Origin of the sequence: Paenibacillus sp. LHD-117 (assembly GCF_030929555.1) — a bacterium.
Classification (GTDB): Bacteria; Bacillota; Bacilli; order Paenibacillales; family Paenibacillaceae; genus Pristimantibacillus.
Genome location: NZ_JAVFVT010000025.1, coordinates 1 through 104,102, shown reverse-complemented (window position 1 = coordinate 104,102; position 104,102 = coordinate 1). Strand labels below are relative to the sequence as shown.

Annotated in this window: 74 protein-coding genes, 1 rRNA gene and 1 riboswitch; of the genes, 59 read left to right on the top strand and 16 right to left on the bottom strand. The window is 54.6% G+C overall.

Translation table 11 applies throughout. The features are described from left to right. The 4 genes from RB620_RS30385 to RB620_RS19345 form a co-directional block, all read left to right on the top strand. Nucleotides 1–75 (top strand): IS3 family transposase (locus tag RB620_RS30385; protein WP_374121433.1); only part of this gene is annotated, 75 nt, incomplete at its 5' end. A 120-nt stretch (nt 76–195) separates the two neighbouring features. After that, a complete protein-coding gene (locus RB620_RS19355) occupies nt 196–1,995 on the top strand; it encodes an Ig-like domain-containing protein (RefSeq protein ID WP_308097148.1) in 1,800 nt (599 codons plus the stop codon). Between the two features lie 297 nt (nt 1,996–2,292). Then, entirely contained in the window at nt 2,293–8,928 is a 6,636-nt protein-coding gene (locus RB620_RS19350) for a discoidin domain-containing protein (RefSeq protein WP_308097146.1), read from the top strand. A 449-nt stretch (nt 8,929–9,377) separates the two neighbouring features. Next, entirely contained in the window at nt 9,378–14,573 is a 5,196-nt protein-coding gene (locus RB620_RS19345; protein ID WP_308097144.1) for a discoidin domain-containing protein, read from the top strand. Nucleotides 14,574–14,632: 59 nt separating this feature from the next. On the opposite strand, the gene RB620_RS19340 is transcribed toward RB620_RS19345, so the two are convergent. Next, nucleotides 14,633–15,445: an AraC family transcriptional regulator gene (locus RB620_RS19340; protein ID WP_308097142.1), complete on the bottom strand. Its 813-nt coding sequence runs from the start codon at nt 15,443–15,445 to the stop codon at nt 14,633–14,635. Nucleotides 15,446–15,588: 143 nt separating this feature from the next. Here RB620_RS19340 and RB620_RS19335 point away from each other — a divergent pair, with 143 nt between their 5' ends. From RB620_RS19335 to RB620_RS19280, 12 genes are all read left to right on the top strand, one after another. Then, nucleotides 15,589–16,332: a phytanoyl-CoA dioxygenase family protein gene (locus RB620_RS19335; RefSeq protein ID WP_308097140.1), complete on the top strand. Its 744-nt coding sequence runs from the start codon at nt 15,589–15,591 to the stop codon at nt 16,330–16,332. 159 nt (nt 16,333–16,491) lie between these two features. Continuing rightward, nucleotides 16,492–17,238, top strand: coding sequence for an IclR family transcriptional regulator (locus tag RB620_RS19330; protein WP_308097138.1), 747 nt, complete (start codon nt 16,492–16,494; stop codon nt 17,236–17,238). Between the two features lie 68 nt (nt 17,239–17,306). Next, a complete protein-coding gene (locus tag RB620_RS19325) occupies nt 17,307–18,080 on the top strand; it encodes an SDR family NAD(P)-dependent oxidoreductase (RefSeq protein ID WP_308097136.1) in 774 nt (257 codons plus the stop codon). A gap of 33 nt (nt 18,081–18,113) precedes the next feature. Continuing rightward, nucleotides 18,114–19,022, top strand: coding sequence for a fumarylacetoacetate hydrolase family protein (locus RB620_RS19320; RefSeq protein WP_308097134.1), 909 nt, complete (start codon nt 18,114–18,116; stop codon nt 19,020–19,022). 20 nt (nt 19,023–19,042) lie between these two features. After that, entirely contained in the window at nt 19,043–19,876 is an 834-nt protein-coding gene (locus tag RB620_RS19315; RefSeq protein ID WP_308097132.1) for an amidohydrolase family protein, read from the top strand. 301 nt (nt 19,877–20,177) lie between these two features. Beyond that, nucleotides 20,178–20,327: riboswitch (cyclic di-AMP (ydaO/yuaA leader) on the top strand. A gap of 171 nt (nt 20,328–20,498) precedes the next feature. Continuing rightward, nucleotides 20,499–22,325, top strand: a complete 1,827-nt coding sequence (locus tag RB620_RS19310; RefSeq protein WP_308097130.1) for an APC family permease — start codon at nt 20,499–20,501, stop codon at nt 22,323–22,325. 113 nt (nt 22,326–22,438) lie between these two features. Then, nucleotides 22,439–23,518, top strand: a complete 1,080-nt coding sequence (locus tag RB620_RS19305; protein WP_308097128.1) for a hypothetical protein — start codon at nt 22,439–22,441, stop codon at nt 23,516–23,518. Between the two features lie 34 nt (nt 23,519–23,552). After that, nucleotides 23,553–25,052, top strand: a complete 1,500-nt coding sequence (gene wsfD / locus RB620_RS19300; protein WP_308097126.1) for a glycan biosynthesis hexose transferase WsfD — start codon at nt 23,553–23,555, stop codon at nt 25,050–25,052. Beyond that, entirely contained in the window at nt 25,049–26,620 is a 1,572-nt protein-coding gene (locus tag RB620_RS19295; protein WP_308097124.1) for a hypothetical protein, read from the top strand. Before wsfD ends, RB620_RS19295 begins: the two co-directional genes overlap by 4 nt. 16 nt (nt 26,621–26,636) lie before the next feature. Beyond that, a complete protein-coding gene (locus RB620_RS19290; RefSeq protein ID WP_308097122.1) occupies nt 26,637–27,887 on the top strand; it encodes a glycosyltransferase family 2 protein in 1,251 nt (416 codons plus the stop codon). A gap of 16 nt (nt 27,888–27,903) precedes the next feature. Continuing rightward, the gene (locus RB620_RS19285) at nt 27,904–29,976 is read left to right on the top strand and encodes a cellulose biosynthesis cyclic di-GMP-binding regulatory protein BcsB (RefSeq protein ID WP_308097120.1); all 2,073 of its coding nucleotides are present in this window, start codon (nt 27,904–27,906) and stop codon (nt 29,974–29,976) included. Next, the gene (locus tag RB620_RS19280) at nt 29,966–30,820 is read left to right on the top strand and encodes a GGDEF domain-containing protein (RefSeq protein WP_308097118.1); all 855 of its coding nucleotides are present in this window, start codon (nt 29,966–29,968) and stop codon (nt 30,818–30,820) included. The genes RB620_RS19285 and RB620_RS19280 overlap by 11 nt, the downstream gene beginning before the upstream one ends. A gap of 56 nt (nt 30,821–30,876) precedes the next feature. Here RB620_RS19280 and RB620_RS19275 read toward each other — a convergent pair whose 3' ends face one another. From RB620_RS19275 to RB620_RS19260, 4 genes are all read right to left on the bottom strand, one after another. Continuing rightward, on the bottom strand, nt 30,877–34,935 hold the full coding sequence (locus RB620_RS19275) for a glycerophosphodiester phosphodiesterase family protein (RefSeq protein WP_308097116.1): 4,059 nt from the start codon (nt 34,933–34,935) through the stop codon (nt 30,877–30,879). Between the two features lie 375 nt (nt 34,936–35,310). Beyond that, the gene (locus RB620_RS19270; protein WP_308097113.1) at nt 35,311–35,715 is read right to left on the bottom strand and encodes a hypothetical protein; all 405 of its coding nucleotides are present in this window, start codon (nt 35,713–35,715) and stop codon (nt 35,311–35,313) included. 255 nt (nt 35,716–35,970) lie between these two features. Then, the gene (locus RB620_RS19265) at nt 35,971–36,840 is read right to left on the bottom strand and encodes a carbohydrate ABC transporter permease (RefSeq protein WP_308097111.1); all 870 of its coding nucleotides are present in this window, start codon (nt 36,838–36,840) and stop codon (nt 35,971–35,973) included. 33 nt (nt 36,841–36,873) lie between these two features. Then, a complete protein-coding gene (locus tag RB620_RS19260) occupies nt 36,874–37,761 on the bottom strand; it encodes an ABC transporter permease (protein WP_308097153.1) in 888 nt (295 codons plus the stop codon). A gap of 206 nt (nt 37,762–37,967) precedes the next feature. Between RB620_RS19260 and RB620_RS19255 the strand changes: the two genes are divergently transcribed. From RB620_RS19255 to RB620_RS19165, 19 genes are all read left to right on the top strand, one after another. Continuing rightward, the gene (locus RB620_RS19255) at nt 37,968–39,734 is read left to right on the top strand and encodes a sensor histidine kinase (RefSeq protein ID WP_308097109.1); all 1,767 of its coding nucleotides are present in this window, start codon (nt 37,968–37,970) and stop codon (nt 39,732–39,734) included. Nucleotides 39,735–39,736: 2 nt separating this feature from the next. Next, nucleotides 39,737–41,365: a helix-turn-helix domain-containing protein gene (locus tag RB620_RS19250; RefSeq protein WP_308097106.1), complete on the top strand. Its 1,629-nt coding sequence runs from the start codon at nt 39,737–39,739 to the stop codon at nt 41,363–41,365. Nucleotides 41,366–41,477: 112 nt separating this feature from the next. Further along, nucleotides 41,478–43,172: an extracellular solute-binding protein gene (locus RB620_RS19245; RefSeq protein WP_308097104.1), complete on the top strand. Its 1,695-nt coding sequence runs from the start codon at nt 41,478–41,480 to the stop codon at nt 43,170–43,172. 3 nt (nt 43,173–43,175) lie between these two features. After that, a complete protein-coding gene (locus RB620_RS19240; protein WP_308097102.1) occupies nt 43,176–45,263 on the top strand; it encodes a glycoside hydrolase family 2 TIM barrel-domain containing protein in 2,088 nt (695 codons plus the stop codon). Nucleotides 45,264–45,427: 164 nt separating this feature from the next. Continuing rightward, nucleotides 45,428–46,657: an acetyl-CoA C-acetyltransferase gene (locus RB620_RS19235; protein ID WP_308097101.1), complete on the top strand. Its 1,230-nt coding sequence runs from the start codon at nt 45,428–45,430 to the stop codon at nt 46,655–46,657. 14 nt (nt 46,658–46,671) lie between these two features. Then, nucleotides 46,672–47,523: a 3-hydroxybutyryl-CoA dehydrogenase gene (locus RB620_RS19230; protein ID WP_308097099.1), complete on the top strand. Its 852-nt coding sequence runs from the start codon at nt 46,672–46,674 to the stop codon at nt 47,521–47,523. A gap of 50 nt (nt 47,524–47,573) precedes the next feature. Continuing rightward, entirely contained in the window at nt 47,574–48,722 is a 1,149-nt protein-coding gene (locus tag RB620_RS19225) for an acyl-CoA dehydrogenase (protein ID WP_308097097.1), read from the top strand. A gap of 13 nt (nt 48,723–48,735) precedes the next feature. After that, a complete protein-coding gene (gene icmF, locus RB620_RS19220) occupies nt 48,736–52,038 on the top strand; it encodes a fused isobutyryl-CoA mutase/GTPase IcmF (RefSeq protein ID WP_308097095.1) in 3,303 nt (1,100 codons plus the stop codon). A gap of 39 nt (nt 52,039–52,077) precedes the next feature. Further along, entirely contained in the window at nt 52,078–53,190 is a 1,113-nt protein-coding gene (gene mmgD, locus RB620_RS19215) for a citrate synthase (protein ID WP_308097093.1), read from the top strand. A gap of 26 nt (nt 53,191–53,216) precedes the next feature. Next, on the top strand, nt 53,217–54,632 hold the full coding sequence (locus tag RB620_RS19210; protein ID WP_308097091.1) for a bifunctional 2-methylcitrate dehydratase/aconitate hydratase: 1,416 nt from the start codon (nt 53,217–53,219) through the stop codon (nt 54,630–54,632). Between the two features lie 372 nt (nt 54,633–55,004). Beyond that, the gene (gene prpB / locus RB620_RS19205) at nt 55,005–55,907 is read left to right on the top strand and encodes a methylisocitrate lyase (RefSeq protein ID WP_308097090.1); all 903 of its coding nucleotides are present in this window, start codon (nt 55,005–55,007) and stop codon (nt 55,905–55,907) included. Nucleotides 55,908–56,127: 220 nt separating this feature from the next. Further along, a complete protein-coding gene (locus tag RB620_RS19200; protein ID WP_308097088.1) occupies nt 56,128–57,105 on the top strand; it encodes a sugar ABC transporter substrate-binding protein in 978 nt (325 codons plus the stop codon). Then, entirely contained in the window at nt 57,102–58,550 is a 1,449-nt protein-coding gene (locus tag RB620_RS19195; RefSeq protein ID WP_308097087.1) for a sensor histidine kinase, read from the top strand. Before RB620_RS19200 ends, RB620_RS19195 begins: the two co-directional genes overlap by 4 nt. Continuing rightward, the gene (locus tag RB620_RS19190) at nt 58,543–60,084 is read left to right on the top strand and encodes a response regulator (protein ID WP_308097085.1); all 1,542 of its coding nucleotides are present in this window, start codon (nt 58,543–58,545) and stop codon (nt 60,082–60,084) included. Before RB620_RS19195 ends, RB620_RS19190 begins: the two co-directional genes overlap by 8 nt. Then, the gene (xylF, locus tag RB620_RS19185) at nt 60,081–61,232 is read left to right on the top strand and encodes a D-xylose ABC transporter substrate-binding protein (protein ID WP_308097084.1); all 1,152 of its coding nucleotides are present in this window, start codon (nt 60,081–60,083) and stop codon (nt 61,230–61,232) included. The genes RB620_RS19190 and xylF overlap by 4 nt, the downstream gene beginning before the upstream one ends. Nucleotides 61,233–61,536: 304 nt before the next feature. Next, the gene (locus tag RB620_RS19180; RefSeq protein ID WP_308097082.1) at nt 61,537–63,657 is read left to right on the top strand and encodes a methyl-accepting chemotaxis protein; all 2,121 of its coding nucleotides are present in this window, start codon (nt 61,537–61,539) and stop codon (nt 63,655–63,657) included. A 102-nt stretch (nt 63,658–63,759) separates the two neighbouring features. Further along, nucleotides 63,760–64,869 (top strand): sugar ABC transporter substrate-binding protein, encoded by a 1,110-nt coding sequence (locus tag RB620_RS19175; RefSeq protein ID WP_308097081.1) that lies wholly within the window; start codon nt 63,760–63,762, stop codon nt 64,867–64,869. Between the two features lie 87 nt (nt 64,870–64,956). After that, a complete protein-coding gene (locus RB620_RS19170) occupies nt 64,957–66,477 on the top strand; it encodes an ATP-binding cassette domain-containing protein (protein ID WP_308097079.1) in 1,521 nt (506 codons plus the stop codon). Between the two features lie 11 nt (nt 66,478–66,488). Continuing rightward, a complete protein-coding gene (locus RB620_RS19165; protein ID WP_308097078.1) occupies nt 66,489–67,664 on the top strand; it encodes a sugar ABC transporter permease in 1,176 nt (391 codons plus the stop codon). Nucleotides 67,665–68,383: 719 nt separating this feature from the next. On the opposite strand, the gene RB620_RS19160 is transcribed toward RB620_RS19165, so the two are convergent. Further along, the gene (locus tag RB620_RS19160; RefSeq protein ID WP_308097076.1) at nt 68,384–69,376 is read right to left on the bottom strand and encodes a LacI family DNA-binding transcriptional regulator; all 993 of its coding nucleotides are present in this window, start codon (nt 69,374–69,376) and stop codon (nt 68,384–68,386) included. Between the two features lie 309 nt (nt 69,377–69,685). Here RB620_RS19160 and RB620_RS19155 point away from each other — a divergent pair, with 309 nt between their 5' ends. The 9 genes from RB620_RS19155 to RB620_RS19115 all read left to right on the top strand — a co-directional run bounded on the left by RB620_RS19155 (nt 69,686) and on the right by RB620_RS19115 (nt 79,205). Further along, nucleotides 69,686–70,447, top strand: coding sequence for an SDR family oxidoreductase (locus tag RB620_RS19155; RefSeq protein ID WP_308097074.1), 762 nt, complete (start codon nt 69,686–69,688; stop codon nt 70,445–70,447). Beyond that, nucleotides 70,444–71,721 carry a nickel pincer cofactor-dependent isomerase, group 22 gene (locus RB620_RS19150; RefSeq protein WP_308097072.1) on the top strand — a complete coding sequence of 426 codons (1,278 nt, stop codon included), beginning with the start codon at nt 70,444–70,446 and terminating at the stop codon, nt 71,719–71,721. Before RB620_RS19155 ends, RB620_RS19150 begins: the two co-directional genes overlap by 4 nt. Then, nucleotides 71,718–73,220, top strand: coding sequence for a gluconokinase (locus RB620_RS19145; RefSeq protein ID WP_308097070.1), 1,503 nt, complete (start codon nt 71,718–71,720; stop codon nt 73,218–73,220). Before RB620_RS19150 ends, RB620_RS19145 begins: the two co-directional genes overlap by 4 nt. Nucleotides 73,221–73,248: 28 nt before the next feature. After that, nucleotides 73,249–74,064, top strand: coding sequence for an ATP-dependent sacrificial sulfur transferase LarE (larE, locus tag RB620_RS19140; RefSeq protein WP_308097068.1), 816 nt, complete (start codon nt 73,249–73,251; stop codon nt 74,062–74,064). Beyond that, nucleotides 74,061–74,744, top strand: coding sequence for a nickel pincer cofactor biosynthesis protein LarB (gene larB, locus RB620_RS19135; protein WP_308097065.1), 684 nt, complete (start codon nt 74,061–74,063; stop codon nt 74,742–74,744). Before larE ends, larB begins: the two co-directional genes overlap by 4 nt. Continuing rightward, the gene (gene larC / locus RB620_RS19130) at nt 74,741–76,093 is read left to right on the top strand and encodes a nickel pincer cofactor biosynthesis protein LarC (protein ID WP_308097063.1); all 1,353 of its coding nucleotides are present in this window, start codon (nt 74,741–74,743) and stop codon (nt 76,091–76,093) included. Before larB ends, larC begins: the two co-directional genes overlap by 4 nt. Before the next feature lie 15 nt (nt 76,094–76,108). Next, nucleotides 76,109–77,359: a glucuronate isomerase gene (locus RB620_RS19125; protein ID WP_308097061.1), complete on the top strand. Its 1,251-nt coding sequence runs from the start codon at nt 76,109–76,111 to the stop codon at nt 77,357–77,359. Nucleotides 77,360–77,632: 273 nt separating this feature from the next. Next, nucleotides 77,633–78,814, top strand: coding sequence for a MalY/PatB family protein (locus tag RB620_RS19120; RefSeq protein ID WP_308097060.1), 1,182 nt, complete (start codon nt 77,633–77,635; stop codon nt 78,812–78,814). Nucleotides 78,815–78,833: 19 nt separating this feature from the next. Beyond that, nucleotides 78,834–79,205 (top strand): MmcQ/YjbR family DNA-binding protein, encoded by a 372-nt coding sequence (locus tag RB620_RS19115; protein ID WP_308097058.1) that lies wholly within the window; start codon nt 78,834–78,836, stop codon nt 79,203–79,205. 154 nt (nt 79,206–79,359) lie between these two features. Here the strand turns inward: RB620_RS19115 and RB620_RS19110 are convergent, their stop codons facing one another. From RB620_RS19110 to RB620_RS19080, 7 genes are all read right to left on the bottom strand, one after another. Continuing rightward, nucleotides 79,360–80,178: an SPL family radical SAM protein gene (locus RB620_RS19110; protein ID WP_308097056.1), complete on the bottom strand. Its 819-nt coding sequence runs from the start codon at nt 80,176–80,178 to the stop codon at nt 79,360–79,362. Beyond that, complete coding sequence (locus RB620_RS19105) at nt 80,156–80,716, bottom strand: methylated-DNA--[protein]-cysteine S-methyltransferase (RefSeq protein ID WP_308097054.1); 561 nt, start codon at nt 80,714–80,716, stop codon at nt 80,156–80,158. Before RB620_RS19105 ends, RB620_RS19110 begins: the two co-directional genes overlap by 23 nt. After that, complete coding sequence (locus tag RB620_RS19100; RefSeq protein ID WP_308097052.1) at nt 80,713–81,312, bottom strand: bifunctional transcriptional activator/DNA repair enzyme AdaA; 600 nt, start codon at nt 81,310–81,312, stop codon at nt 80,713–80,715. Before RB620_RS19100 ends, RB620_RS19105 begins: the two co-directional genes overlap by 4 nt. 173 nt (nt 81,313–81,485) lie before the next feature. After that, a complete protein-coding gene (locus RB620_RS19095; RefSeq protein WP_308097049.1) occupies nt 81,486–82,289 on the bottom strand; it encodes an SDR family oxidoreductase in 804 nt (267 codons plus the stop codon). Between the two features lie 117 nt (nt 82,290–82,406). Then, nucleotides 82,407–82,889, bottom strand: a complete 483-nt coding sequence (locus RB620_RS19090; RefSeq protein WP_308097047.1) for a hypothetical protein — start codon at nt 82,887–82,889, stop codon at nt 82,407–82,409. Nucleotides 82,890–82,959: 70 nt separating this feature from the next. Then, nucleotides 82,960–84,252 (bottom strand): uracil permease, encoded by a 1,293-nt coding sequence (gene uraA, locus RB620_RS19085; protein WP_308097045.1) that lies wholly within the window; start codon nt 84,250–84,252, stop codon nt 82,960–82,962. Between the two features lie 96 nt (nt 84,253–84,348). Beyond that, on the bottom strand, nt 84,349–85,245 hold the full coding sequence (locus RB620_RS19080; protein ID WP_308097043.1) for an AraC family transcriptional regulator: 897 nt from the start codon (nt 85,243–85,245) through the stop codon (nt 84,349–84,351). A 166-nt stretch (nt 85,246–85,411) separates the two neighbouring features. Here RB620_RS19080 and RB620_RS19075 point away from each other — a divergent pair, with 166 nt between their 5' ends. Then, nucleotides 85,412–87,175 carry a glycoside hydrolase family 35 protein gene (locus RB620_RS19075; RefSeq protein WP_308097041.1) on the top strand — a complete coding sequence of 588 codons (1,764 nt, stop codon included), beginning with the start codon at nt 85,412–85,414 and terminating at the stop codon, nt 87,173–87,175. A gap of 41 nt (nt 87,176–87,216) precedes the next feature. On the opposite strand, the gene RB620_RS19070 is transcribed toward RB620_RS19075, so the two are convergent. Beyond that, nucleotides 87,217–88,023, bottom strand: a complete 807-nt coding sequence (locus tag RB620_RS19070) for a cupin domain-containing protein (RefSeq protein WP_308097039.1) — start codon at nt 88,021–88,023, stop codon at nt 87,217–87,219. Nucleotides 88,024–88,145: 122 nt separating this feature from the next. Further along, nucleotides 88,146–89,051, bottom strand: coding sequence for an AraC family transcriptional regulator (locus tag RB620_RS19065; protein ID WP_308097037.1), 906 nt, complete (start codon nt 89,049–89,051; stop codon nt 88,146–88,148). Nucleotides 89,052–89,217: 166 nt separating this feature from the next. Here RB620_RS19065 and RB620_RS19060 point away from each other — a divergent pair, with 166 nt between their 5' ends. The 12 genes from RB620_RS19060 (at nt 89,218) to RB620_RS19005 (ending at nt 101,867) form a co-directional block, all read left to right on the top strand. Continuing rightward, nucleotides 89,218–89,895 (top strand): carbohydrate-binding family 9-like protein, encoded by a 678-nt coding sequence (locus RB620_RS19060; protein WP_308097035.1) that lies wholly within the window; start codon nt 89,218–89,220, stop codon nt 89,893–89,895. Between the two features lie 14 nt (nt 89,896–89,909). After that, complete coding sequence (locus tag RB620_RS19055) at nt 89,910–90,758, top strand: sugar phosphate isomerase/epimerase family protein (RefSeq protein WP_308097033.1); 849 nt, start codon at nt 89,910–89,912, stop codon at nt 90,756–90,758. Between the two features lie 30 nt (nt 90,759–90,788). Further along, complete coding sequence (locus tag RB620_RS19050; RefSeq protein WP_308097024.1) at nt 90,789–91,799, top strand: Gfo/Idh/MocA family protein; 1,011 nt, start codon at nt 90,789–90,791, stop codon at nt 91,797–91,799. Between the two features lie 211 nt (nt 91,800–92,010). Beyond that, the gene (locus RB620_RS19045) at nt 92,011–92,751 is read left to right on the top strand and encodes a GTP pyrophosphokinase (protein WP_374121432.1); all 741 of its coding nucleotides are present in this window, start codon (nt 92,011–92,013) and stop codon (nt 92,749–92,751) included. Between the two features lie 164 nt (nt 92,752–92,915). Next, nucleotides 92,916–93,299, top strand: a complete 384-nt coding sequence (locus RB620_RS19040) for an ATPase (RefSeq protein WP_308097017.1) — start codon at nt 92,916–92,918, stop codon at nt 93,297–93,299. Nucleotides 93,300–93,475: 176 nt separating this feature from the next. Continuing rightward, the gene (gatC, locus tag RB620_RS19035) at nt 93,476–93,766 is read left to right on the top strand and encodes an Asp-tRNA(Asn)/Glu-tRNA(Gln) amidotransferase subunit GatC (protein WP_308097015.1); all 291 of its coding nucleotides are present in this window, start codon (nt 93,476–93,478) and stop codon (nt 93,764–93,766) included. 30 nt (nt 93,767–93,796) lie between these two features. Next, entirely contained in the window at nt 93,797–95,254 is a 1,458-nt protein-coding gene (gene gatA, locus RB620_RS19030; RefSeq protein ID WP_308097013.1) for an Asp-tRNA(Asn)/Glu-tRNA(Gln) amidotransferase subunit GatA, read from the top strand. A 27-nt stretch (nt 95,255–95,281) separates the two neighbouring features. Further along, nucleotides 95,282–96,721 (top strand): Asp-tRNA(Asn)/Glu-tRNA(Gln) amidotransferase subunit GatB, encoded by a 1,440-nt coding sequence (gene gatB / locus RB620_RS19025; protein WP_308097011.1) that lies wholly within the window; start codon nt 95,282–95,284, stop codon nt 96,719–96,721. A 142-nt stretch (nt 96,722–96,863) separates the two neighbouring features. Continuing rightward, nucleotides 96,864–97,574, top strand: coding sequence for an MgtC/SapB family protein (locus tag RB620_RS19020; protein ID WP_308097152.1), 711 nt, complete (start codon nt 96,864–96,866; stop codon nt 97,572–97,574). Then, complete coding sequence (locus RB620_RS19015; protein ID WP_308097009.1) at nt 97,556–99,505, top strand: DUF6677 family protein; 1,950 nt, start codon at nt 97,556–97,558, stop codon at nt 99,503–99,505. The genes RB620_RS19020 and RB620_RS19015 overlap by 19 nt, the downstream gene beginning before the upstream one ends. A 77-nt stretch (nt 99,506–99,582) precedes the next feature. Further along, nucleotides 99,583–100,005 carry a Fur family transcriptional regulator gene (locus RB620_RS19010; protein ID WP_308097007.1) on the top strand — a complete coding sequence of 141 codons (423 nt, stop codon included), beginning with the start codon at nt 99,583–99,585 and terminating at the stop codon, nt 100,003–100,005. A gap of 137 nt (nt 100,006–100,142) precedes the next feature. Beyond that, nucleotides 100,143–101,867, top strand: coding sequence for a glycosyl hydrolase family 18 protein (locus RB620_RS19005; RefSeq protein WP_308097005.1), 1,725 nt, complete (start codon nt 100,143–100,145; stop codon nt 101,865–101,867). Nucleotides 101,868–101,945: 78 nt separating this feature from the next. Here RB620_RS19005 and RB620_RS19000 read toward each other — a convergent pair whose 3' ends face one another. Further along, nucleotides 101,946–102,299 (bottom strand): YgzB family protein, encoded by a 354-nt coding sequence (locus RB620_RS19000; RefSeq protein WP_308097150.1) that lies wholly within the window; start codon nt 102,297–102,299, stop codon nt 101,946–101,948. Nucleotides 102,300–102,463: 164 nt separating this feature from the next. Between RB620_RS19000 and RB620_RS18995 the strand changes: the two genes are divergently transcribed. Then, nucleotides 102,464–103,342 carry a nucleotidyltransferase-like protein gene (locus tag RB620_RS18995; RefSeq protein WP_308097004.1) on the top strand — a complete coding sequence of 293 codons (879 nt, stop codon included), beginning with the start codon at nt 102,464–102,466 and terminating at the stop codon, nt 103,340–103,342. Between the two features lie 454 nt (nt 103,343–103,796). Then, a 16S ribosomal RNA gene (locus tag RB620_RS18990) occupies nt 103,797–104,102 on the top strand; the annotation flags it as partial.

Genomic DNA, 104,102 nt, shown 5'->3' with positions numbered 1-104,102 from the left:
TTTTACAATTACGAACGATTACAGACAAAATTAAACGGCCTTAGTCCAATGGAATTCAGAACCAAGGCCGCTTAACGACTTTTATTTTTTGTACTGTCTACTTGACGGGGTGCAGTTCATTTTCCTGCTGGAACGCCATATTTTGAAGTGAATAAGCATACTCCGACAAGTGACATCTCGCTAGGAAGGGTTGCTGTGCCAACCGGATTTGTTGCAACGAACTGGCATGAATTCCAAATCCAGACGTATGGCGGTAAAGTCGGATTTGTTGTAGATGGAACGACAATTCTATCGGTTAATGACGGGTCGTACTCCACGGGCGGTGTTGCATTTGGAGGGATTAACTCCACTGTTTTACTAGATGATATCAAGATTATTTCTAATCCGACGTATGTAGAGTATGGTTCTAACTTCAACCTTGGGAATGTTTCGTTATCGGGAACTTATAATCCGAATTATTCGACTTACGGAACAACTGTTAGTGACAATTCACAGCCGGTTACTCTAATCAAACCGAAGCCCGTATTATCAGGCGTGAGTCAGGCTGTGACTTTCAATGGCGTGGATATTACAGCTCATTTCCCTGACTATACCACTGAAGTCGCGCTTGAAAATGTAAAGAACGGAAGAAATAAGCTGGTCATTTCGGAAATCACATCAGCTGGAAGTAAAGACTACACCATTTATATCGATAAAACGTATACGATTTCGTCGGTTGCAGCGATTGCTCCAGTATCTACTGTGCTCGGAACAGCTCCTGTCTTGCCAACGACAACTAATGTTACGTTCGAAGACGGTACGAATCAAACGGCGGCGATTCGCTGGGATCGAATGAGTCCTGCTGCTTACAAGAATACGACAGGCACGTTTACAGTGACAGGACAATTGGTCGGATTAAACGGTAAGGTCAGCACAACGGTAAACGTCGTAGGACTTGAGTCGATCGGCGAACTTGAGGATGTCACCACCGTTGCGGGCACGGCGCCTGTACTAGCGGAAACGATTAGCGCTCAATATACGAACGAATCAAAAGATTTGCCGCTAATATTTGCTGAATTCGATCCGGCCATGTTTGCAAATGCAGGTACAATTATTGCGGTTGCTAACGTTGAAGGATATCCGGGGACTGTCTTGCAAAAGGTTATCGTGGAAGAGGCCCCTGTAACAACAGACTACACCCTAACGGCTACTGGAGCGGACAGTGTTATTGCGGGCAACTCCTTTGATGTCACCTATACGCTCAATAATGTTGCAGAACACGTATATGCGCTGGATCAAACGATCCATTATGATCCGGCACAAGTCGAATTTCTGACTGCGGAAGCCTTGCAAAGCGGATTTACGATCGTCGGCCAGCAAGAAGGAGAAGGCGAGGTTCGCATTCTGCTCGCAAGCTCGGGGGCAGGAGGCGCTATCAAACAGACGGCGCCTGTCCTGAAGCTGAACTTCAAGGCTAATCCGGTTGGCACAAGCGTAACGAGCTCCGTCTACGTAACCGACGCAGCGGTTGCAGACGCAAATGGAATCGAAACGACGGTGGACAACGGTACTCCGCACGAGATAACAATCGTTGTCGTGGACAAAGCGGCATTGCAGACGCTTATTGCAAGCGCGCAAGCAGCGCATGACGCAGCGGCGGAAGGAGCTGGAGTCGGTCAGTATCCAGCAGGTTCGAAAGCAATCCTGCAATCGGCAATTGATCTTGCTAAGGCAGTTGCGGGTCAAAGCGGAGCTACGCAGGAGCAAGTAGATCAAGCGATCGCTCAGTTGCAGGCAGCGTTGCAAGCATTTAGAGACTCCGTCAATGCAGCAGTTGCGGGCGATTTGAATGGCGACGGCAAAGTTAGCCTTGGCGATCTAGGCATCATCGCATCCAGCTATGGTAAGAAGTCGACGGATGCAGATTGGGCGATGTATGAGAAAGCGGATATGAACGACGACGGCAAGATAGATATCGTTGATCTGGCGGCTATTGCTAGATTGATATTGGGTTAACTGCAGGATGGGGGAAGGCGCGATGCCTTCCCCTTTTGTTTTTGACTCCGATTAGTGAAATTCGTGCTTTTTAGAGAACGTCAACAGTGAAAAATCAAAGGAATACTAGCTTTTTGGAGTATCAGGATGAAGCATCGCTTGTTAATATTTGGTTGAGATCCAACTTGTGCAGCATGCACGAGGATAAGGGGGGAAAGCGAAAGAGAGTGTAAAGAGATACGATTTGTAACATGGCCTTGAAGCATGAGGGAATTTCAACGCGTAAAGATTCAAATTCATTTGAGGAGGCAAATCTTTATGAAGCGAATACGTAAAACCGTATCGATCGTTACCGCAACTGCAATTGTAGCAGCCAATGTTATGGCAGGCACTGTACTCTTTGAGGACAAAGCGCACGCTGCTCGAACGAGCGGCACCGCGCCTTACACGAACCAATGGGCGGTTTCCGGTCCTTTTACCAATGAGCAATCTCTTGGAAGCATCGTTCCTGTCATTGGCGAGTCATATGCCAATCCGAACAGCACAGAAACATCCACTTGGCAATATTTCGACGACCGGATCTTCAATCGCAACTATGACGATTACAATGATCTGATGGGTTATTTTGATGTCAAACAGGGGCAGGATACACTCAATAAGTGGGTAGTGGCTGGGACCTATGTTTACAGCCCCGCAGCACAAACGGTTCAGTGGCAGGTAGGCGGTTCGGGTGTGTATAAACTTTTTGCCAACGATATTCTCAGTGGACAACAAACTTCGAGTCCTGGTCGTGTGAGCAAGGGTGGTACCAAATATGCAGTCGATTTAAAACAAGGCTGGAACAAACTTATCATTGGCATTCAGCACAAAAACCCTAGCAGTAATAAGAATTTTTTTGGCTTTTATACAAGACTTTCCGACACCAACGGAAATGAAATTCCTGGCCTCACCTATTCTGTAACGGGACCAAACGTAACAAACAACCAACTGAAAATTGTTACACAGGGCCTTGCAGTTGATAAACAAGCATTTGATGCCCGCAATGGCAATGTCCCGGCCAACGACTATCCTTCTAACACACTTCCATACGCTTACGATGAAAATCCATATGTCTGGATGGTTGGGACAATTAACGGAAATGTGAATACATCGGGTAATGCCCCGCAAGCATCTTCTTTTACATTCCAGGCTGCGGGTGGAAATCCTAGCTACACTTGGGAAATTGCAGATGGTCAGTTGCCGCCCGGTCTGACATTGGCAGAAGGCGGTCACATTGAGGGTAAGGTTTCAGACGGCGCTCACGGCACCTCACAGAAGGATTACACCTTCACAGTGAAGGTAACGGACGCTCAAGGTTCTACTGCAACAAATCCATATACCATCACTGTCAAGGAAAATCCGGTTGATTGGTTTATTGAGGGCAAGATGTCGGGGCTGTCACACACCACCGGCACTTTACCGAACCTTTATGACCCGAACTTCAACTATGACACATGGGCACAGGCAGCTAAAGAATTGGGAATGACCATGCTTTCGACAGAAAGCGTTCAAAACACCATTTACTACTGGCCGTCACCTAATGCCAACTTGACCCCGAACGACAGTAACAAATTGTACAAATACAACGCTTTGTACCAGTCTGAGGACGGCAAATGGCAAGTAAAAGACCGAGTGATGCAGGCCAAGCAGGCTGTTGAGCGTTACGGCATGAAGTTTGGTGTGTATTTGTCGGCACTGTACGAAGGAAAAGAAATTATAGAAAGTGACATCCAAGATTTGGTGGAAAGATACAATCCGTGGTATGTCTTCGTCGATGGTGGTCCTGCAAGCTATTCCAATCCTGACGTGGCATGGAGCTCTGCCCGCAACTATAACGACCGTGTTTTAATTGATGCCAACCCTGATGCGCAAACCGGCGACCAAGATATTACACTCCACGAGCGTCCATTCTGGAATAGTGAGCCTTATAATCACGGTGGCTGGAGAAACGGTATTTTGCCACAGACCAAAAAAGTTGCCCACGAGGAATGGAACGATCCATTTACAACTGGACTCGATATCTGGGCGCAATACGCAGGTGGCAACGAACGTGACAATTGGATTTATTTGGCAAAGGAAATCTTGAACCAATACGGACATGGTTATGTCATGAATTACGACCAGACCTTTGGTAGAACCCGCGGTATGGATAACCTGAAAAGTAGTTTGGATAACACCAATATCTTCTCCATGGTGCCTATTGACACAACTAATTTGCTAGGCATGCGTACTTCCATAGCAAAATGGATGGCAAATGCCGGCAGTCCGGACCTGCGTGAGTCCATGTACGGCACTTTGCCATACACCATGGATTACACCATTAAATCAGGCTGGTATACCGACCCGCAGATGGCTATCGCCCACGGTCAGGGCCCGGATTGGGGTTACGCCATGTCCCGTGACCAGTATGTTTATATGCACATGATCCAAAACCAGATTCCGGGTACGAGCAAGGCAGGATTTACCGGCCAAGCCTCGATGAGCGGAATAGGTCCCTTCGATTACCCGGTTGACAAGGTCGAGTGGCTGAACAAGGGTGTTTCTCTGCCATTCACAACTGAGCAAAACAATGGCAAAACCTATATTACAATTGACACTTCCAGTGTTGTGGCCGACCCTATTGATACAATCGTTAAAATTACAACACAAAACCCTGCAAGAACATACAAAATGACAAGTGTTAAATTGTTCAGCAGCCAAACTGAACCAAACAAACTGAAACTTAGAGCAGAGAGCTATATGAATAACTACACCAATATTTTCGCACCTGCTACACTTAACTACACAAGCGATAAAACAAGTGTAACAACTGTAGACTCTGCAACAGGTTTGGTAACAGCTGTCGGTGACGGTACAGCTACAATCACCGTTACGGCAACCTATGATGATGGTGTGAATGCTCCCCAGGTGAAGACCGACACCTATCCTGTGAAAGTATCGGGCGGTGCGATTTCAGCTGCACTTCCGCTGGTTGGTGTTAATATGATCACAAAAGGCGCTGTGTTATGGGGACAATTCTCCACAAACAAAGACCTTCCTGTGACATTCCAGGGCTTCACAGAAAAGGGCGGCGCGGTTGATATTCTGAACGGCACGAATATCAAGTACCACTATGCAACCGTTGACGGCAACCGTAACAACTCTGCAGGTAAAATCATTGTAACTGAAGTGCCGGCAGATCAAGTACCGTTCGTTGTAAATGGCAGCACCATGCAATTTACAGGTAAAGTTTCCACCCCTACGATGTACAGCTATTGGGCTGATATCACGGTAGACGGAAAGACATTTACATCAACCCGTAACTACATGACGCTTATCCCGGATGCAAACGTAGCAACCGGCATTACGCCGACAGTTACAAGCGACAGCAGTAACGCTGACAAATTATCTGACGGCATCATCAATGATTCTACCGGCGGCAATCTCGCAAAGTGGGTAGCGCCGGCAAGCGACGCAAATCCGAGCATCACGTATGATCTGGGCAAACTGCAAAATCTTAGCCGCGTTAATATTTTCTTCAACCACCACATGCCGAATGCCAACAACGTTACTTACTACAATGTGCCGAATAAGGTAAAGATTCAGTATAGCGTTGACGGAACAAATTGGATAACAGGTAATGAAACAAATACATTGTCCGGCGGTGGATTGCCGTCATCGAAAAATACACTGGCTGTTCCGAAAAGCGATACAACCTTGTATGCTTGGGAGCAAGAGGGCTTGTATTACAACTATCCGGTTGATCCGGACAAATCCGGTGTGCAGGCGCGTTATGTAAGAGTATCCTTCCCTGGCGGCGGTCAAGGCGGCAGCCCGATTGATGTGCTGGAGGTTCAAGTATTCTCATCAGCAGATTTATCAGGACTTGGCAGCATTAAGCTTGATCCGAATATCGGAACGGATCACAACACGGTAACGGTTGATGTAGAAGGTTCTTCCTTCCTAGGCGATCCTCTGGACCTAACCGGTGCGAACATCACGATCACAAGCGAAAACCCGTCCGTTGCAGCAGTTGGCGCAGATGGTGTGATCACAGCTGTTCATGAGGGTAAGGCTAAGATCAATGTATCTGTTAAGCTGGGCGGTAACATCGTAATCGATTATTTCTATGTTACTGTAGATGCTAACGGAAAAATACATCTAGATACTTTCCTGAAAGAAGCAAAGCTTTCTCTAAATAAAACGACAATTCAAGCCAATAAACCAATCATAGCTTCCATTGAAGGCCTATTAAATACAGGAGAAACAACGGATGTATCAAGGGCTGCTGTAGAATATAAATTTAGTGATGAAAGGTTATCCGTTGTTGAGGGCAGCAATACAATCATCGTTAAAGGCGATATAGGTACTGGATTTAATGCGACCGTTGCCGTAAAGGTGACTTTAGACGGGGTGAGCGTTGAAAGTCGTCCTATGACAATTGCTGCAGTTAGGGATAGCATCCCTCAGTCTCAAATGACGGCAACGGCGACAAGTGAGGAATTTCAAGAATTTCTTGGGGGAGACAACAGAGCCCCGATGGCGATTGACGGAAAAATTGACACGATGTGGCACACGAAATGGGATGGTTCCGATGTACTCCCCCAATCGATTACGTTAAACCTTGGAGGAACCTACAATATCGATACAATCGCCTATCTGCCAAGGGAATCAGGCGGCAATGGAACGATTACGGGCTATAATGTATATGTAAGTACGAATGGAGTGGACTTTGCCAAGGTTGCAAGCGGAACTTGGGCAAACGACACGAAAGTGAAATTCGCAAGTATTCCAACGACGAATGCATCGTATGTCAAGCTCGAAGCAACGGCGGGTGCCGGCGGCTTCGCAGCGGCTGCGGAGATCAATGTCTTTAAAGTAAATGATGAAGCCGTGAAAACGATCGTAGATTACAAGTCGGTTGCTGTGGATACGGGCATAGGTAGAATACCATCACTACCTGCACAGATCGAGGCTGTATACAACGATGGAACAACTGGATTCGTTGACGTTGCATGGGCCCCTGTTACTGTAGATCAGGTATCACATGAAGGAGTATTTACAGTAAACGGCACGGTAGCAGGAACCTCGGTTCAAGCCAAAGCGATCTACAGAGTAGCAGCTGATTTCAAACCTGCTCTAAGAGAAGTTAAGCTTTCTTTGAATAAGCAAGACATCAAGAAGAACGAACCGATTGTCGGAACTTTAGTGGGAACATTAAATACTGGCGAACAGGTGGATTTATCAAAAGCTGCTGTAGAGTATGTGTTCAGTGATTCAAGATTAGAGGTTGTTCCGGGCAGTAATACAATTGTGATCAAAGGAGATTTGAATACATCATTCCTTGCGACGGTTAAAGCGAATGTAACTCTGGATGGAGTAACCGTGGAGACCAAGCAGATGACGATTTCAGCTCTAGTAGATGGAAACATAGCCAATATAGCAAATGTATCTGTAAAGTCAGTCAGGGCTAATGGTGATTCCAGATATGTTGGTAGTAAAGCAGTAGATGGTGATAAGAATACAAGTTGGGCATCATCTCCGAGTGATAATACCAAGGCTCCATGGATTCAATTGGATTTCGCTGCTCCATTAACCATCAATAAGGTGAACCTGATAGACCGTGGCCACCAGGTCAATCAGATTGGAGAAGGGCTTTTGGAATGGGAAGGAGGCAGCAGGAAGGTAACGAATATTCTGTGGAATGGAAAGCCTGACAATATCGTCACGTTTGATACGCCGATCGTGACCAGCTGGATCAAATTCACGATTGACCCCGAGAATAAGTTCGCAAATGTAAACGGTTCGGAACAGGGTGAACTTGGTCTTACAGAATTTGAGGTATTTACACCGAATAAAGAATTTGTAAAGTCGATTGTCGATTACAAATTAGCCGCTGCGGAGACGACGCAAGGCGTAATCCCAGCACTGCCTACACAAGTAGAGGCCGTATACAATGATGGAACGATCGGTGCGGTTGACGTTGTCTGGGATCCTATTACACCAGATATGGTAACGAACAAAGGTGTGTTCACGGTTTCAGGTACAGTGGAAGGAGCAGCTGTAAGAGCGAAAGCGGTTGTAACCGTTCTAGAAAAAACTGCACCGGACAGCTACGCCCTAACGGCTACGGGAGACGTAACCGTCATTGCTGGCGATTCCTTTGATGTTACCTACACGCTCAGCAATGTTGCAGAACACGTTTATGCGCTGGATCAAACGATCCATTATGATCCGGCTCAAGTCGAATTTCTGACTGCGGAAGCCTTGCAAAGCGGATTTACGATCGTCGGACAGCAAGAAGGAGAAGGAAAGGTTCGCGTTCTGCTTGCTAGCTCGGGGGCCGGAGGTGCCATCAAACAGACGGCACCTGTACTGAAGCTGAACTTCAATGCGAAGTCGGTTGGCGCAAGCGTAACGAGCTCCGTCTACGTAACCGACGCAGCGGTTGCAGACGCAAATGGAATCGAAACGATGGTGGACAATGGTTCCCCGCACGCGATTGAAATTGTTGTCGTGGACAAAGCGGCATTGCAGACGCTTATTGCAAGCGCGCAAGCAGCGCATGACGCAGCGGCGGAAGGAGCCGGAGTCGGTCAGTATCCAGTAGGCTCGAAAGCTCAATTGCAAGCGGCCGTTGATCTTGCTAAGGCAGTAGCGGGTCAAGGCGGAGCTACGCAGGAGCAAGTAGATCAAGCGATCGCTCAGTTGCAGGCAGCGTTGCAAGCATTTAGAGACTCCGTAAATGCAGCAGTTTCGGGCGATTTGAATGGCGACGGCAAAGTTAGCCTTGGCGATCTAGGCATCATCGCATCCAGCTATGGCAAGAAGTCTACGGATGCAGATTGGGCGATGTATGAGAAAGCGGATATGAATGACGACGGTAAAATAGATATCGTTGATCTGGCAGCGATTGCTAGATTGATTCTGGGTTAACTGCAAGAGGGGGGGGGAGGCCTATGGGCTTCCCCCTTTTTAACATTCTCGTATAAGTTACTTTGTTCATGCGCTAACGGATGCCGTGGAGCCTATTGGGTGTAAAAATAGGGGGATCCGTTGCTAACGGTTGCCTTAGAGCTTATTGGGTTCACAAACAGGTGAAATGGACGGATTCCCACCAAATAGCCTCGCTCACAACCGTTAGATTATAGAAATGTGTTCAACAGACGAAATAAGCGCGATGGCAACCGTTACGCAATGGAGAGGTGGAGCAGCGCGGCCAGCAAATAAACATACCACATATCCAAAAATCAGTGAAATGCGTTCATTTTAGAGAAGCTTGATTGAGGCATATAAGAGGAAATCTTACTTTTTCGTGTGTTTATACTTTGATGTGTTCGTTACTATAGGGTTGCAATTATTGAAAATGAAAAGAGGGGTTGAAATTGAAGCTGAAAAAGCGTGTGAAGAAAGCAATTTCTGTTGGTGTAGCATCGTCCATGCTCGTTGGGATGTTCACTTTCGGAGCAAATGTTCCACAGGTCAATGCACAGCAGGCATCAGGAAATGCACCGTTTATTAACAGCTGGCTGGTAGCGGGACCCTATGATTCGGCAGTTGCGGATGAAATCTACGGCACGGTTATTCCAGAAAATAAAAATGTGGCGCCATCGGCGAATATTACGGCTTCATCGGCGACTTTCGCATCCAATCCACCTGCTTTCGTTGTTGACGGCAGCACGAGAAATCAGTGGGTAACTGAAAATGATAATGCCCCTTGGTTGAATTTCGAGTGGGAAACTCCTATTAAAGTTGGTGCTGTAACGATTGCGCAGTGGGGAGATGGCAGACACGTCAATCAGTATTATCACCTCACCTTTACATTTGAAGATGGCACAACCTCGGAGACGATCAGGGTAGATAGTACGTCCAGTGATTCGAGCAAACCAACTATATTTACGCCGAGTACTGCTCTCACAAATGTTGTGGAAATGAAGGTTGAAATCGATAAAGGCCGATCACCTTATCCTAGTATTACAGGGGTTAGTGAACTGGAGGTATATGAAGCTTCGCTATCGGATCCTGCTGACATAGACAGACCGATAGATGGGAACTGGGCTAGAGTGGCTTCAGCGACTGCCAGTTCCACTTGGAAAACAGGCGCTGTCGGATTCCCAGGTGGAACAGATTCAGCTTCAAAGATCCCAAAATTTGCAATTGACGGCGATAAGGGCACCGAGTGGATCTCGCAAATGCATGATACGGGCGGCGCACCATCTACTTGGCCGAGCTGGGATCCGGCACCGACCTTAAATTTATCTTGGAATCAACCTATTAAAGTGAAGCAAATCGAAGTGTTTGACCGGCACAATGCAGCTTGGCCGGCCAACACATCCGATGTTCAACAGGTCAATTACACGCTTAAGGATGCGAGTAATGGAGTTTTGGGGACGGGTACAATTACCGATATCGATCCTTTGGGAAAGAATCCTGGTGTTGTAACGCTTGAACAGGCCGTGAACAATGTTTCGAAGGTAGAACTGCTGATTGTGCATGACGGGCAGAAAAATTTGAAAAACGTCGGGTTAGGTTTAACGGAAGTGAATGTATTCGACGGCGATGGGATTATTGATACCGAAGATCCGGAACCGACAGCTTATATTACGCCGAAAATAGGCGAAGCCTTGACTAGCGGTGAGAACAATCAGCAATGGGAATATTTTGATGATCGGATATGGAATAGAAACTACGATGATTACCAGGATCTGTATGGCTACTATACAGTGAAGAAAGGGATCGATACACAGAATAAGTATGTGTATGCGCATACCTATGTCTACAGCCCCAATGAGCAAAATGCCCAGTTCAGATTCGGGTCCAGCAGCGTAAACCGCTTGTTCGTCAATGATATTGCGATAACGAAGCCATCGGTAGCTGCCGAAGTACAGAAGGATATGAGCATCGCCAATATTAAATTAAAAGCAGGCTGGAATAAAATATTATTACAAATCAAGCATAGCTTCACCGAGGATCGTAATGCGAACGGCGTACCGATGGCACAGGATGCGAATGTATCTTATCTCGGATTCTACGGTCGCGTGACGGATATCAATGGCAATAAAGTGGATAATCTTACGTATTCCGTTACAGGAGATCATGAAGCATTGTCGATTGCTACGCAAGGATTAAGCGCCGATGATACGGCTCAAGATAAGGAGTTGCCGACGAATATCCTGCCGAAAGGGTATTCAGAGTGGCCATATGTTTGGAATAAATCGAACTACACGGCCAAGCATGCCTTATCCGCTTCTCCGTTCCAGTTTATGGCTAGCGGAGGTGAGCCGGGCTATACATGGACAGTATCGGAGGGTGCCCTTCCAGATGGATTAACACTCAACACGAACGGCACGATCGAAGGATTTGTTCAAGCAGCAGTTGGCACATACTCCTTTACGGTCGAAGTGACCGATAGCCTTAATGCTACAACAACCAAAGAATTTGCGATCGAAGTCAAGGATCGTCCAAATCGCTGGTTTGAAGAAGGAAGAGTATCAGCGCTTTCCCATACGGGACCTATATACCAATGGTTTGTGGATCCGAATTACTCGATAGACCTATGGGCGCAGCGTGCAAAAGCACAGGGACATTCGCTTGTTTCTGTGGAAGCCTTGCAGCAAAACTATTACTGGCCATCCAAATTTGCCGATCCTAAGCATAGTCGCAATCTGTATATGCCTAAGGATGAGAACGGGAAGGTGAAGGACGGTCTCAAAGCCTTTGAAGAATCGGTCAAACGTTATGGAATAAAGTTTGGTTTGTATTACGCGACAGAGGGCGGCGGTTTGCAGCATAATTCTACCGATGTGTTTGTACAGAATGTAGAAGACCTGATTCTGCGTTACGATCCTGCCTATCTTTATTTCGACGGTCCGCAGGCCATGCCTAACGCTAACTATGATGTGATGTACAGCAATGTGCGCAACTATAGCGATGACATTATTATTAATGCCAATGCATGGACTGTGGAATATGGAGATCCGGATCTTAGGACGACCGAGTCAAGCCATATCTATGCAAGCGGCGGCGGTTCCAACCTGACGAAGCGGACGATTGCAGAGCCGTGGAAATCCGTTCATACGCTTAATAACTACACGCCGTATTATGAAAAGCGCGATGACTACAGACAAGTTGCGAAAGAAATGGTTATGAACGCAGGCCGAGGCTTTGTCGATAACAACGATCAAATGCCGATTATGAGCCGCGGCCCGAATTGGGACAGCCCCGAAAACATTGCAACCAGATATCCTAAAGCGCTGCAAGAATTTATTGATGTTCGCGAAGGACTTGCTGCATGGTTTGCACCGGAAGGCAAGCCGGAACGGCATGAATCTACAACGGGCACGATGCCATATTTCTTGAATGGCTTCGGTTACACGGATGATGGAAAAGGAAATATAGCCAAATTTGAAAGCGGCAAAGGCCCTGATTGGGGATATGCCATGTCCAGAGACAATAATATCTATCTGCATCTGATTGAAGGACCAGACGGCAAGAAAGGCTACAATGGGAATTCACTTACGATCAGCCCTGTGAAGGACACCGTTACACAGGTTTCGTGGCTTAATGAAGACGTATCGTTGAACTTCACGCAGGACGGCGAAAGCGTCACGATTGACTTGACTGGCGTTACACGCGATCCTGTGGATACGATCGTGAAGCTGGTTACGGATCATCCGGAAAGAAAATACAAGCTTACCCATCTCATTGCAACGGGCAAGCAAATGACGCCTGATTCGCTGCAGGTCAATGTGGAGGGATATATGACATATCCCGCATTGAAGGCGCGTATCGAGCAAGTTACATTCACTAGCAATCAACCACAAATTGCATCGGTTGATGCTAATGGAGTCGTTCGAGCGATCGCGGATGGAACGGCAGCGATTACCGTAAGCGGAATCTATCAAGGCGTTGAGCAATCAGACGTTCTGGAAGTTACCGTTAAGGACGGCAAGGTGTATATCAAGGATACGATGATCGGCGCATCTCTATGGATTAATGATAGGGAAGCTTATGGAGAATTCGCGAGCTACGATCAAGTGGATTACACGCTGGAAGGTCGTTCGTTAAAAGGCGGAGCCATTGGACTTCATGGGGCAACGATTACGATGAAGTCGGGCATTGTTAATCTGAAAGACGGAACTGTATACGAGCCCATCTCTATTACTGAATCCGATATCGTTACCTTCGCTAATGGCAAGGTTGTTCCAAAACCTGTCTCCGAGCCAACAAGAGCAGTCATTTGGGCAGAGGTTGAATTGGATGGGCAAACCTTTACATCCAACCGAGTTTTTATGGATCTTCAGCCCTTTGGGAATATGACCAAGGGAGCGGTAATTTCAGCAAGCGGCAGTCAAGGGAGCTTCACGCCAGACAAAGCGGGTGACGGTTCATTAATTGAAGGCGCGACAACGGATAACTCCAAATGGTCTGTGTCTGGTAATGGCGAATCGTGGATCGCCTTTGAATTGCAGCATGAAGCCGATCTCAAGAATGTCGCTATCCATTTCAATACGTTGAATCAAAGCTACTACAACACGCCAAAAAAGATGCAGATTCAAATCAGCGAAGATGGTGAAAGCTGGAACACGATCAGTGAGGTTACTCCACCGACTGGCGGCGCATACTTTGGTTTCTCTACTGTTTATGCAGTGGAGGGAGTATCGAAGCACGTAAGATTGTTGTTCCCGAATGGCGGCAATTCCGCTAACCTTGATCTGCTGGAAGTGGCAATCAACGGAATTGCCGTAGTCGAAGCCGGTTACAGTCTTACAGCTACCGGAGCAAGTAGTGTCATTGCGGGCGATTCCTTCGATGTCACCTACACGCTCAGCAATGTTGCAGAACATGTGTATGCAATGGATCAAACGATTCATTATGACCCGGCTCAAGTCGAATTCCTGTCAGGCGAAGCCTTGCAAAGCGGATTTACGATCGTCGGACAACAAGAAGGAGAAGGCGAGGTTCGCATTCTGCTCGCAAGCTCGGGGGCCGGAGGCGCTATCAAACAGACGGCACCTGTACTGAAGCTGAACTTCAAGGCTAATCCGGTTGGCGCAAATGTAACGAGCTCCGTCTACGTAACCGACGCAACTGTTGCGGGTGCAGACGGAATCGAAACGACTGTGGACAATGGTTCCCCGCACACGATTGAAATTGTTGTCGTGGACAAAGCGGCATTGCAGACGCTAATTGCGAACGCGCAAGCATCGCATGATTCAGCGGCGGAAGGAACTGGAATCGGTCAGTATCCAGGTGGTTCGAAAGCGATTCTGCAAGCGGCCATTGATCTTGCCAGTGCAGTTGCGGGTCAAAGCGGAGCTACACAGGAGCAAGTGGATGGAGCAATCACTCAATTGCAGGCAGCGTTGCAAGCATTTAGAGACTCCGTCAATGCAGCAGTTGCGGGCGATTTGAATGGCGACGGCAAAGTTAGCCTTGGCGATCTTGGCATCATCGCAGCAAGCTATGGCAAGAAGTCGACGGATGCGGATTGGGCGATGTACGAGAAAGCGGATATGAATGACGACGGTAAAATAGATATCGTTGATCTGGCGGCGATTGCTAGATTGATACTAGGGTAACGACGAATAGGGGAAGGCGCTGAGCCTTTCCCTTTTTTTCGACTCCAGTTTGAGGCATGTCACTTATGTAAGTAGTTCCAAGAGGATTGCCTTATTGTTGTTGCCGTTTTTCCCGTAAATTTTTTGATCAGCCTCGCAAAGTGATGCGATGTCTTAAAACCGCAGCGATGGGCGATTTCCGAGATGGTTAATCCGGTGCTGGTAAGCAGCTCAATGGCCTTATTGACCCGATATTCCCATAGATAGTGAATAGGCGTCGATTGAATATTTGACTTAAATAATCGTAGGAGATGCTCGGGAGAGAGGTTAGCTTGCTGAGCTAGCCGTTCAAGAGAAATCTCATCCGCATAATGATCATGGATCCACATTAAAGTAGCATATACCGCAGGGTGCTTTTCCTTCTGGAGAAGCACTCTCTTCGATTCAATCGGATACAGGTGAATCGCGGAGAGTCCTAGGCTTAGAGCAGAGGGATCGTCACTTGGAACTTGGCGCTGGACGTCGAGCATAAGATCGGTTAGCCGCGTCATCTCTTCTGTTAAGGGAAGACATTCGGGTAGCTGGTATAAGGCATCTCGTGTATGTTCGGGAAGCTCGTTCATATGAATGGCAATCCAACGATGCCATGATTGCTCGGTTTTGGAGAAGATGAAAGTTTCTTCGTGACCGGGCTTCAGAAGGATTAATTGGCCGGGCAATACCCGGACATGACGTCCATCGATGGTTACGTTCATTTCTCCGGTGTAGAGCATGACAAGCTGAATATCTTGCTGGATTCGGGGGCCGAATCGACCGCCAGGGGGGTAAACAATCGATCCAGCAACGGCGGATTTTAAGGTATCGAACGGGATGTTTAGTTTTTCCTCTTGCATAAGCATCTCTCCAGTAGCATTCGCGCAATTGAAATATCAATTATAGATACAATTATAAAGATTACAGATATTGTGAAGCAAGCTCATTCAAAGTACCCTTAATGTAGAAAGTAAATGATAAAACTGCTGAAGGAGAATGCGTGATGAACGGAACTTATACGAGCCCCTCTACACCTTTAACGGAGTCGCAAATTGCGTTTTTCAGAGAGCAAGGTTACTTCTTATTCAAGAAGGGGATGAGTGAAGACATTATCGATGCTTTTAATGGACACATCTATGATATACGAAATCAAGATCCGATGCCAGAGTGGGCAACATGCGACAAAAACAAAAAATATGCCGTTCGATTGTTTAATCCCCACAAACACGACAGCTTCTCGCGACAAATGATGAAGAATGCGATCATTCGCGGAGCGCTTGCGCAACTGATGGGAAAAGAAGCCGTTTGCGTACAGAGCATGTATTTTTATAAAGAGCCAGGCTCTCCAGGTCAGGCAGCCCATCAGGATTATTATTATATTAAGAACGATCCCATGACAATGATTGCTGCCTGGGTAGCGATGGAGGAAAAGGTCGATACCGAGAACGGCTGTTTATGGGTGATGCCGGGCACGCATAAGCTAGGGCTGTTGCCGCATGGCGCTGTTCGAAACTTAGAGGAGCATGAGTCGCATACGGAAGAGACGGAAGGCGTTGATACTTCTATACAAATTCCAGTTCCAATGGAAAAGGGAGACATCCTATTTTTTAGTGAATTGTTGATTCATTCGTCTACGAAGAATCGGAGTGCGGACCGCTGGCGCCGCTCGTACGTTTGCCATTATATTCGCGAGGATTCCAATGTTCTCCACCGAGAGGATCTTCGCCAAAAGTATCCATTGTATTAATCGTACATCGATTCATCGTAAAGACGATAGCATCCTATGCAACCTGCGTAGGAGCTGTCGTCTTTTTTTTGAAAATGAACATTGCTAAACATACATAATAATAGTAAAATCGATTTATATAATAAACTTGGTTTTCTATAATGTTTAAGGTGTGGTGGCATGGACAAAAAGTATTGGGTACCCGCATTGGAGAAAGCAGACGGGATTTTACGTTTTATAGCAGAAGAATCTTATCAATATCGATTAATTGATCTGTCCAATCATTTGGGGATCCATAAGAGCTCTATGTACTCTCTATTAAACACGATGGAAGCGCTCAATTGGATTGATAGAGATGCTAATGATACGTATGCCATAGGATCCGCGACGGGGAGATGGGGCAATTCTTATGTGCAAGGTCAAGATATTGTCGCGTCGTTCCATCGAGAAGCGATTGTCACGCGAGATCGCATTCAGGAGACCATCCAATTGGCTAAGCTAGAAGGCAACGAAGTGTTATATCTAGCTAAGGAGGAAGCGCCGACGATGGTGAGGCTCGCCTCTGGTCCTGGCATGAAGTTCCCTGCTCATGTGACTGCGCTCGGGAAGGTACTATTGTCGTTCGTAACGGATACGGTGCTGGATGAATTGTACCCGAGTCAGGAATTAGTGGGGGCGACTGAGAACTCATTGAAGACGAAGGCTGATTTGATCAAACAACTAAGAATAATCAAAGACGAGGGAATCGCCTTTGACGAGCAAGAAGTCATTGTGGGATTCAGTTGTGTCGCGGCCCCCATCCGATCCCGATCAGGCGGAGCTATCGCAGCGGTGAGCTGTTCGATGCCGCAACATATCTGGAAGCAGAAGAAGGATATTGCGATTGTTGAAATCCGTCAATTAGCGGATCGTTTATCTCAATTGTAGCCTGCGCGTCCGATGCCGCTTTCCAACTGATGAAAGGTATATGGAATTTGTGAAGGAGGGTATTGTCATTGAGATTAGAAAATAAAGTGATTCTTATTACGGGCTCAGGCTCCGGTATCGGGAAAAGCACGGCGTTATTGTTCGGTCGTGAAGGCGCAACCGTCATCGTGAATGATCTGAACGAAGCAAATGGAACGGAAACAATGATGGAGATTCAAGCTGCTGGCGGACAGGCGGACTTTATTCAAGCTGACGTCACCAATCCCGAATCCGTCATGCGGATGGTAGATCACATTATTGAAAAATATGGTCGAATTGATGTGCTGTTCAACAATGCGGGAATTAGCGGTGTCGGTGCTCTGCATGAAATCGAGCCCGAAGCATGGGATCGGGTTATTCAGGTCAATATTCGCGGTGTATACTTGCCATCCAAATATGTGCTCCCGCATATGATGAATCGTAAATCTGGAAATATCATCAACATGTCCTCCTGCATTGCAGAAATTGGACTAGCCAGAAGAGCATCTTATTCAGCGACTAAGGGAGCGGTATTGGCGTTGACGAAGTCGATGCAAGTGGACTACGCACCATACCATATTCGTGTAAATGCTCTTCTACCCGGTACAATTCTTACGCCCTTCGTCGAAAATTACTTGAAGACTTCTTATGATGATCCTGAAGTTGCGATTGCATCGCTTAAGAAACGGCAGCTAAGCGAAGAACTCGGCTTGCCTGAGGATGTTGCTTTAGCTGCATTGTTCCTTGCTTCAGATGAATCGAAATTCATGATGGGTTCTCCTCTATATATTGATGGCGGCGTCACTTTCGGAAAAAATGCGTAATGGAAAGCAATTAAAATCGGGAGGGAATTTATTATGAAACTTTTAACATTTATGAGGGACGGGGACTATCAATTAGGGGTTGTAACTGAAAAAGGCGTTTTGGATGTTGCAGGCGCATTATTAGCTATACCTACTGAAGAAGATGTGCCTACGACGGTTCACGAAGTGATCAACGGCGGCGAAAAGGCGCTTGCCAGGCTTACCGAGTTTACAACCGAAGTACTTGATCAGCGTGGCGAAGTCCAATCTTATATCTATGATGAAGCAACGCTAACGCTTGGGCCTTGCGTGACACATCCGAATAAAATTATTTGCGTCGGACTGAACTATCGTCAGCATGCGGTGGAAACGAATGCGCCGATTCCTGAGTACCCGATTTTGTTCAATAAATTCAATAATACGTTAACGGGTCACGGCGACGATATTCCACTTCCTAGTAAAGTGACTTCGAAAGTCGATTATGAAGCAGAGCTTGTGATCGTAATCGGAAAAAAGGCAAAGTATGTGACGAAAGAGGACGCGCTTAGCCATGTGTTCGGTTATTGCAACGTAAATGATTTGTCTGCACGAGACTTGCAAATGCGAACACAGCAATGGCTATTAGGCAAGACATGCGATAAGTTCTCGCCGCTTGGGCCGTATCTGGTTTCGGCGGATGAAGTCGGAAATCCGAATGATCTGGATATAACATGTATCGTGAACGGAGAAGTGCGCCAGCATTCCAATACGTCGGATATGATCTTCCATTGCGATGAGATTGTAAGCTATATATCACAGCATATGACGCTTGTGCCTGGCGACATCATTCTTACGGGAACACCTGAGGGAGTCGTTCTTGGTTACCCGCAGGATCAACAAGTTTACTTGAAGGATGGAGATATCGTCACGATTGAGATTGAAAAGCTGGGCAAGCTGACGAATCGAATCGTTGAGGAAGACTAAGCGAGGCGAGGTTTAATACAATGAGAATTGATGCGCATCAACATTATTGGAAATTAGATCGAAATGATTATGGATGGCTTACACCAGAGTCGCCTACGTTGTATCGCGATTATTTGCCTAATGATCTGATCGCGTCGTTAGCGCGGAACGGAATATCCAAAACCATTGTCGTTCAGGCTGCTGCAACTGTTGAGGAAACCGAATTTCTTTTAAGTCTTTGCAAGACTTATGATTCAATAGCTGGCGTAGTCGGCTGGTTAGACTTTGAGCAGGACGATTTTGTGCAATCTTTTGAACGGTTGCGTCAAGATTCTTATTTTGTCGGCGTGCGTCTCATGCTTCAAAGTATCGATGCCATGGCGTTTTTGGAAAATCCGCTCGTTATTCATCATTTAAAGTGGCTGGAGAAAGCGGGATTCCCAGTAGATTTATTGATCCGCGCTGATCAATTTCCTGCGATTCTAAACATCCTTAAGCTCGTGCCCCGTCTAAATGCGGTGATCGACCATATCGGTAAACCTAAAATTATTGAGCGGGAAGAATCGCCTTGGAAAGAGTGGATCACAGAAGTCGCCGAGTATTCGCAGATCTATTGTAAACTATCAGGCATGGTTACCGAAGGGAATATGACGGATTGGGAAGAGTCTGATTTTCGATTTTATGTGGAGCATGTCATACAGGCATTCGGAGCGAAGCGAGTCATGTTTGGCAGCGATTGGCCGGTTTGTCTTCTTGCAGCAAGCTATGATCAGACAGTCGGCATTGTCAATCATAATTTACCTAGCGAACTTACGGAACAACAAGTAGATGATATTTTTGGTCATAATGCCATTCGTTTTTATCAATTGAGGTGAATACGACGTATGAACTCAAACAGACACTCATGCAAGATTCACTGGGGCTGTCCCGCAGGTCAATTTATTGACCTTTAGGGACAGCCCCTTTCGCCATGTATGGCCTCATCCAAGTTGCCGCGAATATCTCATCCGAATTATCTGACAAAGGGCCAAAATGCAAGAGAATGCCATCTTGACGAAAGAAATGAATAAGAAGGGTAGCGCATGCTCCTAGAATCGATGATCTTAAACCGTGATTCGATTATTTGGGGAAAAACGTTATTTTACAGGCAGGAACAAACGGGTTATGATCAACACATCACTTAAATCGCTGAATTTCTTACTTGGAAAACGGGGGACCCAACCGGCGCTAGCCATAGCGTCAGGGGTGAATCGATGTACGCGCATCGTAGGGCTATCTCATGGCCCGAATCCGTCAGCTAACCCCGTAAGCGTTATTGGAGAAGGTGCGACTTCGGTTCATTGCGGCCGCAAGGAGAAGCCTTGCGGTTTTTTGCTGCGCAAAAACGGAATACGGTTTTGAGCTAGCGAGAACCGCAGCACATGCCAATAGTAAAGGTAGGAACAGAGGAATGCGTATGATGCAAAACGTAATTACACGGTTTGGCGGTGGTCAGACATGTTCATGACGCTCAAAAGGCTGCTAATTGGAAGACCGCTCAAATCGACCGAGCTCGGGGAGCAGAAGCTGAACAAAAAGAAGGCGCTCGCCATCCTGTCGTCCGACGCGCTGTCTTCGGTCGCTTACGGTCCCGAACAAATTCTGCTGGTGCTGGTCACCGTGGGCACCGTCGCGTTCTGGTATTCGATTCCGATCGGCATCGGCGTACTGGTACTGCTGGCGGCATTGATTCTGTCTTACCGGCAAATCATATTCGCCTATCCGCACGGCGGCGGGGCTTATGTCGTATCCAAGGAAAACCTGGGCAAATATCCGGGGCTTGTCGCCGGCTCGTCGCTGCTTGTCGACTATATTCTGACGGTGGCGGTCAGCGTGTCGGCCGGAACCGACGCCATTACTTCGGCGTTCCCGAGCCTGCACGCCTACACGGTCCCGATCGCGATCCTGTTCGTCGTGTTCATTACGCTGCTCAACCTGCGCGGCGTCACGGAATCGGCTTCGATTCTCGCTTACCCTGTCTATCTATTCGTAATTGCGTTATTTATCCTCATCGGAGCGGGAGTATACGACATCTTGACAGGGGGCGTCCCGTCCGAGCTGCATGCGCCTGTCGGAACGCCGGTCATGGGCCTTAGCCTCTTCCTGCTGCTGAAGGCGTTCGCGTCGGGCAGCTCGGCACTGACGGGCGTCGAAGCGATCTCCAATGCGATACCGAACTTCAAGTCGCCGTCCCCGAACAACGCGTCGAAGACGCTGATCACGATGGGCGTGCTGCTGGCGATTCTGTTCTCGGGCATCGTCTTCCTGGCCTATTATTACGGCATCTCGCCGCTTGCGGAGGTAACGGTCGTCTCGCAAATCGCGGAACAAACCTTTGGCCGGAACGGCATGTATTATTTCATCCAGGGCACGACGGCACTCATCCTGATTCTCGCCGCGAATACGGGGTACTCGGCATTCCCGCTGCTCGCGGTGAATCTCGCGAAGGATAAGTTCATTCCGCGCATGTTCACGATTCGCGGAGACCGGTTAGGCTATTCGAACGGCATTATCATGCTCGGCATCTTCTCGATCCTGCTCATTCTCATGTTCCAGGGGCAGACGGAGCAGCTCATTCCGCTGTACGCGGTCGGTGTATTCATCCCGTTCACGCTTTCCCAGACCGGCATGATGCTGAAGTGGCTTCGCGAGAAGCCGGAAGGCTGGGTATCGAGATTTATAATTAACACGGCGGGAGCGATTATCTGCTTCGTCGTGACGATGATGTTTTTCTTGACCAAATTTAATCAGGTATGGCCGGTACTCCTTTTCCTGCCGCTCATCATCCTGCTGTTCCACCGGATCAACAAACATTATAACGCCGTCGGCGAGCAGCTCAGCCTCGCAACAGGCGATCCGGTCCTGCCCATCGAAGGCAATGTCGTCATCTTGCCCGTCGCCGGCATCACGCATGTTGTGGAACAGTCGCTGAACTACGTCAAGTCGTTGTCGCCGGACCAGATCATCGCCGTGTACATTCCGTTCGAGAGGGAAGAAGAGGCGTTGTTCGAGGAGAAGTGGAACAAGAGGCATCCCGAGGTGCGACTAGTCACGCTGCATTCGCCTTACCGGAGCATCATCCAGCCGCTCCTGAAGTTTATCGACGTGGTAGACCGGAAGGCCAAGGAATCCAATTACCAAGTAACGGTCATCATCCCTCAATTCATTCCGAAGAAGGGCTGGCACAACTTCCTTCATAACCAAACGAGCTTCTATATTCGAACGAGACTGCTGTATCAGAAGGACGTAGTCGTGACCACCGTACCTTACCACTTAAAAAAATAATCGCGTTTCGTTTCGCCCTGATCGGATCCTACCGGATACGATTAGGGTTTTTCTTTTTTTTAGGCATACTATTACCATCTTGGCAGCATGTGGGACTTGGGAGGATCGCGGCTTTGAAAAAGCGGGCAGCAATTGGGTTGACGATAGTTATGGCATTCGCGCTGCTTGCCTGCTCGTCCGAGCCGCGCAATGCGGAAAGCAAAAGCTATGAGGAGCGGCTGCTATTGAATTACGTATTGCGGGAGCAATCCGGCGAGTTTGGCGTTTATACGAATCGCCTCGATACCGGGCAAGATGCCGAAGCGGCGACCGGGCAGGAGGTGCTCAGCGAATCCGCGGGGCTGCTGCTGCGGTATTATGCCGCAAGAACGGAACGGGACGCGTTCCGGGATGCTTGGACGAAGGCGAAGGCGACGTTCGACCAGCCGGGCGGCTTCAGCTACAGGTACGCTCCCAGGCTGGACAAGCGGTTTGCGGCGAATGCCGCGGTCGACGATCTGAGGCTGATTCGCGCGCTTTTCGAAGGGGCTTCGGCCTTCCGCGAACCGGGCTACCGCAAGGAAGCCGAACGTTACGGCAGAAGATTTCTCGAGCATAACGTCAAGGAGGGCAATCTTTACGACTTCTACGACGCGCGGTACAAGTCGACGAACGGTTTTCTTACGCTGTGTTACGCGGACTTCCAGACGATTGGTTTGCTGGCAGAATCGATCCCGGCCGCGCGGACGTTATCCGATCGTCTGCTTCGCATCGTAGAAGGCGGCTACCTCTCCGACGGCTTTCCGTTCTATGAAACCAGATATGAATACGAACAACAACGGTATGACTCCGACGGCATCAACATGGTGGAATCGCTGCTTACGGTTCTGGCACTGGCCGAGATCGGAGAGCAGCGGGATACCAGCATAAGCGCGCTGAAGGAGAAGGTGCGGGAAGGGAAATTGTACGGCCGGTACACGAAGGATGGCGAACCTATGAACGACGTCCGTTCCACGGCGCTATACGCGATGGCCGCATTGATCGGTCGCGAGATCGGCGACGGGGGGCTTTACCGCGACGCATTGGAGCGGATGACGGAGTTTCAAATCCAAGATCGGGCAAGCGCTTTATACGGGGGATTCGGCGACAAGGCTACGGGAGACGCGTATTCCTTCGACAATTTGATGGCGCTGCTCGCTTACGCAGCGGATTGATAAACGTTAACGGAAAAGAATGGAGGCGGAGGGCATGACGGGCATAAATCGGATCTATGAAGGAGGAGCGGCTGCCTTCTCGCGCCATCTCTCTCCATCGCTGCTCGCGGCGGTATCGGTCGGCATGATCGCTTCCTTCGCCTTGTTCGTCCCGCCTTACGTCGGAATGGCCGACAACGGCGATTTTTTCCGCATCATTTACGGGAACGGTCTTTATTTCAACGCTCCGGATTACGACGGGCAATATTTTGGTTATTTCGTGAAGGAATACGGAATACTGCGATATTTCAATGAAAACGGCGACGCGCTGTTTTCCTCGCAGTCCCTGTTCATTCGTCTGGCGCTCCTGTTGAACAAAATCTTGTACAGTCCCGAACGTTTCGACATCCGGATTCAGGCGGCGGTTTACGTGCTCCTGCACATGGCGGCCGTTTATTTGCTGGTTGAGGGCGTGACTTGGCGCACGCCGAGGAAGCTTGGATATCCGATCGCCTTGCTTGCCGTTTTCATCTTCGGCGATACGGGATATACCGCGTATTTTAATTCCTTCTACGGAGAGAGTGTCATCCTTATTATGGCGCTGACCATCGCTGCATCGGGCTTGCTGCTAGTTCGAAAAAGATATAACGATTATACGATGCTCGCCATGTTCGCGATAAGCGCGCTTCTGCTTACGACGTCCAAGCAGCAGAACGCGCCGGTTGGCGTGATGGCCGCGGTTATGGGGCTTATCCTGGTCTACGTTCGGAAGAACAAGTCGTATCGCGCCTTCGCCGCATTCGCTTGCGCCATCCTGCTTCTTTCCGGAATCGCGACATATGCCCTTATCCCTCGCCAATTTGTGACGATTAACCAATATCATGCCATGACGAGGGGAGCATTGCTGCTGTCGGAAAATCCGGAAGCAACGCTCCGGGCTTTCGGCATAGACGAACAATACGCGATTTTGACGGGGAGCATCTACTACGAGCAATATACGACCATCGATACGGATTCACCGCTGCTCTTCGAACCATTCTACGACCGGTACGGATTTGTCTCCTTGCTCGCTTATTATATGACCCATCCGGATCAAGGAATCGAAATGATCCATCTAGCGGCGAGGCATGCATTCGATATCCATCCGCAAGCGATGGGAAACTTCGAACGATCCGCGGGTATGGCGTTCGGGCAGCATACCGCTTTTTTTACCGGGTATAGCACGATGAAGGCGGCATTGGCGCCCAAAACGTTCGGGTTCATCGCGTTATGGATGCTGATCGTGACGGGGTTGTACTTGCCCTCGTTTGTATCCTCGGCGAGGGCGAAGCGGTTGCGCGGGGCGATAAAGCTGCCGATGATCGTCGGGCTGATGTTCATCGGCCTTTCGGGCATCGTCGTTTCGATCGTGGGAGCGGGCGACGCCGATCTGGCCAAACACGAGTTTCTATTCACGGTCGTATTCGATATCGTGACGTTCGTCGCCGTCTCGGACGCGATACAAGGGAGACATTGGCGAGCTGAGAGGCTGGCGGGAAGGGAGGCGATCGGATGAAACGAATATCGGCTGCGGCGCTAGCCATTACGTTTGTCGGTTTGCTCCTCGCGAAACCCGCCATGCTCCGCGCGGACACAGCCTCGGGGAGAGATGGCGGGGTGCTGCTCGTCTACGACAGCCTTGCGCTCGGGACGACGATGGAAGGCAATGTCGAAGCGCTTCTCAGGCTGCTTGCGGCTATGGGCGTCCCCGCAACGCTGCGGCAGATGGAGCGATACGACGAGGATGGGGATGATCTCGGCGCATACAAAGGGATCATTGCCGTGAGGAACGATCCCGAGCTTCAAAGCGGATATACGCGGTTCGCGGCGGATTTGTCCCGATTCCCGGGCATGTATTTGCATGTGGGCCCTGATATGCCAGCCTTCTTCGCGGACCAGCTCCGGTTAGAAACGGCGATATCGGGTCCCGAGTCGGCGCGCTTGTCCGTCGGTCCGCTCCGCCTCGCGAACTTTGCGGCCGGCGCGGAGCGCATGACTTACATTGCGAAGGCATCCGGCAAGGCGTACGGCGAGCTTTTATGGCCAGGCTCGGAGCGGAAAGCGCCTTTCGGGATCAGGGAAGGCGGCATCGGTTTCGTGCCGGCCTTCCGTTCGGGCTCCGCCTCCGAGCTTGCGATGGCATACGTACTGAAGGACTGGCTGGGCCTGTCCGGGGAAGGCAAGGTTTATTTATTATACAAAGACATCTATCCGTTCTCGGATTTGGCGCTGCTTGCGAAGACGGCCGATACGCTCTACTCGGCTGGAATTCCTTTCATCTACGCCGTTCAGCCGGTATACATGAATTTGGGTTTCCCTGCCATGCAGCGATATATGGCGGTACTGGAATACGCGCAGGCGCATAACGGCACGCTCTTCGCGGGCGCCCCCGTCCTTTCGCCGGTTGCGGGCATTCAGCGGGATACGCTGAAGGAGAAGACGGCGCTTTTTTTGAACGTGCTGGCGGAGAATGGCCTGGTTCCGCTTGGCGTCGGAGCCGACGCGGGGTTGTATTGGAGCAACGGGGCATCGTTCGCGGAGACCGGCATGGAGCCGTTCAACGCGATGGTGCTGTACCCTTCGGGGAATCCTGCGTTGCTCATGCATGTCGGGGAGCCCGCGTGCCGAACGTTCGCCGACTCGCTTCTCAGCGTCCGCTGGGACGAGCTTGGACCGTACTGGGATGCAAGAAAGCCCGTATCCTTGCCGGTTGATCTGGCGATGACATTCGGCTTCCCTGCCGTGGAGGCGGAGATGGAGGGCGCCGTTCGCGAGCTCCGCGACAGCTGGCTGCCGTTCGCCGATTACAAAGCCGGACGTCACGAGACCCGCACCGCGGAACATGCAATGGCTTCCTCGGACGGCATCCTAACCGTGGACGGCCGGCAAATCAGCCTAAGAGGGAACGTATCGGTCGATGTAGACCTCGAATATCAGTACCGGGACCTGGGGCAGCGCAGTTTCGAGCGGCTGTTCACCGTACAGAATTACTTCTACATGACGATGATCGTCGCTTCGCTTGTACTGTTCGGAGTGCTCATGGCCGTAGGTTACCGATTGTACAAAAGTAAATTTTTGAAATGAAAAGGAGGGGCGGCCGATGACGGCAGCGGATATCTTGATGGTCATCGCGGTGTTCTGCATCTGGTCCCTGCTGCTCGTGAATGTCGTCCTGATCATTGCCGGATACTGGTATTATATGAAATGCGAACGGGAGCCGGAGCAGACGTTAACCGGCGATGCGCCGTTCGTCAGCGTAATGGTACCCGCGCATAACGAGGCGAAGGTCATCGTGGCGACGGTGGAATCGCTGCTGGCGTTCGACTATCCGCAAGGCCGTTACGAGATCATCGTCATTAACGACAACTCCTCCGACGACAGCGCCGCTAGGCTTGCTAGGCTGCAAGAGAAACATGCGGGGCGGAACTTGATCGTCTTGAACACGGATTCCGTCACGGGGGGGAAAGGCAAATCGAACGCGCTGAATATCGGCTTCCGGCACAGCAGAGGCGAGCTGATCGCCATCTACGACGCGGACAATACGCCGGAGCGGAAGGCGCTGCCCTATCTTGTCTCGGAGCTGCTTCGGGACGATTCGCTCGGAGCGGCGATCGGCAAGTTCCGGACGCGGAACCGCAGCGCCAGCCTTCTGACGCGTTTTATCAACATCGAAACGTTGTCCTTCCAATGGATGGCTCAAGCGGGCCGGTGGATGCTGTTCAAGCTGTGCACCATACCGGGCACCAATTTCATCGTGAGAAAAAATATTCTGGAGGAGATCGGCGGATGGGATGTCAAAGCGCTGGCAGAGGATACGGAAATCAGCTTCCGCATCTATCAGATGGGCTACCGGATCAAATTCCAGCCCAAGTCCGTCACATGGGAGCAAGAACCGCAGACGCTTCCGGTATGGTTCAAGCAACGAGCGAGATGGGCCAAGGGAAACATTTATGTCATCGTCAAAAACATCCCGCTGCTGTTCGACCGCAGAGGGAAGGCGATCCGGTTCGATCTGGTTTATTTTTTATCGATCTACTTTCTGCTGCTAACCTCCCTCATCATGTCCGATACGCTGCTGGTGCTGCATGCGCTCGGACTTGTCTATACGACGATCGCGGGCTTCAGTTCGCTCTTGTGGACGCTCGCCGTCGTGTTGTTCATCGTGGGCACGTTCATTACGCTGACGACCGAGAAAGGCGAGCTGAGTCTCTCCAATCTATGGCTGATCGCGCTCATGTACGTGACGTACTGCCAGTTATGGTTGGCTGTCGCGGCGTACGGCCTATACGTTTACCTGAAGGATAAGGTCCGTAAGCGGGAGACGAAGTGGTACAAGACGGAACGGTATTAGAGAGGAGCCGATTGGGATGCGCAAAGCGGCATGGCTTGCCGGAATAGGTTTGATATTGCAGCTGCTGCTGCCGATCGGAACGGACGGCGCGAACGCCGAACGTTATTCCACGGCTTTGTCCGCGGAGGACATTTCGTTGCGGGGAGCGATGTCTTGGGGCCAAAGCTACATTCAGATCCCCGACTACTGGACGGTCGAAGGCGCGTGGCTCAGGCTGGACTACCGGGCGACTCCGCTTGCCCGAATGGAGCAATCCAGCGTCACGCTGCTGATGAACGGAACGCCGTTCCACTCCTTCCGGCCCGAACGGAGCGAAAACCGCACGGTCAGCCTGCGAGTGCCCGTTCCGACACGGCTGCTGGTTCCTGGCTCGAACGCACTCACCATTCAGGGCGGCGTTCGCACGCGCGATGTCGAAGAAGGCTGCGTTCCCGAAGACTACCGGGATAATTGGTTTCAAGTGCTCAGGTCGTCGGCCGCCGAAATCGATTATTCGGCGAAGCCGCTGGACGGGACGATCCGGGACTTCTACCATCGCTTCGCCGGCATGGAAGCCGCAAGCTTGGAGCGTCGCGTCGTCGTCGTGCCGGACGATGCAGCGAACGCCGAGCTGGAAGCAGCGGCGAACGCCATAGCCGGATTCGCGAAAGCAAGCGCCTCGATGGAGAAGCCGATTCCGCTCGAGTCCTTCTCGGAAGAGAGCTGGAAGTCACTTCCCTTCGTCGTGGCGGTATCGCTCCGGGAGCATCTGTCCCCCGAGCTGCTTAACTTGATCGACGAGCCCATGAATGGCGGGGAAGCGCTCATCCGGCTGCTCAAGACGAACACGGGGCATATGCTTCTCGTCACGTCGGACGATCCGGCGCTGCTCGAGAAGGCGGGGCGGCTGCTTGTCAACCAGGATCTGGTTTCCCAGCTTGACCGCGATACGCTGTCGGTCACGGACGAGACGGACGTCGCCACGCCGGCCGTATCCGTTAACCGGACCTTTAAGCTGACGGAAGCCGGGGATAAGCTGGTGGGCGCGCATCATCAATTCCGCACCTATTTCGTTTCCTTGCCGGCGAATCGCTCGATTGCGGAATCGAGCAAGATCAGGCTGGACTTCCGGTATGCCAAGAATCTGGATTTCAACCGGTCTATGTTGACCGTCCTGATCGACGACAAGCCGATCGGCAGCAAGAAGCTGAGCGAGGAATGGGCTGACGGCGATTCGTTGACGCTGCCGATTCCGAAGAACATGAACGTGACGGGTAATTTCTCGGTGACGGCGGCGTTCGACCTGGTGCTGAAGAGCGACTATTGCGCAAGGAACGGCGAAGAGATGCCTTGGGCTTACGTAGGCGAAGATTCGGCGATGCAATTGAATACGCTGGACCGCACCGACCTGCTGCTCGACAATTACCCCTATCCGTTCATTCGGGACGGCATCTTCCATAAGGTTGCGGTCGTGCTCCCGCGGGACAAGGACCGCAACGTTCTGGGCGCGGTCTCGAATCTCTTCAGCCTGCTGGGGCAATACGCGGAGAGCAACGCGGGCGAGCTCCGGTTCTATGAAGACGGTGACAATCCCGGCGCCTGGAAGGATCGCAACGTCATCGCCGTCGGCAGTTACGAGGAGAACGCTTTGATCCGGGACGTCAACGGCGACTTATTTTTCCGTTTCACCGAAGATGGGCGTACGTTTCTGCCGAACGAGAAAAAAAGCATCGATCCCGAATACGGTTCGCGGCTTGGAACGCTGCAATTGCTGGAGTCGCCTTACGGGAAGGGGCACGGCTTCCTGGCCGTCACCGGTCCTGGAAGCGAATCCGTTTATTTGGCCTCGCGGCTGATGGCTTCCGAAGCGGAGAGTTGGAAGATATGGGGCGACGCCGTGCTTGCGGACAAGGACGGCACGGTAGAGCCGTACCGGTTCAAACCGGAGGCCGAAGACGGGCCGGAGCGTACGCTCGAGAGCGTCCTGGAGCGGGAGGACGTGCTTCAATTTTTGACGGCCGCCGCTCTGGTGCTTGTCCTGGTATTGATGTCGCTGTTGCTGCTGGCGCGCAAATACCGAAGGAAGCGTGGTGGCGGCAATGAAACGTAACGCTGGCGGCTACATGTCCGACGCAGGGTTCCTGCTGTTCGTCATCCTCTGTTTTGTCGGCATTTTGTTCGTATCGGGGCAGCCGGACGCGTATATCCAAAACATTTTGTTCCTGAATGCCGCGTTCATGATCGGCATACTCGTTTATTTCACGGGCGTGACGACCGGGCTTGTTCTGAATATGGTGTTTATCTTCGCGTACGGAACGTACACGTTGTATCAATCCGTAGCAATCGGGAATACCGTAACGGGCCAGACTTACTTCTGGCTGCTGATGACGCCGCTCTACACGGCGGCCATATGGCTGATGACGAGCGGGATGAAGCGATTGCAGGCACAGAACGAATCGCTCAAGGAAGCGAATGCGAAGGTAGCGACGATGGATCAGAACACCAACCTGCGCAACAGCCTCTCCTTCCAAAAGGATGCGACCGTGTACATGGCGCTGTCCACCCGCTACGCCATCCCGCTCACGCTGCTTGTCATGCAGGTGCGCTACTGGAGCGACGTCCGCCGGTTGATTACCGAAGACGGGGTAACGGATGTGCTCATCCGGTTATCCGAGCTGAGCGAAACCAGTATTCGCGGCAATGATTTGTTGTACATGCTGGACAAGGAGAACGCCACGTGGGGATTGCTGCTGTTCTCGGACATGGACGGGGGGAAGGTCGTCGCGGACCGTCTCCGCGGCAATCTCGCTCGTTTCTATGAAAGGGACAGCGAGGGCGGCTATCGGGTCGAGCTCCAGCTCCGCATAGGCGAGTACGAATATGACGCGGAGACGGTGGAGTCGCCCCTCGATTTTATCGACAAAGCCAGGAAGCAGCTGGAGTATGACGTTTAAGAGGTTGTTTTAAAAGGAAATAAAGCCGTCCCGGAGGACGGCTTTTTTTCCGATGCTTAACGGACCCTAATTTCCACCGGCTCCGAATACAGGTCGTAAGGGGTCGAGGGGTTCAGATTCGACGTATGCCTGAACATGACGCGAGCCGTTCCTTTTTTGACGCCGACGATTTCATTTCCTTCGACCTTTATGGATGAACCGCCATCGATGACGACGATTTCCGGCGAGACTTTGTTTGTTTTGCCAAGCTGGGTTTCCGCGATCGCGGATACTCGAACCATTTCGCCTTTTTTTATTTTGTACTCCGTCTTCTCCGGAGCCAGCTTCACCGCCCAGTCCGATGCCCATTGCGCGTAATCCGTCGTTAGACTGTGCGTGCCCATGCCGTAATAACGCACCGTTTCGTCCAGATTTCGGAACGTCCACGGCCAGAGGGTAATACCGCGGTGTTTGGCGGCTTCCATAAATTTGGGCCCAATGCCCGGATAGCTCGAATTGAACGTCGAGTCCAGGTTCTGTATGACTTTCAACGTTTCCCTTAGCGACTTGTTGACGTTCGCCTCGTTCGCGTAGCCGCCGGTGAGGAAGCCGATCGACATTTCGGGCATCAGCCCGCCTAACCGCTTCAGCTGCGCGTCGTTGAACGAGATGACGGAAACCTGGTTTTCCACCCGCTTCTCCTTTATGAGCTTCACGAGAGCATCGACGATTTCCGGCTTGTAGCTCTTGATCTCCACGAAATGCTGCACGTCCTTGCCCTTGAACGCATCGAACACCTCGGCGAGCGTCGGAATCCGGGCGTCGGGGTAGGCTTGCGGAAATTGTTTGTTTGCTTTGAACGATTTAAGCTGCTCGAGCGTATAGTCCTCGACGTTGCCGGTCCCCGTCGTTGTTCGGTCCAAGGTCGGATCGTGCATGATGACGAGATGTCCGTCCTTCGAGAGGAAGATATCGTTCTCGAGCACGTCGGCCCCATATTCATAGGCCAGCTTAAATCCTTCCATCGTGTTCTCGGGCGCTAGCGACGGAATGCCGCGATGCGCGACGATGATGGGCTTGCGGACCAGCGCCAATCCGTGGTCGTAGGCTTCGAGGGCACGAATGGCTGACGCGGGAGAGTCGGTCACGATGCCGTTCACTCCGCGGGCAATCAGACGGTGCATGACGATACGCTCGTCATCCCGCTTCTCCTCTTCCTTCGCCCAAACGGTAATCAACCTCTCTTGCAGATAAGCGACCTGCTCGGTCGTAGCCGCATCCTGCGGAAGGAGAGCGATTCTCGCCATGCTCCGATTGGTCGTGCGGCGGATGTCCATGAGCTGCTGCTCCGATAACCGGCCGCCTTTCCCTTTCACGTCGAACTCCACGATGCCTCTCGCGATCGGGTACGCTTCTCTGGCCAGCTTCACGAGTTCGGGTTGATCCGATATGACGAAAGCATCCTCCACGCCGTTCGATCTCAAATAATCGGCAAGACGGCTGACGGTACGTTCATCCTCGACGTAAAAGGCGGGAATCATCAGATTGTTCAAAGCCTTTAGGACGTCATCTAGACTCCCGATCGTCTTCCTTCCTTGTCCTTCGGTCACATCCAAATTGCGGTTGACATGCAGAATTACCGTAGCGGGCAAGTCGGTCGCTCCGTCTGCGGTCAGCCGCTTCCATTGATCGATCGTATCGATCTCCGCAATGACGGACGGCGCCATCGCGACTCGCGTATCCGGCTCGGAGACGTTAACGAACTTTTCGGCCGGCATGGGAGGAAGCGGCTTTGTAAGCAATGTGACCTTTATATTGTCGGCCTTCAGCTTGCTGCCGTTCGCCTGCAGGCCGATTCCGCCCTTGGCGTATGCCGTTGCCGTATCCGAGTTGACGACAAGCGTTCCGTCGATCCATTCCTGGACACGGTTCCCGTAGGCTTTCACGGCGTAACGATACATCTTGCCTGCCGCGATGGCTTCGGTGTGCGAGCCTTTGTCCATGACGTTCCAGCCGTTCGCGGGCGTTCTCTCCGCGAATTCCACGCCGTTCACCGCGGTTGCGTTTTGCCTGACGGCCATTTGGTAATAAGGGTAATCGGCATTCTGGATTCGGAACATAAGCGAATGCCATCTGGCGTTATCGTTTGCTTCCATATGGGTCATATCCGCTTCGATCAAATAATTGCCGAACAGCTTCAAGTAGTCGGGCAGCAGCACCCGGGACGGATTGTTCGGCGCCGCGAGGGCGTCCATCACGAAGGCGCCGGACGATACCGCGGCATTGGAGGCCGTAGCGCCTTCTATTCTTCTCCAGCCGGTCGGCAGCGTCCCGTCGGTCGTTTCGTCGAAGTTTTCTTCGTACAGAACGTACTCGTGCTCCGTCGTGGCCTTCGCTACGACCAGCAAAGTAACCGTCGCGGCTCCGGACTTCGCCGTTACCGTGTGCACCCCTTTCTCAAGCACGTTCAGCTTTCCGCCATCCACGTATACGTTCGGGCTGGCCGAATTCCACTCCAATCGATCGCCTGTCACTTGACCGCTTGTCAGATCGTTAAATTTCGCCTGGAACGTAATGTCGGAAAGCCCGATCGCCGAACCCGCGTCCGCGAGCAAGTAACCTTCAGCATGATCAAGCGCCGTGATCTGCGGACCCGTCGCCGAAGGCGTTACCTCGATTTGCCGTTCCGTCCGGACATTACCGTAGACGGCCGTCACGGTCGCCTGTCCCGGGCCGACGGGATACAGACGATGATCGATGATTTGTATGACGGTATCGTCCGATGTATATAGCTTCACTTTCTCCGAAGGAACCGGATCATGAATGCCGTCCGAGAATGAAGCGGAGAACGAGAGCTCGACCGGCCCGGTCAACGCCTCCAGCGTGTCGGGCAATGATCCTTCCAAGCCTACCGCATACACGCGCGTGACCTTCAGGTTGTCGAACCGCACTTTGCTCTGATCCGCTTGGAAGCCTACTTTGCCGCGCTTCAGCAGATTGGCTGTCAACGTTTGGTCCATCAGCAGCTCGTAATTGGCATCCTCCGGCGATTTTATGTATTCTTTTACGTTGTTGCCTACCGCTCGGACCTTCAAGGTATAGATTTTGTTTAACTCGAGCGGCTGCTTCCATTGGCCGCTCGCGGGGACGGACCAGCTATTGTCCGGCTTCCGGTAGGCAATCTCGAACATCCCGTTCTGCCTGACGGCCATCTGGTTGTAAGGCTGCTTGCCGTTCGAAGCGCCTCTAAATAGGATGGCCGCCCATCTGCCGCCGTTCAGAACGCCTTCGAACGAGACATCCGCTTCGATGATGTAATCATCCCATTGCACGGGGGCGGAAATCCGGGCTTGCTTGCCAGCCGCATTGCCGTCGAACAACAAGCTGCCGTTGCCGTCCTCGGCCACTTGCACGGTCATCGGGGCGCTTCCCGCGTTCGTATCGGAGATCCAGCCGTACGGCGACTCGCCGCTGGCGTAACCGTCGAACGTTTCTTCCAGCAGCACATCCGAAACATGGCCGCTCACGGGCGAACTGTCGTCAAGCGCCAAGTTGCCGTAACCGCTCGTGTCGTTCCAGAACGAGACTGAGTTATAGGCGTTCCACATCATGGTAGATCCAGGCGTCAGAGGATCGTCGCGGTCGGTTACGCCGATGTCGAAACCAAGCGAGCGGGTAACGTTCGGATCCAGATTCAGCATCTCCCATGGTACGGCAATTTCGCCCGACCAGCCCGAATCCGTTTTCCGGATCGCTCTAAGCACTTCTTTTTCGTCTTTGCCGGCATGATTGGGAGCCGCGCCGAAATGGAATGACGGCGTTGACGTTCCCGGCTGGTACCCGATGCCGATCTGCATGTCATCGTTCACGAAAGGAGCGGATTTGTGGTTGCTTGGATCGAAGAATAGACCGATATTGTCCTGCTCGAACCAGTGACCGGCTCCGTCGTGAACGAGTTTGTCGTCCGCGACGTCTACCGCAACGTACAAGTAGGCGTGATCCCATAACAGGCCGAACCTGCCTTCCGCGGCCGGACCTTCACCCAGCTTGACGGTCATCGGTTCCTGAACGGTCCAGAACGCTTCTTCCGTTCGTCCGTCGATGACCGGCGGTGTCAACGTTTTGGTGGACGGCAAAGGTTTTCGCTCCCGCGTTCTCGGCTTGGACGGCCGGGCCGTGCACGTTGATCACCCCGAATGCGACAGCCGAGGCAACCAGGAAGCTCACTATCTTCTTCGTCTTCTTCATGTTCCATGTTCACCCTTTCGATCGTTATGATGCTCGCCTGACTCGTTCAAGGTAACAAAGAAAATGCCGGGAAATGTTATGGCGAAGTTTAGAGTTTATGAAATGGGGTTATATGGAACTAGTTTCGGGGAAAAAGGGGAAATATGAACTAATCGGCATCGGAGAGGAGTAAGGGTATGGCCGAACCGATGTTTATGACCCAAACAAAAAGAAGGCGGCGCAGGATTGATCCGCGCCGCCTTCTTTTTAAATTCAGTGATCCGTCAAAAAAAGCCGCCGCCGTAGCCCCCGCCGTAGCCCCCGCCGTAGCCCCCGCCGAAGCCGCCGCAGCCTCCTCCGCAGCCGCCGCCGCAGCCACAGCCGCCGAAGCCGCCGCCAAATCCGAAGCCGAACGGTACGAAGAACAGCGCGGCAATAAATGCTAGCGCGATGGCACCGCCGAAGAAGAAGAAGGAAACATGCGCTTTGTTTTTATTCCGTTTGGCATGGCGTTTTTTCATGCGATTGTAAGTGGGACCCGAACCTCTCTCGATGGTGGAAAAGTAGAGTCGTCCGTTTTTGAGCGCTTTGATTTTTCCGTAGATGCGTGACCCGTCTCTTAGCCTCGCTTGAACGGTTTTTCCGATATACGGCCGCAAAGCCGTTTCATTAACAGCAATTGGTTTCATATGAACACCTCGCTTTCGATAGGATATCTATTTACTATATTCCGTTCATACCTTCATAGATTGTATGAATAGCGGGGGCGCGCCAAAAGATAGGTTTCTCCGTGTTCCGTTTCTTTGTACAATTTTCCCACTGCCGGCAACCGGATTCTCTGTCAGGTCGTTGGAGCATGCTCGTATAATAGGGAGATGTCAGAGAAGGATGCCGCTAGATCCGCGAAACGAACCTACAGCTTGCGCTCGCGGCAAGCCTCCACGTTACTCCTTCACCGCGCCCAGCACGATGCCGTGGACGAAGTATTTTTGCAGGAAAGGATAGATAACCAGAATCGGGATGAGGCTGATAAAGATTTGCGCGGATTTTACGGTCCGCTGGGATAAATTTTTAATCGTCTCCGGATCCATGTTTGTGAAGTCGGTCTGGACGACGATCGTTTGCAGCAGCGTGGCCAGCGGCAGCTTCTCCACCTCGCGCATGTAGATCAGGCCGTCGAAGTAGGAATTCCAGTGCCCGACTATGATGAACAGCGTAATGGTTGCGATAGACGGCAGGGAAATCGGCAAATAGATGCGGAAGAACGTCTGGAAGTGGTTGGCGCCGTCGATGACGGCCGCCTCCTCCAGCTCCCGCGGAATATTGCGGAAGAAGTTCAGCATGAGAATGATATTGTACACGCCGACGAGACCGGGCAGGACAAGCGCCCACAACGTGTTGATAAGCCCCAGCTTCGTTATGAGAATATAACTCGGTATTATCCCCCCGCTGAACAACATCGTGAAGATGAAATACCACATATAGAAGTTGCGTCCTTTGAAAATAAATTCTTTCGACAAGGCATACGCCGCGCAGGCCGTCACGGATATGCTGAGCGCGGTGCCCAGCACGGTCCGTTGCACGGACATCCATGCGGATTTCATAAAGTTCGGGTTCTCGAACGTTTTATAATAAGCCTCAAGCGTAAAGTCCTTTGGCCAGAACGTGACCAGCCCTGCGTTCGCGGGCGCCGGGCCGCTGAAGGAAACCGCCAGCAAATGAATGAGCGGCAGAATGCAGAGCACGGACAAAGCAATGAGGAAGAGATGGTTGAAAGCCGAAAATACGCGGTAGCCGTATGTTTTATGGTACATGCCGGTTTGTAGCCTCCTTAGGGGCGGATTCGATTAGAAAATGCGGTAGTTGGCGAAACGGTAAGCCAGCGCATAGGACACGACGATCAGCAGCAAGCTGACGACCGATTTCATCAGTCCGACGGCCGTGGCGAAGCTGTATTGCCCGCTGAGCAGTCCTTCGCGATAGACGAACGTGTCGATAATGTCCCCTTTGTCATAGACAAGCGAGTTGTACAGGTTGAAGATTTGGTCGAAATTCGCGTTCAGAACGCCTCCGAGCGCAAGCGTGCCGACGACGATTAGGATCGGCATAAGCGCTGGAATGGTGACGTGAATCGTCTGCTGCCACCGGCTCGCGCCGTCTACCTCGGCGGCTTCGTATAGAGACGGATTCACCCCTGCGAGCGCGGCAAGAAAGACAATTGTGCTGAATCCGAATTCCTTCCACACATCGCTTACAATGACGACAACGCGGAACCAGCCCCCTTCGCCAAGGAAGAAGATCGGCTTGATGCCGAGCAGCCAGCCGAGGAATTGATTGACGATACCGGTCTGCGACAGCATGTCTAATAGAATGCCTGCCAAGACGACCCATGAAAGGAAGTGCGGCAAGTAGACCAGCGTCTGTACGGAACGTTTAATGAGTGACTTTCGGACTTCGTTCAACAGCAGCGCGAATATAAACGGCACGGCCAGGTTTAACGCGATTTTGATGCAGGCGAAGAACAGCGTATTGCCTAATATGCGGATGAAATATTCGTTCTGCACCAGATAGCGAAAGTGCTCCAGCCCTACCCACTCGGAGCCGAAGAGGCCTCGCTTTGGCTTGAAATGTTGGAAAGCCATCAGGATGCCTGACATCGGAAGGTATGCGAAGATAAAGGTGAAGACGACGGCCGGAAGCGCCATGAGATGCAGCATCCAGGTATGCTGCCGCATGGGATGAATATAACGCGCCTGGCGTCCTGCCGCGGCAGGAGGTTTGGTTGACGGCTCAGGTTGACGCAAGTGGAAGTACCCCCTTTTCGAATAAACGCGAATTCATATATACTTCATCTTACTGGCTGGCAGGAACCGTTCCCATAAGGCGTTGTTAGGCGGGTAGGGTTTCCTTAGGCATTTGGGAGAAGAAGGGGTCATATACGATGAATGTTCGCGGCAATTTGTTCAGGAAGCTGAATTTAGGCTTGGCTCTTATGTTTCTCGTCATTATGGCCGTATACGGAATTGCGCATCAACGGACAACGGCGATCCTGCAGGATGAAATCCGCCGATCCAATCTGCAGAAGCTGATGCTTCTAGCGGGCGAGCTTGACAGCAAAGTGCGGCAGATGGCCGACTTCCAGCTGATCCTATTGACGGATTCTTCCGTCAAGCAGTTCGCCTCCCTCTATATGGATCCGCTCGACTACGACCGGATCGAGAACCGCTCCGCCATCCGGGGCACAATGGCTTACAAGGAGAATACCTTCGCGCAGTGGAAAAGCTCGTACGCCGTCTATTCCGTGTTCAACGACGAGCTGATCGCCCTGGATAACAGAGTGTATCGCAAGGAGCTGTTCACCGATCGGCTGTCCGCCAAGTGGGAGCTGCTTCCGGAAGGCGGCGCAGAGACAGGCGACAATGGGCGCAATTTCTATAAGTTCGCCTTGGACGGCATTATCCGGAATAACAAGGCTCTCCATGCGACCACAATAGTAGGCGCTTCCTTCCCGGAATCGAACATTCGGGACACGCTCGACCGGGCGACCGAAGTCGACAGGGGGACGATGCTGCTGTACGACATGGAGGATCAATACATCGAAGGCAGCCGGAAAGAAGAAAAATTGACGGCGTTGATCATCGGGCAATTGAAGGGCCGGACGGTAGGCGATTCGTTCCAGTTTACCTTTGGGGCGGAAAGACGCCATTTCCTGGTTACCGGAGTGAAATCGGATAGCCTGGGATGGCATATCGTGGATTGCACGCCGCTCAGCGACGCCATGAAGCCCCTGTCCGTCGTGAACCTCTTCTTCTACGCGGTATTTGTCCTGCTCTTTATCATTTCGATCGTGATGTCATACATGCTGTACCGGCAGGTGCTCTCGCCAATGAAGACGCTGATGAGAGGGCTGAAGGCGATTCAGTCCGGCCAATATTCGGTTCGGATCAAGACGGAACGTAAGGATGAATTTCACTTCGTTTTTGACCGGTTCAACGAGATGAGCAAGCAGATCGGAACGTTGATCGAGCATGTGCTCAAGGAGCAGCTGCGGGCTAAGGATGCTTACCTGAAGCAGCTGCAGGCCCAGATCAATCCTCATTTCCTGTACAATTCGATCGGGTTTATGATCAACATGATCGAGATGAAGCAGGACAAGGTCGCCGTCTCGATGGCGCATAACTTAAGCGACTATTATCGCTACATGACTCGCATCGATATGACGGAGGTGCAGCTCAGTAGCGAGATCGGGGCCGTCATGAATTATTTGGACATCCAGCGGATGAGAAATCCGCGGTTAGGGATTGAAATCGATATCCCGGAGGAGCTGCACGGGCAATTGGTGCCGAGACTCATCCTTCAGCCGCTGGTGGAGAATGCGGTCATGCACGGGCTAAGAGGCAGCGTTCGGCCGGCAGTTATTGCGATTCGGGGCGGCATGGAGGGGAACCGTACCTGGATTGAGGTGGCGGATAACGGGAGAGGAATGGCCGAACCCGAACTTGAGGCCTTGCGGAGCGCGATGCTGGCTCCGGAGGATCCGCCCGTCGGATATGGATTATGGAATGTCAGGCAGCGGCTTGCCCATAGGTATCCGGCGGGAGCCGAGCTTGCTATAGAGCAGGCGCCTGTCGGCGGTCTGATCGTGCGGTTAATGTGGATCGAATGGGACCAGTCGGGTCCGCTCGATCCGGAGGAAGGAGAACAATGACAATGAGACATCTGTTGATCGTGGACGATGAAGCGCATTGGGTAGACAATCTGGCCGATCACAAGCCATGGGATGAGCTCGGCATCGATGTGGTTCACAAAGCGTATTCCCCGCTTGAGGCGCTTGAGCTGATGGATACTTTTCCAATCGATATCGTCATCAGCGATATTGCCATGCAAGAGCTCTCCGGGCTTGAGCTGATCGAAGAAATAGCGAAGAAGAGGACGGAGACGGTGTGTATTCTGTTCTCCGGTTATTCGGAATTCGAATACGCGAAGCAGGCGATGCGGCTGAATGCCTTCGACTATTTGCTCAAGCCGGTAAAGGACGAGGAGTTGTTCCGCGTTGTCCGCAAGGCGCTGGAGCAGCTGGATCAGAGGGAAACGGACCGGCGGGCCGTTCAGAAGCTCAGGTATACGGTGGGCGAAAATTTGCCTCTCATCCGCAGCCATCTGCTCCGTTCCTGGCTGACGGGCAGACGCGGATACATTCCTTGGCGGGAGCAGGCGGAGCGTTACGGACTTCCGTTCGAAGAGTCGGACAAGGTATGGATGATGCTGCTCCGGCTGGAGAAGGACGCCGACGCCGCATTCGCGGAAGCTGCGGGAGCCGATCGGGATTGGGTCGAATTTGCCGTGCTCAATATAGCCGAAGAGTGGATGGCTCCCGATTTCCACGTATGGGGCTGCCGGGACGACCTCGGCTATCTTGTCCTGCTGCTTAAGCCCATGGAGGAGACGGAAGGCGTGCTGCATCTTCTGGAGCGGGTCATGCTCGGGCTGCAGCAGAAGCTGAAAGCGATACTAAAGGAGCCCGTGTCGCTGTTTTTGACGGACGAACTGAATTTCCCGGAGGGTGTCCATGCCACGTACGGAAAGGCGGTCGCCAGCTTCCGGCAGCAGGTCGGCGACAGGCAGGAGCTGATCCTGTTCGAATCTCCGGCGCCAAGCGCCGCACCGAAGTCGCTGAGGACGCTGCAGAGCTCGCCGACGTTGCTGCAATTGCTGGAGATGTCGCAATGGGAGCAGGCCCGTCTTCGGCTCGACGAGCTGTTCAAGGAGCTCGGAAGCCATTGGCCGGAATCGCTTGAGCATCTGCTTATCGCCGGGATGGAAATTAGCACGGCTTACATTCAGCTGATTCACCGGAACGGCTCCTACTTGAGCCAGCTGGCTCCCGAGCTAATGGCTTCGCTTAGCGATTATGCGCCTTTCCGCTCGATTGCGGCATTGCATAAGTGGTCGGACGACATGTTCCTTCTTATTCTGGAGAGACAGCGGCAGGAGGTGCAGACGAGCAGGCAAAGCATCATCCGCAAGGTGCATCAATTTATCGAGGATCGTCTGCATGCCGACGCCTCGCTGAGGGCGATCGCCGACGCGGTCCATGTGCATCCCACTCATCTATCGAAAATATACAAGCTGGAGACCGGGCAGAGCTTAAGCGAATATATGACGAATGTCCGGATGGACAGGGCGTGCCGGCTTCTCGCCGAGAGCGGGCTGAAGGTATACGAGATTTGCGAGCGGGTCGGCTACATGGATCCTACGCACTTTATCAAGGTGTTCCGCAAGTATTACCATATGACGCCGCAGGAGTACCGGGAGCGCCATTCGCCCTCTTCGGAATGAACGAGCAATGAATAACAAACCCCTATTAAACTAACAAACCCTTATGGTAACGCATACAGCCGATTGCTAAGATGAACGTATTCCACACCATACCACAAGGGGGAGAACAAACATGATCACGAAGAAAACATGGCTTAAGCCGCTGCTCGTATCCGTCTTATCCATCGCGCTGCTATCCGCGTGCAGCCAGGGAGGGAACGATAAGCCGAGCAACGAAGAGCCGGTCGCCGAACCGACGAAAGCGGCCGAATCCGCCATCGTAGACGGCAAATATACGACGCCTATCGAAATTACAAGTGTCGGGCGCCAGCGGAAATATACGAACGGGGACACGAAGGAAAACAATGTCCACAGCCGCTGGGCGGAAGAGAAGCTTGGCATCAAGATCAAGAACATCTGGGAACCGGCGAACACGGACCAGTACAAACAGAAGCTGCAGCTGGCGTTGTCCTCCGGCGAGGAGATTCCGGACTTCGTTCCGTATTACGACGATCCGGTCGTTATCGGCCAGTTGATCGACTCGGAAGAGTTCATGGCCATCGACGAGCTGTTCGAGCAGTATGCTTCTCCGGTCTTGAAGGAACATGCGGAGAAGCATCCGGAAATCTGGTATCCGTATACGAAGGACGGGAAGAAGTACGCGCTGCCGATCCTGGAAAATTTGGACAACGATAACACCGCGCTATGGTTCCGAGAGGATTGGATGAAGAAGCTGAACCTGTCCGCGCCGAAGACGATCGCCGACCTGGAGATCATTATGGAGCAATTCAAGAACAACAATCCGGACAATCTTCCTCCGGATCAGGTATATCCGCTCACGGGCGCGATGAAGTCCGGCTACAACAGCTGGATGGGATCGCTGGAATGGGTGTTCGCCGCTTACGGCGAAGTGCCCGAGCAATGGAATATGGCAGAGGACGGCACGTTGCGGTACGGATCCATTCATCCCGGCACGAAGCAGGCGCTTGCCAAGCTGAACGAATGGATGAAGAAGGGGTACATTCACCCCGACGCGGCGTTGTGGGACGAAGGCAAGTCCGCCGAGATATGGACCAAAGGCAATGCGGGCATCCTGCCCGGCGCGCAATGGATACCGGACTGGCCGGCTCCGGACTTGGTCAAGAACGTGCCGCATGCCGAATATAAGGCGTATCCGATTCCGGCCGGACCGGACGGCAAGATCGGGACGAAGTGGAGAAGCAGCACGGGCGCGAACGGCAATATTCTGATCAGCAAAGACGCAAAGCATCCTGAAGCCATCTTTGTTTATTACAATTACTTATTGGAAAATTACGCAAACCCGTCGGTAGGCGGAGAGTTCGAGTACGGATTCGCCCAAGGGTACGACTGGGACATTGTGGATGGGCAGCCGACAAGCGATCCGGCGAAGATCAAGGATTATAACAACGAGTTCATGTTCATAACCGGATTCAACAACAACCCGGCCGTCATCCCCGACTTGTATATGATGACTCTCGTCAAGCTGGCGAACGGCGAGCAGCCGGAAACCCCGTACGAGAAGCTGCTGGCACAGAAGCGAAAGCCGGAGAATTGGTATGGCGCCAAGGTCGTTATGGATCAGAAGGATATTCGCCGCAAAAATTATTTTAACGGCGCTCCGACAGAGACGATGCAGAGCAAATGGAATCTGCTGAAGCAGTCGGAAGCGGAGACGTTCAACAAAATCATCTACGGCAAGCTGCCGCTCGACGAGTACGACGCGTTCGTGGAGAGATGGAAGAAGAACGGCGGGGAACAGGTCACGAAGGAAGTCAATGAATGGTATCAATCCGTATCAGGCAAATAATGGATGTCAATGGATAAACGTTTGCCTTTGCTGTTGGCGGCCGCGCTCTTGCTGGGTGCGGCCGTTCTGCTTGACACGATGGATGGCGGAGACGGGAATGGAGGAACAGAGATGTGGGAGATACTGCCGGCAACGTCGCAAGGAGGTTTTTTGCGGCCAACTATGGAGCTTCGCGAGTTATCGGGGGGATGGATTCCGGTCCAGAACGGAATGCCGGTTCCTTCTTTCGAGCCGCAGCGGAGATTGACTATGCCGCTAGGCGGAGAATGGCGCAAGGAGCGCTTCGACAGCGGCAATGAGCGTTCGATGGCTCCGCGCAGTCGGGAATGGGTCACTCTGGTCGAGGCGGAGTCCGGCGGGCGAACCGGAGAGAGCTACGAAGATTCGGCTTGGGCCGCGACGATCCTGCCGCGGCCAGAGAATACGATGACGGATGAGGAAAGCCCGTCCGGCGCGGAGCATTACGAGAACGGCGTCTGGTATCGACGCGCGTTCGAGCTGGGTAAGGAGTGGAACGGCAAGGCTGTTACGTTGAAAAGCCTTGGAATCAACTATGTTTGCGATATTTGGATCAATGGAAAATGGGCGGGGTATCACGAGGGCGGCTTCACGCCGTTCGCTCTGGATGTGACGCCGCTGGTCAAGGAAGGCGCCAACACGATCGTCATCCGCGTCGACAACCCTCCCTGGGGCAGCAGGATCGACACGATCCCGGCGATCAAGGATACGGATTTCTTTAACTATACCGGCGTCATCCAGGACCTTTATCTGGAAGCGGCTCCGTATGCGTATCTCGCCCGTCTGGATGTGGTCCCTCTGGACGAACAAGGAACGATCCGCGTCAAGGCGGTTGTTGAGAACCGTTCGGATCAGGCGGCGGCCGTAACGCTAACGGGCAGTTTATTCGAAGCGGTCGACGATCTTCGGCAACGGTTAGCCTCCCCTTATGCGGATACCATTATAGCGTCCCAAGCGGAATCGGACGGTTGGGAGGAGCGCGAGGTTGCGCTGAAAGCCCGCGAGATCGCGGCCATAAGCTGGGACGTGCGAATCCGGAACCCGAATCTGTGGGATATGGAGCATCCGAACCTCTATGTGGCGGAGCTTAAGCTGGCGAGCGGCGGCAAGGAGGAGGACGGCTTGACGACCCAGTTCGGAATACGGACCTTGAAGACGGAGGGAAGCCAAATCCTTCTGAACGGCAATCCTGTATTTTTGCGAGGCATTGCCCGCCATGAGGAATGGCCCCTCTTCGGCCGTACAGCGGAATGGAAGCGGATAGCTGACGATCTGCTGCAAATACGCGGCCTTTATGCGAGCATGGTCCGTACCGCCCATTACCCTAACCATGTGTACACCTATCTGTTGACGGATCGCATTGGACTAGCGGCCATGAGCGAAATTCCGCTTTGGCAGTTCGAGACCATCCATTACGAGACGCAAGAGAAGAAGAGACTCTCCGATCAAATGTGGCGCGAGATGATCTTCTCCCAGTACAACCGGCCTTCCGTTCTGATGTGGAGCACGCAGAACGAAAGCAAGGATGTGCTGCTTCGGAAGGCGTACAACGAGCGGCTTGTTCGCGATTCGCGGGAGCGTTACGATGACGGAAGGCTTATTACTCAAAGCGCGGCCGCGGATCAGCCAGGAGCGCATGACGAATCGATGGAGCCGCTGGATGTTGCTTCATGGACGATGTACTTCGGCATTTTCCATGGCGGCGAAGCATACGAAGGGACGAAGCGGTTTCTGGAGGAAACCCACCTCCGCTGGCCGGACAAGCCGATTCTGAATACGGAATACGGCTACTGGAGCCGTGAGGACAATAGCGAGGCGGACACGCAGGTGCGGATGTACGAGGAGACGCTGAGGGCCTTGCTGGAGAAATCGGCTGTCGACTCCGGCGGTCGGGCGAGACCGGATGGTTTTTTGGCCGGCATTGATTATTGGCCGATGTACAACTGGTACGTCAATCACGGCCAGTGGGTGCAGACGATGGGACTCTATCATATGGACCGCGAAACGGAGAAGCCGGTCAAGTTGAAGCTGGAGCGGGATTACGCCGCCATTGCAGGGATAAAGGGCAGGTAGCGGACATACGCGCTATTGACGAAGAAGAAGCGGGACTTTCCATCCAAGGGAAGTCCCGCTTGTTATTGCTGGCATAATTCGGTCTAATGGGCGCCCTCTATTCTACTAATGATGCTGAGTTCGCTTACATAAATATAGATTGAGGAGCTATACCGCTGGACAACATGCCTGTACAGCTTGAGAAGCAAGCAAGGCGAAGGGGAGATGGGAAGATGTCCGCACGGACCGTCATCGTCAGTGGAGCTCGAACGCCGTTCGGCAAGTTCGGAGGGAGCTTGAAGGGAGTGCCTGCCGTTCGGCTTGGCGGCGAAGCGATCAAGGAAGCGGTGGAACGGGCAGGCTTGCGATCGGAACAAGTAGAGAAAACGATCATGGGGATGGCGCTGCAGGGAGGCGCAGGGCAAAATCCGGCCAGGCAAGCGGCGAGGCTTGCCGGTTTGCCTTGGGATACGCCTGCCGAGACGGTAAGCAAGGTGTGCGCGTCCGGTCTCCGCGCGATCACGCTGGCCGACCAGGTCATTCGCGCGGGCGACACCGACATCGTCGCGGCTGGCGGCATGGAAAGCATGAGCAGCTCGGTCCATGCGCTCGCCGGCTTGCGGTGGGGGAATCGGATGGGCAACGGGACGGCGGTGGACCTGATGATTCACGACGGGCTGCAGTGCCCGTTCGACGACGTGCATATGGCGGTGCACGGCAGCAACGTGGCGAAGGAATACGGGGTCTCGCGGCAAGAGCAGGATGACTGGGCGCTGCGCAGCCATCTTCGGGCGGTACGGGCGATCGAGGATGGAAAGTTTCGGGAGGAGATCGTTCCGATCCGGATACCCGGCCGGAACGGGACGGAGCTCGTCGTCGATCGCGACGAAGCGCCGCGCGCCGATACGAGCCCGGACGCCCTGTCCCGGCTGCTTCCCGTCTTCGTGGCGGACGGAACGATTACGGCGGGCAACGCGCCGGGGGTGAACGACGGAGCGGCTGCACTGATCCTCATGTCGGAGGACAAGGCAAGCGAGCTCGGAACGAAGCCGCTCGCCCGCATCCTCGGGCATGCGGAATCCGCGCAGGAAGCGCCTTATATTGCGACGGCGCCTGCGCTGGCGATACAGAAGCTGCTCGCGAAGACCGGGCATCGGATCGAGGATATCGACCTATTCGAGGTGAATGAGGCTTTCGCTGCCGTCGTGCTGACGAGCGGCCGAATCGCCGGCTGGGATCCGGAGAAGGTGAACGTCAACGGAGGCGCGGTCGCCCTTGGCCATCCCATCGGGGCAAGCGGGGCGAGGATCGTGCTTACGCTCGTGCACGAGCTGCGCCGCCGCGGCGGCGGTCTCGGCGTAGCGGCGATCTGCAGCGGAACGGCGCAGGGCGACGCGGTGCTCGTGCAAGTGTAAAAGGAGGGGAGATCTTGACGACGATACGTCAACTGATGGTCGTAGGAGCGGGGCAGATGGGCAGCGGCATCGCGCAGACGGCGGCAGCGGCGGGCGTGCGGGTGCTGCTCCACGATCTTTCGCCTGAGCGTGCAAAGCTGGGACTTGATGCGCTAATGAGCCAGGCGGAGCGCGACGTGGAGAAGGGGCGGAAGAGCGCGGAGGAAGCAGCCGCGATGCTGAACCGGATTGCGATATCGTCCGACATTGCCGATGCTGCCGGCGCGGATCTCGTCATCGAAGCGATCGTCGAGAACCGCTCGGCCAAACAGGACGTCTTCCGCCGACTCGATGCGGTCTGCGCGGAATCCGCGATACTGGCGAGCAACACGTCTTCGTTGTCGATTACGGAAATTGCCGCGGCGACGGGGCGGCCGGACCGGGTCGTGGGCATTCATTTTATGAATCCGGTGCCCGTCATGCCGCTCGTGGAGCTGATCCGCGGACTTGCCACCTCTGAGGGTACGTTCCGGGCCGCCGAAAGCTTTGCCCGCTCGCTGGGCAAGACGCCGGTCGAAGCGGGCGATAGTCCCGGCTTCGTCTCCAACCGGGTGCTGATGCCCATGATCAACGAAGCTATCTACTGCGTATATGAGGGCGTGGCCGTTCCCGAGGCGGTGGATGCGATCATGAAGCTTGGCATGCGGCATCCGATGGGACCGCTCGCGTTAGCGGACCTGATTGGTCTCGATACCTGTCTTGCGATCATGGAAGTGCTGCATCAAGGCTTCGGTGATCCCAAGTACCGGCCTTGTCCGCTGCTTCGCAGCTATGTTCACGCCGGCTGGCTGGGGAAGAAGGCGGGCAGAGGGTTCTACGTGTATTAGCTCGCGCATGTTTACGCCAACATGACTAAACAGCAGAGGAAGTGGATGCGATGCTGCTGCCGCTCACGAACGAACAGGAAGCGCTGCGCGCCATGGTCAAAGATTTTGCGAAACGGGATATCGCCGCTTGCGTCGCGGACATGGAGGACAAGGACGAATTCCCGCTCGCGCTGATTCGCAAGATGGGGGAGCTCGGCTTCATGGGAATCGCCGTTCCCGAGTCGTACGGAGGCGCGGGGGCGGACTATCTGTCGAGCGTGATCGCCATTCACGAAATATCGAAAGTAAGCGCGGCCGTCGGCGTCATCGTCTCGGTCCACAGCTCGGTCGGCACCAATCCGATTCTGTACGACGGCGACGAAAACCAGAGAAGCCGCTACGTGCCGCGGCTTGCCGCAGGCGAAGCGCTCGGCGCGTTCGCGCTTACCGAACCGAGCGCGGGATCCGACTCCGCGGGCATCCGCATGACGGCGGTGAGGCAAGGCGACCGCTACGTTCTGAACGGGACGAAGACGTTTATTACGAACGGCGGATACGCGGATACGTACGTGACCTTCGCGGTGACGGACCGGACCAACGGCACCAAAGGGATCTCCGCCTTCATCGTGGAGAAGGGGACGCCCGGACTTACGGTCGGGAAACGCGAGAAGAAGCTTGGGCTGCACGGTTCCAGCACGACGGAGCTCATCTTCGAGAACGCGGAAGTGCCGGCGGATTGTCTGATCGGCAGGGAAGGGGACGGCTTCCGCATCGCGCTCGATCATCTCGATGCCGGAAGGATCGGCATCGCGGCGCAGGCGCTCGGCATCGCGGAAGCGGCGCTCGCCTGCTCGTTTGATTATGCCGGCAAGCGGCATCAATTCGGCAAGCCGATCGCGAGCCATCAGGCGATCTCGTTTAAGCTGGCCGACATGGCGACCGGCATCGAAGCGGCAAGGCTGCTCGTCTACCAAGCGGCGGCCATGCGCAGCCGCGGACTGCCTTGCGGGAAGGAAGCTTCGATGGCGAAACGGTTCTGCTCCGATACCGCGATGGCTTGCGCGACGGAGGCGGTCCAAATTTTCGGCGGGTACGGTTACATGCGCGAATACCCGGCGGAGAGACTGTTCCGGGATGCGAAGGTGACGCAAATCTACGAGGGCACGAACGAAATCCAGCGGCTCGTCATCTTCAAGCACTTGCTTAAGGAAGGCGGATAAGGAGGGCATTGCCATGGATAAGCAGGCACCAAGACAGGAACCCATGCGGCCGGCACGCCCTATTCGTTTCGTGACGGCCTCCTCCTTGTTCGACGGGCACGACGCTTCCATTAACATGATTAGGCGGCTGCTTCAAGCGGCGGGAGCGGAAGTCATTCATCTCGGCCATAACCGCTCCGCTGAAGAAATCGTGCTTGCGGCGGTACAAGAGGATGCGCAGGCGATCGCGGTCAGCTCTTACCAAGGCGGTCATGTCGAGTTTTTATCCTACATGGCGGACCTGCTTCGGGAATGGGAGGCGTCCCATATCCGGATTTTCGCGGGGGGAGGCGGGGTCATTATTCCGGCGGAAGCCGAGTACCTGGAGAAGTACGGCATCGCCAAAATATTCACGCCGGAGGACGGCCGCACGCTCGGCCTCGAAGGCATGATCGGCCGGATGCTTCGCGAATCCGATTATGGGACGCCAAGGGATCTGCAGAAGGAGCAAAGCCGGCTGCGAAGCGGCCATCCCGCGGCGTTGGCGCGTCTCGTCACGACGGCCGAAGAAAGATCCGGCGATGAGGCGGAGGCCTTCGCGAACATGATGGCGGACATCGGGAAGGCGCTTCCCCGCGTTCCCGTCATCGGCATGACCGGTACGGGCGGAGCGGGCAAAAGCTCCTTGACCGACGAGCTGGTCCGCCGTTACCTACGCTATTCGGCGGACGGTAAAGTGGCCGTAATCTCCATCGATCCGACCAAAATGAAGACGGGCGGCGCTCTGCTCGGCGACCGCATCCGGATGAATGCGATCGGCGGGCCGCGCACGTTCATGCGGAGCATGGCGACGCGCGGATCGGGCAAGGAGCTGAGCGGAGCGACGAAGGATGCCGTCGATCTCGCGAAGGCGGCGGGCTTCGACTGGATCTTCGTGGAGACGAGCGGTATCGGCCAAGGCGATTCGGCGGTCAGCGCGCTCTGCGATATTTCCGTTTATGTCATGACCAGCGAATACGGAGCACCGTCGCAGCTGGAGAAAATCGATATGCTCGATTATGCCGATCTGATCGTCATCAACAAGTTCGAACGGCTCGGTTCCGAGGACGCGCTGCGGGACGTCAGGAAGCAGTACCGTCGCAGCCGCGGCGGGCTGGCGGGCGTGCCGAACGAGGAGCTGCCCGTATTCGGCACGATCGCAAGCCGATTCAACGATCCCGGCACGACCGCGCTATTTTCCTGTTTGGCGGATGCGGCGGAGAAGCTGGCAGGTTCGGCCCATTCTTCGGCCGTCCCGGAGACTTCCCTCGCCAGGGTGACGAAAGCAAGCTCGATCATCCCGCGCGAGAGGATCGGCTATTTGGGAGAAATCTCGCATACGGTCCGGGAGCGCAATCGTTTTATTGAAGAGCAGGCCGAACTCGCGCGTAATATTGACCGGCTGAGAGGCGCCCGAACGCTCACGGAAGACGGCTCATGGGCAGTGCTGCCGGAAGCGGAGGCCAGAGGGGTCGCGGAGAAGCTGGATGCGATGGCGGCCAACCTGGAGAAGCGGCTCCATCCGGAATGCAGAGCCTTGCTCGAAGGCTGGCCGTCCGTTCGGGAAGCGTACGGATTGGAACGGGAAGCCGGAGCCCGAACCCGAAGCGGCGGCAAGGAGATCTCCGAGGCGCTATATTCGGTTTCGCTTGCCGGCTTGCGAATTCCGCGAATCAGCCTTCCCCGTTACTCATGCCCCAGTGACGTGCTGCGATGGCTGCTGACGGAGAATTTGCCGGGCTCGCCTCCTTATACCGCGGGCGTCTTTCCTTTGAAACGGCGGGACGAGGAGCCGAAGCGGCAGTTCGCGGGCGAAGGCACGCCGGACCGGACGAACCGAAGATTCCATTATTTGAGCCGTCACGACGATGCGAAGCGTCTGTCCGTCGCGTTCGACAGCGTCACCTTATACGGGCAGGATCCCGGGCTGCGGCCCGATATTTACGGGAAGATCGGCAACAGCGGCGTTAGCGTATGCACGCTGGACGATATGGAGAAGCTGTTCCGCGGCTTTGATCTATGCAATCCGTCCACCAGCGTCTCCATGACGATCAACGGGCCGGCGCCGATCGTGCTCGCCATGTTCATGAACGCGGCCATTCGCCAGCAAATCGGGAAGTTCGCGCGGGAGCACGGCCGCGAGCCGAACGAAGCGGAGACGGGGCAATTGCGGGCATGGACGCTGCGAACGGTGCGCGGGACGGTTCAGGCGGATATTTTGAAGGAAGATCAAGGCCAGAATACTTGTATCTTCTCTACGGAATTCGCATTAAAAATGATGGGCGATATCCAGCAATATTTTATCGACCGTGGCGTGCGCCATTATTATTCGGTCAGCATCAGCGGCTACCATATCGCCGAGGCCGGTGCCAACCCTATCTCCCAGCTGGCGTTCACGCTGGCGAACGGATTCACGTACGTCGAATATTATTTGAGCCGGGGCATGGCCATCGACGACTTCGCTCCTAATCTCTCCTTCTTCTTCAGCAACGGCCTCGATCCCGAATACGCCGTCATGGGCCGCGTCGCCAGACGCATTTGGTCCACCGTCATCAAACACAAATACAAAGGCAACGAACGGAGCCAGAAGCTCAAATACCATATTCAAACATCCGGCCGCTCCCTGCATGCGCAAGAGATGGATTTTAACGATATCCGTACGACGCTCCAGGCGCTTCTCGCGATCTACGACAACTGCAACTCCCTGCACACGAACGCTTACGACGAAGCCATCACGACGCCGACTGAGCATTCCGTGCGAAGGGCTATGGCGATTCAAATGATCATCAATAAGGAGTTTGGCCTCGCGAGGAACGAAAATCCGCTTCAAGGATCCTTCGTGATCGAGGAATTAACCGATCTCGTGGAGGAAGCGGTGCTCGCGGAATTCGACCGCATCCATCAGCGGGGCGGCGTGCTCGGCGCCATGGATACCGGGTACCAGAGGGGCAGAATCCAAGAAGAGTCGCTGCTGTACGAAGGACTGAAACATTCGGGGGAGCTGCCGATCGTAGGCGTGAACATGTTCCTGAATCCGCATGATGGCGATATCCTCGCCGCCGAACCCGAGCTGGCCCGTTCCACCGATGAGGAGAAAGCGACTCAGCTGGCCAATCTGAAGGCGTTCCAATTAAAGCACGAGAAGGCTTGCACCGAAGCGCTGGAGCGGCTGAGGAAGTCTGCTTTGGCAGGCGGCAATCTGTTCGAGGAGCTGATGGAGACGGTTCAATACGCTTCCTTGGGACAAATTACGGCGGCTTTGTTCGAGGTCGGCGGGCAATATCGGAGAAACATGTAATGCGACGCGATTAGCAAAAGAAGAAAGGGGCGTGCAGCAATGGCGGATGAACGATATGTGCCGGGGCTCGAGAACGTGGTCGCAAGCGAAACGTCGATCTCATATTTGGACGTGGAGGGCGAAGAAATCGTCCTGCGCGGCTACGACCTGATCGAGCTTGCAGGGTGCGTCGCTTACATCGACGTGGCCGGACTGCTGCTGGGCGGGAGTCTGCCGGACCCGGAGCATAGGGCGGCAATCGAGCGCGGCCTGCAGTCCGAATACGGCATCCCCGAAGCCGTATACGACATGCTCGGACGGTTGCCGAAAGGCGCCCATCGAATGGATGTGCTGCGAACGGGAATATCGGCGCTGGCGAGCTATGACGGGGAGCTTGACGATCCGTCCGAGGAGGCGAACGGGCGCAAGGCGCTCAGGCTGCTGGCCAAGGTGCCGCAGCTCGTGGCGAACAGTCATCGCTTGCTTCAAGGTCAGCCGATTCTTGAGCCGCGCGGAGATTTGAGCTATTCGGGCAATTTTCTTTACATGCTGACCGGCAGAGAGCCCGATGCGCTCGAGGAGCGCCTGTTCGACCAGTCGCTCATCGCGTACAGCGAACATGAGATGCCGAATTCGACGTTCGCGGCACGGGTCATCGCGTCTACGATGTCCGATATGTACGGCGCGGTGGCGGGAGCTGTCGCTTCGCTCAAAGGGAACCTGCACGGCGGAGCCAACGAGGCGGTCATGGAAATGCTGTCGGAAGCGGAGACGGCCGAAGAGCTCGAAGCGATCATGCTCGGGAAGCTGGCTCGCAAGGAACGGATCATGGGGTTCGGCCACCGCGTTTATATGCGGAAGGCGGATCCGCGGGCGCTGCTCATGAAGGAGGCGCTGTCGAAGCTGGCGGCGGCGAAGGGTCGGCAGGATTTGTATGACATTTGCGCTGCGGGCGAAGCCGTCATGAAGCGGGAGAAAAACCTGTATCCGAATCTGGATTATTACGCCGCGCCCGTCTACGCTTTGCTCGGCATCCCCGTCCCGCTGTTCACGCCGGTGTTCCTGGCTGCCCGCACGGCGGGTTTGTGCGCGCACGTGATCGAGCAGCATGCCCGCAACCGGCTGTTCAGGCCGCGCGTCCGGTACACCGGACCGAGGGGATTGCAGCCATAACCCATACAGGCGAGGAGGAATGGACGATGGCAACGGACCCGCTGCTTACCGATCTGGCGGACTATGTCTCGCGTTATGAAGTCGTGAGCGAGGAAGCGCTGCGGATCGCGCAATACATGCTGATGGATTCCGTCGGCACGGCGATGCTCGCCTTGCGGTTCCCCGAATGCGCGAAACATATCGGCCCGATCGTGCCGGGCGCCGATCTGCCCGGCGGCGCCCGCGTGCCCGGCACCCGGCTCGAGCTGGATCCGGTGCAGGCGGCGTATAATATCGGGACCCTTATTCGCTGGCTCGATTACAACGATACGTGGCTGGCGGCGGAATGGGGGCATCCATCGGACAATCTCGGCAGCATTCTCGCCGTCGCCGATTACGTCAGCCGAAGAAGGCTCGCGGAAGGAGGCGTGCCGCTGACGATGAAGGACGTGCTCGCCGCTGCCGTGAAAGCCCATGAAATCCAAGGCGTTCTGGCGCTGGACAATTCCTTTAACCGCGTCGGTCTCGACCATGTCCTTCTCGTCCGGATTGCTTCGACCGCCGTCGCGACGGCGATGCTCGGCGGGACCGCGGAGGAAATCGAGAACGCGTTGTCCAATGCGTGGCTGGACGGCGGGGTGCTGCGAACGTACCGTCACGCGCCCAATACCGGTTCGCGGAAGTCCTGGGCGGCAGGCGACGCATGCAGCCGCGCGGTGCGCCATGCGCTAATGGCGTTGAACGGGGAGATGGGCTACGCGACGCCGCTCACGGCCGAGAAGTGGGGCTTCCACGACGTCTTGTTCAAGGGACAGCCGATCACGCTCGCCCGTCCCCTGGGCACTTATGTCATGGAGAATGTGTTGTTCAAGATCTCGTTCCCCGCCGAGTTCCACGCCCAGACCGCGGTGGAATGCGCGTTCGCGCTGCATGGAGCCGTCCGCGAGCGGCTGGGCGACATTCGCGAGATCACGATTACGACGCATCAATCCGCCATCCGCATTATCGACAAGAAGGGTCCGCTTACGAATCCCGCGGACAGGGATCATTGCCTGCAGTACATGGTCGCCGTCGCTTTGCTGCACGGCGGGCTTACCGCCGAGCACTACGAAGACGAAGCGGCCGCCGACCCGAGAATCGACGCGCTCCGGGCGAAGATGACCGTCATGCACGACGAGCAATATAGCCTGGACTACCTCGATCCGGAGAAACGTTCGATCGCGAATGCGGTTCAGGTGCGGTTCGCGGACGGAACCGAGACGGAGAAGATCGCGTGCGAATACCCGATCGGACACCGCAGGCGGCGGGAGGAAGGTTTGCCGAAGGTCATCGAGAAATGCGAGGCGAATCTGCTGACCAGGTTCCCGCGCAAGCGCGCAGCCGAAATTATGCGTGTCGGCTTCGATTTCGATACGTTGTCGCGAATGCCGGTCACGCAATTTATGGGGATGTTGGTTATTTAGTCCGGAACGTAAGCTTGCGGAAGGAACTACTCTACATTTGCCATACAGCCATGATCTGCAACTCGATGGCAACCGTTTTAGATGGCTAACGGCGGCCACAGTCGTTATTCGATTAAAATCGTTTGTGTACAAATTCTAACGGAGCTGGAGGCCGCTATTGGCCATCAAACAGTGCCATTTCCCTAGAAATCCGTCCAATAAGCGCGCGTAGCTCCGTTAGATTTTAGAATGAGGCATGAAAGGCAAAATAACGGCTGTGTGCTCCGTTAGCCATCTTTTCAGTTCGGCATACCGTTTGAAGGATCGCCGAAGTCGCGATGGTTACGGAATTTTTGGATCGTTCTACTAGAAGCTGGAGGTGGGGATTCCGTTATGTCTTGGTTAGTGGAAGAGGAGCCCGGTCAGTGTGAGCTGGCCGAACGGTTCCGCGGGCTGGTCGATTCGGGGCCGATCGTCCAAATCCCGGGCGCACATGACGGCATGTCGGCGAGAGTGGCGAAGACGTGCGGTTTCGAGGCATTGTATTTGTCCGGAGCGGCTTATACGGCAAGTCGAGGGCTTCCCGATCTGGGGCTGATCTACAGCAACGAGGTTGCGGAGCGGGCGCGCGAGCTGGTCCGGGCATCGGGTCTGCCCGTGCTCGTCGATATCGACACCGGTTACGGCGGCGTGCTGAACGTTGCAAGGGCTGCCAAGGAAATGGTCGAGGCGAAGGCGGCCGCCGTACAGCTCGAAGACCAGGACATGCCGAAGAAATGCGGCCATCTGAACGGCAAGCGGCTGATCCCGGCCGAAGAGATGGCGCAGAAGATTAGGATGATCAAGTCGGTCAGTCCGACCTTGTACGTCGTCGCGCGGACGGATGCGAGAAGCGCGGAAGGGTTGGAGGCGGCGATCGCAAGGGCGCGGCAATACGTTGCGGCGGGTGCGGACGCCATCTTCCCCGAGGCGCTTGAGGGCGAAGCGGAGTTCCGGCAATTCGGCGCGGCCATCGGCGCTCCACTGCTCGCAAACATGACCGAATTCGGCCGGACGCCTTATTACACCGCTGCCCAATTCGCGAGCTGGGGCTTCCGCATGGTCATCTATCCCGTGACGTCGCTGCGGGTGGCGGCCAAGGCGTACGAGCGGGTCTTCGCGGAGATTGCGCGCTCCGGCACGCAGTCGGCTTCCGTGAATGACATGCAGACGCGCAAGGAGCTGTACGAGACGATCCGATACGCCGATTACGAGGCGCTCGACAGCATGATCGCCAAGACGGTGCTGCCGGAGTAAGCAGAAACAAAATCTTTTGCATAAAAGCCGCCGGCTTCCTGTATAATCGGGATTGGCGGCTTTCTAGCTTTATCGAAGCGCCCGAATGCTTAACATGCTTGGAAAATAAATTAAATAGAAATTGGTCGAAGATGCCATTATAATGATTAAGCTTATTTGTCGCGGGTTTTAAGCCATTCATAGGACGGAAACATTCATCGAAGCAAAGGAGACCCTCCGCTTGCGCAAAACACTTTTATTCGTGCTCGGCGCCGTATGCGTCACTTTATTCTATTTCACGATTTCGTCTGCCGGCAAAGCGTTTCGTTCCGACTGGGAGCTGCCGGAGGCATCGGTTCAGCGGCAAGAGCAATATCGCCTTGTTCTCATCACGCAGGAGCTGGATACGCCCTTCTGGGACAAGGTCGGCGATGGCGCGCAGGAGCAGGCCTTGAAGGAAGGCGCGAGCCTTGAAGTATGGGGCAGCTACGGCAGGAACCAGGATGATTTTTTGAAAAAAATCGAGATCGCGACCGCGTCCAAGGTAGACGGAATCATTGTCCAGGGGCTGGACACGGACGCGTTCAAAACGTTGACGAAAAGCAAAGCGGCGTTCTACGGCATTCCCGTCATTACGGTGGCGAACGATGTGCCGATGGCGGAAAGTTTGAGAAGAACGTACGTCGGCTCCGATCACTATAATGCGGGCCAGATGATCGCGAGGCAGCTGCTTGCCGACATGGGCGAGTCAGGCACGGTCATTCTGATGGGGGATAGCCGCCGGGAGTACGATCTGAAGCAGCGTTTAAGCGGAATTCTGGACGTGCTCGGCAACTATCCTGATATTCGGACGGAATACGCCGAAACACCGGATACGAGAGAACAGGTTTTCTCCGCCACGAGGGATTCCATGAACCGAATGCCTGACGTAGATGCCTTCATCGCGGTAAACGCGAACATGGTTGGGGCGATGCTGCAGGAAATCGGCAGACGCTCACGGGTGGACGCTTACCATGTCTATACGTTCGACGACGGCAAGGAATCTTTGTCTTTGCTGGAGCGCGGCATGCTTGACGGAGTCATCGGCCAATCGCCGGAGATGATGGGGAAGCTAAGCGTGCAGCGGATGATCGAATGGCTGAACGGCGAGACGGTGCCTCTTGATATCAACGGTTACTACACCGATATTCAAATGCTGAAGGAAGCGGATAGCCAATGAACAGCATACAGAAAAAAATATGGGTCCTCGCGACCATCGTATTGTTCATCATGGCGGCCATTTGGATAGCGCTTACTTATTACAATCAGAAGACGCAGGATCAATACAACGATATTCTTCAGCGGTATCTGCGCATGAACGAAGTAACGGGCGCTAGCCAGCAGGTGGTGACGGCGCTCAATAACTTCATGCAGACGCCGGCGCCTTCCGCGTTGGAGCAGGTCGACGCAAGCAAAACAAAGCTACTGGACGTCAGACAAGACATCTATTTGCTCAGAAACGACGAAAACGATTTTGCGTTGACCAACTTCGTCAATATGATCGACAGCCTGATCGAATCGGCGGACCGGGCGGTTTTGTTCCAGACCGAGCTCGAAACCGAGGCTTCCACCGAGGCGTTTTCGGAAGCGGACCGGATATCGGTTTACATAGCCGAGATGACGCTGACTCTGCTGGACAAGGATTTAAAGACGTACGAACGGTTCTACAGAGGCATCATCGAGCAATCCGCCGAGCTCAATAAGCTGGGCATCTGGCTGCTTTTGCTCATTACGTTTCTGATGCTGCTGTTCACGTATTGGTTCTCGTTAAGTATCACGAGACCTGTGCTGAAGCTGACCCAGGCGGCGAAGGAGCTGTCTCGGGGACGGTTCGACCTGGAGATCGAGGTCGCGTCGAACGACGAAATTTCCTTCCTTGCGAAGATGTTCGACCGTATGCGCATCAACATAAACAATCTGATTTCGGAAATTCAGCAGAAAGCCCAGCTGGAGAACGAGCTTCAGCAGAATAAGCTGCTTCTGCGGGAAAGCCAGCTTCGCAGCTTGCAGAGCCAGATTAACCCGCATTTTCTGTTCAATACGCTGGATACCCTCTCCAAGAAGGCGTATTTGGAGGGCTCGGAGGAGACGAGCGACTTGCTTGTGTCAGTCGCGAATTTGCTGCGCTACAATCTGAAGCGGCTCGACCGGTCCGTCACGCTGTACGAGGAGGTCAAGGTGCTGAAGCAGTACATCGAAATCCAGAAAGCCAGGTTTACCGATCGCCTGCAGCTGCAAATGGACATCGACGAGTCTTGCCTACACGTCCAAATTCCGGGCTTGACGCTGCAGCCCATCGTGGAGAATGCGGTTATCCATGCCGTCGAGCCCGCCGAAGAAGGCGGCATTATCCGGTTTCGTATTGCCGGCGGGGAGGAGCGGATAACGATCGAGATCGAAGACGACGGACCTGGGATGCCGCAGGAGAAAATGACGAGTATTCTGGAGGAGCAAACATCCGGAGCGGAAGGGCATTCGACCGGCATCGGCTTCGGTAACGTCGTGAAGCGGCTGCGCCTTTTCTACGGGCTGACCGACGTAATCGATATCGAGAGCGGCCCGGAAGGCGGAACGAAGGTCGTGTTGCGCATACCGAAGGAAAGGAAAAGCGAGAAATATGATTAAACTATTAATTGTCGATGACGAACAGATCGAGCGGGAAGGTCTGCACGCGATTCTGCGCAAAGGGTATCCGGAGCTTGCCATCGAGCAAGCGAAAAACGGGAAGATTGCCGTGCAGATGGCCGGCACGTTCATGCCGGATATCATTCTGATGGACATTAAGATGCCCGGGATGAACGGCATTGAAGCCGTGGAACACATTAGCGCAGAGCACCCCGGCATCAAATTCGTGATGGTCACCGCCTACGACACTTTCGAATACGCCCGCAAGGCGATTAAGCTGGGCGTCAAGGATTATCTGCTCAAGCCGAGCAAAGCCAGCGAAATCATCGCGACGGTCGGAAAGGTCATCCGACTGGTCGAGGAAGAAAGGCTGCTGCAGGAAACAAGCTTGCATCAGCAGCAAGCGCTGAGGAAGGCGCTGCCGCTGGTCGAGACCGATATCGTGACGCAGCTGCTGTTCGACCATGTTCACGAAGTGCATTTGGACGAGCTGGTCGGAATGATGGACAGCCGCAGCGCGAGCGAGAAGTTTGTCATGCTGGTATCGCTGCCCTCCGGAGCGGAGCATCTGTACTCCGCCGTCAAGGAGAAGGTCCGTCAGTCGGCGGCCGTTTGGGTGGGAGCGTTATACGGCAGGCAGCTTCCGATCATTGTGTTCCGGGATCCGGACAGGTCATTCCGGACGCAAGCCGTCTCCCTTGCCCGCGAAATTCTATTCGTCGCGAAGACGGATGCCGGAGCAGGGTGGTTTGTAGGCATCGGGAACGTCTGCGAGTCGTTGGAGCAGATCCGGCAATCCTACCAAGAATCGTTGATTGCCTCCATGGATACGTCGCTTCCTGCCAAATACCGGTTCTACTCCGATGTGCCCGTGACGGGGACGGCGCGGGACGGGCATCTATCGAAGCAGCGGGAGAAGCAGTTCTTCGACCGGATTCGGCTCGGCGAGTGGGATCAAGTTCGCGCGGACGTCATGGATGCGATCGGGCAGCATGAGCGCGAAGGAGTCGAGCTGCTTCATATTCAGCAGCGGGTGCTGGAGCTGTTGTGGATCGCCTCCCGCGTGCTGGGCGAACTGGGCGTTGAATCGGACACCCCGCTATTCTCTTATCAAGCGCAGGATTGCCGCCAGCTCCGCGCCGAGACCGGTCTGCTGCTCGATCGGATGAGGCAAGCATACGAGGAACATAACAGCCGGCTGGAGCCGGATTTGATGCATCAGATCAAACAATATATCGAACAGCATTCCCATGAGGACATATCGCTGGACGTTATCGGGAAGAAGGCGGGGCTCAGCCCGTTCTACATTAGCAAGATGTTCAAGGAGCAGCTCGGCGTCAACTACATCGACTTCCTGACGGAATGCCGCATCGAAAAGGCGAAGAAGCTGATGGGGGATCCCGAAAAAAGCTTGAAGGAAATTACGTTCGAGGTCGGCTATCATGATCCGAACTACTTCAGCAAAGTGTTCAAAAAAATGTGCGACGTTTCTCCGACGGAATACCGGAGGACGCTGCTCGGCAGAAAAACATGACGGATCGCGAAAAAGCGGCGGGAAGGAGCGAGAAGCGGATGACAAGGCTGTTCATACCTTTAAGGCTGTTTCTGGCGGCGCTGGCATTCGTCGTCCTCGCATCTGCTTGCGAATCGGACGCAGGGGAAAGCCGCGCCGGGAATGAACCCATCCAGCCTTCGCCGAGCGGGTCTCCAGAGGGGAATCCGGTACATTCGGACGGCAAAATCAGAATCGGCTTCTCCATGGATACCTTAGTAGAGGAGCGCTGGCAGAAGGATCGTGATTTGTTCGAGGCCGCGGTCGAAGCGTTGGGAGCGGAAGTGGTCATCATGGCGGCGAACGGAGACGATGCGGCGCAAATCTCGCAAGCAGAGACGATGATCAGCCAAGGCGTGGATATCCTCGTCATGGTGCCGCACAACGCGGAGGCGACGGCGTCCATCGTGAAGAAAGCCCATTCTTCTGGCATTAAGGTGCTGGCCTACGACCGTCTGGTCAAAAACGCCGAAATCGACTTGTACGTATCCTTCGACAACGAGCGGGTAGGGGAATTGCAGGCGAAGGCGATTACGAAGCTGGTTCCGAAAGGGAATTATGTATATATCGGGGGCGCGGAAACGGACAATAACGCGCATATGATCAAAACAGGCGTGTTTAATGTGCTTCAGCCGCTTATCGACAGCGGGGACATTACCATCGTGTACGACCAGTGGACGAAGGATTGGACGCCCGCGAACGCGTTGGCTAATATGCAAGCCGCGCTTCAAGCGAACGGGAACAAGATCGATGCGGTGATCGCCGCGAACGACGCTACGGCGGGCGGCGTCATCCAGGCGCTTGCCGAGCAGGGGCTGGCGGAGCGGATACCGGTCGCCGGGCAGGACGCGGAGCTGGCCGCGGCGCAGCGCATCGTCGAAGGGACGCAGACGATGACGGTCTACAAGCCGATCCATTCGCTTGCCGAGGAAGCGGCCGAGCTTGCGGTGAAGCTGGCCAAAGGCGAGAAGGTCGATACGGGGAGGAAGGTCAACAACGGCAAGATCGAAGTGCCTTCCGTGCTGCTGTCGCCGATTGCCGTCGATAAACAGAACATGGACGAGACGGTCATCGCGGACGGATTTCATTCCTGGAATGACGTGTATAAGAACGTAAAGCAGAAACCATAACATCGTTTCCCTATAGGTATCGCCCGGCTCGGCAGCAGCCGGGCTTTTTTTTTTACCACATCAGAAAATTTAAGTTCTTTAAAGCGATAAAGCGAAAAGGAGATTTTTCTGATTGGCGATAAAAACTTCCGCTTAAACGCGGTCGCACATCCTCGATGTACTCCGATAAAAGTTTTTCTCATATCGCAAAAAAATGCTAGCCATCGCAAATCTTTGAATTCGATTGGTCCATTGCGGCGAAAGCGGCTCGATTACAATAAGGAGTGGCATTCTTCCAATTCTATGAGACGAGGGGTTAACAACGATGAACCATTCAACGGAACGGACAAGCGATTCGAAGAGAGTCAAGAAAGAGAAACGGCGCTCGCTCCGGTTCAAGTGGACGGCCTTTATCTCGGCCGCGGTGTTCGTATCGCTCGCGGGTTCGACCGCCATGCTGTTCGCGACCGTCCAGGCTTCGCTTCAAGACACGTTCTCGGATGGAAACGCGGTACAAGTTGAAAGCGCTACCAGGGAAATGAGGATGTTGACCGAACGTTACGAGCAGGCTCTGGAGCAGCTGGCCAAAGGAATCGAAATTGCCGGCCGTTCTTCGGAGAACGAGGGCCAATCGCTTGATCTGTTGCTGCAGTCGGCGCAAGCCAAGGATCCTTCCTTGCTTGGCGTGTTTTTCATATCCGAGTCCGGAGGCGAGCTGCAACGCGCTTCCGCTTCGCCGGAGCGTGCGGAAGCCGGGGACAATCCGCTGTATGAATCGGCGAAGCGGAACAAAGAGACGACGTGGACGGATGTTCGCCAGGACGAACGAACGGGCAAGATGGCGTTGTCGGTCATGACGCCGGTGACGTTGAACGGGGAATGGTACGGCGCAGTGGGCTTCGACATCGATCTTAGCGGCATTGGAACACTCCGGGAATCCAATGAGATGTTTGGCGACAACAAGCTTGTCATCTATGACAACCAAGGGCGAATCGTTTCATCCTTTATGCGGGGAATGGACGGGAAAAACATCGATCCGCGGAGGAGCGGCCATGCTGCCGGCGTCCAGGATGTCATGGATAACTCTAATCGGATGTCCGACACGTTCGGATGGCTTCAGGAAATCGAAGAGGGCAAAAGAGAAGGAATCGACTTCCGTTGGAATGACGTTTCCTATCGCGGCGAGGTCTCCTTTGTATATTCCATGAACTGGACCGTCGTCTCCTTCGCCGAGAAGAGCGCCCTCTTCGGCCGAATGATGGAATTCCTTCGCACAAGCGCGATTGCGATGGCTCTCGGGCTAGGTATCGGAGCGCTTGCCGCTTATTACATCGCCACGCGGGTGTTTGGCGTCGTACAGAAGCTTCGAGAGACGATCGCGCTTACGGCCGAAGGGAACTTGGTCAAGGAGTTCGACTATCGCCAGAACGATGAAATCGGTGATTTGGCCAAAAGCTACAACGCGATGCTCGGCAGCATGCGGTCATTGGTTCGATCGGTAGGCGAGAACGTAACCGCCGTGGAACAATCGGCGAGCGGCGTAAGCGATATCTCGAATGAAAATGCCGTCTCCGGCCTCGAGGTAGCCCGGTCGACTGAAGAAATCGCTGCGGGCGCTTCCATGACGTCCGTGGAGGTAGAGAAGAGCTCCGAGGCCGTAAGCCAGCTTAGCCGCAAGATCGGGATTCTTCTTGGGCAATCGAGCGAAGTCGAGCGCGTACTGGGAGAATCCGGCGCTCAAGTGCGGGAGGGAGCGGCCCATGCGGCGAAGCTGGAGACTTCCTATACGCGGCTTGAGGAGGCTTTCCGTCAAGTAACGACCGTCGTTAGCGGCTTGCATGCCTATTCGGAAACGATCTCCTCCGTCACGAAAGCGATTGCCGACATGACTGAGCAGACGAATATTTTGTCCATAAACGCGTCCATCGAAGCGGCGAGGGCCGGAGCGCATGGCAAAGGTTTCGCCGTCGTAGCGGACGAAGTCAGGCGTCTGGCCGATCAGTCGAAACGTTCCGCAAGAGAGATTCAAGCGACCGTGTCTGTTGTCATGTCCCAGACGCGCGAGCTTGTGGCTGTCGTACAAGAAACGAATGCCATCAACGAGACGCAGAAGGCTGCCGTATCGGAAGTAAGCGGCGCGATGAACGTGATGACCCATTCGATCGGGAGGATGATGCGGAGCGTGCAAGACGAGCGGGAGACGGTCGCGGGCATCGACCAGCTGAAAGGCGTCGTCGTTTCTTCCATGGAACAAATATCGGCGGTTACCGAGCAGACAACGGCTTCGACGCAACAAATCGCTGCTTCGATTGAAGCGCAGACCGATTCCGTTCAGCAGGTGTCCGACCATGCAAGGCGGCTTGTCGAGCTGGTATCGGAGCTTAAAGGGGCGGTATCCGCGTTCAAGGTGGAGGAGTCGTACCATGACGAGGTCAAAAAAGTATAGACGGTTATAAAAGAGTGCTAGTGGTTAGCGCTTTCACACCGTATAAGCGGTGATATAGTTGATTTGTAAGCAAGAGAGTACACATTGAGAGGGGTAAACAAAATGAAAAAAGGATTCAAATCGATTTCTCTTCTGCTTGTCGTCATGGTGTTCGCGACGATTTTGGCGGCATGCGGCAAAAACGGAAGCGGCGGCGAAGTAAGCGTCGGCATCGTATTGCCGACCAAAGATGAGCCAAGATGGGTACAGGACGAGCAACGGTTTAAGGATGCGCTATCCGGCACCAAATATACGACGGAAATTTTGTTCAGCCAAGGATCCTCTGCTAAGGAAAAAGAAAACGTGGAAACGCTGATCAACAAAGGCATCGACGTTCTGATCATCTGTCCTCAAGACGGCGCCGCTGCGGCAGCCGCCGTGGAAGCAGCCAAAGAAGAAGGCATCAAAGTTATTTCTTACGACCGTTTGATTACGAACACCGAAGCGGTTGACTACTACGTTACATTCGACAGCCTTGCGGTAGGCGCGGCACAAGCGCAATACCTCGTCGACAACGCGAAAGGCGCGGGCGAGCCGCTGTACCTGTATGCCGGCGCGGCTTCCGACAACAACGCGTTCCTGTTCTTCGAAGGCGCTTGGAAAGTGCTTCAGCCAAAAATCGCCGACGGCACTTTCGTGATCGCGAACTCCAGCGAAGCGGAAGCTTTGAAGGACAAAGCTGAACTGTCCCGCGATGAGCTGGGCAAAATCATCGGCCAAGTCACGACGAACTGGGATGCCAACGAAGCGAAAAACAAAGCTCAAACGCATCTGACGGCAGCTTCCGCCGACTTGAAAGGTGATGTGGCGATTCTCGCGCCGAATGACGGCACGGCTCGTTCGATCGCGGACGTATTCGCTTCCGACAGCGCCGTTTCGAGCTTCGCGGTAACAGGTCAGGACGCGGAGAAAGCATCCATTCAATATATCATCGACAGCAAACAATCCATGACGGTATTCAAAGACGTTCGCACGCTGGTTACGGACGCCATGGGCATGGCGGTATCGATCCTGGACGGCAAATCGCCTGAAACAACGGGTTCGTACAACAACGGCACGATCGACGTGCCTGCGAAACAAACCAACGTTATCGTCGTTGACCAAGCCAACGTGAAGAAAGAGCTTGTCGATTCGGCTTACTACAAAGCGGAAGACTTCCAGAATCTGAAGTAAGACAAAAACAAAACATGCGCGGGATAGTGACAGCGTTCTGTTACTATCCTGCCATTGTATCTGTTGCTTGGTTAAGGAGGCATAACGATGAGCGAATATATTTTGGAGATGAACCACATTTCCAAGGAATTTACGGGAGTCAAAGCGCTCACCGATGTCAGCTTCAAGGTGGGAAAAGGCGAGATTCACTGCCTGATCGGCGAGAACGGAGCCGGCAAATCCACGTTGATGAAGGTGCTGAGCGGCGTGTACCCGCACGGTACGTATTCGGGTGATATCGTATACGAAGGAAACGTTCAGCAATTCGGCAAGATTAGCGATAGCGTAGCTGCTGGCATCGCCATTATTTATCAGGAGCTTGCTTTGTTTCCCGACCTGACGGTGTACGAGAACATCTTCGCGGGCAACGAAGTAAAGCGCGGCGGCTTGATCGATTGGAATCAGACGATCGTGCAGGCCAAACAAATGCTGCAGAAGGTCAAGCTGAACGTAAATCCGGAGACGCTGATCAAGGATCTCGGAGTAGGCAAGCAGCAACTGGTCGAAATCGCCAAAGCGCTAAGCAAGCACGTCAAGCTGCTTATCCTTGACGAGCCAACGGCGGCGCTCAACGAAGACGATAGCGAGAACCTGCTGGAACTTCTTCGCGAGTTAAAGAAACAAGGCATTACCTGCATCATGATTTCCCACAAGCTTAAGGAAGTCATTTCCATTGCAGACAAAGCGACGGTGCTCCGCGACGGCCGTGCCATCTGCACGCTCGACGCCTCCAAAGGCGAAATTTCCGAAAACGTCATTATCCGCAACATGGTAGGCCGCGAAATCGAAGACATCTATCCAAAGAGAACGAATCAATCGTTCGGCGATAAACTGTTGGAGCTTAGCCGCTGGACGGCTTACGACTACGAATTAGGCCGGCATGTGATCAAAGACGTGGATTTTCACGTGAGAAAAGGCGAAATCGTCGGCATAGCCGGCTTAATGGGTTCGGGGCGCACGGAGCTCGCGCAAAGCATCTTCGGCAATCCCAAGTCCTATAAACTGAAGGGCGACTTATTCGTGGACGGCATGCCCGTCTCGTTCGCGCATACCAGCGACGCGATCAAGGCGGGCATCGCCTACGTAACCGAAGACCGGAAAGGCGACGGCCTGTTCCTGTCCCAGGACATCAAGAGCAACGTCACCGCGGCGAACCTGCGGGGTATCGCAACGGGCGGCATCATTAACGACAACGAAGAAGTAAAGGTCGCGAACGAATACAAGAGCTCGCTGTACGTCAAAGCGCCGTCCGTCGAGCAGACTGTAGGCAACCTGAGCGGCGGCAACCAGCAGAAGGTATCGCTCGGCAAGTGGCTGTTCGTCGGACCGAAGCTGCTTATCCTGGATGAGCCGACTCGCGGCATCGACGTGGGCGCCAAGTTCGAAATTTATACGATTATGAACAAGCTGATCAGCGAAGGGATGAGTATTATCATGATCTCTTCCGAGCTTCCCGAAGTGCTTGGCATGAGCGACCGCGTCTACGTCATGGCGGAAGGCGCAATCAAGGGCGAGCTGCGGATCGAAGAAGCGACCCAAGAAAAAATTATGCAGCTTGCTACGCAATAGGAGGAACTCCGATGAACCTTTTTCAAGAAGCGAAGTCGCTAGTCAAAGTCAATATTCGCGATTACGGCATGTATATTGCCTTATTCGTTATTATGCTTACGTTTACCATCATGACGGACGGATTATTCATGTCCTCCCGCAATATCAGCAACCTGCTTGACCAAACGGGATACATTGCCGTGCTCGCCGTCGGCATGACGCTGGTCATCGTCATTCGCCAGATCGACTTGTCCGTCGGTTTCGCGGCCGGCTTCCTGGGCGCGATTGCCGCGATTCTTCTGACGCAAATGGGCGTTCCCGTCTATCTGACGATTCCGATCATTTTGGTGCTGGGCGTAGTCGCGGGGTTGTTCAACGGCGTTCTCGTCGCGAAGATCGGCATTCCGTCGTTTGTCGCCTCCTTGGCGGGCATGCTCATTTTCCGGGGCGCGCTGCTACAGGTAACCGAAAAAACGGGCACGATCAACATCGATGACGATGCGTTTAATGCGCTCGGCAATGGCTTCATTCCTTCGTTTGTCGAAGTAGGCGGCCTGCATGTGCTGTCCCTGATCCTGGGTCTGCTCTGCATCGTGTTCTATATTTACAGCGAAATCGCGCAGCGCCGCAACAAGATCAAGTATCAATTCGAAGTAATGTCCAAGGGCATGTTTACGATCAAGCTGGTGTTCATCTCGGCCATCATCGCTTATATTACGTGGATTTTGGCTGGCTACAAGGGCTTCTCGTGGACGGTTATCATTATGCTGGCCGTCGTGGCCATCTATCACTTCCTGACGACAAAGACGGTGCTCGGCAGACATATCTACGCCGTGGGCAGTAACCCCGAAGCGGCACATTTGACGGGCATTAACGTCAAGAAGATCACGTATATCGTGTTCGGTTCCATGGGCATGCTGTCGGCGCTGTCCGGCATTCTGTATACTGCGCGTCTGCAATCCGCCACGACGACGGCGGGCACGCTGTTCGAGCTTGACGCGATCGCGGCGGCTTATGTCGGCGGCGTATCGTCCGCCGGCGGCGTGGGCAAAGTAACGGGCGCCATCATCGGCGCGATCGTGATGGCGTCGTTGTCCAGCGGCATGAACTTGCTAGGCGTAGGCGTCTCGTATCAGTACATGATCCGTGGCGGCGTACTCGCCGCGGCCGTTATCTTCGACGTGATGACCCGCAAGAAAAGAGGATAAACCTTTTACACGAAGGACCCGGGGCGCATGGAGCGCACCGGGTCCTTTTTTGCATTTCGAACTAGTAGATCGATCCTGAATATACTCCGACGATCTTACGGAAATCATCGCTCTTATTCTGGATGAATGAGCCCTTATGAAAATGTAACGGCGCTGTTCTGCTGGCGTTCGCGGGGCTGCGCGGGGAGCGGTAGCAGCCCGGCACCGAGCAATTTAGCGGCTTGGAACGAGGACATGCCCGGATTCGCGACTAAGGACCGCAAGCGTGAGCTAAGACACTGTAAACGACTTAGAAGCGCCCAAAGTACGATAAGCGCGAACTGAGACGCTGAGAACGTCTTAGAAGCGCCCAAAGTACGATAAGCGCGAGCTAAGACGCTGAGAACGTCTTAGAAGCGCCTAAAGTACGATAAGCGCGAGCTAAGACGCTGAGAACGTCTTAGAAGCGCCTAAAGTACGATAAGCGCGAGCTAAGACGCTGAGAACGTCTTAGAAGTGCCTAAAGTACCGCAAGCGTGAGCTAAGACGCTGAGAACGACTTAGAAGTGTTAAAAGTGCGTTTAGCACGAGCTAAGACGCTACCAGTCAAAGTCGAACAAATTAGGCCGAATAGAGTCAGTTGCTTCCGTTAGCTTTCAAGTACAACCGTAATGGTGACGTTTTTCAGTTTCGTCCTAATATCGCCCTGCCTAGCGAGAAATTCAAGTGATGTTCCACTGCTACCCGTTACGAGCGGCTGTAGACCGTCTCGCGACCAGCTCAGGCTCGAGATAGATCGTCTGGAGCTCATCCGGCTCGCCGATCAGCTTGTGAAGCGCTTCGGCGATGACGACGGCGATCGACGAGACGGAGACGCCGACGGCCGTCGTCGGCACGTTAAGATCTTCCATCTGCGGCAGGTTGTCGTAGCTGACGACGGACAAGTCCTCCGGCACGCGGAGCCCCCGCTCGTGCGCGGCTCTGTAAATGCCGCGGGTCAAGTCGATGCCCCCGCTGATGACCGCCGTGGGCGGAGATGCCCAGGCGAACATCTTTTGCGCCGCGATGTAACCATCGTGGGTTTCGAGCCCTTCCATCCGGAGAATGGAGTCGTCCGAGACGTCCAAACCGAGCTCCCTCGCCTCATTCAAAAAAGCTTCGATCTTGACCGTTTGCATGAGATCGCCGCCGTTTGGCTCCCCGACATAGGCGATCAGCTTGTGGCCAAGCTCCGCCAGATGGCGAACGGCAAGCCGGATGGCATGGCCCCTGTTCACGTCGACGGTGGAGAACGGATGATACCCGGCGGGGCCGTATACGAGCATCGGCGTCTTCATGCGGCCGATCTCGCTAAGCTCCGCCCGGCTTCCGCTTTGGTCGCCGAACAGCAGGACGGCATCCATCCGGAACCGGTTGAACGACTCGATGGCCGCTTCCGTCCGGCTGACGGAGAGGAGCGTCGTGTAGCCTCTGCGCTCGAGCTCCTCGTTCAGCTTCGTAATCAGGGAGGACAAGGCGCCTCGCTCGACCGTAGGCCAGATCATGCCGACGGCTCCGGACCTCTTCGAAACCAGGCTGCGGGCCGCGATATTCGGCTGGTATCCCATCTCTCTCGCGATTCCCCAGACTCTCTCCTTTGTCGCCGCTTTGATGCTCGGGTTGTCGAGCAGCGCCTTGGAGACCGTCGAGAAGCTGACTCCCGCGCGTTTGGCAATGTCCTTGATCGTTACCATATTTTTGCTCCTAACGGGAATAATGTATGAGGTTGTTCAAAAAGTCCAATTTTGATCACGAAGTATCTCATGAAGCCTACTCGACATCGAATCTTGAATTCTGCCGGAACTTCCGGTGCTCACGTAGCCTCCAGCTCCGCTCCTCATTTCCTAGCTTCTTTCAACTTTCTCGGTGCTGAAAACCGGACTTTTTGAACACGTACTGTATGGGTCATTGTACAAGATTTTTTTGAGGTAGACAGTATTAGCTTAATCTATTATGATTAAAATTACAACGTTGTAAATTAAACGCGGAGGGTGGTTGCTCGCATGTTTAACTTAAATAGTACCGTGTCCGTCGTCATCGGCGGCAACGGCGTACTGGGAAGCGCGATGTCGGAGGCGCTTACGGAGGCAGGCTCCAAAGTGGCAATCGTCGGTCGGGATATGGAGAAGGCGGAACGGGTATGCGAGAGCATCCGTTCGAACGGGGGAGAAGCGATCGCGCTGAAAGCGGATGCATCCCGCAAGGAAGAGCTGGAGGACGTGCTTGCGCGCGTCGTCGAGTGGGGAGGCGGCGTCGATACGCTCATCAACGCGTCGGGCACGAACAGCGCGACGCCGTTCTTCGAGCTGGAGATGGACGAGTGGGACCGCATCATGGACGTGAATCTGAAGAGCGTCGTGCTTGCGTGCCAAGTATTCGGCAAACGGATGATCGAGCAGGGCAGAGGCGGCTCCATCATCAATATATCGTCGGTTTCCTCGGGCCCGCCGCTGTCCAGGGTGTTCACGTATTCCGTTTCGAAGACGGGCGTCAACGCCGTTACCCAGTTCCTAGCACGCGAGTTCGCGAAGGACGGCGTACGGGTGAATGCGATCATTCCGGGCTTTTTCCCGGCGGAGCAGAACCGCAAAATCCTGTCGCCGGAACGCGTAGAATCCATCATGCGCCATACGCCGATGGATCGATTCGGCACGCCGGAGGAGCTTAAGGGAGCGGTCGTATATTTGGCTTCGTCCAAGGCTTCCTCGTTCGTTACGGGGTCGTTCCTTCGGGTGGACGGCGGATTCGGAGCGATGACGATATGAGCGAACTGCTGACGCGTCTCGTTGAACAAACACCGATTCCGAGCATGTACCGGATCCGCCAGCGTTTCGACGGTACGGTGCTGGATGATCCGATCGCGGAGCTCAAGAACGGTCTGAAAGCCAGTCCGCAGCTGCAAGCGCTCGCGCCGGGGGCGAAGGTGGCGTTAGCCGTCGGCAGCCGAGGCATCTCGCGCATCGACGAGCTGACCAAGGCGGTCGTGGACGAGCTGAAGCTCCAGGGCTGCGAGCCGTTTATCGTGCCTTGCATGGGCAGCCACGGCGGCGCCACGGACGAAGGGCAGGCGGCAGTGCTCGCCCATCTTGGCATCGACGAGAAGACGATGGGCTGTCCCGTCCGTTCTTCGATGGAAGTGGTCGAGCTCGACAAGCTGCCGAACGGCCTGCCTGTCTACTGCGACAAGATATCGGCGGAGGAAGCCGATGCCATCGTCGTCATCAACCGCATCAAGCCGCATACCGCATTCCGCGGACCAATCGAGAGCGGACTGTTCAAAATGATCGCGATCGGCCTAGGCAAGCAAAAGGGCGCGGAAGCTTGCCATCAGCTCGGGTTCAAATACATGGCGGAGAATGTTCCTGCGATGGCGCGCATCATGATCGACAAACTGCCGATCGCCTTCGGCGTCGCGGTCGTGGAGAACGCGTACGACCAGATTTGCCGCGTTGAAGTGCTTGGCACGGATACAATGGAAGAGCGGGAACGCGAATTGCTCGTCGAGGCGAAGTCGCGGCTTCCGAAGTTTCTGTTCGACAGCTTCGATGTGCTCGTCGTCGATTACATCGGCAAAAACATCAGCGGCGACGGCATGGATCCGAACATTACGGGCCGATATCCGACGCCATACGCTTCCGGCGGCCCTGAAGTGAACAAGATCGTCGTGCTGGATCTCACGAAGGAATCCAAGGGCAACGCGAACGGCGTCGGCACGGCCGACTTTACGACGAGTCGACTCGTCGGCAAAACGGATTGGCCGGGCACGTACGCGAACGGCTTGACGTCGACGGTATGCGCCCCGACCAAACAAGCGACGACGCTCGCGAACGACAAGGACGCGATCAAAGCCGGCATTAAGACTAGCAATATTTTGGACTACGCGACGGTACGGCTCGCCCGCATCCGGGATACGCTGCATCTCGGGGAGATCGAAATTTCGGAGACGCTGCTCGAGGAAGCGAAGAAGCATCCGGATATCGAGGTGCTTGAAGGACCGTTCCAGTGGCAATTCGACGAGGAAGGATTTTTGGCCAAATGAAGGTTGCATCCAAGCTGATCATCAGCATCGATATCGGAACGACGAGTACCAAGACGCTGGCGGTCGACCAGAACGGCCGGATTCTCGGCACCCATTCCATCGGATATCCGCTCCATACGCCGCAGCCCGGCCACGCGGAGCAGGATCCGGAGCAAATGACGGAAGCCGTCGTCGAATGCGTCTCGCAACTGATGAAGAAAGGCGGCTGGAGCGCGGAAGACATCCTCTGCGCAAGCTTCAGCTCCGCCAACCATAGCGTAATCCTGATGGACGAAGGCGGCGGCGCGCTGACGCCGGTCATTACGTGGGCGGATTTGCGTAGCGCCTCGCAGGCCGGGATGCTGAACGAGGACGGAACGGGGCTTGGCGCGTACTTGCGCTCGGGGACGCCGATCCATCCGATGTCGCCGCTCGTCAAGCTCATTTGGATGAGAGAAAACCGTCCGGAACTGATGGCGGCGGCAAGCCATGTGATCGGGATCAAGGAATACGTGTTTTACAAGCTGTTCGGCCGATTCGTGACGGATTACTCCATGGCGAGCGCGACGGGGCTGTTTAACGTGGAAACGCTGGACTGGGATCCGCAAAATCTGGCGATCGCCGGCATACGCCGCGAGCAGCTGCCGGAGCTGATGCCTTCGACGGGCCGCATCCAGGGCTTGAAGCCGGCATACGCCGACCGGATGGGGCTCTCAGCGGATACGACGTTCGTGCTCGGCGGACAAGACGGCGTCCTGGCCAACCTGGGCATCGGAGCGATTGAGCCCGGCGTCGCGGCCGTGACGATCGGGACGAGCAGCGCCGTGCGGACCGCCGTGAAAGGGACGCTGCTGGAGCCGGAAGGCCGCCTGTTCTGCTATGCGCTTGCAGACGATCATTGGATCATCGGCGGCGCCTCCAACAACGGTGCGATCGTCGCCCAGTGGACGGCGGAGCGGCTGTTCCCGGGGAAAGCGATGGAAGACGTGATTCCGCTCGCGGCAGAAGTGCCGGCGGGCTCGAACGGCCTGTTCTTCTTGCCCTTGCTGGCGGGCGAACGCGCGCCTTTCTGGGACGGCAAGGCGAAGGGCGTCATGTTCGGCCTGACGTTGGCGCATTCGGAGAAACATATGCTCCGCGCGGCGATGGAGGGCATCATGTACCAGATCGCCGCGATCGTGTCGCTCATGAAGCAATGCGGCAACGAAATCAAGGAGATCCGCGCATCGGGCGGGTTTGCCCGCTCGGCGATCTGGTGCCAGATGCTGGCCGACATTCTGGGCGTGCCGGTAACGATTCCGGAATCCGTCGAGAGTTCCGGCCTCGGCGCGGCCCAGCTCGGACTTTACGCGATGGAAGACGGCAAGGGGCCGCTGCTGCGCTGGAACGCCGGGAACGGCGTCTCCTACGAGCCGGACATGGTAACGCATGGCGTGTACCGCGAGCTGCTACCGTTTTATTTGAATCTATATCAGGCTTTGAAGCCGTCCATGCACGAGATGGATCGTTTGCCTATATAGCGGAGCAGAACAACGAAGGAGGGGCGTTATGGCTCAGGAAAAGGTAGAGAGACTTCAAGAGATACTGCGCGAAATGGGCTCCGTTGTCGTCGCCTTCTCGGGAGGCGTGGACAGCACGTACCTCCTTTATGCGGCGCTGGAAACGTTAGGCAAGGATAAAGTGCTGGCGGTGACCGCCGATTCGGAAACCTATCCAACGGAGGAGCTGGAAGCGGCAAAGACCCTTGCACATGAGCTTGGCACGCGTCATGTCGTCATCGAGACTTCGGAGCTCGACATCCCGGGATATAAGGAGAACAACGGCAACCGGTGTTATTTTTGCAAACAAAGCTTGTTCCAGCACCTGGAGCCATTCGTCCAGAATGGGACGTACCGTCACATCGTCTACGGCTTGATCGCCGACGATATGAACGAGCATCGCCCTGGCGTTCAGGCGGCAAAGGAGAAAGGCGTCCGGGGACCGCTGCAGGAAGCCGGCCTAATGAAGGAAGAAATCCGCGAGCTATCCATGCGCGCGGAGCTGTCGACATGGGACAAACCTTCTTTCGCTTGTTTGTCCTCCCGTATCGCTTACGGTGAAGAAATTACGATCGAGAAGCTGAATCGCGTCGGTGCGGCGGAACGTTTCATCAGGTCGCTCGGCATTCGGCAGGTCCGCGTAAGGACGCATGGCGAGCTCGCCCGGATCGAAGTGGAGCCGGGAGCGATGGCTGATCTTGTCGGTCATTCGGCGGTTATCTCCTCCGAGCTTAAACGGCTTGGTTTCCTGTACGTCTCGATGGACATGGGCGGCTACAAAAGCGGCAGCATGAACAAAGCACTCAAGCTGGGAGGCGTCGTATGATGTCCGGTTACGAGGAAATGGAATTTTGCAAGCTGGACGTCGACCGGGAGGAGCGGACCGGCTTTCCCGAGGTCATTTTTGGACTTGGCAAAACGCGGGAGCAGGCGGAGGCGATCTTCGGCCGCATCGCTCAGCTTCATGGCCGGGCGCTGGTGACGAGGGCATCGACGGAGATGGCCGAACGGATCGTCGCGAAGTTCCCGAACGCCGCGTACGATCCAGTCTCGAAGCTCGTCCGGCTGGACGGGGAGCCTAGAAAGCTGCCGGGAACCGTTGCGGTGCTGACCGGCGGAACATCGGACATTCCGGTAGCCGAAGAAGCGGCCGGAACCGCGGAGTGGATGGGCTGCCGCGTCGACCGAATTTATGACGTCGGCGTAGCCGGACTGCATCGCCTGCTCGCGCAGAAGGACCGGATCCGTGAAGCGTCGGTCGTCATCGCGGTAGCCGGCATGGAAGGCGCGCTAGCCAGTGTAGTAGGCGGACTTGTGCGGCGGCCTGTTATTGCCGTTCCGACCTCGGTCGGTTACGGCGCCAATTTGCAAGGCATCACGACCATGCTTGCGATGCTGACGTCGTGCGCGTCCGGCGTGACGGTTGTCAACATCGACAACGGCTTCGGCGCGGCGTATCAGGCAGCCGTCATTTTGCAGCTGGTAGCGGAGGCTAGAGGGCAATGAGAACATTATATCTGGACTGCATATCGGGTATTGCGGGCGATATGACATTATCCGCTTTGGTCGACTTGGGCGCCGACCCGACCTATATCGAGTCGCATTTGCGCAAGCTGCCGATCGACGATTTCACCATGGCGTTCATCCCGGTTAATCGTAAAGGCATTACGGCCAAATGGCTGGACCTTAAGTTTGCGGAGCATGCGCACAGCCATAACCATGAACATGATCACGGCCATTCGCACACGCACAGCCATAGCCATGATCACGATCACGGCCATTCGCATACGCACAGCCATAGCCATGATCACGATCACGACCATGCGCCTTCACATGGCCATGCGCACGCGCACAGCCACGATCACGGCCACCACCATGACCATGAGCATCGCAAAGCGACGGACATCATGGCGATGATCCGAAGTTCGAGCATGCCCGAACGGGTGAAGGCGCGAAGCATCGCGATTTTCGAAGTCATTGCCGCGGCCGAAGGGAAAATCCATGGCATGGATCCCGCCGAGGTTCACTTCCACGAAGTTGGCGCGATGGATTCGATTTTGGACATCATCGGGGTTTGCCTGGCGCTCGAGAGCCTTGATATCGGGGAAATCATCGTGTCGCCCGTTCCCGTTGGACACGGAAGAATAAGAATCGCGCATGGCGTGTATCCGATTCCGGCTCCCGCGACAGCGGAGATTCTGACCGGCGTGCCGTTGTCCGCGTTTACCGCGCAGGGTGAGCTTACGACGCCGACGGGCGCGGGCATCGCGAAGGCGCTGGCTGCTTCGTTCGGTTCGACGCCGGGAGGTGTCATCGAACGGATCGGCTACGGCGCGGGCACCAAAGATTTTGATCATCCGAACGTCATTCGCGCCGTCTTGTACCGCGAGTCCCAGTCGGCCAGCGACGAGACGATCGCCGTTCTTGAGACGCAGGTCGACGACATGACGGGCGAGCGGCTCGGCTATACGATGGATCGCTTATTCGCGGCCGGAGCGCTGGATGTTTATTACACGCCCGTGTTCATGAAGAAGAACCGTCCGGGCGTGCTGCTGACCGTGCTTTGCCAGCCGAAGGACAAAGTCCGCTGCGAGGATATTTTGCTGCGGGAAACGTCGACGTTCGGGGTGAGGAGCTATTCGGCGGACAGACGAATACTGAGTCGGAGCTGGATCGACGTGAACACCCGTTACGGGAACGTTCGGGTGAAGCAGGCTTTTGAGGGAGAGAAGCTTGTGAAGTCGGCGCCGGAATACGAGGATGCGGCCGAAGCCGCGCGTCAATTCGGCGTTGCGCTGGAAGAAGTTTACCAAGAGGTGTACCGTTTGCTGTCTTCTGACCGCACGCGGCAATAGGGGAGGAAAGAGCCGATGAACGAAGAAGTACAGCAACTGAGGGAGAGAACGGTTAAGCTCGCGAACACGCTGCCCGTTACCGATATGCATACGCACTTGTACGCGCCGGAATTCGGATCGCTGCTGTTATGGGGCGTGGACGAGCTGCTCGTGTACCATTACCTGGTTTCGGAGTCGTTCCGCCGGACGGATCAGCCGTACGACGAATTCTGGTCGCTCTCGAAGAAAGAGCAGGCCGACTTGATTTGGCAAAGACTGTTCGTCGACCATTCGCCAGTCAGCGAGGCGGCCAGCGGGTTCATTACGATGCTGAACCGCCTTGGCGTCGACGTTTCCTCCAGAAACCTCGACGAATACAGGGAAGCATTCGCCAAACGCAGCGTTAGCGAGCAGGTCAATGCCGTCATGGAGATTGCCCGCGTAGACCGAATCGTCATGACTAATGATCCGTTCGATCCTTTGGAACGTCCCGTATGGCTCGCCGGCGAAGGGAAAAAGGATCCTCGATTCTACGCCGCGCTGCGCGTCGACTCCTTGCTGAACAACTGGCCGTTCGCGGCCCTCGAGTTGAATAAGCAAGGCTACGACGTCGAAGAAACGTGGACGGAAGCGACCAAGGCGGAAGTGCGCCGATTCCTCAAGGAATGGATCGTACGCATGGATGCCCTGTATCTCGCCGTATCGATGCCGGGCGACTTCGCTTATCCGGCGGAGCATCACCGCAGCGCGATGATCGACGAAGTGATGATTCCGGTCTGCCAGGAGCAAGGCATTCCGTTCGCGCTGATGATCGGCGTGCGCCGCGCGTCCAATCCGTCGCTCCGGCTCGCGGGCGACATGAGCATGAAGTCGGACGTTTCGGCCCTGGAAGCCCTTTGCCGGAAGTATCCGGAGCAGAAGTTTATCGTAACGATGCTCGCGAGAGAGAATCAGCATGAGCTTGCCGTCCTGGCGCGCAAATTCCGAAATCTGATGATTTTCGGATGCTGGTGGTTCCTCAATACCGATTCGATCGTGGAAGAGATGACGCGTTTCCGCATCGAATTGCTCGGTACGTCGATGATCCCGATTCATTCCGATTGCCGCGTATTCGAGCAGCTGATTTACAAGTGGGAGTATTCCCGCAAAATTCTCGGCGAAGCGCTCGCGGACAAATACGTCAAGCTGCTCGAAAGCGGCTGGCGAGTGACGGACGACGAAATCAAACGCGACCTGGAAGATATGTACCACCGCAACTTCTGGCGTTTCCTCGGTCGCGAAGCATAGCGGAACTGACACGGCCATGCCCGATTCCGATCGGACATGGCCTTTTATTCGTTCTGACCGAACGCCAGCCGCTAGTGGACTATCAATCGGGGCAGATATCAAGCGCGCCGCGATCGATCGACAATAGGTTGCTTCATAGAGAGGGAATCGGTAATATATAGGACACAAGGTGAAACGGGTGTCGCCGTCCTTTGGCGGCGCGACGCGTTTCATTCCGAGAATTTAAGCCCGGATGATCGAATGCTCTTATAAGCTACTGACGAGGTGAAAAACATGACCGCGAATTTTGATCAATTGATTGACCGCAGGAATACAAGATCCTACAAGTGGGACCAGTCCGAGCAGCTGTTCGGCAGCAATGACATTTTGCCTCTTTGGGTAGCGGATATGGACTTTCCAAGTCCTCCCGCCGTGCAAGAGGTGCTGAAGAAGCGGGCGGAGATCGGCGCGTACGGCTATGCGATCCGGACAAACGAGTACACCGATTCTATCGTAAATTGGTTTAAGCGCCGCCACGGCTGGGAGATTCAACCGACTTGGATCGGCGACGTGCCTAGCGTTGTGACATCGCTCAGCCTATCCGTGGAGCTTTTCAGCGAGCCGGGTTCGCAGGTCGTGCTGCAATCGCCCGTATATTATCCTTTCTACGACGTCATCCAAAGCAACGACCGCCAGGTCGCCAAAAACCCGCTTATCCAGCGGAACGGCCGTTACGAAATGGATTACGACCACTTGGAATCGTTATTCCAAGGCGGGGCAAAGCTGCTGCTGCTATGCAGCCCGCATAATCCGGGCGGCCGCGTTTGGGAACGAGAAGAGCTGCAACGCCTCGGCGAGCTATGCATTCGCTACGGCGTAACCGTCGTTTCCGACGAAATCCATTGCGACCTGACCTTCCCGGGGCATGTCCACACGCCCTTCGCGTCGCTGTCGCCCGAAATCGCGGACATTACGATCACGACGCTGTCCGTAACCAAGACGTTTAATTTGCCCGGACTTCATACTTCGTTCATCGTCATTTCCAACCCGGTCCTGAAAGCCCGCATGGACAAGCGGATCCACACGCTCAGCCTGCATATGGCGAGCCACTTCGCCCAAGACGCGGTCGTGGCCGCTTATAACGAAAGCGAGGAGTGGCTACGGGACATGTTCGCTTACGTCGAGGGCAATCTCGCGTACGCGCTTGATTATTTGGGTGAGCATTTGCCGCAAGCGCAACCGATGAAACCGGACGGCACGTACCTGCTTTGGGTGGATTGCCGGGCGTTCGGACTCGACAAGAACGGGATCAAAGATTTGATGTTCAAACAAGCGAAAGTCGCCTTCAGCGAAGGCTCCGTCTTCGGATCGGAAGGCGAAGGCTGGCTGCGGATCAATCTCGCTTGTCCGAGATTCGTGCTGGAGAAGGCGCTGAACCAATTCTGCACGGCCGCTAACGCGATCAAATCCGTCTAAAGGCTGGAGGCATGTTCGAATGGATCATGATATGGGCGGAATGAAAACACCTGAAGGGCTGGAGATGCTGGAGCGGGTACGCGGCATATGCGCAAGATTTCCCGAGACGGTCGAGCTGATCGACGGGCATGGCCATACCACGTTCAAGGTGAAGGACAAGTCGTTTATCATCATGAGCGACTACGGCATGACGTTTAAGTCGGATCTGGAGAACCAGGAGCTATTGCTGCAGCACGAGCACTTCCATAAGCCTGCCTATATTGGACATAGAGGCTGGGTAGGCATTCGCGAGCCGAGGGACTGGGAGGAGATGGGCATCCTGCTCGAAGAAGCTTATTTGATGGCCGCGCCCAAACGCCTGGCAAAGCAATGGATGGAAGCAAGGAAGTAGCGGCTCCTACCGCGACAAAAATAAGAGTCTGGCAATGTCCCGTGTACGACGGGACTGCCGGACTCTTCTTTTTTTAGCCGTATGCATTCGGTGCTGTAGGTCCGTATCGCGTACCTACAACGGTCCCGAGGCGCGCTTTCGCACCGGGAGCGGACTAAGGCAGAAAACCTTCCTGGCTGATCAAGACAGCTCCCGCCGGGAAAACGCTCGCCAACCGGTCGTATACGTTGCGGTAGGCCGCGGGCTCGTACCATTCCTGCAGACCAAGCTCCTCATAAAGCTTACCGATGCCCAGCCGTTTGGTACGTTTGCCACCGCTGCCGTCGCCCATAAAATAATCGTCGACGCATACCCTCTCCGTCACGGAACGGAGCGTCTCCGCGAAGCCGTCGCTGCATGGCAGCAGAGGTGCAACGGCGACTTGCGTCGGCACGCCGGCTTCCGCGAGCTGCCGAAGCGCATTCAACCTTCCGGCGATCGGCGGCGCGGAAGGGGAGAACGCCTTCCTTATGTCCTCGCGATCGGTCTCGACCGTCATGCTGACGCGCACCCCACGGCCGAGCCGCTGCAACAGGTCGATATCCCTCGTCACGAGCGGGCTCCGCGTCTGCAGCAAAAGGAAGTCTGGCGGAAGGTCGACCATCGCCTCCAGCAAGGAACGCGTAACGCGTTCCTTATATTCGATAGGCTGGTAGGGATCGGTGCTGGACGACATAAAAATCGTAACCGGCCCTTTCGCCTGCGCTCTCGCCATTTCTTTCCGAAACAATTCTGCGGCGCCTTGTTTCACGTCGACCCACGAACCCCATACCTCGCCGCGGAACAGCGAGACCGGCATGCCGCGCACGTAACAATAGGAACAGGCGAATGCGCAGCCGCTATAAGGATTCAGCGAGTGGCTATATCCTTCCAGAAACCCCGTCCCTTTGTTCAGGAGCGTCTTGGGTTGCTTATAAGCGACCAGCGTATTCATGCCGCGTCTCCCGGAATGCAGCGTCTTGCTCCAAACGAAGCAGTTTTTGTTTCATGGCGAGCCCCCCGCGGTAGCCGGTCAACGTACCGTTTTTGCCAACGACGCGATGGCACGGCACCGCGATTAACACGGGATTCGCCCCGATGGCCGAGCCGACCGCGCGAACGGCGGCAGGACTGCCGATCGCCGAGGCGATCTCGGAATAGCTGCGCGTTTCTCCGTACGGAATGTCGAGGAGAGCCGCCCATACCCGCAGCTGGAACGGCGTGCCGCGCAAGTCGAATCGGCTATCGAAGCCGGTGCGCGCTCCCGTCCAATAGTCGGCAAGCTCCGTCCCGTATGCATGCAGCTTCCCGTCGTCGCGGACCAAGTCCGCGATGTCGTACCGGTTTGCCAGACGACTCGTCATTTCCTCGTACGATCCGTCTAGCGAGCCTACGAAGCTAAGTCCTTGCTCCGTCGCGGCGATATATGCGAAAGATTCTCCGAATCGAGCGAGCGACCAATAGAGGGTGTCGCGCGTTAGGTTCGTTTTCATTCCGAATAGCCTCCCTTGCCGTTTAATAATCGGTATTGCGCGGGCGTATGCCCGGTTTCCTTCTTGAACAGGGTAATAAAATAAGGCGCGTTCGGTATGCCTACCCGGCTGCCGACCTCGGTGACGGAATGCTCGCTTCCATGCAGGAGCTCCTGAGCCCGTCGAATCCTTACCTTCTGAATATAGGTGACGGGCGTAACCCCCGTCACGCGCTTGAACGTCCGGTGCAGATGATACGGGCTTCCGTGGCCGACGTCGGCCAGCTTCTCCAGCGACAAGGGGTCCATGTAACGGTTGTGAATATAGTCCGTCACCGTTGCTACCCACTCTTCGTCGGGAAGCCGCTCTCCTGTCGGCTTGCATCGTTTGCATGACCTGTAGCCATCTTTCCTGGCTTCCTCCGCCGTCCGGAAGACGGATGCGTTCTCCCGATTGGGAGGTTTGGATTTGCAGGAAGGCCTGCAAAAAATGCCGGTCGTCCGCACCGCGTAGAAGAATGTGCCGTCATAGGAGGCGTCGTTGCCGATAATGGCTTGCCATTCCGGTTCCGTCGCCGCGTCGCCCATTTTTCTTTCTTCTTTGTCGTCCCGTCTCATAAAACGATCACCTCTGCATCCAGTATAACCGCGGAAAAGGTTCGTCGTACGGTTTTTGCATTGGAAAAGCAAGATTTCGAAATCGAAGCCGTAAGTGAGTGGTGTGCATTGCGCGCAAAAAAAGGCCAACCCGATGCTGCCGGTTGACCTGCTTATGCATAAATCCCCCGCCGTTACAGCAGGGATTCCACGCCGTCGATATAGATCGCCGTGCCGGAGATATGGCTCGATTCCTCCGAAGCCAGGAACAACACGAGATCCGCGACCTGCTCCGGCTCGCCGGGACCGTGCTCCAGCGGCTGATTGCCTTTCGGGTATTCCACGGGAATCGTGATTTCCTTCACTTCCGGGGTCGTGTTCGTGTTCTCGCCGATGTTCGTCCTGATCGCGCCGGGACAGATCGCGTTCACCCGAATGCCGAACTGCGCGAGCTCGAGCGCCGCCATCTTGGCGAACGCGACCTGCCCCGCCTTGGAGGAGCTGTACGCGGACATGCCGAAGCCCGTAAATTTGCGGCTTCCGTTGATGGAGCTCGTAATCACGATGCTTCCGCCGTTTTTCTTCATATGCGGGAGGGCGTACTTCGTCGCGAGGAAGGTGCCCTTCAAGTTAATGCCGAGCGTCCGGTCCCAATCCTCCGGGTCCAAATGCTCGATCGGCGCCAACGTGCCGTTCACCCCGGCGTTTGCGAACAGGATGTCGATTCTTCCGTACTTCTCGGCGGCTTGTTTCATCGCATGCTCGACGCGCGCAGGGTCCGACACGTCAGTGTCGGCGAAGAACGCTTCGCCGCCCGTCCTGCTAATCTCCTCTTCGACCTCCTTGCTTCTCGCATCAATGAGGTCTACCAATACTAGCTTCGCTCCTTGCTCCGCAAGCCTTAGCGCCGCAGCCCGGCCGATGCCGGAGCCCGCCCCCGTCACGACGGCGACTTTGCCGCGTACTCTTCCTTCCGCCAAACCTTCTTTGTTGCTCATTCGATTGCACTCCTTTCCAAATGACATCTCTATTCTTCCATAAACCGCTGCGGCTAATTCCGAACAAAAAAGTCCATTCGTCTGCGGACGCAGCAATGGACTTTTTTGCAATGTTATTCATTTTAGCTGATCCACCTTCGATTTCATGGAAGCAATAACGACCTTCTTGTAACGTACGGCCAGAATGAGCACCTGCAACTGCTCTTTGCGGGAAAGCTGCTCGAATCGGGACTCTTGCTTCAAAAAGGCGAGGAAGATGGACAGCGCTGTTGGAGTCAGACGGTGGAGCTTCAACCCGGGAAACCGGCGTCCCGCCGAGTTGCTGCGGAACCGGAATAGCCACGATTTGATTTGCGTTTTCGCTTTGTTTTCATCGACCAGGCACGGCGCTACGACATTTTTAGTATGCTTGCGAAGAAAATCGTACCGGTCGTTGCCGACCAGAAGCGTATAGCTCCCGTCTTTGCGGTTTTTTCGCACGACAAGCAAATTCATGCAGTCCCACATTTTTTTGCGCAGCTTGCGGATTCGCGCGGTCATGCCGGATGAGAAATTAGGTTTGATTTTGCTAAGGGGTATATACTGAACGGTAAATCGCATAGACAGACACCCTCCCTTGCAGGGAGTATATGCCGGTGCCAGGTTGTATTAGACAGTCATTCGTCATTTTTTAATGGCCGGAAGCTTCGTTATCGTTCGTGATGCGCAGCACCTCGAACAGCTTGAACAGCAAGCTGAGCAGGATCGCGACGATCGTCGCGAGCGCCATGCCGCTGAAGGAGACGTCGCCGAACGTCAGCTTCACACCGCTCAAGCCGATGACCAGCACGACGGTCGTCAGGAAGAGATTGGTCGGACGTCCGTAATCGACCTTGGCTTCGACGAGCATGCGAAGGCCGGAAGCCGCGATGACGCCGAACAGGAGCAGCGACACGCCGCCCATGACGGGAACCGGAATGCCCGACACGAGCGAGGAGAACTTGCCCGAGAACGACAGCAGAATCGCGATCACCGCCGCTCCGCCGATGACGAACGTGGAGTACACCCTCGTAATGGCAAGCACGCCGATGTTTTCGCCGTACGTCGTATTCGGCGTCGAGCCGACGAAGCCGGACAGGATCGTCGAGATGCCGTTGCCGAGCATGGAACGGTGCAAGCCCGGATCCTTGGACAGGTCCTTGTCCACGATATTGCCGGTGACGATCAGATGCCCGATATGCTCCGCGATGACGACGAGCGCGGCGGGCGCGATGGCGATAATCGCGGTCCAGTGGAACTCTGGGAACGTGAACGTCGGAGACTGCAGCCATTCGGCCTCGCCTAGGCCGCTAAAGTCCGTCATGCCCATGTAGTAGGCCAATACATATCCGAAAATAATGCCGAACAGGATCGGGATGATCCGCATGAAGCCGCGGAACAGAACGGAGCCGAGCACGGTGACGGCCATCGTCGAGACGGAGAGGATGACAACGTCGGTGTCCATCTTCCAGGCCGGGTCGCTCGTATCCGGGATAAATCCGGCCATCTTGGCCGCGACCGGAATCAGCTCCAGACCGATAATCGCGACAATCGCTCCCATTGCTGCGGGAGGGAAGACGACATTCAGCCAGCCCGTACCGGTGTACTTGATAATGAGCGCGACGATCGTGAAGATCAGGCCGACGGCGATAAAGCCGCCAAGCGCCGCCGCGTAGCTGCCGCCGGACGCTTCGTTCGCGATGACGGCGCCCGCCGGGCCGAGGAACGCGAAGCTGGAGCCGAGATAGGCGGGGATCTTGCCTTTCGTGACCAAAATGTAGAATAAAGTGCCGATGCCGTTCATCAAAAGACAGATGGCGGGATCTACCTGCAGGAAATTCGGGACGAGAACCGTCGAACCGAACATGGCGAACAGATGCTGCAGGCTTAACATCAGGCTTTGGCCCGCAGGCGGTCTCTCGTGGACGCCAATGCTTTTACTCATGATGCAGAATCTCCTTCGCGTCGAAATAGGCCGGAGGTTGTCCGGCCGCTATGGATGATTCTACATATTTCGACATATCAACGCAAGCGTTTTCCTTCAGTTTGCCGGCGCGGAATGCCGGTATTGGTTCGGGGACATGCCCGTCCATCTGCGGAACTGTCGGGAGAAATGGTTGACAGTGCCGAAGCCGAGCTGCTCGGCGATGGCGTATACCGTCAGATTGGTGCTCGCGAGCAGCTCCTTGGCTTTGCTCTGCTTGACGCGGCTTACATATTGGCGGGGCGAGAGACCGTAGATACCCGAAAAAATTTTGGATGCTTGGCTGCGGCTCAAATGAAGCTCTCTCGCGATGGTTTCGATCCTCGGGTTGTCCGATAAGTCGAACATCAGCTTGTCCGCGATGGCATGGGCAACATCTTGCTCGTAAGCGGTCGCGGGACGCGTTCCGTCGCCCCCGGATGATTCCGAAGCCGCCGTCATTCGCAAAATATCCTGAATGAGCAGCAATATATACGCCTGCACGGCTAATTGTTCGTGAAGCTCGAGCGCGATATACCTGGAGAAAGACGTCTCCATGGCGGCGTCCCCGGCGAGGTCGCGATGCAGGAATTGCTCCAGCTTCCTGATCGACTCCGGCAAGCCGCTTTCGCGTGCAGCGGAAGAGGGAATGCGCCGATAGGCGGATTGCCCCAGACGGCCCCTGACGTTCAAATCGTCGAGGTCGAAATGGACGTTAAAAAACACGTAATGACCGTGCCCAACATTCGTGATCGCATGGGCAACGCCGGGTTTGAGCAGAAGCCAATCGCCGGCCTCCAACCGTATGGCCGAGCCATTGATATCCAAATCGGCAATGCCTTCCATGCAGCAGATAAGCTCGTAGAGATGATGGTGATGCATCCCGAACGTCCATCTCTCGGGTTGGATGCCGAAGTGGCAGCCGACGATGCGCAGCGTGCTGGCCATATTTTGAAATTGGAATAAATGATTCATGCGTTTTCCCCCGCGTTCGGCATTTGATCGCATTATAACACGGATGGATATTCCGGATAGCGGTTTTCGGCACAAAAGGTTAAAGATATGCGCATTTTGTGCATTGTTAGCCTGTTGGGGCATTCGATACGATGGTATCAAACATTCACCTGGAGGCGATGCTCAAATGAAAAACTTAAACGTGCATGACGGAAAGTTATGGCTCGGAGACGAACCGATCAGACTGCTATCCGGCGCGATCCATTATTTCCGGATCGTGCCGGAATATTGGGAGGACAGGCTGCTGAAGCTGAAAGCCTGCGGGCTGAACGTCGTTGAAACCTACGTGCCTTGGAATCTGCACGAGCCGTTCGAAGGCAAGTTCAACTTCGAAGGCATCGCGGACCTTGAGCGGTTCATCGCGTTGGCGGGAGAGCTAGGTCTGCATGTCATCGTTCGGCCAAGCCCGTATATTTGCGCGGAATGGGAGTTCGGAGGGCTGCCTGCTTGGCTGCTGAAGGATACCGGCATGCGTCTGCGTTGCAATTACCGGCCTTTCTTGGACGAAGTGGACGCTTATTACGACGAGCTTATGCCAAGACTCGTGCCGCTTCTATCGACGAACGGCGGACCGGTGATCGCGCTTCAGATCGAGAACGAATACGGCAGCTATGGGAACGACAAGGATTATTTGAACCATTTGAAGGATGCGATCAGGAGCAGGGGAGGGGATGTCCTTCTGTTCACGTCCGACGGACCGGAGGACGCCATGCTGCAGGGAGGCATGGTCGACGACGTTTGGGCGACGGTCAACTTCGGCTCGAGAACCAAAGAATCGTTCGACAAACTGCTGGAATATCGCCCCGGACAGCCGCTCATGTGCATGGAGTATTGGAATGGCTGGTTCGACCATTGGCACGAAGAGCATCATACGAGGCCGGCGGACGATGTCGCGGAGGTGCTGGACGAAATGCTGGCGGCGGGCGCTTCGGTCAACTTCTATATGTTCCACGGCGGCACGAACTTCGGGTTCTACAGCGGAGCGAATTACGGGGATCATTACGAGCCGACGGTCACGGGCTACGACTACGATGCACCGCTCGGCGAAAGCGGGAACGTGACGGACAAGTTCCATAAGGTGCGCGAGGTCATCGGCAAATACGTGGAGCTGGGACCCCTTAAGCTGCCGGAACCGATTCCGGCCCAATCGTTCGGCACGGTGCGCATGACGGAACGGGCCAGCTTGCGCGGATCGCTCGGCGAGCTGTCTTCGCCGCAGCGCAGGGCATGCCCGGAGCCGATGGAGATGATGGGGCAGAACAGCGGGTTTATTTTATATGAAACGAAGTTGTCCGGCCCTCGTCCCGAAAACAAGCTGAATCTGCAGGATGTGCGCGACCGCGCCATGGTATTCGTCGACGGCGCGTACAAAGGCGTCATCGAGCGGTGGAATCCGGCTTCGGAGGTAAGCTTCTCCGTGCCGCCGGAAGGCGTTACCGTCAGCGTGCTCGTGGAGAATATGGGGCGCGTCAACTACGGGCCGCTATTGAAGGATTATAAAGGCATTACCGAAGGCATCCGGTTCGAGCGGCAATTCCTGTTCGATTGGACGATTCATACGCTTCCGCTCGACGATCTGAGCACCCTCCGCTTCGAGCCATCGGAATCGAACGCGGAGAATGAACCTTCGTTTTACCGGGGGACATTCGAGATCGACGAACCTGCCGACACGTTCCTGAACATGAAAGGCTGGACGAAAGGCGTCGCTTACGTGAACGGATTCAACTTGGGCCGTTATTGGGAGGTTGGCCCGCAGGAGACGCTTTATATTCCGGGTCCCCTGTTGAGAAAGGGCAGCAACGAGCTGATTCTGTTCGAACTCCACGGCGCCGCGGCACTGGAGGTTCGGCTGCAGGCGGAGCCGGTGCTAGGCTCGAGCGAAAAACAGTAGCCGAGATTTTCGATTCCCGATGAATGCGGCAAGCCGCAGCTTTAATCCCAATTCCGATATAAGAAAGGAACGGGATGGAAGTGAGGCGGATACGGCGAATGCGCGGATTCGATCGGCCGCAGCGGGTACGCGTACGTCCCGAGACCTTGCTGCGGCTGCTGGGGCATCATGCCCGGCTGCCCTTGGAGACCTTGCTGCGGCATCATCGGCTGTCCGTAATGGGGGTGCATCCCTTGGCCGGCCCATCCCCCTTGCTGCGGATGCGCGCCTTGCTGGATGAAGCCGCCATGGTTCGTCATGGCGCCGTTCGCCGTATCGCAACCGGCCGGAGGTCCGATAACGACGGTCGACTTGATCGGAGCGAGCGTATCTTTCACCTTCGCTTCGTCGAGGCAATAGTTGGCGGTGAGCACGGAAGCCGGCGTCAGGCGAAGAATATCCGATCCGAAGATGGCTTCGGGCACAGGCGCGTCGAAGATGGCGAGCAAATGGGTATGATCCTTCGTCGCGACTTCGTAATGCCACCACCCTTGCGGGACGTTGGCGACTTGGCCGGGCGCGATCGCGAAGTTAAGCAGCTGGTTCGTGAATGGATTGATCAGCGAGACGACGGCGGCGCCGGAGACGCAGTAGACGAGCTCGGATGCGTTTTGATGGATATGCGGTTCGACATAATTGCCCTCGCTTAAGAAAATATCCAGTATCGAAGTGTTGCCTAGCGTGTTTAGCTGTTTGACGGATAACGAAAGAATGTAGTTTCGGTCATCTTTTTTGAAGAACACGTTGTTCGACAAGTCGTAGGCGAACTCAGTGTTCGGCGATGCGTAATCCATATATGAAGTAGCCATGATACACGTTCCTTCCATACCCTAAGAGTGATGTGCCCAGATTAGTGTATGTGCCTGCCTAGTTCATGGTGAAAAGTGCAAAGCCCCGCCGTCTCATGAATCCGAGACCGGGGCTTCTTCTATTAAAGCACCTGCGAGAGCTTGCGGTATTCCGTCGCCGAGATGCCTTCGTGCTTGCGGAACTGGCGGCTGAAGTAGTGAATGCCCACATAACCAACGGAGTCACCGATTTGCTCGATCGTCATATCGGTTTCCCGGAGCAGCCTTCTAGCTTCGCGGTGGCGGATCGCGCTCACGTATTCGCCGGGCGGCTGCCCGACAAGCTCCTTGAACAGCTTGGCCGCGTGATCCAGGCTAAGCCCGAGCCGATCGGCGATCAGCCCGTTGGTCCAGGCCGCCGAAGGCCGCTGTTCGATCTCCTCGACCAGCTCCAGCAGCCGATTGTCGTGCTGGGAAGCGAGCGCCCGCGAACGGGAGAGCGGGAGGCGCAGCAGATGGGACAGAATGTTCAGCATAAGCGCCTTGCATGCCAGCTCGTAGCCGAGCGGCCTCATCGTAAACTCGTGGACAAGCTGCTCCATGAGGGCGACGCAGGATAACGTCGGCGTATAGACGGCTTGCTGGGACAATGGAGGGAACATGTCGGAGACGGCCTCCATCGCGAATCGGCCGGGCAGAACGGCGGGTTCGCTTACGATCATGTCGTGTTCGGTGTGGATATCCAGCTCGCCGAAGAAGTCGAAGTGAATGCCGAGGAAGCGCGTGCCTGATGCCGATACGGCTTCGTTCTGATGATAGACGCCGGAAGGCAGGAAGACGAGCTGACCGGCGGACAGCTCGTAGCGCCTTCCGTTCATGGTCGTGGCGGCTTCGCCTTGGCTTACGTATAGCAGCTCGAAATTATAGATTCGCCTGGGCGCAAGCGCGCCTCTCTCCATCCGTTGAAACTTCGCGTAATGGATGGAAGGAGACCATTCCCGGAACGCGGCCCGCCGCTGAAGCGGGAAGGCAAGATCGTTGGTTGCCATAAAGCGTCTCCACCTTTCGCAAGAGATTGAAAATGATTAACGGAATCGTGCAAATAATCGCTTGTATCGCTAAAGATAATAATGGCGTCGTCATATATTATATAAGTATTATGACAGGTTCTTAACATGATCGTAAAGACGCGGAATCGGATAAAGGGGTGGGGAGTTGAGCTCGGGCAACCAAGAACTGCCAAAACGTTACGTATGCAAGCCTGCCGTCAGGATTTCGGGTAATGGGCCCACAGGCGACGAAGCATGGCAATCTGTCGATTGGAGCCGCTGCGAAGCGGTGTCCTTATTCGATACGGTAACCGGAGAAGCGGTCCGGGAACCGACCGAAGTCCGGGCTTGCTGGCATTCCGACTACGTGTTTATCCAATTCCGGTGCACGGACCGTCATATCGTATCCCGGTTCGAGGAGCATGACGATCCGCTGTACGAGCAGGACGTCGTCGAAGTGTTCATCGACGATCGCGCGGAGGGCGGCGTTTCTTACGTGGAACTGGAGGTCAGCCCGCGCAATGTCGTTTTCGACGCAAGGATTTGGAACGACGGTTCCGGACACGTAACCGGACGGGACATCGCTTGGAATATGGAAGGGCTCCGTACGGAAGTGCTGGAAGGAGAACACATGCTTATGTACCTTCTGGCCGTCCCGACTGCCCATTTCTCCAGGAAACCCGAGCCGGGAGCGAGCTGGCTGGTCAACTTCTACAGAATTGACGAGAATGCGGAGGGCATCCGCGAATTTCAAGCCTGGAGCCCGACGGGAGCGATTAACTTTCATATGCCGTCACGATTCGGCGAACTTATTTTCGAAGATCATGAATCCATAGACGAGTGAGGGAGGAACGGAAGATGAAAAAAGGGATTAACATTTGGTCGTTCGCGGAGGGGACTTCGATTCCGGATGCGATCGCGCTTGCGAAAAAGGCGGGGTTCGACGGCATCGAGCTTTCGCTGAATGAATCCGGCGAGCTTGGCCTGGATGCGGGCGACAAGGAAATCCGCGAGATTCGAAGCCGGCTGGAGGACGCGGAGCTGGAGATTGCGGGACTCGCGACCGGTTTGTACTGGTCGTATGCCATGACGAGCGAGGACGAACGCAACCGGTCCAAAGCGGTCGACGTCTGCAAGAAGCAGCTTGAGGTTGCCGCGGCGCTCGGCGTCGATGCCATTCTCGTCATTCCAGGCGCGGTGGGGGTCGATTTTATACCGGGCGCGGAAGTGGTGCCGTACGACAAAGCCTACGACCGCGCGCTCGAAGCGATCGGAAGCCTGGTTCCTTACGCGGAAAGCGCGGGGGTGTCCATCGCGATTGAGAACGTATGGAACAAGTTCTTACTGTCGCCGCTTGAGCTGCGAACGTTTATCGATGCGCACGGCTCTCGTTATGTCGGCTCCTACTTCGACGTAGGGAACGTCGTGCACAGCGGATATCCGGAGCATTGGATCCGCATTCTCGGCGAGCGGATCAAGAAGGTTCATTTTAAGGATTACAGGCGTCAGGCAGGCGGGTTGCACGGCTTCGTCGACCTTCTGGCAGGCGATGTGAATTATCCGGAAGTTGTGTCCGCGCTGAAGGAAATCGGATACGACAACTACGTGACGGCAGAGATGATTCCGCCTTATACGCATCATGCCGAGCAAATCATTTTCAATACTTCCGGAGCGATGGATGCCATTCTGGGCCGTTCCAAGCGCTAACCATAACAAGGGATAAGGGGAGAACGCGCGATGCTAAAAATCGGATTGATCGGATTCGGCTTCATGGGACGCATGCACTTCGACAATTACGTGAGATTAATGAAGGAAGGCGCCGATATTAAGCTGGTGGCAATCTGCGACATGCGGATCGAAGAGCTGAAGAACGGCGCTGCTTGGGGCAACATCGCAACGGAGCAGTCCGTTTATGATCTGACGCCTTATACGCTCTATGATTCCATCGAGACAATGCTGGCGAGCGAAGAGCTGGACATCGTGGATATTACGCTGCCTACGCCGCTGCATGCGGACTTGACTTGCTCGATGCTGGAGCGCGGCATTCACGTGTTGTGCGAGAAGCCGGTTGCCCGTACGTCGGAGGAAGGCTGGCGTATGGCGGAAACGGCGAAACGCACGGGCAGCACGCTCATGATCGGGCAATGCCTGCGGTTCTGGCCGGCCTACGAATATTTAAAAGCATGCGTCGAAGACGGGCGTTACGGTTCCGTCCTGGCGGGCACCTTCTTCCGCGGAGGCGGATTGCCGCAGGCTTGGTTCCTGAACGGCGAGCAAAGCGGAGGCTGCATGGTGGATATGCATATCCACGATACGGACGTCATCAATTGGCTGTTCGGCAAGCCGGAGAGCGTATCCTCCATCGCGCGCAACGTGATCCCGGGCAGTGCCTACGATATCGTCTCGACCAATTACGTTTATCCCGACGGCAAAGTATTGAACGCGCAAGCCGATTGGACGCTGCAAGGAGACTTCGGCTTCGCGATGACGTTCCGCGTCAACTTCGAAGGGGCGAATCTCGTGTTCGAGAACAATGCGCTGAAGGTGAACCCTTATGATGGCGAAGGATTCGTCGCGGATTTGTCCCCGGACATGGGCTACTACCGAGAAATCAAGTACTTCGTCGAATCGGTCGGCAAGGGCGAGCCGGTATCGGTGTGCTCGCCGGAGAGCGCTGTACAGTCACTCGAAATCGTCGAAGCGGAGATCAAATCCGCGGACCGCAAAGGCGCTTACGTCAACGTATAATCATCGATAACGATCAAGGCTTCTATCCGCAGGGATGGAAGCCTTTTTCGTTGGCCTCCGCCGGAAGGGCGCACTGCGCGTCTGAGAGAGAGCCTGCTAAGGCGTCGCTTCGTCCCATTTGCAATGGAGCCCGCGTTCATACTATGATGGATGCATTCGAGAACCGAGGCCGAAAGCTGCTTCCGGACGAAGGAGATTAGAAACGATGGGCATGTCCAATTATCCGATCGAACAATTCAAGAAGCTGAAGACCGAAGTGACCCGTTTTATGATGATGTATCAATTCGCGCTGAACGAACTGGAAACCAAAATCGAGATCGTAAAGGAAGAATTCCAGTTCCTGCACGATTACAACCCGATCGAACATACGAAGTCGAGAGTGAAGTCTCTGGAAAGCATTATGAATAAAATCAGCCGCAAGGGCATTACGTTCTCGCTGGAAGACATTAAACGGGAAATCAAAGATATCGCGGGGCTGCGCATTACTTGCTCTTTCATATCCGATATCTATCAAATCAGGGATATGCTGCAGAATCAATTCGACCTGCACATTCTCGAAGTGAAGGATTATATCGAGCAGCCGAAGCCGAACGGGTACCGCAGCTTGCATTTGTTGGCGGAAGTGCCGGTCAATATGTCGGACGGCCGGGAGAGCGTGTGCGTCGAAATTCAAATCCGCACGATCGCGATGGACTTCTGGGCGAGCCTCGAGCATAAAATATTTTACAAATACAATCAGTCCGTTCCCGCAAGGCTCATCCAGGAGCTGAAGGAAGCATCGGACTCGGCGAACCGGCTGGATCAGCAGATGGAGAGGCTGCACCGCGAAATCTCAGTCATCAAGGAAAGCCAAGGCGGCGACGATAGCGAAGAGCTGACCCGCCTGCTTATGAACAACAAGGCGTTCCAGCTGCCAACGGCTTTGCTCGAGCTCGGAAGAGAGACGGAGTAGTCCGTTCCGAACGATACATGCGCGACCGCGGCAAGCCTCATATCCGGAGCCGTTTCGAATCATCGAACTCTTTCATCCGCTATTGGACAGAAGAATCGTTTTTTAGTAGGATAGTAGAAACGGAAAGAGAGAGTACAGTGACTAGAGCGATAGGGGTTGATAGGATGCTGCAGCTGGGCTCCAAGGTGATCATTGTAGCGGATCAATATGAACAGAACCTTCCCGTCGGGGAGTATGGGTATATAATTGCTTACGACCGCAATGCGGATAACGTTTTTGACTACGTGGTCAGGGTGCCGAAGTCGAACCGCAACTTTTTGCTGCCGGACGAGGACGTCGAGCTGGAGGACGTGTTGTACCAGCTCGAAGCGGACAGGATCGAGCGGGAGGCGCTTATCGATTACGCCCTCGCCACGCATAACGAGGAATTATTTTACCGGATTATGAAAGGCGAGCAAGAACAAGAGGAAGAAGACGATAACGCAGCCAAGGAACCGCTAAGCCGCGAAGACTTCATTCGTCAGGTGAATCTGAAGGCTTGGATTTAACCGAACATCGTCTTCGATCATACGCGAAGAAACAGAGGCAGAGCGATCTGCTTCTTTTTTTGTGCCCTTGCCTTGCATGGCGCTCGCTTTCGCGGGCTTCCTAATTGCTGTCGGCGGCAGATGTAGGCTATAATGGTGGGAATGACCGAAGCTGAAGCAGAGAAGGAGAGTTACCGATGAGCATAACGCTGAAGGATGTCGAGCATGTGGCGAATCTGGCGCGGCTGGAATTAACGGATGCGGAGAAAGCGCAGTTTACCGACCAACTGAACGCCATTCTGAAATACGCGGAGAAGCTGAACGAGCTGAATACGGACGATGTCGAGCCGACCAGCCACGTGCTGCCGATTACGAACGTCATGAGAGACGACGTCCGCAAGGAATCGCTGCCGATCGAGAAGGTGCTGCTGAACGCGCCGGATGAAGAAGACGGACAAATTAAAGTACCTGCGGTACTTGAATCATAATCAAGGTGTCATCGAAGGGAGGAGCTACTGTTGGCATTGTTCGACTTACGCCTGCAGGAAGTACATAACAAACTGAACAACAAGGAGCTTTCCGTTACCGAGCTGGTGGATAGCTCTTACGATCGGATCGCGAAGACGGAACCGGCCATCCAGGCTTTTCTTTCATTAAATGAAGACGGCGCTCGCACGCAAGCCGCCGAATTGGACAAGACGCTGCAGCAAGGCGGAGAGAAGGGCCTGCTGTTCGGCCTGCCGGCCGGCATCAAGGACAATATCGTGACCGAAGGTCTGACGACGACATGCGCAAGCCAATTCCTCAGCAATTACAAACCGATCTATAACGCGACGGCGGCGCGCAAGCTGAACGCGGCGGATGCCGTCACGATCGGCAAGCTGAACATGGACGAATTCGCGATGGGCGGCTCGAACGAGAACTCCAGCTTCTACCCGACCCGCAACCCGTGGAATACCGATTACGTGCCGGGCGGCTCCAGCGGCGGCTCCGCGGCATCGGTCGCGGCCGGACAAGTCTATTTCTCGCTGGGCTCCGACACGGGCGGCTCTATTCGCCAGCCTGCCGCATATTGCGGCATCGTCGGCTTGAAGCCTACCTACGGCCTCGTCTCTCGTTTCGGTCTGGTCGCGTTCGCCAGCTCGCTCGATCAGATCGGCCCGCTGACGAAGAACGTCGAGGATTCCGCGTACGTCCTGCAAGCGATCGCGGGTTATGACGCCGGCGATTCGACGTCCGCGAACGTGGACATTCCCGACTACACGGCCGCGTTGACCGGCGACGTCAAGGGTCTCCGCATCGGCGTTCCGAAGGAGTATCTCGGCGCGGGCATCGACCCCCGCGTGAAGGAAGCCGTCGTGAACGCGCTGAAGGTATACGAATCGCTCGGCGCGACGTGGGAGGAAGTATCCCTGCCGCATACGGAATACGCGATTGCAGCTTATTACTTGCTCGCTTCCTCGGAAGCATCGTCGAACCTCGCACGGTTCGACGGCGTGAGATACGGCATTCGGGCGGACAACCCGGACAACTTGATCGACCTGTACCGCAAGTCCCGCAGCCAAGGTTTCGGCCCCGAAGTGAAGCGTCGGATCATGCTCGGTACGTACGCGCTGAGCTCCGGCTATTACGACGCTTACTATTTGAAGGCCCAGAAAGTACGCACGCTGATCAAAGGCGACTTCGACAACGTGTTCAAGCAATATGATCTCATTATCGGCCCGACGGCGCCGACGCCCGCGTTCCGCATCGGAGAGCAGGTCGGCGATCCGCTTACGATGTATTTGAACGATATCTGCACGATTCCGGTGAGCCTGGCAGGCGTTCCGGCCATCAGCATTCCGTGCGGAACCGCCGACGGCCTGCCGATCGGCCTGCAAATTATCGGCAAGGCGTTCGACGAATCGACGGTGCTGCGCGCGGCTCACGCGTTCGAAGCGCATACGGACTATCACAAGCTGCGTCCGCAGCTGTAATATGAGCGGAAAGGAACGATAAGAAGAATGTCAGTAACGAACAAATACGAGACGGTCGTCGGACTGGAAGTGCATGTCGAGCTTCATACGAACAGCAAAATTTTTTGCGGCTGCTCGACGGCCTTCGGCGCTCCGCCCAACACCCATACATGTCCGGTCTGTCTCGGACATCCCGGCGTATTGCCGGTGCTGAACCGGCAAGCCGTCGAATACGCGATGAAAGCGGCAATGGCGCTGAACTGCACGATTGCCGACATCAGCAAGTTCGACCGCAAAAACTACTTCTACCCGGATTCGCCCAAAGCGTACCAAATCTCGCAATACGATCAGCCGATCGGAGAGAACGGCTGGATTGATATCGAAGTGAACGGAGAGACCAAAAGAATCGGCATTACTCGCCTTCACTTGGAAGAAGACGCCGGCAAGCTGACGCACGTGGACGGCGGTTACGCGTCTCTCGTCGACTTCAACCGCGTCGGCACTCCGCTCGTGGAGATCGTCTCCGAGCCGGACATCCGCACGCCAGAGGAAGCGAAGGCTTACCTGGAGAAGCTTCGCGCGATCATGCTCTACTGCGACGTTTCCGACGTGAAGATGGAAGAAGGCAGCCTGCGCTGCGACGCGAACATCAGCTTGCGTCCGTACGGCCAGGAGAAATTCGGCACGCGTGCCGAGCTTAAGAATATGAACTCCTTTCGCAGCGTGCAGCGCGGTCTCGAATATGAGCAAATCCGCCAAGCGGACATTCTCGACGGCGGCGGCGAAGTCGTGCAAGAAACGCGCCGCTACGACGACGCTGTCGGCAAATCGTTCTCGATGCGCGGCAAGGAAGAAGCGCATGACTATCGTTACTTCCCGGACCCGGATCTGGTCCGGCTTCATATTAGCGAGGAGTGGAAGGAGCGCGTGCGCGCTTCCATCCCGGAGCTGCCGGATGCGCGCAAGTCCCGTTACCAGGCGGACTACGGCTTGTCTTCTTATGATGCCGACGTCATCACGGCTTCCAAGAAGCTCGCGGACCTGTTCGAAGAGAGCTTGTCCTATACCAAGGACGCGAAGTCCGTGGCAAACTGGGTCATGGGCGATTTGCTCGGTTACCTGAACGCGAACGGCCTCGAGCTGGCGGACGTGAAGCTTACGGGCCAAGGGCTTGGCGAGATGATCGGCTTGCTCGAGAAAGGCACGATTAACGGCAAAATCGCCAAAACCGTGTTCAAAGCGATGCTCGAGAACGGCAAGCTGCCGGGGCAAATCGTCGAAGAGCAAGGCCTCGTCCAAATTAGCGACGAAGGCGCGATTATCGGCATCGTCGACGCGGTCATCGAGCGCAACCCGCAGTCCGTGGAAGACTTCCGGGCGGGCAAGGAGAAGGCGATCGGTTTCCTTGTGGGACAAATCATGAAGGAAACGAAGGGCAAAGCCAATCCGGCGCTCGTGAACAAGCTGTTGCTTGAACGTCTGGGCTAGTACTTGCACCCATCATAATCAAGGCGCGGTTCATCGCTATAGGTGAACTGCGCTTTTTTGAATTCCACGTACAAGTTGGACATATAATTTTAAACCATTAAAGAGAAGGGTTGGGGTTGCAATGATGACGGCTGGCGCTATGATGGAAAGTCCTTGGATAATCAGCGAGTGGGACATTGCCGCCCGGCTCGCGCTTGCTCTCATATTCGGGGGGGTTATTGGATTCGAACGGGAATCGTCCAATCACGCGGCGGGCTTCCGGACGAATATTCTCGTTTGTTTGGGGGCTTGCCTCCTTATGTTATTATCGATCTATGGATTCGCCGATTTCGTGGAAGAGCCGAACGTTCGGGTAGATCCGGCCCGGCTCGCGGCAGCCGTTATTACGGGCGTCGGATTTCTCGGCGCGGGCACGATTCTTTTTACGGGCAAATCCATTACGGGTTTGACGACAGCCGCATCACTATGGGTCGTAGCGGCGATCGGACTGGCGGTGGGCGCTGGTTTCTATTTCGCCTCGACGATCGTTACGATCATGGCGTTATTGACGTTATGGGGATTCAATAAGCTGGAGAAACGTTTTATTAACGCGAAGAAAGACCGTCTGATCAAGATCGAGGCCTACGATTTGTCCGCTAGGCTAGGGAGCATCAATGCCGTGCTTGATCGACGCAAAATATCGGTACGCAAAATGACGATGGAAGATATCGAGGCTGACGAGCGGGAAGGCTGCGATGCTTCGACTAGGCTTGTGCTACATGTCGTGATGCCGACTCGCAAGAAGGATTCCGCTGTTATTTTGCTTGATGAGCTCAACAAATTGGAGGGCGTACGTTGGGTAAGCTTCGAATAGAACATCGGAAACGGGCTTGGCTGACCGCCTTGCTGGCTTTCCTGCTTCCGGGAATGGGGCATGTTTACAACGGCCATTATTCGAGAGGATTCCTGCTCTTGTCATCGCTGCTGCTGAACTATACGGCAATATTCCGCTTAGCGAATTCGGACGGGGGCAGGCATTTGCTTCTGATCGTTTATTTGGGGATGCTGCTTCCCGTCTTTTATTTCGTTAGCGTCTTCGATTCTCTGCAGCATAAAGCGGCTCGCGAAGAAGAGCAATTACCCGTCAGGCTACTGCATGGCATTTTGCTGGCTGTATCGGGGATGGTGATGATGATTCTGATCAAGCCGCCGGACATGCTGCTTCCGTGGATGAACGAGCTTGCCGAGCTGATCGTCGGCCCGCTGCTCATGATGCTTGCTTGTTTTATCGTATTGTCAGTCATGGAGAGAGGAGAGTTCACCGTGTTTAAACTAGGGCGCATCACGTCGGCCATCCTCATTCTTGCCGTTGGAGCGCTGCTTCTCTGGGATCAGGCGAGCGGCAGCAATTTTATCGTGATGCTCCTGGAATGGTGGCCGATCCTCTTCGTTGTGCTTGGCATCGAGATCATCTTGTACAGCACGGTGCTTCGGGCCAAAGCCGCCAAGCTGAGGTTGGACTTGTCCGGGGCTGCCGCAGCGCTGGTAGTTGCGGTTACGGCATATTCGGTAACCCAGTTTGCCGATTTCCCCGTGCGTTGGCTGGACCAATTCAACGTCGATCTGAACGGGCTGGTCGATTACGGGGAAGAGAAAGGATACCGGTTCGAAAAAAATGTCACGAAAGTGCTCGTCGATGAGAAGCTAGCTTCGATTACGATCAAAAACATGAACGGCGACGTGAGCCTTCGCGCAGGCGACGTAGATGAAATCGAACTGTACGCCACGGTATGGGTGGACGCGGCCGACGAATCCGAATCAAAGAAGATCGCGGAGCAATCGACCGTAGACGTTACGCCCGGCGGAGAAATCGTGATCGAGAGCAAGGGGCAAATGTATGGTGCCGATAACAACCGGATTCCGAAAATGAATTTGACCGTCGTCGTCCCGCGGTTCGAGCCTCTAGCGAAGGAAACCCCTCCCGTCGGAACGCAGGCACCTGCGGATACGGGGACGGATTCGAATGCCGGCGACGAACCGGTATCATCGGATCTTCTTCCGACGGCAACGCCGGGATCACCTCCGCTGGAAGCGACATCGACCGAGACGCTGCCGAGTGGACCGGCCGAATCCCAGCTCGGCCAAGAATCGGAATCCGCAACCCCGCCCGAAGAAGAGTCCCCATCGGCCGTTCGAGTGATGATCGAGGTCGGCAACGGTTCGACTGATGTTGAAGGATTGGTTGCCGAAGACGGCCTGACCGTGAAGAGCGGCGACGGCATGATTCGAATTGCGCAGATGACGGGATCTCTGGCCGTGCAAGGGAACAGCGGCAGCATCGAGGTTGATGCGATTGCAGGAGAGAGCAGCCTGGAGATGAAGAACGGCGAGATCTTGGCGGAGCGCGTAACCGGCGGAACGTTATATGCGACAACGTCGAACGGCAACGTGAAGCTGGTCGATATCCAAGACGACGTGGAAGCGGAGACGAAAAACGGCAGCATTGCGATTAACGGGGCTAACGGAGCGGTAAAAGCCAATACGATGAACGGCGGAATCTCAGTCGACAGCAGCGTGGTCGGCGGCAATTGGGATTTGGACAGCTCCGTAGGCGAAATCGTAGTTAGGCTCCCGGAGCTGGGGGACTACTCCCTGTACGGTTCGGTAACTTTTGGCAAGATCGAATCGGAACTGCCTTTCGAGCAAATCCGCAAAACCATTCGCGGCACGGCGGGGGAAGGTACTTACCGCATTCATATTAACGCGACGAACAGCATAACCATTGAGAGTCGGGCAACCCGATAGAGTGCGCTTTCATTGACAAAATCTTTAGTCTGAACGTACAATAGATTGTAACGACTACAAAGAAAGGCGTGAGGGGAATGGCAGCCAACGTTCATACGGCACTGGAACAACTAAAGATGAATGGCGTCCGTATGACCCCGCAGCGACACGCCATATTGGGATACTTGATGGAAACCAAGGCGCATCCGACCGCGGATGAAATTTACAAGGCGCTTTCGCCGGCGTACCCGAGCATGAGCGTCGCGACGATTTACAATAATTTAAGGTTGTTTGTAGATGCCGGCTTGGTTCGCGAATTGACTTACGGCGACGATTCCAGCCGTTTCGATGCCGATCTGTCGGATCATTATCATGCGATATGCAAGAGCTGCGGCCAAATCGTCGACTTCGGTTATCCACCGCTGCTGGAGGTCGAGAAAGTCGCTTCGAAGGAAACCGGATTTGCCGTTCACGGCCACCGCATGGAGATATATGGATTATGTTCGGTTTGCAACACTTAAGGGACGTCTACCGTCTATAGAATAGGATATGCCATAACGATAACGTGCTGGGCAGCGTTCAAACGCTACTTATTGCACGTTTTTGTTTGAACCGGAACAAGAATCAGACTACATCGACAGCCAAGGAGTGTGAAGGATTGGAAACGAATTACATCCGTTCGCCGCGCCGCAAACGGAGAGTCGGATTTATGACCTTATTATTTCTGTTTATAGTGTCCGCTATCGCTACTTTCGCGTGGTTCGGATATATGAAATATATTCCAAGCAGGGAATTCCAGCATCCATCGTACGCGGTATCCAATCCGATTATGGTAAACGGTGTGGAAGCCGAGCATGGAGCGTTAATCGAGAACGGAGAGGTGAAGCTGCCTTTGCCGGTTCTCGAGCGATTATTCGCCGAGGACAAGCCTATTCATTATGAAAGCGCCACGGGAACGATTGTGCTGACCAGCGCGGATAAAGTGCTTCGGCTCAAGACGGACGCGCTTACCGGCATTTTGAACAAGCAGCCCTATAAGCTGACGATCGCGTCAGAAGTAACGAACGATACCGTTTATATCCCGGTGACTCCGCTCGAAGAACTCTATGGCTTAAAAGTCGAATATAACACGGAGAGCGGCGTCGTCACGCTGTTTAAAGAAGGGGAAACGGTGCAGCTTGCCGAAGCCTTGCCGGATAATGGGACTGCTATCCGTACGGCGCCATCCATTCGAGAGCCATATTTGCTGAAAGTTCCGCAGGGCGAGACCGTTCGCGTCTGGCAAGAGGTTGACGGCTGGTTGCTCGTTCAGAGCAAGCAAGGCCATATCGGGTACGTTAAGCAAAAGGAAATTAAGCTTACGCAAACCGAAACCGTCTCGATCGCTGAACGCAATGAGCCTTTTGTTCCTTGGAAGCAAGGACAGAAGATCAATCTGACATGGGAAGCCGTCTATGAGCGGAAGATCGATCCGACCAAAATCGGCGAGATGCCCGGCGTCAACGTTGTAAGCCCGACCTGGTTCGAGCTTACCGACGGCAAAGGCACGATCAAAGGCAAAGCCGATCCGGCTTACGTGAAGTGGGCGCATGATCGGGGCTACCAGGTGTGGGCGTTGTTCAGCAACGGCTTCGAGCCGGATCGGACGACGGAAGCGCTGGCGACAGTGGAGTCCCGGTTCGTTATGATCCAGCAGTTGCTCGCTTTTGCGGAGATGTACAAGCTGCAAGGTTTTAATATCGATTTCGAAAACGTGTATACCAAAGACAAGGAGAACCTCGTCCAGTTCGTGAAGGAGCTTACCCCGCTTTTGCACGAAGCCGGGTTGGTCGTATCAATCGACGTCACGCCGAAGTCGACCAGCGAGATGTGGTCGATGTTCCTGGATCGCGAAGCGCTTGGACGCACCGTGGACTATATGATGGTGATGGCCTACGACGAGCATTGGGCTTCGAGTCCGAAGTCGGGTTCGGTCGCCTCGCTTCCATGGACGGAGCGTTCCATTACGCGCATTTTGGAAGAAGATAACGTGCCCGCAAGCAAGCTGATCTTGAGTATGCCGTTGTACGCGAGAATATGGAGCGAAAAGGCGGGAGCGGACGGCAAGGTTGAGGTAACATCGAAAGCGGTCGGCATGGAGCGGGTGAAACAGATTATCGCCGAGAAGAAGCTCGTGCCCGTCAAGGATGCTGCCTCGGGGCAGAACTACATCGAGTATTCGGAAGAAGGCGTCAAACAACGGATCTGGATCGAAGACGACTTATCGATGAAAGCGAGGGTCGAGCTTGCGCGCAAGTATGATCTGGCCGGCGTGGCCACATGGCAGCGGGCATTCCAGACCCCATCCATTTGGAACACGATTAACGAAACGCTGACGAAATAAAGTCAATACTGCACTCATTCCAATAAAAAACCTCCGCGCAGGTGAGTCGATCACCATGCACGGAGGTTTATTCGTTTTCTAAGCGTTTATTTCTTCGGCCGAGGAATCCCGGGCTTGATTAGGGTCCAGCGTGAGCATCGTCCTGCAGAACATGCAGCGGTCCGTCTTGCCTAACATTTTCGTCTGGCGGCCGCATTCCGGACATTCCAGCATCGTGGCGCTCGTAGACATCATGCCGGCCCAGAAGTAAACGGCGACGCTGATTAGCAGCGAGATCATGCCGAATATCATAAAGATGCCTGCAACGATTTTCCCGGCTTGTCCCCACAACACAATTCCCGCCGTTCCAAGGATCATTATGCCCATGCCGACTAGGGTGAAAACGAGGCCCCATAAGCGGAATTCATTGATTTTTGCCGATTTGAAAAAAATTCTATTCATGTTTCAAACCCTTCCTATGACTATTGGCTTACGAAAATGAGACTGAAAAGCTACGGCGACAAGCAGGAAAGTAGGCATGCCCTGTCGAAAAAGAATAAATCTGTAGATTATTATTATAGCTTAATCGATAGCGATTAGCTATACGGAGGAACCCTGTGGAGCATATCAGAACGCATTTTATGGACATCTATCGGGATCGCCCCGGACTAGTATCCCTAGCCGTCATCGAGAATCCCTATCCCTATAACCCGCTGATCGATGGCTTGGACTTGCTTGCCCTGTTGGTAATAGACAACGAAGCAGGCGCGGAACATGCGGAACACATCCGATTGGACGGCTCGCGCGCATTGATCAGAACCGTTCATCGGGAAACGCTGCAGAGCTGGATCTCGATCGGAGAACATCGGAATATTATCGAGTGGTTAGTACGGGGGGAGATATTATTGGATCGCGACGGTTATTTGGCGGGCGTACGTGAGCGGTTACTGTTATTCCCGGAATCCATGCGTGAGCAAAAACGGTTCATCGAATTCATCGGCTTCTTAAGAACGTATTTGCAAGCCAAACAGGATCTTATGGACGGGAATATGTTGGATGCGTACAGTCATGTATTGACGGCGCTAACCCATTGGGCTCATATTGTCCTAATAGAAGAAGGCAGGCATCCTGAGCTGACGGTTTGGAAGCAGTTGAAACGCGTTCATCCTGGGGTGTACAAGCTTTACGAAGAGCTTACTGCCAGTCCGGAAACATTGGAGCAGCGGGTTCAGCTTGTTATGCTCGCATGCGAATTCTCCGTCATGAGCAAAATGAAATCCTGCTGCGACCTTTTGATCCGGATCATGAATTCGCGCAGCGAGCCTTGGAGCATAGGGGAGCTTCATTCCCACCCGTCTTTGGCGGAGCTGCATGTGGATCTTTCGCTCGTCATTCAAAAGTTGGTGAAGCGGGCGTACGTGAGGGAAGTCGCCATTATGCAGGAACCGCAGGAAAGCGGTGCGATCGAACTCCGCTATACAATAATGAATGCTTAACTTGGAATATAGCCTCTGACCGGGTACCGATCTTAACCGAACGGAATTAACCTCGGGAGAGGCTTTTTTGTTGGCGAAAGCTTGGTTCTTTATTGGGAGAAAATGATTTTTCATTTTGGTGTTGACTTGTTCGAGAATGATGTGATACATTATAACTCGCCGCTTTTCTGCGAGTGATTACAACGAATCCGACACAACATGAAGCCGATCCAAAGGCTGAAAGAAAAATGTCGAAAGTTGAAAAAAAGTACTTGCAATGAGATAGGCGAGTGTGATATATTATAAAAGTCGCCGCTGAGACAAACGGCCGACACGCAAGAAACGAAAGACAAGAAATTGTTCTTTGAAAACTGAACAACGAGCGAAACTGCCCGATCTAAAGTTTTGCGAAGCAAAACACTTCGTAAGCGTAATGATCGAAAATAGCAACAACGTTTTAGAGCTATCAAACACTTTTATGGAGAGTTTGATCCTGGCTCAGGACGAACGCTGGCGGCGTGCCTAATACATGCAAGTCGAGCGGAGTTGATGAGGTGCTTGCACCTCTGATGCTTAGCGGCGGACGGGTGAGTAACACGTAGGTAACCTGCCTGTAAGACTGGGATAACATTCGGAAACGAATGCTAATACCGGATACGCGAATTGGTCGCATGGCCGATTCGGGAAAGACGGAGCAATCTGTCGCTTATAGATGGACCTGCGGCGCATTAGCTAGTTGGTGAGGTAACGGCTCACCAAGGCGACGATGCGTAGCCGACCT

What these genes read in the sequence shown, in the direction of transcription:
- RB620_RS19350 (WP_308097146.1), top strand. Translation starts at nt 2,293, where the DNA reads ATGAAGCGAATACGTAAAACCGTATCGATCGTTACCGCAACTGCAATT.
- RB620_RS19340 (WP_308097142.1), bottom strand. Translation starts at nt 15,445, where the DNA reads ATGCAAGAGGAAAAACTAAACATCCCGTTCGATACCTTAAAATCCGCC.
- RB620_RS19335 (WP_308097140.1), top strand. Translation starts at nt 15,589, where the DNA reads ATGAACGGAACTTATACGAGCCCCTCTACACCTTTAACGGAGTCGCAA.
- RB620_RS19330 (WP_308097138.1), top strand. Translation starts at nt 16,492, where the DNA reads ATGGACAAAAAGTATTGGGTACCCGCATTGGAGAAAGCAGACGGGATT.
- RB620_RS19320 (WP_308097134.1), top strand. Translation starts at nt 18,114, where the DNA reads ATGAAACTTTTAACATTTATGAGGGACGGGGACTATCAATTAGGGGTT.
- RB620_RS19315 (WP_308097132.1), top strand. Translation starts at nt 19,043, where the DNA reads ATGAGAATTGATGCGCATCAACATTATTGGAAATTAGATCGAAATGAT.
- RB620_RS19310 (WP_308097130.1), top strand. Translation starts at nt 20,499, where the DNA reads ATGTTCATGACGCTCAAAAGGCTGCTAATTGGAAGACCGCTCAAATCG.
- wsfD (WP_308097126.1), top strand. Translation starts at nt 23,553, where the DNA reads ATGACGGGCATAAATCGGATCTATGAAGGAGGAGCGGCTGCCTTCTCG.
- RB620_RS19295 (WP_308097124.1), top strand. Translation starts at nt 25,049, where the DNA reads ATGAAACGAATATCGGCTGCGGCGCTAGCCATTACGTTTGTCGGTTTG.
- RB620_RS19290 (WP_308097122.1), top strand. Translation starts at nt 26,637, where the DNA reads ATGACGGCAGCGGATATCTTGATGGTCATCGCGGTGTTCTGCATCTGG.
- RB620_RS19285 (WP_308097120.1), top strand. Translation starts at nt 27,904, where the DNA reads ATGCGCAAAGCGGCATGGCTTGCCGGAATAGGTTTGATATTGCAGCTG.
- RB620_RS19280 (WP_308097118.1), top strand. Translation starts at nt 29,966, where the DNA reads ATGAAACGTAACGCTGGCGGCTACATGTCCGACGCAGGGTTCCTGCTG.
- RB620_RS19270 (WP_308097113.1), bottom strand. Translation starts at nt 35,715, where the DNA reads ATGAAACCAATTGCTGTTAATGAAACGGCTTTGCGGCCGTATATCGGA.
- RB620_RS19265 (WP_308097111.1), bottom strand. Translation starts at nt 36,840, where the DNA reads ATGTACCATAAAACATACGGCTACCGCGTATTTTCGGCTTTCAACCAT.
- RB620_RS19260 (WP_308097153.1), bottom strand. Translation starts at nt 37,761, where the DNA reads ATGCGGCAGCATACCTGGATGCTGCATCTCATGGCGCTTCCGGCCGTC.
- RB620_RS19255 (WP_308097109.1), top strand. Translation starts at nt 37,968, where the DNA reads ATGAATGTTCGCGGCAATTTGTTCAGGAAGCTGAATTTAGGCTTGGCT.
- RB620_RS19250 (WP_308097106.1), top strand. Translation starts at nt 39,737, where the DNA reads ATGAGACATCTGTTGATCGTGGACGATGAAGCGCATTGGGTAGACAAT.
- RB620_RS19245 (WP_308097104.1), top strand. Translation starts at nt 41,478, where the DNA reads ATGATCACGAAGAAAACATGGCTTAAGCCGCTGCTCGTATCCGTCTTA.
- RB620_RS19240 (WP_308097102.1), top strand. Translation starts at nt 43,176, where the DNA reads ATGTCAATGGATAAACGTTTGCCTTTGCTGTTGGCGGCCGCGCTCTTG.
- RB620_RS19235 (WP_308097101.1), top strand. Translation starts at nt 45,428, where the DNA reads ATGCCTGTACAGCTTGAGAAGCAAGCAAGGCGAAGGGGAGATGGGAAG.
- RB620_RS19225 (WP_308097097.1), top strand. Translation starts at nt 47,574, where the DNA reads ATGCTGCTGCCGCTCACGAACGAACAGGAAGCGCTGCGCGCCATGGTC.
- icmF (WP_308097095.1), top strand. Translation starts at nt 48,736, where the DNA reads ATGGATAAGCAGGCACCAAGACAGGAACCCATGCGGCCGGCACGCCCT.
- mmgD (WP_308097093.1), top strand. Translation starts at nt 52,078, where the DNA reads ATGGCGGATGAACGATATGTGCCGGGGCTCGAGAACGTGGTCGCAAGC.
- RB620_RS19210 (WP_308097091.1), top strand. Translation starts at nt 53,217, where the DNA reads ATGGCAACGGACCCGCTGCTTACCGATCTGGCGGACTATGTCTCGCGT.
- prpB (WP_308097090.1), top strand. Translation starts at nt 55,005, where the DNA reads ATGTCTTGGTTAGTGGAAGAGGAGCCCGGTCAGTGTGAGCTGGCCGAA.
- RB620_RS19195 (WP_308097087.1), top strand. Translation starts at nt 57,102, where the DNA reads ATGAACAGCATACAGAAAAAAATATGGGTCCTCGCGACCATCGTATTG.
- RB620_RS19190 (WP_308097085.1), top strand. Translation starts at nt 58,543, where the DNA reads ATGATTAAACTATTAATTGTCGATGACGAACAGATCGAGCGGGAAGGT.
- xylF (WP_308097084.1), top strand. Translation starts at nt 60,081, where the DNA reads ATGACGGATCGCGAAAAAGCGGCGGGAAGGAGCGAGAAGCGGATGACA.
- RB620_RS19180 (WP_308097082.1), top strand. Translation starts at nt 61,537, where the DNA reads ATGAACCATTCAACGGAACGGACAAGCGATTCGAAGAGAGTCAAGAAA.
- RB620_RS19175 (WP_308097081.1), top strand. Translation starts at nt 63,760, where the DNA reads ATGAAAAAAGGATTCAAATCGATTTCTCTTCTGCTTGTCGTCATGGTG.
- RB620_RS19170 (WP_308097079.1), top strand. Translation starts at nt 64,957, where the DNA reads ATGAGCGAATATATTTTGGAGATGAACCACATTTCCAAGGAATTTACG.
- RB620_RS19165 (WP_308097078.1), top strand. Translation starts at nt 66,489, where the DNA reads ATGAACCTTTTTCAAGAAGCGAAGTCGCTAGTCAAAGTCAATATTCGC.
- RB620_RS19160 (WP_308097076.1), bottom strand. Translation starts at nt 69,376, where the DNA reads ATGGTAACGATCAAGGACATTGCCAAACGCGCGGGAGTCAGCTTCTCG.
- RB620_RS19155 (WP_308097074.1), top strand. Translation starts at nt 69,686, where the DNA reads ATGTTTAACTTAAATAGTACCGTGTCCGTCGTCATCGGCGGCAACGGC.
- RB620_RS19150 (WP_308097072.1), top strand. Translation starts at nt 70,444, where the DNA reads ATGAGCGAACTGCTGACGCGTCTCGTTGAACAAACACCGATTCCGAGC.
- RB620_RS19145 (WP_308097070.1), top strand. Translation starts at nt 71,718, where the DNA reads ATGAAGGTTGCATCCAAGCTGATCATCAGCATCGATATCGGAACGACG.
- larE (WP_308097068.1), top strand. Translation starts at nt 73,249, where the DNA reads ATGGCTCAGGAAAAGGTAGAGAGACTTCAAGAGATACTGCGCGAAATG.
- larB (WP_308097065.1), top strand. Translation starts at nt 74,061, where the DNA reads ATGATGTCCGGTTACGAGGAAATGGAATTTTGCAAGCTGGACGTCGAC.
- larC (WP_308097063.1), top strand. Translation starts at nt 74,741, where the DNA reads ATGAGAACATTATATCTGGACTGCATATCGGGTATTGCGGGCGATATG.
- RB620_RS19125 (WP_308097061.1), top strand. Translation starts at nt 76,109, where the DNA reads ATGAACGAAGAAGTACAGCAACTGAGGGAGAGAACGGTTAAGCTCGCG.
- RB620_RS19120 (WP_308097060.1), top strand. Translation starts at nt 77,633, where the DNA reads ATGACCGCGAATTTTGATCAATTGATTGACCGCAGGAATACAAGATCC.
- RB620_RS19115 (WP_308097058.1), top strand. Translation starts at nt 78,834, where the DNA reads ATGGATCATGATATGGGCGGAATGAAAACACCTGAAGGGCTGGAGATG.
- RB620_RS19110 (WP_308097056.1), bottom strand. Translation starts at nt 80,178, where the DNA reads ATGAATACGCTGGTCGCTTATAAGCAACCCAAGACGCTCCTGAACAAA.
- RB620_RS19105 (WP_308097054.1), bottom strand. Translation starts at nt 80,716, where the DNA reads ATGAAAACGAACCTAACGCGCGACACCCTCTATTGGTCGCTCGCTCGA.
- RB620_RS19100 (WP_308097052.1), bottom strand. Translation starts at nt 81,312, where the DNA reads ATGAGACGGGACGACAAAGAAGAAAGAAAAATGGGCGACGCGGCGACG.
- RB620_RS19095 (WP_308097049.1), bottom strand. Translation starts at nt 82,289, where the DNA reads ATGAGCAACAAAGAAGGTTTGGCGGAAGGAAGAGTACGCGGCAAAGTC.
- RB620_RS19090 (WP_308097047.1), bottom strand. Translation starts at nt 82,889, where the DNA reads ATGCGATTTACCGTTCAGTATATACCCCTTAGCAAAATCAAACCTAAT.
- uraA (WP_308097045.1), bottom strand. Translation starts at nt 84,252, where the DNA reads ATGAGTAAAAGCATTGGCGTCCACGAGAGACCGCCTGCGGGCCAAAGC.
- RB620_RS19080 (WP_308097043.1), bottom strand. Translation starts at nt 85,245, where the DNA reads ATGAATCATTTATTCCAATTTCAAAATATGGCCAGCACGCTGCGCATC.
- RB620_RS19075 (WP_308097041.1), top strand. Translation starts at nt 85,412, where the DNA reads ATGAAAAACTTAAACGTGCATGACGGAAAGTTATGGCTCGGAGACGAA.
- RB620_RS19070 (WP_308097039.1), bottom strand. Translation starts at nt 88,023, where the DNA reads ATGGCTACTTCATATATGGATTACGCATCGCCGAACACTGAGTTCGCC.
- RB620_RS19065 (WP_308097037.1), bottom strand. Translation starts at nt 89,051, where the DNA reads ATGGCAACCAACGATCTTGCCTTCCCGCTTCAGCGGCGGGCCGCGTTC.
- RB620_RS19055 (WP_308097033.1), top strand. Translation starts at nt 89,910, where the DNA reads ATGAAAAAAGGGATTAACATTTGGTCGTTCGCGGAGGGGACTTCGATT.
- RB620_RS19050 (WP_308097024.1), top strand. Translation starts at nt 90,789, where the DNA reads ATGCTAAAAATCGGATTGATCGGATTCGGCTTCATGGGACGCATGCAC.
- RB620_RS19045 (WP_374121432.1), top strand. Translation starts at nt 92,011, where the DNA reads ATGTCCAATTATCCGATCGAACAATTCAAGAAGCTGAAGACCGAAGTG.
- RB620_RS19040 (WP_308097017.1), top strand. Translation starts at nt 92,916, where the DNA reads ATGCTGCAGCTGGGCTCCAAGGTGATCATTGTAGCGGATCAATATGAA.
- gatC (WP_308097015.1), top strand. Translation starts at nt 93,476, where the DNA reads ATGAGCATAACGCTGAAGGATGTCGAGCATGTGGCGAATCTGGCGCGG.
- gatB (WP_308097011.1), top strand. Translation starts at nt 95,282, where the DNA reads ATGTCAGTAACGAACAAATACGAGACGGTCGTCGGACTGGAAGTGCAT.
- RB620_RS19020 (WP_308097152.1), top strand. Translation starts at nt 96,864, where the DNA reads ATGGAAAGTCCTTGGATAATCAGCGAGTGGGACATTGCCGCCCGGCTC.
- RB620_RS19010 (WP_308097007.1), top strand. Translation starts at nt 99,583, where the DNA reads ATGGCAGCCAACGTTCATACGGCACTGGAACAACTAAAGATGAATGGC.